This is a genomic window from Cellulomonas endometrii, from assembly GCF_949769265.1.
Taxonomy (GTDB): domain Bacteria; phylum Actinomycetota; class Actinomycetes; order Actinomycetales; family Cellulomonadaceae; genus Cellulomonas; species Cellulomonas endometrii.
In genome coordinates, this window is record NZ_CATKPC010000007.1 from 1 (window position 1) to 115343 (window position 115343).

The 115343-nt window shown below is 75.3% G+C and carries 101 protein-coding genes and 2 pseudogenes (1 of these 103 running past the window's edge); 73 read left to right on the forward strand and 30 right to left on the reverse strand.

Annotated elements, in window-relative coordinates; genetic code table 11:
* Positions 1-249 precede the first annotated feature (249 nt).
* From QNH85_RS09330 to QNH85_RS09350, 5 genes and pseudogenes are all read left to right on the forward strand, one after another.
* Positions 250-804, forward strand: coding sequence for a type II secretion protein F (locus QNH85_RS09330; protein ID WP_282946005.1), 555 nt, complete (start codon positions 250-252; stop codon positions 802-804).
* Positions 797-1351, forward strand: coding sequence for a type II secretion system F family protein (locus tag QNH85_RS09335; protein ID WP_282946007.1), 555 nt, complete (start codon positions 797-799; stop codon positions 1349-1351). The genes QNH85_RS09330 and QNH85_RS09335 overlap by 8 nt, the downstream gene beginning before the upstream one ends.
* A gap of 325 nt (positions 1352-1676) precedes the next feature.
* Positions 1677-1835 carry a DUF4244 domain-containing protein gene (locus tag QNH85_RS09340; protein ID WP_282946009.1) on the forward strand — a complete coding sequence of 53 codons (159 nt, stop codon included), beginning with the start codon at positions 1677-1679 and terminating at the stop codon, positions 1833-1835.
* Between the two features lie 124 nt (positions 1836-1959).
* A complete protein-coding gene (locus QNH85_RS09345; RefSeq protein ID WP_282946011.1) occupies positions 1960-2277 on the forward strand; it encodes a TadE family type IV pilus minor pilin in 318 nt (105 codons plus the stop codon).
* Positions 2274-2633, forward strand: a pseudogene (locus QNH85_RS09350) (Rv3654c family TadE-like protein); the annotation flags it as partial. The gene QNH85_RS09345 and the pseudogene QNH85_RS09350, both read left to right, overlap by 4 nt.
* 42 nt (positions 2634-2675) lie before the next feature.
* Here QNH85_RS09350 and QNH85_RS09355 read toward each other — a convergent pair.
* Positions 2676-5279 (reverse strand): DEAD/DEAH box helicase, encoded by a 2604-nt coding sequence (locus QNH85_RS09355; protein WP_282946013.1) that lies wholly within the window; start codon positions 5277-5279, stop codon positions 2676-2678.
* A gap of 121 nt (positions 5280-5400) precedes the next feature.
* Between QNH85_RS09355 and QNH85_RS09360 the strand changes: the two genes are divergently transcribed.
* The 16 genes from QNH85_RS09360 (at position 5401) to mmsB (ending at position 25558) form a co-directional block, all read left to right on the forward strand.
* Entirely contained in the window at positions 5401-6174 is a 774-nt protein-coding gene (locus QNH85_RS09360) for a LamB/YcsF family protein (RefSeq protein ID WP_282946015.1), read from the forward strand.
* Positions 6175-6217: 43 nt separating this feature from the next.
* Complete coding sequence (locus QNH85_RS09365) at positions 6218-8002, forward strand: 5-oxoprolinase subunit B/C family protein (RefSeq protein ID WP_282946016.1); 1785 nt, start codon at positions 6218-6220, stop codon at positions 8000-8002.
* Between the two features lie 74 nt (positions 8003-8076).
* The gene (locus QNH85_RS09370) at positions 8077-8412 is read left to right on the forward strand and encodes an STAS domain-containing protein (RefSeq protein ID WP_428830387.1); all 336 of its coding nucleotides are present in this window, start codon (positions 8077-8079) and stop codon (positions 8410-8412) included.
* A gap of 165 nt (positions 8413-8577) precedes the next feature.
* Complete coding sequence (locus tag QNH85_RS09375; RefSeq protein ID WP_282946018.1) at positions 8578-9510, forward strand: sensor domain-containing diguanylate cyclase; 933 nt, start codon at positions 8578-8580, stop codon at positions 9508-9510.
* Positions 9511-9657: 147 nt separating this feature from the next.
* Positions 9658-11952 carry a sodium-translocating pyrophosphatase gene (locus tag QNH85_RS09380; RefSeq protein WP_282946020.1) on the forward strand — a complete coding sequence of 765 codons (2295 nt, stop codon included), beginning with the start codon at positions 9658-9660 and terminating at the stop codon, positions 11950-11952.
* A gap of 65 nt (positions 11953-12017) precedes the next feature.
* A complete protein-coding gene (locus tag QNH85_RS09385; protein WP_282946021.1) occupies positions 12018-12452 on the forward strand; it encodes a hypothetical protein in 435 nt (144 codons plus the stop codon).
* A gap of 3 nt (positions 12453-12455) precedes the next feature.
* Positions 12456-13112 (forward strand): histidine phosphatase family protein, encoded by a 657-nt coding sequence (locus QNH85_RS09390; protein ID WP_282946022.1) that lies wholly within the window; start codon positions 12456-12458, stop codon positions 13110-13112.
* Between the two features lie 32 nt (positions 13113-13144).
* Positions 13145-14734, forward strand: a complete 1590-nt coding sequence (locus QNH85_RS09395) for a DUF7059 domain-containing protein (protein ID WP_282946024.1) — start codon at positions 13145-13147, stop codon at positions 14732-14734.
* A 286-nt stretch (positions 14735-15020) separates the two neighbouring features.
* On the forward strand, positions 15021-15887 hold the full coding sequence (gene proC, locus QNH85_RS09400) for a pyrroline-5-carboxylate reductase (protein WP_282946026.1): 867 nt from the start codon (positions 15021-15023) through the stop codon (positions 15885-15887).
* Between the two features lie 8 nt (positions 15888-15895).
* The gene (locus QNH85_RS09405) at positions 15896-17077 is read left to right on the forward strand and encodes a LacI family DNA-binding transcriptional regulator (RefSeq protein ID WP_282946027.1); all 1182 of its coding nucleotides are present in this window, start codon (positions 15896-15898) and stop codon (positions 17075-17077) included.
* Between the two features lie 91 nt (positions 17078-17168).
* Positions 17169-18821: a xylulokinase gene (locus tag QNH85_RS09410; RefSeq protein ID WP_282946028.1), complete on the forward strand. Its 1653-nt coding sequence runs from the start codon at positions 17169-17171 to the stop codon at positions 18819-18821.
* A 112-nt stretch (positions 18822-18933) separates the two neighbouring features.
* Positions 18934-19686, forward strand: coding sequence for an L-ribulose-5-phosphate 4-epimerase (locus QNH85_RS09415; RefSeq protein WP_282946029.1), 753 nt, complete (start codon positions 18934-18936; stop codon positions 19684-19686).
* Positions 19683-21191 (forward strand): L-arabinose isomerase, encoded by a 1509-nt coding sequence (gene araA / locus QNH85_RS09420; protein ID WP_282946030.1) that lies wholly within the window; start codon positions 19683-19685, stop codon positions 21189-21191. The genes QNH85_RS09415 and araA overlap by 4 nt, the downstream gene beginning before the upstream one ends.
* A gap of 403 nt (positions 21192-21594) precedes the next feature.
* The gene (gene chvE / locus QNH85_RS09425; RefSeq protein ID WP_282946031.1) at positions 21595-22737 is read left to right on the forward strand and encodes a multiple monosaccharide ABC transporter substrate-binding protein; all 1143 of its coding nucleotides are present in this window, start codon (positions 21595-21597) and stop codon (positions 22735-22737) included.
* 107 nt (positions 22738-22844) lie between these two features.
* Positions 22845-24383, forward strand: a complete 1539-nt coding sequence (gene mmsA / locus QNH85_RS09430) for a multiple monosaccharide ABC transporter ATP-binding protein (protein WP_282946032.1) — start codon at positions 22845-22847, stop codon at positions 24381-24383.
* A complete protein-coding gene (gene mmsB, locus QNH85_RS09435) occupies positions 24380-25558 on the forward strand; it encodes a multiple monosaccharide ABC transporter permease (RefSeq protein WP_282946033.1) in 1179 nt (392 codons plus the stop codon). Before mmsA ends, mmsB begins: the two co-directional genes overlap by 4 nt.
* 98 nt (positions 25559-25656) lie before the next feature.
* On the opposite strand, the gene QNH85_RS09440 is transcribed toward mmsB, so the two are convergent.
* From QNH85_RS09440 to QNH85_RS09460, 5 genes are all read right to left on the reverse strand, one after another.
* Positions 25657-26685, reverse strand: coding sequence for a magnesium and cobalt transport protein CorA (locus QNH85_RS09440; protein ID WP_282946034.1), 1029 nt, complete (start codon positions 26683-26685; stop codon positions 25657-25659).
* 54 nt (positions 26686-26739) lie between these two features.
* Positions 26740-27984: a PP2C family protein-serine/threonine phosphatase gene (locus tag QNH85_RS09445; protein WP_282946035.1), complete on the reverse strand. Its 1245-nt coding sequence runs from the start codon at positions 27982-27984 to the stop codon at positions 26740-26742.
* 113 nt (positions 27985-28097) lie between these two features.
* Positions 28098-29264, reverse strand: a complete 1167-nt coding sequence (locus QNH85_RS09450; protein WP_282946036.1) for an ROK family transcriptional regulator — start codon at positions 29262-29264, stop codon at positions 28098-28100.
* A complete protein-coding gene (locus tag QNH85_RS09455; protein ID WP_282946243.1) occupies positions 29261-29890 on the reverse strand; it encodes a potassium channel family protein in 630 nt (209 codons plus the stop codon). The genes QNH85_RS09450 and QNH85_RS09455 overlap by 4 nt, the downstream gene beginning before the upstream one ends.
* 112 nt (positions 29891-30002) lie before the next feature.
* A complete protein-coding gene (locus QNH85_RS09460) occupies positions 30003-31385 on the reverse strand; it encodes a TrkH family potassium uptake protein (protein ID WP_282946037.1) in 1383 nt (460 codons plus the stop codon).
* Positions 31386-31513: 128 nt separating this feature from the next.
* Between QNH85_RS09460 and QNH85_RS09465 the strand changes: the two genes are divergently transcribed.
* From QNH85_RS09465 to QNH85_RS09505, 9 genes are all read left to right on the forward strand, one after another.
* A complete protein-coding gene (locus QNH85_RS09465) occupies positions 31514-32695 on the forward strand; it encodes an acetoin utilization protein AcuC (RefSeq protein WP_282946038.1) in 1182 nt (393 codons plus the stop codon).
* Between the two features lie 138 nt (positions 32696-32833).
* Positions 32834-33088, forward strand: a complete 255-nt coding sequence (locus tag QNH85_RS09470; protein WP_282946039.1) for a helix-turn-helix domain-containing protein — start codon at positions 32834-32836, stop codon at positions 33086-33088.
* 186 nt (positions 33089-33274) lie between these two features.
* The gene (locus QNH85_RS09475) at positions 33275-33373 is read left to right on the forward strand and encodes a 30S ribosomal protein bS22 (RefSeq protein WP_003792170.1); all 99 of its coding nucleotides are present in this window, start codon (positions 33275-33277) and stop codon (positions 33371-33373) included.
* Positions 33374-33590: 217 nt separating this feature from the next.
* Positions 33591-34934 carry an extracellular solute-binding protein gene (locus tag QNH85_RS09480; RefSeq protein ID WP_282946040.1) on the forward strand — a complete coding sequence of 448 codons (1344 nt, stop codon included), beginning with the start codon at positions 33591-33593 and terminating at the stop codon, positions 34932-34934.
* A 16-nt stretch (positions 34935-34950) separates the two neighbouring features.
* A complete protein-coding gene (locus QNH85_RS09485) occupies positions 34951-35922 on the forward strand; it encodes a carbohydrate ABC transporter permease (protein ID WP_282946041.1) in 972 nt (323 codons plus the stop codon).
* Complete coding sequence (locus QNH85_RS09490; protein WP_213283976.1) at positions 35912-36832, forward strand: carbohydrate ABC transporter permease; 921 nt, start codon at positions 35912-35914, stop codon at positions 36830-36832. Before QNH85_RS09485 ends, QNH85_RS09490 begins: the two co-directional genes overlap by 11 nt.
* 150 nt (positions 36833-36982) lie before the next feature.
* Complete coding sequence (locus QNH85_RS09495) at positions 36983-38038, forward strand: LacI family DNA-binding transcriptional regulator (RefSeq protein WP_282946244.1); 1056 nt, start codon at positions 36983-36985, stop codon at positions 38036-38038.
* Positions 38039-38148: 110 nt separating this feature from the next.
* Positions 38149-39195, forward strand: coding sequence for an LLM class flavin-dependent oxidoreductase (locus tag QNH85_RS09500; protein WP_282946042.1), 1047 nt, complete (start codon positions 38149-38151; stop codon positions 39193-39195).
* A complete protein-coding gene (locus QNH85_RS09505) occupies positions 39192-39893 on the forward strand; it encodes an NADPH-dependent F420 reductase (RefSeq protein WP_282946043.1) in 702 nt (233 codons plus the stop codon). The genes QNH85_RS09500 and QNH85_RS09505 overlap by 4 nt, the downstream gene beginning before the upstream one ends.
* A gap of 34 nt (positions 39894-39927) precedes the next feature.
* Here the strand turns inward: QNH85_RS09505 and QNH85_RS09510 are convergent, their stop codons facing one another.
* The 5 genes from QNH85_RS09510 to QNH85_RS09530 all read right to left on the reverse strand — a co-directional run bounded on the left by QNH85_RS09510 (position 39928) and on the right by QNH85_RS09530 (position 45309).
* Complete coding sequence (locus tag QNH85_RS09510) at positions 39928-40626, reverse strand: DUF624 domain-containing protein (RefSeq protein ID WP_282946045.1); 699 nt, start codon at positions 40624-40626, stop codon at positions 39928-39930.
* Positions 40623-41984: an arabinan endo-1,5-alpha-L-arabinosidase gene (locus tag QNH85_RS09515; protein WP_282946047.1), complete on the reverse strand. Its 1362-nt coding sequence runs from the start codon at positions 41982-41984 to the stop codon at positions 40623-40625. The genes QNH85_RS09510 and QNH85_RS09515 overlap by 4 nt, the downstream gene beginning before the upstream one ends.
* Positions 41981-42841, reverse strand: coding sequence for a carbohydrate ABC transporter permease (locus tag QNH85_RS09520; protein ID WP_282946049.1), 861 nt, complete (start codon positions 42839-42841; stop codon positions 41981-41983). The genes QNH85_RS09515 and QNH85_RS09520 overlap by 4 nt, the downstream gene beginning before the upstream one ends.
* 17 nt (positions 42842-42858) lie before the next feature.
* Positions 42859-43872 (reverse strand): carbohydrate ABC transporter permease, encoded by a 1014-nt coding sequence (locus tag QNH85_RS09525; protein ID WP_282946051.1) that lies wholly within the window; start codon positions 43870-43872, stop codon positions 42859-42861.
* A gap of 87 nt (positions 43873-43959) precedes the next feature.
* The gene (locus QNH85_RS09530; protein WP_282946053.1) at positions 43960-45309 is read right to left on the reverse strand and encodes an ABC transporter substrate-binding protein; all 1350 of its coding nucleotides are present in this window, start codon (positions 45307-45309) and stop codon (positions 43960-43962) included.
* A 350-nt stretch (positions 45310-45659) separates the two neighbouring features.
* Between QNH85_RS09530 and arfA the strand changes: the two genes are divergently transcribed.
* Positions 45660-47168: an arabinosylfuranosidase ArfA gene (arfA, locus tag QNH85_RS09535; RefSeq protein ID WP_282946055.1), complete on the forward strand. Its 1509-nt coding sequence runs from the start codon at positions 45660-45662 to the stop codon at positions 47166-47168.
* Entirely contained in the window at positions 47161-48255 is a 1095-nt protein-coding gene (locus QNH85_RS09540) for an arabinan endo-1,5-alpha-L-arabinosidase (RefSeq protein WP_282946057.1), read from the forward strand. The genes arfA and QNH85_RS09540 overlap by 8 nt, the downstream gene beginning before the upstream one ends.
* Before the next feature lie 16 nt (positions 48256-48271).
* On the opposite strand, the gene QNH85_RS09545 is transcribed toward QNH85_RS09540, so the two are convergent.
* The gene (locus QNH85_RS09545; protein ID WP_282946059.1) at positions 48272-48829 is read right to left on the reverse strand and encodes a GNAT family N-acetyltransferase; all 558 of its coding nucleotides are present in this window, start codon (positions 48827-48829) and stop codon (positions 48272-48274) included.
* Positions 48826-49653 (reverse strand): HAD family hydrolase, encoded by an 828-nt coding sequence (locus QNH85_RS09550; protein WP_282946061.1) that lies wholly within the window; start codon positions 49651-49653, stop codon positions 48826-48828. Before QNH85_RS09550 ends, QNH85_RS09545 begins: the two co-directional genes overlap by 4 nt.
* A gap of 34 nt (positions 49654-49687) precedes the next feature.
* Between QNH85_RS09550 and QNH85_RS09555 the strand changes: the two genes are divergently transcribed.
* Together QNH85_RS09555 and QNH85_RS09560 are read left to right on the forward strand one after the other, a co-directional pair.
* The gene (locus QNH85_RS09555) at positions 49688-49993 is read left to right on the forward strand and encodes a glutaredoxin family protein (RefSeq protein WP_213283169.1); all 306 of its coding nucleotides are present in this window, start codon (positions 49688-49690) and stop codon (positions 49991-49993) included.
* Between the two features lie 10 nt (positions 49994-50003).
* Positions 50004-50699: a redox-sensing transcriptional repressor Rex gene (locus QNH85_RS09560; protein ID WP_282946062.1), complete on the forward strand. Its 696-nt coding sequence runs from the start codon at positions 50004-50006 to the stop codon at positions 50697-50699.
* Between the two features lie 269 nt (positions 50700-50968).
* Here the strand turns inward: QNH85_RS09560 and QNH85_RS09565 are convergent, their stop codons facing one another.
* Complete coding sequence (locus QNH85_RS09565) at positions 50969-51523, reverse strand: YceI family protein (protein WP_213283170.1); 555 nt, start codon at positions 51521-51523, stop codon at positions 50969-50971.
* A 130-nt stretch (positions 51524-51653) separates the two neighbouring features.
* Between QNH85_RS09565 and QNH85_RS09570 the strand changes: the two genes are divergently transcribed.
* The 7 genes from QNH85_RS09570 to QNH85_RS09600 all read left to right on the forward strand — a co-directional run bounded on the left by QNH85_RS09570 (position 51654) and on the right by QNH85_RS09600 (position 58919).
* Positions 51654-52166, forward strand: coding sequence for a MarR family winged helix-turn-helix transcriptional regulator (locus tag QNH85_RS09570; RefSeq protein WP_213283171.1), 513 nt, complete (start codon positions 51654-51656; stop codon positions 52164-52166).
* Between the two features lie 54 nt (positions 52167-52220).
* The gene (locus QNH85_RS09575; RefSeq protein WP_282946066.1) at positions 52221-52877 is read left to right on the forward strand and encodes a histidine phosphatase family protein; all 657 of its coding nucleotides are present in this window, start codon (positions 52221-52223) and stop codon (positions 52875-52877) included.
* 2 nt (positions 52878-52879) lie between these two features.
* On the forward strand, positions 52880-53497 hold the full coding sequence (locus QNH85_RS09580; protein ID WP_428830390.1) for a TlpA family protein disulfide reductase: 618 nt from the start codon (positions 52880-52882) through the stop codon (positions 53495-53497).
* Positions 53497-54375, forward strand: coding sequence for a cytochrome c biogenesis CcdA family protein (locus tag QNH85_RS09585; protein WP_282946246.1), 879 nt, complete (start codon positions 53497-53499; stop codon positions 54373-54375). The genes QNH85_RS09580 and QNH85_RS09585 overlap by 1 nt, the downstream gene beginning before the upstream one ends.
* A gap of 1 nt (position 54376) precedes the next feature.
* Positions 54377-56116: a cytochrome c biogenesis protein ResB gene (gene resB, locus QNH85_RS09590; protein WP_282946069.1), complete on the forward strand. Its 1740-nt coding sequence runs from the start codon at positions 54377-54379 to the stop codon at positions 56114-56116.
* Between the two features lie 5 nt (positions 56117-56121).
* A complete protein-coding gene (gene ccsB / locus QNH85_RS09595; RefSeq protein ID WP_282946070.1) occupies positions 56122-57252 on the forward strand; it encodes a c-type cytochrome biogenesis protein CcsB in 1131 nt (376 codons plus the stop codon).
* Positions 57253-58028: 776 nt separating this feature from the next.
* A complete protein-coding gene (locus QNH85_RS09600; protein WP_282946072.1) occupies positions 58029-58919 on the forward strand; it encodes a hypothetical protein in 891 nt (296 codons plus the stop codon).
* Positions 58920-58934: 15 nt separating this feature from the next.
* Here the strand turns inward: QNH85_RS09600 and QNH85_RS09605 are convergent, their stop codons facing one another.
* Positions 58935-59327, reverse strand: a complete 393-nt coding sequence (locus QNH85_RS09605; RefSeq protein ID WP_282946073.1) for a PLD nuclease N-terminal domain-containing protein — start codon at positions 59325-59327, stop codon at positions 58935-58937.
* Between the two features lie 60 nt (positions 59328-59387).
* Here QNH85_RS09605 and QNH85_RS09610 point away from each other — a divergent pair, with 60 nt between their 5' ends.
* Positions 59388-59708, forward strand: a complete 321-nt coding sequence (locus tag QNH85_RS09610) for a DUF4229 domain-containing protein (RefSeq protein ID WP_282946075.1) — start codon at positions 59388-59390, stop codon at positions 59706-59708.
* Here the strand turns inward: QNH85_RS09610 and QNH85_RS09615 are convergent.
* Entirely contained in the window at positions 59705-60001 is a 297-nt protein-coding gene (locus QNH85_RS09615; RefSeq protein ID WP_282946077.1) for a helix-turn-helix domain-containing protein, read from the reverse strand. The genes QNH85_RS09610 and QNH85_RS09615 overlap by 4 nt on opposite strands.
* Positions 60002-60067: 66 nt before the next feature.
* On the opposite strand from QNH85_RS09615, the gene map reads away from it, so the two are divergent.
* Positions 60068-60847 carry a type I methionyl aminopeptidase gene (gene map, locus QNH85_RS09620; protein ID WP_282946079.1) on the forward strand — a complete coding sequence of 260 codons (780 nt, stop codon included), beginning with the start codon at positions 60068-60070 and terminating at the stop codon, positions 60845-60847.
* 24 nt (positions 60848-60871) lie between these two features.
* On the opposite strand, the gene QNH85_RS09625 is transcribed toward map, so the two are convergent.
* Together QNH85_RS09625 and menE are read right to left on the reverse strand one after the other, a co-directional pair.
* Positions 60872-61741 (reverse strand): 1,4-dihydroxy-2-naphthoate polyprenyltransferase, encoded by an 870-nt coding sequence (locus tag QNH85_RS09625; protein WP_282946080.1) that lies wholly within the window; start codon positions 61739-61741, stop codon positions 60872-60874.
* Between the two features lie 70 nt (positions 61742-61811).
* On the reverse strand, positions 61812-63059 hold the full coding sequence (gene menE / locus QNH85_RS09630) for an o-succinylbenzoate--CoA ligase (protein ID WP_282946081.1): 1248 nt from the start codon (positions 63057-63059) through the stop codon (positions 61812-61814).
* Between the two features lie 92 nt (positions 63060-63151).
* On the opposite strand from menE, the gene QNH85_RS09635 reads away from it, so the two are divergent.
* Complete coding sequence (locus tag QNH85_RS09635) at positions 63152-64213, forward strand: DUF3048 domain-containing protein (protein WP_282946082.1); 1062 nt, start codon at positions 63152-63154, stop codon at positions 64211-64213.
* A gap of 34 nt (positions 64214-64247) precedes the next feature.
* On the opposite strand, the gene QNH85_RS09640 is transcribed toward QNH85_RS09635, so the two are convergent.
* Positions 64248-65204 (reverse strand): 1,4-dihydroxy-2-naphthoyl-CoA synthase, encoded by a 957-nt coding sequence (locus QNH85_RS09640; protein WP_282946083.1) that lies wholly within the window; start codon positions 65202-65204, stop codon positions 64248-64250.
* A gap of 117 nt (positions 65205-65321) precedes the next feature.
* Between QNH85_RS09640 and QNH85_RS09645 the strand changes: the two genes are divergently transcribed.
* From QNH85_RS09645 to QNH85_RS09665, 5 genes are all read left to right on the forward strand, one after another.
* A complete protein-coding gene (locus QNH85_RS09645) occupies positions 65322-65645 on the forward strand; it encodes a DMT family transporter (protein ID WP_213283185.1) in 324 nt (107 codons plus the stop codon).
* Positions 65645-66232, forward strand: coding sequence for a TetR/AcrR family transcriptional regulator (locus QNH85_RS09650; protein ID WP_282946084.1), 588 nt, complete (start codon positions 65645-65647; stop codon positions 66230-66232). Before QNH85_RS09645 ends, QNH85_RS09650 begins: the two co-directional genes overlap by 1 nt.
* A 5-nt stretch (positions 66233-66237) precedes the next feature.
* Entirely contained in the window at positions 66238-67188 is a 951-nt protein-coding gene (locus tag QNH85_RS09655) for an o-succinylbenzoate synthase (RefSeq protein ID WP_282946086.1), read from the forward strand.
* Positions 67185-69005, forward strand: coding sequence for a 2-succinyl-5-enolpyruvyl-6-hydroxy-3-cyclohexene-1-carboxylic-acid synthase (gene menD, locus QNH85_RS09660; RefSeq protein WP_282946088.1), 1821 nt, complete (start codon positions 67185-67187; stop codon positions 69003-69005). The genes QNH85_RS09655 and menD overlap by 4 nt, the downstream gene beginning before the upstream one ends.
* Before the next feature lie 150 nt (positions 69006-69155).
* Positions 69156-70889 (forward strand): S1C family serine protease, encoded by a 1734-nt coding sequence (locus QNH85_RS09665; protein WP_282946090.1) that lies wholly within the window; start codon positions 69156-69158, stop codon positions 70887-70889.
* A 223-nt stretch (positions 70890-71112) separates the two neighbouring features.
* Here QNH85_RS09665 and QNH85_RS09670 read toward each other — a convergent pair whose 3' ends face one another.
* Complete coding sequence (locus tag QNH85_RS09670; protein ID WP_282946092.1) at positions 71113-72471, reverse strand: isochorismate synthase; 1359 nt, start codon at positions 72469-72471, stop codon at positions 71113-71115.
* 81 nt (positions 72472-72552) lie between these two features.
* Here QNH85_RS09670 and QNH85_RS09675 point away from each other — a divergent pair, with 81 nt between their 5' ends.
* The 18 genes and pseudogenes from QNH85_RS09675 to QNH85_RS09760 all read left to right on the forward strand — a co-directional run bounded on the left by QNH85_RS09675 (position 72553) and on the right by QNH85_RS09760 (position 94225).
* Positions 72553-73254 carry a demethylmenaquinone methyltransferase gene (locus QNH85_RS09675; protein ID WP_213283190.1) on the forward strand — a complete coding sequence of 234 codons (702 nt, stop codon included), beginning with the start codon at positions 72553-72555 and terminating at the stop codon, positions 73252-73254.
* A 160-nt stretch (positions 73255-73414) separates the two neighbouring features.
* Entirely contained in the window at positions 73415-74722 is a 1308-nt protein-coding gene (locus QNH85_RS09680; protein ID WP_282946094.1) for a geranylgeranyl reductase family protein, read from the forward strand.
* Between the two features lie 105 nt (positions 74723-74827).
* On the forward strand, positions 74828-75196 hold the full coding sequence (locus tag QNH85_RS09685) for an NADH-quinone oxidoreductase subunit A (protein WP_213283192.1): 369 nt from the start codon (positions 74828-74830) through the stop codon (positions 75194-75196).
* 1 nt (position 75197) lies between these two features.
* Positions 75198-75749, forward strand: a complete 552-nt coding sequence (locus QNH85_RS09690; protein ID WP_213283193.1) for a NuoB/complex I 20 kDa subunit family protein — start codon at positions 75198-75200, stop codon at positions 75747-75749.
* 52 nt (positions 75750-75801) lie between these two features.
* Entirely contained in the window at positions 75802-76599 is a 798-nt protein-coding gene (locus QNH85_RS09695; protein ID WP_282946099.1) for an NADH-quinone oxidoreductase subunit C, read from the forward strand.
* Between the two features lie 52 nt (positions 76600-76651).
* The gene (locus tag QNH85_RS09700; RefSeq protein WP_213283195.1) at positions 76652-78025 is read left to right on the forward strand and encodes an NADH-quinone oxidoreductase subunit D; all 1374 of its coding nucleotides are present in this window, start codon (positions 76652-76654) and stop codon (positions 78023-78025) included.
* Positions 78025-78750: pseudogene (gene nuoE, locus QNH85_RS09705) on the forward strand (NADH-quinone oxidoreductase subunit NuoE); the annotation flags it as partial. The gene QNH85_RS09700 and the pseudogene nuoE, both read left to right, overlap by 1 nt.
* Before the next feature lie 202 nt (positions 78751-78952).
* Positions 78953-80302 (forward strand): NADH-quinone oxidoreductase subunit NuoF, encoded by a 1350-nt coding sequence (gene nuoF, locus QNH85_RS09710; protein ID WP_282946100.1) that lies wholly within the window; start codon positions 78953-78955, stop codon positions 80300-80302.
* A gap of 52 nt (positions 80303-80354) precedes the next feature.
* Positions 80355-82982 (forward strand): NADH-quinone oxidoreductase subunit G, encoded by a 2628-nt coding sequence (locus QNH85_RS09715; RefSeq protein ID WP_282946102.1) that lies wholly within the window; start codon positions 80355-80357, stop codon positions 82980-82982.
* On the forward strand, positions 82979-84364 hold the full coding sequence (gene nuoH / locus QNH85_RS09720; RefSeq protein ID WP_282946104.1) for an NADH-quinone oxidoreductase subunit NuoH: 1386 nt from the start codon (positions 82979-82981) through the stop codon (positions 84362-84364). Before QNH85_RS09715 ends, nuoH begins: the two co-directional genes overlap by 4 nt.
* A complete protein-coding gene (gene nuoI, locus QNH85_RS09725; RefSeq protein ID WP_428830388.1) occupies positions 84357-85118 on the forward strand; it encodes an NADH-quinone oxidoreductase subunit NuoI in 762 nt (253 codons plus the stop codon). Before nuoH ends, nuoI begins: the two co-directional genes overlap by 8 nt.
* A complete protein-coding gene (locus tag QNH85_RS09730) occupies positions 85115-86038 on the forward strand; it encodes an NADH-quinone oxidoreductase subunit J (RefSeq protein ID WP_282946105.1) in 924 nt (307 codons plus the stop codon). Before nuoI ends, QNH85_RS09730 begins: the two co-directional genes overlap by 4 nt.
* Entirely contained in the window at positions 86035-86334 is a 300-nt protein-coding gene (gene nuoK, locus QNH85_RS09735) for an NADH-quinone oxidoreductase subunit NuoK (RefSeq protein WP_213284122.1), read from the forward strand. The genes QNH85_RS09730 and nuoK overlap by 4 nt, the downstream gene beginning before the upstream one ends.
* A gap of 16 nt (positions 86335-86350) precedes the next feature.
* The gene (gene nuoL / locus QNH85_RS09740; protein WP_282946249.1) at positions 86351-88264 is read left to right on the forward strand and encodes an NADH-quinone oxidoreductase subunit L; all 1914 of its coding nucleotides are present in this window, start codon (positions 86351-86353) and stop codon (positions 88262-88264) included.
* Between the two features lie 10 nt (positions 88265-88274).
* On the forward strand, positions 88275-89867 hold the full coding sequence (locus tag QNH85_RS09745) for an NADH-quinone oxidoreductase subunit M (protein ID WP_282946106.1): 1593 nt from the start codon (positions 88275-88277) through the stop codon (positions 89865-89867).
* A complete protein-coding gene (gene nuoN / locus QNH85_RS09750) occupies positions 89864-91639 on the forward strand; it encodes an NADH-quinone oxidoreductase subunit NuoN (protein WP_282946108.1) in 1776 nt (591 codons plus the stop codon). Before QNH85_RS09745 ends, nuoN begins: the two co-directional genes overlap by 4 nt.
* A gap of 89 nt (positions 91640-91728) precedes the next feature.
* On the forward strand, positions 91729-92733 hold the full coding sequence (locus QNH85_RS09755; protein WP_282946109.1) for a polyprenyl synthetase family protein: 1005 nt from the start codon (positions 91729-91731) through the stop codon (positions 92731-92733).
* 58 nt (positions 92734-92791) lie between these two features.
* Positions 92792-94225: an RDD family protein gene (locus tag QNH85_RS09760; protein WP_282946111.1), complete on the forward strand. Its 1434-nt coding sequence runs from the start codon at positions 92792-92794 to the stop codon at positions 94223-94225.
* A gap of 227 nt (positions 94226-94452) precedes the next feature.
* Here the strand turns inward: QNH85_RS09760 and eccCa are convergent, their stop codons facing one another.
* Entirely contained in the window at positions 94453-98433 is a 3981-nt protein-coding gene (gene eccCa / locus QNH85_RS09765) for a type VII secretion protein EccCa (RefSeq protein WP_282946113.1), read from the reverse strand.
* Positions 98434-98705: 272 nt separating this feature from the next.
* Between eccCa and QNH85_RS09770 the strand changes: the two genes are divergently transcribed.
* Both QNH85_RS09770 and QNH85_RS09775 read left to right on the forward strand, forming a co-directional pair.
* Positions 98706-100067: a hypothetical protein gene (locus tag QNH85_RS09770; RefSeq protein ID WP_282946114.1), complete on the forward strand. Its 1362-nt coding sequence runs from the start codon at positions 98706-98708 to the stop codon at positions 100065-100067.
* Positions 100068-100161: 94 nt separating this feature from the next.
* Positions 100162-101790, forward strand: coding sequence for an RDD family protein (locus tag QNH85_RS09775; RefSeq protein ID WP_282946116.1), 1629 nt, complete (start codon positions 100162-100164; stop codon positions 101788-101790).
* A gap of 189 nt (positions 101791-101979) precedes the next feature.
* Here QNH85_RS09775 and QNH85_RS09780 read toward each other — a convergent pair whose 3' ends face one another.
* The 5 genes from QNH85_RS09780 to QNH85_RS09800 form a co-directional block, all read right to left on the reverse strand.
* A complete protein-coding gene (locus tag QNH85_RS09780; RefSeq protein WP_282946118.1) occupies positions 101980-103449 on the reverse strand; it encodes a hypothetical protein in 1470 nt (489 codons plus the stop codon).
* Positions 103442-104779: a S8 family peptidase gene (locus QNH85_RS09785; protein ID WP_282946120.1), complete on the reverse strand. Its 1338-nt coding sequence runs from the start codon at positions 104777-104779 to the stop codon at positions 103442-103444. Before QNH85_RS09785 ends, QNH85_RS09780 begins: the two co-directional genes overlap by 8 nt.
* The gene (locus QNH85_RS09790; RefSeq protein ID WP_282946122.1) at positions 104776-105156 is read right to left on the reverse strand and encodes a hypothetical protein; all 381 of its coding nucleotides are present in this window, start codon (positions 105154-105156) and stop codon (positions 104776-104778) included. Before QNH85_RS09790 ends, QNH85_RS09785 begins: the two co-directional genes overlap by 4 nt.
* A 141-nt stretch (positions 105157-105297) precedes the next feature.
* Positions 105298-105582, reverse strand: a complete 285-nt coding sequence (locus QNH85_RS09795; RefSeq protein ID WP_213281239.1) for a WXG100 family type VII secretion target — start codon at positions 105580-105582, stop codon at positions 105298-105300.
* Between the two features lie 18 nt (positions 105583-105600).
* Positions 105601-105912, reverse strand: coding sequence for a WXG100 family type VII secretion target (locus QNH85_RS09800; RefSeq protein ID WP_213281240.1), 312 nt, complete (start codon positions 105910-105912; stop codon positions 105601-105603).
* 393 nt (positions 105913-106305) lie between these two features.
* Between QNH85_RS09800 and eccD the strand changes: the two genes are divergently transcribed.
* From eccD to QNH85_RS09815, 3 genes are read left to right on the forward strand one after another with little or no spacing between them, the layout of a single operon-like run.
* Entirely contained in the window at positions 106306-107655 is a 1350-nt protein-coding gene (eccD, locus tag QNH85_RS09805) for a type VII secretion integral membrane protein EccD (protein WP_282946125.1), read from the forward strand.
* A gap of 3 nt (positions 107656-107658) precedes the next feature.
* Positions 107659-109092: a type VII secretion protein EccB gene (gene eccB / locus QNH85_RS09810; RefSeq protein ID WP_282946127.1), complete on the forward strand. Its 1434-nt coding sequence runs from the start codon at positions 107659-107661 to the stop codon at positions 109090-109092.
* The gene (locus tag QNH85_RS09815) at positions 109089-110360 is read left to right on the forward strand and encodes a S8 family serine peptidase (RefSeq protein WP_282946129.1); all 1272 of its coding nucleotides are present in this window, start codon (positions 109089-109091) and stop codon (positions 110358-110360) included. The genes eccB and QNH85_RS09815 overlap by 4 nt, the downstream gene beginning before the upstream one ends.
* 49 nt (positions 110361-110409) lie before the next feature.
* On the opposite strand, the gene rarD is transcribed toward QNH85_RS09815, so the two are convergent.
* Positions 110410-111336: an EamA family transporter RarD gene (gene rarD / locus QNH85_RS09820; RefSeq protein ID WP_282946131.1), complete on the reverse strand. Its 927-nt coding sequence runs from the start codon at positions 111334-111336 to the stop codon at positions 110410-110412.
* Positions 111337-111623: 287 nt separating this feature from the next.
* On the opposite strand from rarD, the gene QNH85_RS09825 reads away from it, so the two are divergent.
* A complete protein-coding gene (locus QNH85_RS09825; protein WP_282946133.1) occupies positions 111624-113021 on the forward strand; it encodes an FAD-dependent oxidoreductase in 1398 nt (465 codons plus the stop codon).
* 28 nt (positions 113022-113049) lie between these two features.
* On the opposite strand, the gene QNH85_RS09830 is transcribed toward QNH85_RS09825, so the two are convergent.
* The 3 genes in view from QNH85_RS09830 to QNH85_RS09840 are tightly spaced (at most 14 nt apart) and all read right to left on the reverse strand, a layout consistent with a single transcriptional unit that may run on beyond the window.
* Positions 113050-113790 carry an amino acid ABC transporter ATP-binding protein gene (locus QNH85_RS09830; protein ID WP_282946135.1) on the reverse strand — a complete coding sequence of 247 codons (741 nt, stop codon included), beginning with the start codon at positions 113788-113790 and terminating at the stop codon, positions 113050-113052.
* Complete coding sequence (locus tag QNH85_RS09835) at positions 113787-114674, reverse strand: amino acid ABC transporter permease (RefSeq protein ID WP_282946251.1); 888 nt, start codon at positions 114672-114674, stop codon at positions 113787-113789. Before QNH85_RS09835 ends, QNH85_RS09830 begins: the two co-directional genes overlap by 4 nt.
* A gap of 14 nt (positions 114675-114688) precedes the next feature.
* A protein-coding gene (locus QNH85_RS09840) for an ABC transporter substrate-binding protein (RefSeq protein WP_282946137.1) crosses the window boundary here: on the reverse strand, positions 114689-115343 show its 3' portion. It continues 200 nt past the right edge of the window; the window shows 655 of its 855 coding nt (coding positions 201-855); the start codon falls outside the window, past its right edge; it ends in the stop codon at positions 114689-114691.

A 115343-nucleotide genomic window follows, 5' to 3' on the forward strand; every position in this document is an offset into this window, starting at 1 on the left:
CCGCCGCGGGCGGGGGGGGGGGGGGCGGCGGCGGGGGGGGGGGGGGCGGGGGCCGCGCCGCGGGGCGGGGGACGCGCGCGGGGGGGCCCGCGGGGCGGGCGCCCGGGGCGGGCGGCCAGGGGGCGCCCGCGCGGGGCGGGGGGGCGCGCGCGGGCGGGCGCGGGACGGGCGCCTGGTCGCGGGGCCGCGCCGGCGCGGCCGCGCCCGGGGGCGCGGCGTGGGCGGTCGGGGGCGGGCCCGTCCGCGGCCTTGGAGACGGCCGTCACTGCGGTCGCGGCCGAGCTGCGCGCCGGCCGATCACCCGGTGAGGCGTGGCACGCGGTCCTCGGCGTCGCCACCGAGCCCGACGGCACCCCGCGGGCGTCCGACGTGCTGGCGGCCCTGGCGGGATCACCGCCGCACCCCCGGAGGGGCCGCGAGGGCGTGCGCGCTCGCGCGCTGCTCGAGCGACGGGTCGCCGGAGTTCTCGCGGCCACCCGGCTCGCGGGGGCGGTCGGTGCGCCGCTCGCCGGGGTGCTCGACGGCTGCGCGCGCTCGCTGACCGCCGACGCCGAGGCGGAGACCGGCGTGCGTGCCGCGCTGGCGGGGCCCACCCAGACCACGACGCTGCTGACGTGGCTCCCCGCGGTGGGAATCGGCCTGGGTGCGCTGCTGGGGGCCGACCCGCTCGGTGCGCTGCTCGGCGGCGGCGTCGGGAGCGCGGCGGGCGTCGCCGGCGCTGCCTTGACCCTCGCCGGGCGCGCGTGGGTGCGCCGGATGGTCGCGGCGGCCCGGGACGCAGGGCTCGGTGGGGCGGGTGGCTGAGCCGCTGCTCGTGCTGCTCGTCGGCCTCGCCGTGCTCGTGGCACGTCCTGGGGCCCGCCGGCCCGCGGCCGCCGGGCGGCGGCCGCCTCGCACCGCTCTGCGGGAAGGGACGGGCGGCGGCGCCGGGGTGGACGGGGTGACCGTCCTGGAGCTCCTCGCCGTGGCGGTCGAGGCGGGGGCCAGCGTGCCCCACGCCCTCGCCTCGGTGGGCGCGGCGCTCGGCGGGCCCACCGGCGCGGATCTCGCGCGGGCGGGGTCGGCGCTCCTGCTCGGTGCGTCGTGGCCCGCCGCGTGGACGCACGCGCCCGACCTGGGCCGGCAGCTGGACGGGCTCGCGGCGTCGTGGACGACCGGCGCCGCCTGCGGGCCGATCCTGCGTGCGTCCGCTGCGGCGCACCGCCGGCGCCGCGAGCGTGCCGCGCAGGAGGCAGCGGGCCGCCTCGGGGTGCGCATCGTCCTGCCGCTCGGGCTGTGCTTCCTGCCCGCGTTCGTGCTGGCCGGGCTGGTGCCCGTGCTGCTCTCCCTGGCCGGGAGCCTGTTCGGCTGACGCGCGGTCGGGCTCCCGCGGGCGAGGGCCGGTGGCGGAGCGCCTCGCCGCAGCCGGGTCGCGCGATCCGCGCACGGGGCGCCCCCCGAGTCGTCCCCAGCGTCGGCGGGGACGCGTCGTCCCCAGACCGGACTGCGGGGCGCGACGGTGGACCGCCCCGGTGCGGGAGCGTCGAGCCGTCGGCCGGTGGGCGGTCGACGGCGACGGGAGGTGCGAGATGGTGAAGACCAGGAGCGGCGGGGGCGCGGTGCACGGCGCGGTGCGAGGCACGGCGCGCGGGTTGCGGCGGGCGGTCGCGCGGCGTGCCCGAGCGGTGCGCCGCGGCGTGACCGGGGCCGGCCGCGACGCCGGGATGGCGACGGCGGAGTACGCGATCGTCATGATCGCGGCCGTGGGGTTCGCGGGCCTGCTCGTGGTGATCCTGCGGAGCGCCGAGGTCCGTGAGGCGCTGACCTCGCTGGTGCGCAGCGCCCTGTCGGTGTGACGTGGAGCGGGCACGACGGCGGACAGCGCACCCGTGGGGAGCCCGGCGCGTGGCATCCCGCCCCGGACCGGCGGCGGGACCCCGCAGCCGGTGCCGGGCGGCCGCGACCGCCGATCGCGGCTCCGTGACCGCCGAGTTCGCCGTGCTGCTGCCCGTCGTCGCTCTGCTCGTCGCGGTCGTCCTGGGGCTGACGGCGGCCGCTGCGACCCAGCTCCGCTGCGCGGACGCCGCCCGGGCCGGTGCGCGGGCGGCCGCGCTGGGGGACGACGACGCAGCGGTGGCCGCCGTCGCGCGACGGGTCGCGGGGGACGGAGTCCGCGTCGCGGTCGGACGGGAGGACGGGTGGGTGGTGGTGTCCGTCGAGGGCGCGGTCGGCCCCACCCTCCCCGTGGTCGGCGGCCTGGTCGTGCAGGCGACGGCGACGGGGCGGGCGGAGCCGTGAGGACGGACGGCGGGGGCGACGGTCCCCCGCGTGCCGGAAGCCTCGGCGGCTCCGACCGCGGTTCGGGGTCCGTCCTCGTCGTCGTGCTCGTCGCGGTCGCGCTCGTGCTCGCGGCGGCGCTGGGGTGGCTCGCCGGTGCCCAGGCCGCGCGCGGGCGTGCGCAGACGGCCGCGGACCTCGGGGCGCTCGCGGCCGCCCAGCGGCTGCTCACCGGTCGCGGCGACGGGTGCGACGTCGCCGCGGACGTGGCGGCGCGCAACCGTGCGGTCCTCACGGCATGCGTCGACGAGGACGGCGGCGTGGTCCGCGTCGGCGCGGCGGTGGCGTTCCCGCTCGGTGACGCCACCGCCGTGGCGCGCGCCGGCCCGCGGGGGCCGGCGGGGGCCGGCGTCCGCTCGTCAGGTCGTGCCGGCGTGCTCGAGGACCGCGTCCAGCAGCCGCACGGCGGCGGCCTTCTCCAGCGGGTTGTTGCCGTTCCCGCACTTCGGGGACTGCACGCACGCGGGGCACCCGGTCCGGCACGGGCAGGTGGCGATCGCCTCCCGGGTGGCCCGCAGCCACGTGGCGCCGAGCGCGAACCCCCGCTCGGCGAACCCGGCGCCGCCCGGGTAGGCGTCGTGCACGAACACGGTCGCCTGCTCTGTGTCGACGTGCAGGGCCGTCGACACCCCTCCGAGGTCCCACCGGTCGCAGGTCGCGAGCAGCGGCAGGAGCCCGATAGAGGCGTGCTCGGCCGCGTGCAGGGCGCCCGGCGCGGTCTCGACGGTGATCCCGGCGCGTTCCAGCACCTCCGCCGGGGCCGTCCACCACACGGCGGTGGTCGGCAGGGTCCGCGCGGGCAGGTCGAGCAGCTCCGAGCCCAGCACCTCCATGCCGGGGATGCGCTTGCGCTGGAAGCTCAGCACCTGGGTCGTGACGTCGACCGCCCCGAACCCCCAGGTCACCGGCCCCCAGCGGCGCTCGGCGGTCGTGGACCGGATCTCCGTCGTGGTGACCCAGCGCGCCCACGTGCCGTAGTCGACGTCCCGCCGGTCGACGAGCGCGACGCCGTCCTCCAGGCGCAGCTCGTCGACCACGTACGTCGCTCCCTGGTGCACGTAGACCGCACCGGCGTGGACCGTGGAGTCGGCCGCCGCCGCGTCCACCGTCCCGAGCAGGCGGCCGGTCACCCCCTCGACCACCCGCACGGGGTCGCCGCCGGTGCCGCGCAGGTCCGTGAGCCGGGCCGCCTGCTCGGCGTGGGTCCAGTACCACCCCGACGGTCGCCGGCGCAGCGCCCCGCGCTCGACCAGCACGTCGAGCAGGTCACGCGTCCCGGGTCCGAACAGGTCGAGCTCCTCCGCACGGATCGGCGTCTCGGCGGCGGCCGCGCACAGGTGCGGCGCGAGCACGTACGGGTTGGTCGGGTCGAACACCGTCGCCTCGACGGGGGCGTCCAGCGCGGCCTCCGGGTGGTGCACCAGGAAGGTGTCGAGCGGGTCCTCCCGCGCCACGAGGACGACCAGCCCCTCCGCGCCCGCACGGCCGGCGCGGCCCGCCTGCTGCCACAAGGACACGCGCGTGCCCGGCCAGCCGGCGATGACCACGGCGTCCAGCCCGGAGATGTCGACGCCGAGCTCGAGGGCGTTCGTCGTCGCGAGCGCCCGCAGGCGTCCCGTCCGGATCGCCTCCTCCAGCGCGCGCCGCTCCTCGGGCAGGTACCCGCCCCGGTACGCGGCCACGGCGGACGCGAGCTCCGGGTCGACGTCGCGCAGGTGCTCCCGCGTGACGGTCGCGACGGACTCGGCGGCGCGGCGGGACCGGGTGAACGCCAGGGTGCGCGCACCGGCCGCGGTCAGGTCGGCGAGCAGGTCCGCGACCTCGGCGGTGGCCGAACGTCTCGGGCGGTCGGGGTCGTCCGCGACCAGGTCCTCGCCCGTGCCGCGCGGCCCGGAGCCCTCCCGCGCGGGGCCGACCGAGCCGGCGTCCGGGCCGGGCGCCGGTGCGGCCGTCCGAGCCGAGACGTCCGCGCCGTCGACCGCCGCCCCGGGGGAGTCCTCGGCGACCGCTCCGGGTGCGTCGCGGTCGACGTCCACCGGCGGCTCGTCGAGCGGCAGCGCCCAGGGGTCGTCCTCCGGCAGCAGCCCCGACCACGGCCCTGCGGCGGCCGGGACCTCGGCGGGCTGCCACAGCGCGACGGTCTTGCGGCCGGCCGGGGAGGCGTCGTCGGCGACCGACACGACCTCGTGGGGGGCGACGCCGATCAACCGTGCGGCGCTGGCCGCGGGCTCGGCGGTGGTCGCGGACGCGAGCAGGAACACCGGGTCGGCGCCGTAGGTGGCGGCGAGCCGTCGCAGCCGTCGCAGGACCGCCGCGACGTGCGCGCCGAACACCCCGCGGAACGCGTGGCACTCGTCGAGAACGACGTACCGGAGCGACCCGAGCAGCCGCGCCCACCGGCGGTGCTGCGGCAGCAGCGCGAAGTGCAGGAAGTCGGGGTTCGTGAGCACGACGTCCGCGTACTCCTGCACCCAGCGGCGCTCCTCCTGGGCGGTGTCGCCGTCGCAGGTGGAGACCCGGATGTCCCGGACGCGCGCCGCCGTCAGCAGCCGGTCGAGCGCGTGCAGCTGGTCCGCCGCGAGGGCCTTCGTCGGGCACAGGTACAGGACGGATCCCCGGCGTGCGACCGTCTCGATCCGCCCGGGGTCGAGCGTGCGGGCCGCCGCCTGAGCACGAACCGCGGACAGGGACGGGAGCCAGAACGCGAGGGACTTGCCCGAGCCGGTCGACGTGGACAGCACCGTGTGGTGTCCGGACCAGGCGGCGTCGGCGGCAGCTGCCTGGTGCTGCCACGGGCGCTCCACGCCCAGCGCGCGGTACCCGGAGACCAGGTCCGCGTCCGCCCAACCCGGCCAGTCGACGGGCACGCCCTCCCGCGCAGGCAGGTGGCGCACGTGGGTGAGCCGGTCGGCCCGGCGGCCCCCCGCGAGCAGGACGTCGAGCAGCTCACCGGTCCGGACCACGGCACCATCCTCGCCCCTGCGCGGGGGTGCGGCGCCCGGACGGCGCGCCACCCCGGACGCCCGTCACCCGCCGGGCACGCGGTGCCGCCCCTGGGGAGGCCCGTCGCGGCAGGATGGGACGGTGGCGACGCACATCGACCTGAACTGCGACCTCGGCGAGGGCTACGGCGCCTGGACCCTCGGCGAGCCCGGAACGGACGACGCCCTGCTGGAGGTCGTCACCAGCGCGAACGTCGCGTGCGGGTTCCACGCGGGCGACCCGGCGATCATGGCGGCCCGGTGCTCGACCGCCCTCGAGCGGGGCGTGGCCGTCGGTGCGCACGTCGGGTACCGCGACCTCGTCGGGTTCGGGCGCCGCCGGCTGGACGTCCCGCCGGACGTGCTGGCCGCCGAGGTGGCGTACCAGGTCGGCGCGCTCCAGGCCGTCGCGCGGACGGTCGGCGCCCGCGTCGGCTACGTGAAGCCGCACGGGGCCCTCTACAACCGGATCGTGCACGACGAGGAGCAGGCGCTCGCCGTGGTGACCGGTGTCGCGGGGGTCGATCCCCGGCTGGCGGTCGTGGGCCTGCCGGGGTCGGCCGTGCTCCGGCACGCGCGCGCGGCGGGGCTGCGCAGCGTGGCGGAGGCGTTCGTGGACCGGGGCTACCTCGCCGACGGGACGCTCGTGCCGCGCGGGCAGCCCGGTGCGCTGGTGACGGACCCCGCCGAGGCCGCGGCCCGCGCCGTGCGGATGGCGCGCGACGGGGCGGTCCGCAGCGTCGACGGCGGGGACGTCGCGGTGGAGGCGGAGTCCCTCTGCGTGCACTCCGACACCCCGGGAGCGCTGCCCCTTGCCCGCGCCGTCCGGGAGGCCCTGGTCGCCGCGGGTGTCGAGCTCCGGCCGGTCGCCGCGTGACGGGCGGACGTGTGACAGGCCCGCGCGCGGCAGGCGCGCGCCGATGACCGTCCGCGCGGTCCCGTACGGCGCAGAGGCGGTGCTGGTCGACCTGCCGGACCTCGCCGCCGTGCGGGCGCTGGACGACGCGCTGCGGGCGGAACCGCCCACCGGTGCGGTCGACGTCGTGCCCGCGGCCCGCACCGTGCTCGTGCGGTTCGGCTCCGCGTCGGCGGCGACCGCCGGGCTCGACGCGATCCTGTCGGCGGCGCGGCGGGTGCCCGGCGCCGTCCACGGCCCCGGCGACCCCGTACCCGGTGGCAGCCCCGCACCCGGTGGCAGCCCCGCACCCGGTGGCGCCCCCGCCGACGCCCGTGACGCCCGTCCCGGCCACGCGGCGAGCCCGACCGCCCGCCAGCCCCGACACCCCGCCAGCCCCGCCCACGCCGCGAGTCCCGCCCACCCCGCGACCGTGGTCCTGCCCGTCCGGTACGAGGGCGCGGACCTGGCCGAGGTCGCCCGGACGACCGGCCTGGACGAGGCCGAGGTGGTCCGCCGGCACGCTGCCGCCACGTACACCGTGGCGTTCGGCGGGTTCATGCCCGGCTTCGCGTACCTGACCGGCCTCGACCCGGCCCTGCGTGTCCCGCGCCGTTCGAGCCCGCGCGAGCGCGTCCCGGAGGGGTCCGTGGCGATCGCGGGCGAGTTCGCCGCGGTGTACCCGGGGGCGACGCCGGGCGGCTGGATGCTGCTGGGCACGTGCGACGTCCCCCTGTTCGACGTGCGACGGGAGCCGCCGGCGCTGCTGAGGCCCGGCACGCGGGTCCGGTTCGTGGCCGCGGCGACCGCCCCGGGCACCAGCACACCGTCCGCTCATGCAGCGGCGGTCGAACCGCCACCCGGGCCGACGACGCACGCGTCGGAAGGCGCTGACCGGGCGCCCCGAACCGGTCCCGCCCGGGCCAGGACCCTCGAGGTGCTCGACCCGGGCGTGCTCACCCTCGTGCAGGACCGGGGCCGGCCGGGCCTGGCCGCCGTGGGCGTCGGGCGCTCGGGAGCGGCGGACGCGGGCGCGGCACGGCTGGCGAACCGGCTGGTCGGGAACACCGCCGGCGCAGCGGTGCTCGAGGTGCTGCTCGGCGGCATCGAGCTCCGGTTCCCGCAGGGTGGCGTGATCGCGCTGGCGGGCGCGGAGGCGCCCGCCTGGGTGGACGGGAGCCCCGTCGCGCCGCACGCCGCCACGGCGGTCCTTCCGGGCGGGACCCTGCGGGCCGGGCAGGCGACCCGGGGCCTGCGCCTGTACGTCTCGGTGCGCGGCGGCGTCGACGTCCCGGCGGTCTTGGGGTCGCGGTCCGCCGACCAGCTGTCCGGCATCGGCCCCGGGCCGCTGCGCGCCGGTGACGTCCTGGCCATCGGCACCGAGGTGCAGGAGGCCGCTCAGCCGTGGGCGGACCCGCCGCGCACCTGGGCGCAGCCCGCGGTCCTGCGGGTGCTGCCCGGTCCGCGGCCGGACTGGTTCGAGCCGGAGGCGCTCGCGGCCCTGTGCGGGTCGGACTACGCCGTGACGCCGGCGGGCAACCGGGTGGCGGTGCGCCTGGACGGCCCGTCGGTGCGCCGGATCGACCGCGGGGAGCTGCCCTCCGAGCCGCTGGTCCCCGGTGCGGTCCAGGTCCCTCCCGACGGGCGCCCGGTGGTGTTCGGCGCCGACCACCCCGTGACGGGCGGCTATCCCGTGCTCGCCGTCCTGGACGCCGCGTCCCGCGACGTGGCCGCGCAGCTGCGACCGGGTGACCGGGTGGTCTTCCGGCCGGTCCCGGACCGTCCGGCCGGGCCGCGCACGGACACGTGAGGAGTCCCACGCGGACGCGGGCGCCCCGGTCTGTTTGAATGCACCCAGCGGAGGGAGCCCAGGTGGACGTGAGCGTGGCCAGCAGGACGGTCGACGGCAGGACCGTCGTCGACGTCACCGGCGAGATCGATGTCTACACCGCGCCCGCGCTGCGCGAGAAGCTGACCGCCCTGGTCGACGAGGGGCACGTGGACCTCGTGGTGAACCTCACCGAGGTGCGGTTCATGGACTCCACCGGGCTCGGCCTGCTGGTCGGCGTCCTGAAGCGGGTGCGCGGGCTCGACGGGCGGCTGCAGCTGGTCATCGACTCGGAGCGGCTGCTCAAGGTCTTCCGGATCACCGCGCTGACGCAGGTGTTCACCATCCGCGAGACCGTCGACGAGGCGCTCGCGGACCAGCCCGCGGGCTGAGCACAGCCCGGACGGGGACGTCACCCGGACGGAGCAACGCCGCCGCCGCGCCGTCACCCCGCGCGTCGACGCCCCGGTGAACGCACGGTGAAACGCAGCGCGACCCGTCACCCGCCCGGGCGGTCCCGGTCCCGGCGGCCTCCCGGCGTCCCGGACGATACGGGCGTGCCGAACGACGTCGACCTGCTGGTCCGCACCTCCCGCGCCGTGGGTGGCGTGCACCGCACGGTCGGGGAGATCGCCGTGCCGGTCGCGGTGGTCGACGCGGACGTGCCGATGAGCGAGGTGGAGGTGCTGTTCCGGTCGCCGCACCTGCCGTGCCTGGCGGTGCAGGACGCGCAGGACGGCCGGGTGGGGATGGTGTCCCGCGCGCGGTTCACCGACGCGCAGACCGGCCGCCTGGGGTACGGGCGGGCGGTGCTGGCCCGCCGGCCGGTCAGGGAGGTCGCCGACTGGTCGCCGCTGGTCGTGGAGGAGTCGACCGGCGTCGTGGAGTCCGCGACCCGGGCGATGGAGCGGTCGGGGGAGACGCGGTACGACGACGTCCTCGTGCGGTCCGGCACGTGGGGCGCGGTGGCGACGTCGGACCTGGTACGGGCGCTGGTGGCGGCGCTGTCCGACCGCAGCCTGCACGACCCGCTGACCGGGCTGCCGGGGCGGGAGCTCGTGCGGCACACCGCGCGCGAGTGGTCGCGGCTGGCGGCCGGGAGCGGGCGCCGGCTGCTCCTGGTGCAGGCCGACGTCGCGGGGTTCGGCCGGGTGAACGCGCGGTTCGGCCCGGCGTCGGCGGACGAGCTGCTGCGGGTGCTGGCGGCGCGCCTGGTGGCGGGGGCGCCCGAGGGCAGCCTGGTCGGCCGGACGGGCGGCGACGAGTTCATGGTGCTGGTGCTCCTGCGGGCGGTGGCGCCCGAGCACGCCGACGACCAGGTGGCGCAGGTGCTGGCCGCCGTGGAGCAGGCGCTCGCGCCCCGCGGGGCCGACGAGCCGGGCGTCCGGGTCAGCGCGGCGGTGTCCGCGGCGGGATCGGCGGACGTCGACGTGCTGGTCCAGGAGGCGCAGCGCGGGATGCTGCGGCGCAAGGCCGCGCCCACCCCGTAGCGCGGCCGGGAGGAACGTGCGGGGCGCGTCGCCGTCCGCCCCCCGGTCGCCCGGTTCTCTGACTACAGTGGCGTCCCTCACACGGCAACGGGGCCGGGTGTGTCGAGGGCGGCCGGGCAGGGTCGCGCTCGTGCCCGAGGAGGATGCATGGTCGAACTCGGAACGGCGAGCCTCGTGGTCGTCGCCGTCATCGCCGTCGTGGCGGTCGCCGCCCTGGTCGTGGCCGTGGTGCTGCGACGGCAGGTCCTCGCCACCGACGAGGGCTCCGCGTCGATGCGGGCCATCGCGACGGCGATCCAGGAGGGCGCGTCGGCGTACCTGTCGCGGCAGTTCCGGACGCTGGTGCTGTTCGCGGTCGTGGTGTTCGCCCTGCTGTTCCTGCTGCCGGGCGACGCGGGCGTGAAGGTCGGCCGCTCGGTGTTCTTCCTGGTGGGCGCCGGGTTCTCCGCGTCCATCGGCTACCTGGGCATGTGGCTGGCGACGCGGGCGAACGTGCGGGTGGCCGCGGCGGCGTCCCTCCCGGGCGGCCGGGCGGAGGGCGCGCGGATCGCGCTGCGCACCGGCGGGGTCGTCGGGATGTCGGTCGTCGGCCTCGGGCTGCTCGGCGCGGCGGTGGTGGTGCTGCTGTACCGGGGCGAGGCGCCGGCGGTGCTGGAGGGCTTCGGGTTCGGGGCGGCGCTGCTCGCGATGTTCATGCGGGTCGGCGGCGGCATCTTCACCAAGGCGGCGGACGTCGGCGCGGACCTGGTCGGCAAGGTCGAGCAGGGCATCCCGGAGGACGACCCGCGCAACGCCGCGACGATCGCGGACAACGTGGGGGACAACGTCGGCGACTGCGCGGGCATGGCGGCCGACCTGTTCGAGTCGTACGCGGTGACCCTGGTCGCGGCGCTGATCCTCGGCCGGGCGGCGTTCGGCGAGCAGGGGCTGGTGTTCCCGCTGATCGTCACGGCGATCGGCGCGGTGGTCGCCGCGCTCGGCGTGCTGGTGACGCGGGTGCGCGGGGACGAGAGCGGGCTGACGGCGATCAACCGCGGCTTCGCGATCGCCGCGGTGGCCGGTGCGGTGCTCGCGGGGGCGGCGGCGTTCGCGTACCTGCCGTCGTCGTTCGCGTCGCTCGCCGGGACGGCCGGGCTGCAGGACCACACCGGCGACCCGCGCATGGTGGCGGCGGCCGCCGTGGCGGTCGGGGTCGTGCTCGCGGGCCTGATCCTCTGGGTCACCGGCTACTTCACGGGCACGACGTCCAAGCCGACGATCCACGTCGCGCGCACCTCCCAGACCGGTGCGGCCACCGTGGTGCTGTCGGGCATCGGCGTGGGCTTCGAGTCCGCGGTGTACACGGCCGGGATCATCGCGGCCGCGATCTGCGGGGTGTTCCTGCTGGCCGGCGGGTCGATCGCGCTGTCTCTGTTCCTCGTCGCGCTGGCCGGCTGCGGGCTGCTGACGACGGTCGGCGTCATCGTCGCGATGGACACGTTCGGCCCGGTCAGCGACAACGCGCAGGGCATCGCGGAGATGTCGGGCGACGTCACGGAGGAGGGCGCGCAGATCCTCACCGACCTGGACGCCGTCGGGAACACCACGAAGGCCGTCACCAAGGGCATCGCCATCGCGACGGCCGTGCTCGCGGCCACGGCGCTGTTCGGCTCCTACGCCGACGCGGTGGCCGGGGCGATCGCCGACCTGCGCGTGACCGAGGTCCCGGGCGACATCGTGCTCGCGATGACGGACTACCAGGTGATCAGCCCCGTGACGCTCGTCGGGATCATCCTCGGCGGCGCGACGGTGTTCCTGTTCTCCGGGCTGGCGATCGACGCGGTCACCCGCGCGGCCGGCGCGATCGTGTTCGAGGTGCGCCGCCAGTTCCGCGAGCACCCCGGGATCATGACCGGCGCGGAGCGGCCCGAGTACGGCAAGGTCGTCGACATCTGCACCCGGGACTCCCTGCGGGAGCTCGCGACGCCCGGCCTGCTGGCGGCGGCCGCACCGGTCGCGGTCGGGTTCGGCCTGGGCATCGGCCCGCTCGCGGGGTTCCTCGCGGGAGCGATCGGCGCGGGCGTGCTCATGGCGGTGTTCCTCGCGAACTCCGGCGGCGCCTGGGACAACGCGAAGAAGCTGGTGGAGGACGGCCGCTACGGCGGCAAGGGCTCCGCGGCGCACGCGGCCGTCGTCATCGGCGACACCGTCGGCGACCCGTTCAAGGACACGGCGGGCCCGGCGATCAACCCGCTGATCAAGGTGATGAACCTGGTGGCGCTGCTGATCGCGCCCGCCGTGGTCACGGTGAGCATCGGCGACGACGCGAACCAGGCGCTGAGGCTGACGATCGCGGTCGCCGCCGCGCTCATCGCCTTCGGGGCGGTGGTCCTCTCCCGCCTCCGGGCGGCGCGGGTGGACGAGGAGGCGCGGCTCGAGCGTGAGGTGGGCGTCCGGGCCTGACGGGTGCGCCCGGGCGGTCGCGGCCCGCCTCGACGCCCGGGCGCGCGTCCGGCAGGCTGGAGGGCATGACCCCCTCGCTCCCGCGCCCCGCCGTCCGCCGCGTCCTGGCGGGCGTCGCGCTCGCCGCCCTCGTCGTGCCGCTCGCCGCCTGCTCCGGCGAGGACGAGGTCCAGGCGTTCTGCGACCAGGGCGAGGAGGCGATGGCGGAGGTCGACGCCGCCGGCTCGCTCGGCAACGACCCCGAGGGGTTCGCGCAGGCCATCTCGGACGCGCGCGACGGCTTCGAGTCGGTCGAGGCCCCCGAGGAGATCGCCGGGGACTGGGAGACGTTCACCCAGACGTTCGGCGACCTCGACGACGCGCTGGACGAGATCGACCCCACCGACCAGGAGGCGTTCACCGCGGCGCTGTCCGAGTTCGCCGAGCGGGCGAGCTCCGAGGAGCTGTCGACCGCCGGGGACAACCTCAGCACGTACATCACCGAGAACTGCGACGCCTGACCCGTGCGCCTGCACCTGATCCGGCACGGCCAGACCGGCTCGAACGTCCTCGCGGCCCTCGACACCGCGGCGCCCGGCGCACCCCTGACCGAGCAGGGCGTCCGCCAGGCGCGCGCCGTCGGCGCGGTGCTCGCCCAGGAGCCGCTGGACGCCGTCTACGCCTCGACGCTGGACCGCGCGCGGGCCACCGCCGCCGAGGTGGCCCGTCCGCACGGGCTGGACGTGCAGGTCCGCGAGGGGCTGCGCGAGATCCTCGCCGGCGACCTCGAGATGCGCACCGACCGCGGGTCCGTGGAGCAGTACCTCGGCACGATGGTGGCCTGGGCGACCGGGGACCTCGACGCGCGGATGCCGGGCGGCGAGTCCGGCCGGTCGACCCTCGAGCGGTTCGACGCCGTCGTGGCGGAGATCCTCTCCTCGGGGGCGCGGACGGCGGCCGCGGTCAGCCACGGGGCGATGATCCGGTTCTGGGCGATCACCCGGGCCGCGAACCTCGACCCGCGCACCGCCGGCGACCGCTGGCTCGACAACACGGGCGTCGTCACGCTGGAGCACGACGGCCGCGGGACGTGGTCCGCCGTCCGCTGGCAGGACGAGGCCGTCCCGCACCCGTCGCCCGCCGCCGGCGACGGCCCCGGCGGCGAGCCGCTGCCCGTCTGAGGGCGCCCGCCCGGATCGGGGAGGATGGCCGGGTGGAGACCACGCACCCGCTGACCGCCGGAGAGCCGGCCGCCGGACCGCCGACCGCCGACCCCGCTCTGGTCGAGGCCCTGCGGGCCGACCTGGCCGCCGCGGGCTTCACGGTCCCCGGCGTCGAGGACCTGCTCGGGCCGGTGGCCGCCGCCGCGCTGCACCGGGAGGAGGCGGTGCCCGCGCTGCTCGCGACGGCCGCGGCCGGACGCGACCCCCGGGCGGCGCTCGTCCGCGCGTTCGTGCTCGGCGTCCCCGTGCCGGCCGGGGACCTCGCCGCCGCGCTGCCCGCGCTCGGTGTCGCCGGCGCGGAGCGGCTGGGCCTCGTGGAGACGTCGGGAGCGGGCGCGGGCGACCAGGCCCGCGCGCGGGTGGACCTGCGGCCGTACGAGGCCGAGGACGGCGCGGGCACCGTGGACTGGTGGATCGCGTCCGACCTCGGCGAGCTCGCCACCGGGGGCCCGCTGCGCACCGACCACGTGCTCGGCGTCGGCGGCGCGTCGACGACCCTCGCGCAGGTCACCGTGCGCGAGCCGCGCGGCCGGACGCTCGACCTCGGCACGGGCTGCGGCATCCAGGCGCTGCACGCGTCCCGGCACAGCGGGGCGGTCGTCGGCACGGACATCTCCGGGCGCGCGCTGGCGTTCGCGCGGTTCAACGCGGTCCTCGCGGGCCTGCCCGCCGGGCAGCTCGACCTGCGGCTCGGGTCGATGCTGGAGCCCGTCGCGGGGGAGCGGTTCGACCTCGTGGTGAGCAACCCGCCGTTCGTCATCACCCCGCGGTCCGCCGAGGGCGTGCCGACCTACGAGTACCGGGACGGCGGCCGCACCGGCGACGCGATCGTGCAGGACCTGATCACGTCGGTCGGCGGCGTGCTCGCGCCCGGTGGCGTCGCGCAGCTGCTGGGCAACTGGGAGGTCCGGCGCGGGGAGTCGTGGGACGAGCGGGTCGGCGCCTGGCTCGACGCGTCCGGCCTCGACGGCTGGGTGGTGCAGCGCGAGCTCCAGGACCCCGCGCAGTACGCCGAGACCTGGATCCGCGACGGCGGCACCACCCCCGACCGGGACCCCGCCGCGTGGCAGGAGCGGTACGCGGCGTGGCTCGCGGACTTCGCGTCGCGGGACGTCGAGGCCGTCGGCTTCGGCATCGTGGTGCTGCGCCGGCCGGCCGACGACGGGTCGCTCCCGCGGCTGCGGCGGCTGGAGGAGGTCACCGGGACGGTCCGGCAGCCGCTCGGCCCGGCCGTCGGAGCGAGCCTGGCGGCGCACGACCTGCTGCGGCGGACCGACGACGCCGCGCTCGCGGCCCAGCGGCTGCGCGTCGCGCCCGACGTGACCGAGGAGCGCTACCTGCGCCCCGGCGACGCCGACCCCCAGGTGCTGCTGCTGCGGCAGGGCGGCGGGTTCGGGCGGACCGTCCAGGTCGGCACGGCGCTCGCGGGGTTCGTCGGCGCGTGCGACGGGGAGCTGGCGGTCGGGCAGATCGTCAACGCCCTCGGTGCGCTGCTCGGCGTCGGGGCGGAGGCGGTGGCGGCGGACGTGCTGCCCGAGGTCCGCGGCCTGCTCCAGGACGGCCTCCTGCTGCCCGCCTGACCTCGGGGCGCTCCGGTCCCCGAGAGGTCGGGACCGCCCGGAATCGGCACCGGAAACCGCACGTCTGCGCAGGTGGGACGCGGCATGATGGCTGCGGGCGGCGGTGCCGGCGGCCACGTGCCGGGCGCGCCGCCCCCGGGAGCTGACGCTCCCCCGGATCGACGCCCGGTCCGGTCCGCACCCCCCTGCGCGGACCGGCCCGGGCGTCTCCCGCCGACCGCCCCGCTACGCTCGCGCACCAGGGACGGGCCGCACCGGGCCCCGCGACGGCACGAGGAGCGCACCGATGACCACGACGGCACGACCCCACGCGGCGGTCCTCGGCGGCGGGGTCATGGGCGAGGCGCTCGTCACCGCGCTGCTCGCGGCAGGCTGGACGGCGGACGACGTCGACGTCACGGAGCGCAGCGCCGCCCGCGCGATGGAGCTGTCGAGCCGGTACGGCGTGCGCGCCGCCGACCCGAACGGCAAGGCGGCGAAGGGCGCCGGGCTGGTGCTCGTCGCCGTGAAGCCGCAGGTGGTGCCGTCGGTGCTGGAGGAGATCGCCCCGAAGCTGCGGCCCGGGACCCTCGTGGTGTCGGTCGCTGCCGGCGTCCCGATCGCCGTCTACGAGGCCGCGCTGCCGGAGGGCACGCCGGTCGTCCGGGTCATGCCGAACACCCCGGCGCTGGTCGGCAAGGGCGCGAGCGCGATCGCCGCCGGGGCGCACGCGACCGAGGAGCACCTGGCCCTGACCGAGCAGGCCCTGGCGGCGACCGGCCTGGTGGTGCGCGTGGCGGAGAAGGACCTGGACGCCGTCACGGCGATCTCCGGCTCCGGCCCGGCGTACGCGTTCTACCTGATCGACGCGATGGCGGAGGCGGGCGTCCTGCTGGGCCTGACCCGCGAGCTCGCGACCCGGCTGGCGGTCGCCACCGTCGAGGGGTCCGCGGCGCTCGCCGCCCGGACCGGCGACCACCCGGTCGTCCTGCGCGAGCGCGTGTCGTCGCCCGGCGGGACGACCGTCGCCGGCGTCGCGCAGCTGGACGCACACGGCGTGCGCGCGGGTGTGGTGGCCGCCGCCCGCGCGGCGTTCGACCGGTCGCGCGAGCTCGGTGCCGCCGCGCTGCCGACCCCGCCGGCGGCCTCGCCCGCCCCGGGCGCGGACCGGTAGGGCCTCCCGTGCCCGGCACGCCGACCGCCCGCCGACCGCCCGCGATGAGCGACGTCGCGGCGCTCGCGGGCGTGTCCCACCAGACGGTCTCGCGCGTGCTGAACGACCACCCGAGCGTCCGCCCGGAGACCCGCGAGCGGGTGCTGAGCGCCATCGCGGAGCTCGGCTACCGCCGCAACAGCGCCGCGCGGGCCCTCGTGACGCGCCGGTCGGGCGCGTTCGGCGTCGTGACCACCTCGTCCGCGCACCATGGCCCGACCAGCACGCTGCTGGGCCTGGAGAGCGCCGCCCGGGACGTCGGCTACTACGTGAGCGTCGCGGCGATCGACCGGTTCGACGCCGGCACGATGCGGGCCGCGCTCGACCACTTCCTCGACCAGGCCGTCGAGGGCATCGCGATCATCGCCCCGCAGGTGGACGTCGCGGAGGCGGTGGCCGCGTTCCCGGCGCCGGTCCCGGTCGTCACGGTGACCTCCGGCGAGGCCGTCACCGGCCCGGGGCGCGTCGTGGCCGTCGGGGTCGACCAGCGGGAGGGAGCGCGGGCGGCGACCCGGCACCTGGTCGACCTCGGGCACCGCGAGATCGTGCACCTGGCCGGTCCGCAGGACTGGTTCGACGCGCGGGAGCGGCTGGCCGGCTGGCGCGAGGCGTGCGCGGCGGCGGGGGTCGCCGCGCCGGAACCGGTGCGGGTCGACTGGTCCGCCGAGTCGGGCTACCGCGAGGGGCTGCGCCTGGTGGCCGAGGGGCTGCCGACCGCCGTGTTCGCGGCGAACGACCAGCTCGCGCTCGGGCTGCTCCGGGCGTTCTGGGAGCAGGGCGTGCGGGTCCCGCAGGACGTGTCGGTCGTCGGGTTCGACGACGAGGCCGGCGCCGCGTACTTCGTGCCGCCGCTGACGACCGTCCGGCAGGACTTCCCCGCGCTGGGCCGCTCGGCGATCGACGCGCTGGTGCGCGAGCTGGCCGGCGAGGACGTGCCCCGCACCCTCCTCCCGGCGACCCTGGTCCCGCGCGCCAGCGCGACCACCCCCATGACCCCGGACGCCCCTGGCCCGCCCCGCGAGCACCCGCGTCGAGTGGGCACCAGACGTCCCCTCGGCGGCGCGTGCGGCGACGTCTCGTGCCCTCTCGGCGCGGGGCCGTGCAGGTCAGGCGGATGTCGGCGTGCGCGGCTTTCCCCGGTGGACATGTGAGCGCTAACATCGACACGATGACTGGCGGCCGACCGGCCGCGGGCGGGATCGGGACGGCGGGCAGCGCAGCCCGGGCGAAGGAGCACACGCGATGGCGCAGGAGCGGCACGACGACGCCGGCACCCAGGACGACCGCACCCAGCACGACCGGGCCCGCGACGAGCGGGTCCGCGAGGCCCTCGCGGCGGGCACGACCTCGCTGGGCATCGAGCTGGGCTCGACCCGGATCAAGGCCTGCCTCATCGGCCCCGACCACGCGCCCGTCGCGACGGGGAGCCACGACTGGGAGAACCAGCTCGTCGACGGGGTGTGGACGTACTCACTGGACGCGGTCTGGGCGGGGCTGCAGGAGTCGGTGACGACGCTGCTGGACGACGCGGAGCGGCGCTACGGGGTCCGCCCGACGACGTTCGGCGCGCTGGGCGTCTCCGCGATGATGCACGGGTACCTGCCGTTCGACGAGGCCGGCGAGCTGCTGGTGCCGTTCCGGACGTGGCGCAACACCTCCACCGGACGCGCCGCCTCCGAGCTGACCGACAAGCTGGGCTTCAACATCCCGCTGCGCTGGTCGGTCGCCCACCTGTACCAGGCGATCCTCGACCACGAGCCGCACGTCCCGCGGATCGACTTCGTGACGACGCTGGCCGGCTACGTGCACTGGAGGCTCACCGGCCGCAAGGTCCTGGGCGTCGGCGACGCGTCGGGCATGTTCCCGATCGACCCGGCGACGCGGGGTTACGACCGCACGATGCTGGCCCAGGTCGACGAGATCGTCGCGACCCGCCGCCCCGGCCTGCGGCTCGAGGCCCTGCTGCCGGAGGTGCTGCCCGCGGGCGCCGAGGCCGGCCGGCTGACCGCGGAGGGCGCCGCGCTGCTGGACCCGACCGGGACCCTGCAGGCCGGCATCCCGCTGTGCCCGCCGGAGGGCGACGCGGGGACCGGCATGGTCGCCACCAACTCGGTCGCCCCGCGCACGGGCAACGTGAGCGCGGGGACGTCGATCTTCGCGATGGTCGTCCTGGAGCAGCCGCTGGCCCGCGTGCACCACGAGCTGGACGTGGTGACGACCCCGGCCGGCGACCTGGTCGCGATGGTGCACTGCAACAACGGCGCCAGCGAGCTCAACGCGTGGGCCGGCCTGTTCGGCGAGTTCGCGACGGGCCTGGGCCGCGACGCCGCGCCGGACGACGTCTTCGGTGCCCTGTTCCGCGCGGCGCTCGAGGGCGACGCGGACGGCGGAGGCCTGCTGGCCTACAACTACCTGTCGGGCGAGCCGATCACGGGGCTCGAGGAGGGCCGCCCGCTGGTCGTGCGGACCCCGGGCAGCCGGCTGACGCTCGCGAACTTCATGCGCACGCAGATCTACTCGGCGTTCGGCACGCTGAGCCTGGGCATGCAGGTGCTGGCGGGCGAGGGCGTCGAGATCGACGCGATGTTCGCGCACGGCGGCATGTTCAAGACCGCGGGGGTCGCCCAGCGGCTGCTCGCGGCGGCGATCGGCGCCCCGGTGGCGGTCGGCGAGACCGCGGCCGAGGGCGGCGCCTGGGGCATCGCGGTGCTGGCCGCCTACCTGGGCGCGGCCGGCGAGCAGGACCTGCCGACGTACCTGGCCGAGCGCGTCTTCGGCGACGCCGAGGTGGACGTCGTCACCCCGGACCCGGTGGACGAGGCGGGCTTCGCCGCGTTCCTGGCCCGGTACCGCGCCGGCCTGCCGGTCGAGCGCGCCGCGACCGAGTCCGTCTGATCCCGCCGAGGTCGGCAGCCGGTGGCCGAGATCGGCACCGCGGGCTGCCGACCTCGCCACCGGAGTGCCGACCTCGGCCTCCGTGCCCGATGCGAGAGCGAGGAACCACCTGATGACCCGATCCCTGGACGAGTACCCGCAGAGCGTGCGCGACGCCGTGACGCGGACGCGCGAGGTGGTGTCCGCGCTGCACGCCGAGCTGCCGCGCTGGGGGCTGATCGTGTGGACGGCCGGCAACGTGTCGCAGCGGGTGCAGGTCTCCCCGGACGGCCCGTCGGACGCGGACCTGTTCGTCATCAAGCCGTCCGGCGTCACCTACGACGAGCTGACCCCGGAGTCGATGGTCGTGTGCGACCTGGACGGCACGCTCGTCGAGGGCACCCGCTCGCCGTCGTCCGACACGGCCGCGCACGCCTACGTCTACCGGCACATGCCCGAGGTCGGCGGCGTCGTGCACACGCACTCGACGTACGCGACCGCCTGGGCGGCCCGCGCCGAGCCGGTGCCGTGCGTCCTGACGATGATGGCCGACGAGTTCGGCGGGGACATCCCGATCGGCCCGTTCGCGCTCATCGGCGACGACTCCATCGGCCGCGGCATCGTGGAGACGCTGCAGGGCTCCCGCAGCCCGGCCGTGCTCATGCAGAACCACGGCCCGTTCACCATCGGCACGGACGGCAAGGCCGCGGTCAAGGCCGCCGCGATGGTCGAGGAGGTCGCCCGCACGGTGCACATCTCCCGCCAGCTCGGGGACCCGCTGCCGATCCCGCAGGACAAGGTCGACTCGCTGTACGCCCGCTACCAGAACGTCTACGGCCAGGGCACCGCAGCCCCCGCCACGAGCACGAAGGAGAACGACGCATGACCAAGCCCTACGCCGACCGCGAGGTCTGGTTCCTCACCGGCAGCCAGGACCTGTACGGGGAGGACACCCTCCGCCAGGTCGCCGAGCAGTCGCAGGAGGTCGCGCGCCGGCTGGACGAGGCGTCCGACGTGCCGGTCCGCATCGTGTGGAAGCCGGTCCTCAAGGACTCCGCCTCGATCCGCCGCGCCGCGCTCGACGCGAACTCCGACGACCGGGTGCTGGGCGTCATCACGTGGATGCACACGTTCAGCCCGGCGAAGATGTGGATCGCGGGCCTGGACGCGCTGCGCAAGCCGCTGCTGCACCTGCACACGCAGGCCAACGTCGAGCTGCCGTGGGACAGCATCGACATGGACTTCATGAACCTCAACCAGGCCGCGCACGGCGACCGGGAGTACGCGTACATCGCGACCCGCCTGGGCGTCGCGCGCACCACGGTGGTCGGCCACGCGTCGAACCCGGCCGTCACGAAGCGGGTCGGCACGTGGGTGCGCGCCGCCGCGGGCTGGGCCGCCACGCACGAGCTGAAGCTGGCCCGGTTCGGCGACAACATGCGCAACGTCGCCGTCACCGAGGGCGACAAGACCGAGGCGGAGCTGCGGTTCGGCGTCTCGGTGAACACGTGGGGCGTGAACGACCTGGTCGCGGCCGTCGACGCGGTCGCGGACGCGGAGATCGACGCCGTCGTCGCCGAGTACGAGGACCTGTACGACGTCGTGCCCGAGCTGCGCCGCGGCGGCGACCGCCACGACTCGCTGCGGTACGCCGCGCGCCAGGAGGTCGCCCTGGAGACCCTGCTGGGCTCCCTGGGGGCGAAGGCCTTCACCACGAACTTCGAGGACCTGGGCGCCCTGCGCCAGCTCCCCGGCATCGCGGTGCAGCGCCTCATGTCGAAGGGCTACGGCTTCGGCGCCGAGGGCGACTGGAAGACCGCCGTCCTGGTGCGCGCGGCGAAGGTGATGGGGGAGGGTCTGCCCGGCGGCGCGTCGCTGATGGAGGACTACACCTACGACCTGACGCCGGGCGGCGAGAAGATCCTGGGCGCCCACATGCTCGAGGTCTGCCCGTCCCTGACGACGTCGACGCCGAAGGTGGAGATCCACCCGCTCGGCATCGGCGGCAAGGAGGACCCGGTCCGCATGGTGTTCGACGCGGACCCGGGCGAGGGCGTCGTCGTCTCGCTGGCCGACATGCGGGACCGGTTCCGCCTGACGGCCAACGTCGTGGACATCGTGCCCCCGACGCAGGAGCTGCCGAACCTGCCCGTGGCCCGCGCCGTGTGGGAGCCCCGCCCCGACTTCGCGACCTCCGCGGAGGCGTGGCTGACCGCCGGCGGCGCGCACCACACCGTCATGTCGACCGCGGCCGGCGTGGAGGCGTTCGAGATCTACGCCGACATCGCGGGCACCGAGCTCCTGGTGATCGACGAGCACACCACCCGTCGCGCGTTCCGCGACCAGGTGCGCTGGAACCAGGTCTACTACCGGCTCGCCCAGGGCTTCTGAGCCCGGACGCACTGCACGGCCCGTCCCCGGTCATCCCGGGGGCGGGCCGTTCGTCGTCCTCGGCGGGTGCCACCCGACCCGCCCTTGAGTTCGCCCGCCGAACCCAGCGAGCGGGTGAAGTCGCTCCGCCCGCTCCGGTGCGAGGGACCGCCAGGAGCGCCCAGATCAGCCGTGACCTGCGGATTCACCGGCCAGAGGCGGGGTCGTGGCGACCGTTATCCATCTGCAACCTGCGCCCCGAACCTTTGGCTTGACTTCTTGAACTCAACCCCGCGAGAGTATGCGCGTGCTCGCCGACGGCGAGGGGGCGATCCCTCCCGGCACGGCGATGGGCAGGACGGGCGACGACGCGAGTCGGGTCCGTGACGATGAGGTCAGCAACCCTCTCGAGGAGGAGAAGGACATGAAGAGCATCAGGTTCGTCGCACTCGGCGGCGCCCTCGCGCTCGGTCTGGCGGCGTGCTCCGGCGGCGGTGCCGGTTCGGGCGACGACGAGTCGGGCGCTGCGGCCGACCCCAGCGAGCTCACGATCGGCGTCGCGATGCCGACCGAGACCTCCGAGCGGTGGATCGCCGACGGCAACGCGGTCAAGTCGCAGCTCGAGGACGCGGGCTACACGGTCGACCTGCAGTACGCCGCGGACGACATCCCGACGCAGTCGCAGCAGATCGACCAGATGATCACGAAGGGCGCCGACCTCCTGATCGTCGCCTCCATCGACGGCACCGCGCTGGCCAACCAGCTGCAGGCCGCGGCGGACGCGGGCATCCCGGTCATCGCCTACGACCGTCTGATCAACGGCACCGAGAACGTCGACTTCTACGTCACGTTCGACAACTACAACGTGGGCGTGCAGCAGGCGACGTCGCTGCTGGTGGGCCTCGGCCTGCTCAACGCGGACGGCTCCGAGGGCACCGCCACCGGCCCGTTCAACATCGAGCTGTTCGCCGGCTCGCTGGACGACAACAACGCGCACTTCTTCTACCAGGGCGCGATGGACACGCTGCAGCCGTACATCGACGAGGGCACCCTCGTCGTGAAGTCCGGCCAGACGGACATCGAGCAGGTCGCCACGCTGCGCTGGCTGCAGGAGACCGCCCAGAAGCGCATGGAGGACCTCCTGACGTCGTCCTACTCGGACGGCGCCAAGGTCAACGGCGTGCTGTCGCCCTACGACGGCATCTCCCGCGGCATCATCACCGCGCTCCAGAACGCGGGCTACGGCGCCACCATCGACGCCGGCATGCCGATCGTGACCGGCCAGGACGCCGAGATCGCCTCCGTCAAGCTCATCCAGGACGGCACGCAGTTCTCGACGATCTTCAAGGACACCCGCAAGCTCGCGGAGCAGGCCGTCACGTCGGCCGAGTCCTTCCTGGAGGGCGAGGAGCCCGAGGCGAACGACACCGAGTCGTACGACAACGGCGTCAAGGTCGTCCCGTCGTTCCTCCTGGAGTCGGACATCGTCTACGCCGACAACATCCAGTCCCTGCTCATCGACTCCGGCTACTGGACCGAGGAGCAGGTCGCGAGCGGCCAGGCCTGATCGCCTGACGCGCTGACCGCGCAACCACCGTGGACCGGCCGGCACCTCGCGTGCCGGCCGGTCCCGCGGCGGACACCAGCCCGACGAACGAGGACGGTCGAGGCCGCATGAGCGACCACATCCTGGAAATGCACTCCATCACCAAGACCTTTCCCGGGGTCAAGGCTCTGCAGGACGTCAACCTGAACGTCAAGCGGGGAGAGATCCACGCGATCTGCGGGGAGAACGGGGCCGGCAAGTCCACCCTCATGAAGGTGCTGTCGGGCGTCTACCCGCACGGCACCTACGAGGGTGAGATCCGCTTCGACGGGGAGACGGTCGAGTTCAGCTCGATCAACGACTCCGAGGACAAGGGGATCGTGATCATCCACCAGGAGCTCGCGCTGGTGCCCTACCTGTCCGTCGCGGAGAACATCTTCCTGGGCAACGAGCGCGCGTCGCACGGCCTCGTGGACTGGAACCGGTCGAACTCCGAGGCCGCCGTGCTGCTGGCGCGGGTCGGTCTGGACGAGAACCCGACCACCCCGATCGGCACCCTCGGCGTCGGCAAGCAGCAGCTCGTGGAGATCGCCAAGGCGCTCTCCAAGAAGGTGAAGCTGCTGATCCTGGACGAGCCGACGGCCGCCCTGAACGACTCGGACTCCGAGCACCTGCTGAACCTGCTCCGGCACCTCAAGGGCCAGGGCATCACCTCGATCATGATCTCGCACAAGCTCAACGAGATCGCCGAGATCGCCGACTCCACCACGATCATCCGTGACGGCAAGACGATCGAGACGCTCGACATGGTCGAGGACAAGGTCACGCAGGACCGGATCATCAAGGGCATGGTCGGCCGCGACCTCGAGCACCGGTACCCGGAGCACGTCTCGCACGTCGGCGAGGAGGTGTTCCGTGTCGAGGACTGGCACGTCGAGCACCCCACGCAGCCGGGCCGCGTCGTCGTCGACGGCGCCTCGTTCGACGTCCGCGCCGGTGAGATCGTCGGTATCGCCGGCCTCATGGGCGCCGGCCGCACGGAGCTGGCGATGAGCATCTTCGGCCGCTCCTACGGCCGGAACATCTCGGGCAAGGTCTTCCTGCACGGCAAGGAGATCCAGACCCGCTCGGTGACCGAGGCCATCAACCACGGCCTCGCGTACGCCACGGAGGACCGCAAGACCTACGGCCTGAACCTCATCGAGGACATCCGCCGGAACATCTCCGCCGCGGGCCTGCGCAAGCTGTCGAAGGCCGGCTGGGTCAACGGCAACGAGGAGATCAAGGTCGCCGAGGAGTACCGGCGGTCCATGAACATCAAGTCGCCGACCGTCATGGCCCTCACCGGCAAGCTGTCCGGCGGCAACCAGCAGAAGGTCGTCCTGTCCAAGTGGATCTACACCGACCCTGAGGTGCTGATCCTGGACGAGCCGACGCGCGGCATCGACGTCGGTGCGAAGTACGAGATCTACACGATCATCAACAAGCTCGCTGACGCGGGGAAGGCCGTCGTGGTCATCTCCTCCGAGCTGCCCGAGCTCCTGGGCATCTGCGACCGGATCTACACGCTCGCGTTCGGCCGGATCACCGGCGTGCAGGAGCGTGCGGTCGCCACCCCGGAGAGCCTCATGGAGCTCATGACGAAGGAAAAGGAATCGGTTCGATGACGGCTGTGGCAGGCCTGCGGGACATCTTCACGAAGAACCTGCGGACGAGTGGTATCTACATCGCGTTCGTCGCGATCATCGCGCTGTTCGCGATCCTGACGGACGGCGTGCTGCTCGCCCCGGGCAACCTCACCAACATCGTCCTGCAGTACTCGTACATCCTGATCCTCGCCATCGGCATGGTGATCGTGATCATCGGCGGGCACATCGACCTCTCGGTCGGGTCCGTCGTGGCGCTCACCGGCGCGGTGTCCGCGATCCTCGTGATCAAGAACGGCCAGCCGTGGTGGGTCGGCATCCTCGCCGCCCTCGTGGTCGGCCTGCTGGTCGGCGCGTGGCAGGGCTTCTGGGTCGCGTACGTCGGCATCCCGGCGTTCATCGTGACGCTGGCGGGCATGCTGCTGTTCCGCGGCCTCACCTACGAGGTGCTGGACAACATCTCGCTGTCGCCGTTCCCGCAGACCTACCAGGGCGTCGCGGGCGGCTTCCTGAACGGCCTGTTCGGCGGCGACGGGTACGACGCCTTCACCCTCGTGATCGCCGCCATCGGCATCGCGGGCTACGCGTTCTCGTCCTACCGCTCCCGCATGGGCCGCGTGCGCTACCAGCAGTCCGTCGAGGCGATGCCGCTCTTCGTCCTGAAGATCGTCCTCATCGCCGCGGTCGTCATGGCCTTCGCCTGGCAGCTGGCGCACTCCCGCGGTCTGCCGATCGTGCTGATCATCCTCGCGGTCCTGATCCTGGCCTACAACACCGTGACGACCCGGACGGTCTTCGGCCGCCACGTCTACGCGATCGGTGGCAACCTGTCGGCCGCGCAGCTGTCCGGCGTGAAGGTCAAGCAGGTCAACTTCTGGATCTTCGTCAACATGGGCTTCCTGGCCGGTGTCGCGGGCGCGATCTACTCGTCCCGCTCCAACGGTGCCCAGCCGGGCGCCGGCAACATGTTCGAGCTCGACGCCATCGCCGCCTGCTTCATCGGTGGCGCGTCGACGACCGGTGGTGTGGGCCGCGTGACCGGCGCCATGGTCGGTGGTCTGATCATGGCCGTCATGTCCAACGGCATGCAGCTCATGGGCGTCCCGCAGTCGACGCAGCAGATCGTCAAGGGCCTCGTGCTCCTGCTGGCCGTCGCGTTCGACATCTACAACAAGCGCCGCGCCGGCGGCCGCTGACCGCACGCGCACGACGGCCGAGGGCCGGGACGCAGGGGAGACCCCGCGTCCCGGCCCTCGGCCGTTCCGCGTGCCCGGCGTACCCGGGCCGGTGCGCGTCAGAGCCAGCGGTTGCGGCGGAACGCGCGGTGCAGGCCGACGCACGCGCCGGCGATCACCGCGAGCACCACGAAGTACCCGTACCGCGTCCCGAGCTCCGGCATGTGCTCGAAGTTCATGCCGTAGATGCCGGCGATGGCCGTCGGCACCAGGGCGATGGCGGCCCACGCGGAGATCTTCCGCATGTCCTCGTTCTGCCGCAGGGCGACGCGGCTCTGGCCGGTGGTGACGCGCGCGGTGTTGGCCTGCAGCACATCGGTGAGCTGCCGGTCGATCACCTCGATCGCGTCGACGGCCCGCAGCAGGTGGTCGTGCACGTCCCGGAAGTACGGCTCGGCCGCGGCGGGCACGTGCGGGACCTCCCCGGCGGCGAGCCGCTCGAGCGGGCGCTGCAGCGGGAGCATCGCCCGGCGGAACTCCGCGACCTCCTGCTTGAGCTTGTAGATCCGCTCGGAGTGGTCGTCCTCGCCCGGGCCGAACACCAGGCGCTCGATGTCGTCGACGTCGAGGTCGATGTGCTCCAGGGCGACCTCGTACGCGTCGACCACGCGGTCCGCGGTCCGGTACAGCACCCCGGCGGGCCCGAAGTCCTCCTCCGGCGGCACCCCCGCGTCCAGCTCTGACCGGACCTGCCGGAGCACCCCGCCCTCGCCGTGCCGCACGGAGACCACGGCGTGCGGGCGCAGGAACATCGCGATCTCGGTGATCTCCACGACCTCGACGTGGTCGACGTACCGCACGGGCTTCAGCACCACGAACACGACGTCGTCGTACATCTCGAGCTTCGGGCGCTGGTGGGCGTTGACGGCGTCGTCGACCGCGAGCGACGGCAGGTGGAACTCCGCGGCCACCTCGGCGATGTCCGCCGCCGACGGCTCCCGCAGGCCGACCCAGACGTACCCCTCGGTGGCGCGCGCGGCCTCACCGGCCTCCCCGAGCGGCACCCGACCCGGCACCCGCCGGCCGTCGGTGTACAGCCCGCAGTCGCCGATCGCCGCGTCCGCCCCGACCCGCCCCACGTCCGTCACCCGCCCACTCTAGGTTCCGGGGCCGCGCGGGGCTCCCGGGGCGTGCGCGGGGCGTCAGGCGCGGCGGAGGGCGACGACCGTGATGTCGTCCGGGCGGCGCTCCGCGACGGCGGCGAGGCGCAGGATCCGCTGGACGGCCTCGTCGGCGCTGGGGCAGTCGAGCAGCTCGCCGGCGAGCAGCGGCACGCAGCGCAGCGACCCGTCGAACAGGTCGAGCACGCCGTCGCTGAACGTCACCAGCAGGTCGCCGGGGGCGAGGTGGGTCTCGCCGAGGTCGCGGTGCGCCTCGTCCGTGACGCCCAGCGGCAGCCCGAGCGCGTCGAGCCGCTGCCACGTGCCGTCGGCCCGCACGACGAGCGTGAGCCCGTGCCCGGCGTCGGCGTAGGTGACGCGGCCGGTCGCGGGGTCGAGGCGCGCGTGGAACGCGGTGGCGAACAGCCCGGAGTCGGAGAGGTCGGCGTGCAGGACGGCGCCGGCGTGCAGCATGGCCCGGTCGACGTCCTCGCCGTGGGCGGACCCGCGGAGCACCGCGCGCACGGCGGCGGCGAGGATGGCGGCCGCGGGGCCCTTGCCCATGACGTCGGCCAGCGTGAGCACCACGCCGTCGCCGGCCGGGTACCAGTCGTAGAAGTCGCCGCCGACCGCGCGGGACGGCAGGCACGAGCCGGCGAGCTCGTAGCCGTCGACGCTCGGGGTGTCGCGGGGGAGCAGGCCCATCTGGACCTGCTGTGCGCGGTCGAGCTCGGCGTCGACGGACAGCTCCTTGGCGACCCAGTGGGCCAGGTCGCGGAGCAGCGCGGACTGGTCGGCGGTGAACCGGCGCGGCCGGGTGTCGGCGATGCAGAGGGTGCCGAGGCGGCGGCCGTCGGGACCGACCAGCGGGTGCTCGGCGTAGAACCGGAGCTGCGCGGCGGGCCCGCGGTCCTCGATCACCGCGATGTCGCAGTGCTGCGGCTCGGCGGCGGGCAGGGCCGTGGCGGGACGCACCTCGGCGGGCGCGGCCGCCGGCAGGGGCGGGACGTGCGCCGACTCGCCGGCGCCGATCAGCGACACCGTCGCGGTCGGGACGTCGAACAGCTGGCGCGCGAGCCGGACCACCCGGTCGAAGCGGGGCTCGGGGGCGGAGGTGACGGCGCCGAGGCGCTCGAGGGCGGCGAGGCGCCGGTCCAGGCCCTGCGGGACCGCGGTGGCGGCGTCGGAGCCGTCGGCGGCCGGCACGGCGGCGCCGTCCGGGGACTGCGGGGTCTCCGGGATCGCGGCGTCGGTCCCGCGGGGGGCGGGCAGCGGGGTGGACGTCACCGATGCGCCCACCGGTCACCTCCGCACGTCCCGCGGCCACCACCGTCCCGGGTGGCCTCTCACCCCTTGTTCATCGGCATCCTGCGCCGCGGGATGAGGGCCTGTGGCGGGGGTCACGGCCGGGCGGCCCCGAGCACCGCGTCGCGCGCCAGCAGCAGCGCGCCGCGGACGGGCGCGGTGGGTCCGAGCCGGCCCGCCACGACGTCGACGACCGCCCCGGACGTGACCGCGGTGCGCTCCGCCAGCACCTCGCGCAGCGGGTCCAGCAGCAGGCCCCCGGCCGCCGCGAGCGTGCCGCCGACGACGAGCACGTCCGGGTCCAGGACGGTGCACACCGACGCGAGGGCGGTGCCGAGGTGCCGGCCGACGTCCGACAGCACGCGGCGGCACCCGGGGTCCCCCGCGGCCGCGCGCTCCAGCACGTCCGCGACGCTCAGCGGGCCGTGGCTCGCGAGCAGCAGGTCCCGCACCGCGGCGGACCCGGCGAACACCTGCAGGCACCCGCGGTTGCCGCAGGAGCACACCGGGCCGTCGGGGTCGATGGTGAGGTGCCCGAGCTCCCCGGCGGTGCCGGTGCGGCCGTGCACGACGTCGCCGCCCGCGACGATGCCGCCGGAGACGCCCTCGCCGAGCGCGACGTGCACGACCGTCGCGCAGCCGCGGCCGGCCCCGAGCCGCGCCTCCGCGAGCGCGCCGAGGTTGCCGTCGTTGTCGAACACCACGGGCACCCCCGGCGCGGGCGCGAACAGCGCCGGGTCGGCGATCGCCTCGCCCCAGCCGGTCCGCACGCCGGAGCCCGCGACGCGGCCGGTGCGGACCTCCACGGGCGCGGGGACGCCGACCCCGACGGCCGCGACGGATGCGGGGTCGGTGCCGGTGTCGCGCAGCAGCCGGTCGAGCAGCGCGCGGGCCTCGCCGACCGCGTGCTCGGCCCGGTGCCCGCCGGGCAGCGGCACCACGTCGAGCACCGGCGCGCCGTCGCCCCGGTCCAGCGCGACCCGCACCTCGTCCAGGTAGCAGTGCACGCCGGCGAGCGCCCCGCCCGGCGTGGCCAGCGACACCGACCGGGCGCGCCGCCCCGAACGGGTGACCGTGGTGACCCGCACGAGGCCGTCGGCCTCCAGGGCGGCGACCGCGGCGGACACCGTGGCGGGGGACAAGCCGGTCGCGGCGCACAGCTCGACCTGCGTCACCCCGTCGGCCCGCCGGAGCGCGGCCACGAGCAGCGCCCGGCTGTCCCGCGCCGCGCGCCCGCCGCCCGGCGCCCCCCGTCGGTTCACGGGCGCGCGGCGAACCGCTCGAGCAGCTCGGCGTGGCCGGACACGACCAGCAGGTCGTTCGCCGCGATCCGCGTCTCCGGCGTCGCGTACACGAAGTCGATGCCCGGGCTCTTCACGCCGATGACGGTGACGCCGTACTTCTCCCGGATCCGGGACTGCCCGACGGTGAACCCCTGCGTCTCGCGCGGCGGCTTCATCTTGACGATGGTGAAGCCGTCCTCGACCTCGATGTAGTCGAGCATCTTCCCGGACACCAGGTGCGCGACCCGCGAGCCGGCGTCGGCCTCGGGCAGCACGACGTGGTGCGCGCCGATGCGCTGCAGGATGCGGGCGTGCTCGGCGCTGATCGCCTTGGCCCAGATCTGCGGCGTGCCGATGTCGACGAGGTTGCCGGTGATGAGCACCGACGCCTCGAGGTACGAGCCGACGCCGACGACGGCGACGGAGAAGTCGCGCGCGCCGAGCTGCTCGAGTGCCTGCGGGTTGGTGCAGTCGGCCTCGACCAGGGGGATCCGGCCGGTCCACTGCGCCACCAGCTCGGGGTCGCGCTCGACGGCCAGCACGTCCTGGCCGAGGCGGTCGAGCGTCGCGGCGATGGCCGAGCCGAACCGGCCGAGGCCGATCACGAGGACGCCCGCGTCGCGCTTCGGTGCCTTGCCGCGGGGTGCGCCGTCCCCGCGGCGGTCCTGCTCGCCGCGGCGGGCGTCCCGGCCGGCGTCCCGGCCGGCGTTCGTCAGGTCATCCAATGATCGGCCTCTCCTCGGGCAGCCGGATGACCCGACGACGGCTGCGCAGCGCGAGGGCCGCGGCCAGCGTCATCGTGCCGGTCCGGCCGATGAACATCAGGACGGTGAGCACGTACTTGGCGGCGTCGGGCAGGTACGGCGACGAGGTCAGCCCCGTGGACAGCCCGACGGTCGCGAAGGCCGAGATCACCTCGAACAGCACGACGTCCAGCGTCTCACCGGTGATGGCCAGCAGCAGCAGGCTGGTCACGAGGACGATGGTCGCGCTCACCAGGGACACGGCGATGGCGACCTGCAGCGCCTCCCGCGGGATGCGGCGGCCGAAGGCCTCGACGTCCCGGTCGCCGCGGGCCTCGGCCACGATGGCCAGCAGCATGACGGCCAGCGTCGTCACCTTGATGCCGCCCGCCGTGGACGCGGACCCGCCGCCGACGAACATCAGCGCGTCGTTGAGCAGCCAGGTGCCCTCGTGCATGTCGCCGACGTCGACCGTGGAGAACCCGCCGGAGCGCGGCATGACGCCGGCGAACAGGGCCGCCAGGATCGTCTCGTTCCACCCGATGCCGCCGAGGGTCTTCGGGTTGGTCCACTCGAACGCGGCGACGATCACGGACCCGAACACGACGAGCGCCGCGGACGTCGTCAGCGTGAGCTTGGAGTGCAGGCTCCACCGCTGCGGCCGGCGCCAGGTGCGCGCGATGTTGAGGATCACCGGGAACCCGAGGGACCCGATGAACACGCCGATGATGATCGGCAGCAGGATCCACCAGTCGGCCGCGAACGGCTCCAGGCCCTCCTCGGTGGGGATGAAGCCCGCGTTGTTGAACGCCGACACCGCGTAGAAGACCCCGTGCCAGACGGCCTCGCCCCAGTCCTCGCCGAGCATGCGGAACCGGGGGACCAGCACGAGCGCGATCGCGACCTCGAGCGCCGTCGACGTCACGATGACGGTGCGGACCAGCGAGCCCACCTCGCCGAGCCGGGTCTCCTTGGTCTCGGAGCTGACCAGGAGCTTCTGCGTCAGCCCCATCCGCCGGGACACCGCGAGGCCGAGGATCGACGCCAGCGTCATGACGCCGAGGCCGCCGATCTTGATCGCCACGAGGATCGCCACCTGGCCGGCCGTCGACCAGTACGTGCCGGTCGGCACGGTCACGAGCCCGGTGACGCAGACCGCGGACGTCGCGGTGAAGAGCGCGTCGACGAACGGCGCCCGCTCGCCGGAGGCCGTCGCCCACGGCATGGACAGCAGGCCGGTGAACACGGCGACGACCGACGCGAACACCCCGATCGCGAGCCGGGCGGGGGACTGGCGGGCCAGGCGGTCGACGAGCTCGCGGCCCGCCCACACCGCCCTGGGGACACCCCCTGCCATCGAGCCTCCCGCCCTGCTCGTCGCGCCGCGCGCGGTCTCCCTGCCGGCCCGCGCGGCGGTGGCCGCGCAGGGGGCACCACTCTGGCACGGCGGCGGTGGCGCGGCCGGTCAGCGACTACGGTGTGGTCATGACCGGGGGCGTGCGCGTGGTGTGGACGCCGGAGCTCCTGGGATACGACTTCGGGCCCGGTCACCCGATGGCGCCGCTGCGGCTCGACCTGACGGTGCGGCTCGCCCGGTCGCTCGGCCTGCTGGACCTCCCGGGCGTCGAGGTGGTGGGCGCCGAGCCCGCGACCGACGCGCAGATCGAGACCGCCCACGAGGCCGCGTACGTCACCGCGGTGCGCCGGGCGTCCGACGGCGGTGCCGGGGACCCGGCGCGCGGCATCGGCACCGAGGACGACCCGGTGTTCCCGCACATGCACGAGGCCGCCGCCCGGATCGTCGCCGGCAGCCGCGAGGCGGCCCTGGCCGTCTGGGAGGGCCGCTCCGAGCACGCGGTGAACCTGACGGGCGGGATGCACCACGCCATGCCGGGCGCGGCGTCGGGGTTCTGCGTCTACAACGACGCGGCGGTCGCGATCCGGGCGCTGCTGGCCGCCGGGGCGGAGCGCGTCGCGTACGTCGACATCGACGCCCACCACGGCGACGGCGTGCAGCGGGCGTTCTGGGACGACCCGCGCGTCCTGACCGTGTCCGTGCACGAGAGCGGGGCGACCCTGTTCCCCGGCACCGGGTACCCGGACGAGACGGGCGGGCCCGGCGCCCCCGGCTCGGCGGTCAACCTCGCGCTGCCGTCGCACACCCAGGACGGGGCGTGGCTCCGGGCCATCGACGCGGTCGTGCCGCCGGTCCTGCGCGCGTTCGCACCCGAGGTGCTCGTCACGCAGCACGGCTGCGACGCGCACGTCGAGGACCCGATCGCGAACCTCGACGTCTCCGTCGACGCCGAGCGGCTCGCGTCGTCGTGGCTGCACGACCTGGCGCACGAGGTCGCGGGCGGCCGCTGGGTGGCCCTCGGCGGCGGCGGGTACGCCGTGGTGGACGTGGTGCCGCGCGCGTGGACGCACCTGCTGGCGATCGCCGCGCACCACCCGCTGGACCCCGCGACCCGGATGCCGGAGGAGTGGCGCGCGCAGGTCGTCGAGCTCTACGGCCGCGCCGGCCCGGGCACCATGTCCGACGGCGCGGACCTCGTGTGGCGGCCCTGGTCGAGCGGGTTCGACCCCGCGGACGCCGTGGACCGGGCGGTCCGCGCGACCCGCTCCGCGACCTTCCCGCTGCTGGGCCTGGACCCGCTCCACGACTGAGGCTGCACCCCCTCGGGTGGTCCCACCCGTCTCCCCTTTCACACCAGCCTCAGCAGGCCCTAAGGTGGCGACGCGGCAGCTGTGCCGAACCAGTCCCGCGCCCGGCCCGCCGCGCGCGCACGAACGAGAAGAGCGGCCATGACCAGCGAGCAGCCCGGACGCGTCCGGTTCCTCACCGTGGCCGAGGTCGCCGAGGTCATGCGGGTCTCGAAGATGACCGTGTACCGGCTGCTGCACTCGGGCGAGATGCCCGCCGTGCGCGTCGGACGCTCGTTCCGGGTGCCGCAGGACGCGCTCGACCACTACCTCGCCACCGCGCGGCTGGACCTGGTCGACACCGACCGGGCGGCCGACGACGAGGGCGACCGGGGCGCCGGACGCCTGTCCTCCTGACCCGCGCGTCGCGGGCGACCTCCGGCATCGCGTAGGGTGGGGCCGGACTTTCCCGTGCGTGGGCGTTCCTCGGGGGTCGGGCCGACGAAGTTCGGACCGCCCTCCCCCGGCTGGTCGTGCCGCGCGTCGATCGACCACAACCGGCGGACGCGACGAGCGCTCGCCACCGGAAGCGAGTGAGGACCCATGGGCTCCGTCATCAAGAAGCGCCGCAAGCGCATGGCGAAGAAGAAGCACCGCAAGCTGCTGCGCAAGACGCGCCACCAGCGTCGCAACAAGAAGTGACGACCGCCGCGCGAGCGGCGTCGTGGAAGGGCCCGGCACGGTGTGCCGGGCCCTTCGTCGTTCCCGGGGGGCGTCACCGGCGCGTCCGCGTGCGCCGGCGGGCCCCCGGGTGGATTGTCATGTCTTGACGGACTTGTCCCGTCCTGATTCACTGCCGCACGGTTCTTCAACGATGAAAAGCCCCGGTGCACGCACCGGAGCAGGCGGGAGGTCGAGGATGATCTCAGGAGTTCGCGGGGGTCCGGGCGACGCGGTGCTGAGCCGCAGGTCCGTGCTCCGCGGGGCAGCGGTCGGGGCCGGCGCGATCGCCGGCACCTGGGCCCTCAGCGGGTGCGGGGGTGATGCCGCGGCCTCGACCCAGACGCGCATCCAGCTCTGGCACCTGTTCACCGGCGGTGACGGCGGCATCTTCCAGCAGATGCTCACGGAGGTGCAGGACGAGAACCCCGCGGTCGGCATCGACCCCGTGGTGCTCACCTGGGGCGCCCCGTACTACACGAAGCTCGTCATGGCCTCGGTCGGCGGACGCTCGCCGGACGTGGCCGTCATGCACCTCACCCGCGTGGCCGGCTGGGTGCCGGGCGGCGTCCTCGACCCCTGGGACCTGGACCTGCTCGCCGAGCACGGCGTGACGGAGGAGATGTTCCCGCCGGCGCTGTGGGAGCGCGCGAACATCGACGGCGAGCTCTGGGCCGTGCCGCTCGACTTCCACGCGTTCCTGCTGTTCTTCGACCGGGGGCTCGCCGACCAGGCCGGCCTGCTCGGGTCCGACGGGAAGCTCGTCGGGGTGGACTCCCCGGAGGGCTTCGTCGAGGCCGGGCGCGCGATGGCCGAGGTCACCGGGTACGCCGGCGTCGGCTACGGGTACACCGGTGACGGCGCGCAGATGTCCCGCATGCTGTGGGGCCTGTACGCGCAGACCGGCTCGGAGGTCGTGCTGAACCCCGGCGAGAAGGCCGAGGTCGACCGCGACGCGATGGTCGAGGTCGTCAGCTGGGTGCAGTCCTGGCTCGACGACACCGTCGCCATCGCCAACAGCGACTACCCCTCGGCGGTGGCGAACTTCTCCACCGGCCGCGTGGGCATGTGCTTCAACGGCAACTGGGAGCTGCAGTCGTTCCTGACGGCCGGGGTCGACGTCGACGCGATGCCGATGCCGACGATCTTCGGGCAGCCCGCCACGTACGGCGACTCGCACGTGTTCGTCCTGCCGCACCAGGTCAACGTCGACCCGGAGCGGCGCGAGGCGGCGTACGCCACCGTCGCGGCGATGCTGCAGAAGTCGCTCCTGTGGTCCGACGGCGGGCACATTCCCGCCAACCGCGAGGTCACCGAGTCCGCTGAGTACAAGGAGAAGGTGCCGCAGTCGCACTACGCGGAGGCCAGCGAGCAGGCGGTGTTCGACCCGCAGGCGTGGTTCACCGGCTCCGGCTCCGACTTCCAGGCGCGCGTCGGGGAGGCGCTCCAGGGCGCCTGGCTCGACAAGTCGTCTCCCGAGGAGGCCGTCGACCGGTTGATCGCCGCGCTCGACAACGCCCTCCAGACCAAGCCGCCGGCGTGACGGAGGGATCGCAGCCATGAGCACTGTCACCACACCGTCCCAGTCCCAGGCGACATCCGTCCCGCCGCGGGACCCCGGCCTGCCGGGCCGCTCCCGCCGCGGCCGCAGCCGCCGCGAGGGCAACGGCTGGGCGTTCGTCATCCCGTTCCTCGTCGTCGCCGTGCTGTTCCTGGTCGTGCCGACGCTCTGGGGGCTCGGGCTGAGCTTCACCGAGCAGTCCCTCATGGGCAACGGCGGCTGGGTCGGCCTCGACAACTACGCCGAGGCCTTCAGCGACGCGACCATGTGGTCCACCCTGGGCCACACGCTCGCGTTCACCCTGATGAGCACCGTCCCGCTCGTGCTGGTCGCGCTCGTCATGGCCCTGCTCGTCTACACCGGCCTGCCCGGGCAGTGGGCGTGGCGCCTGGCGTTCTTCGCGCCGTACATGCTCCCCGTGGCCGTCGTCGTGCAGATCTTCGTCTGGCTGTACCAGCCCGAGATCGGCTTCTTCAACTACTGGCTCGACCGGTTCGGCCTCGAGAAGGTCGGCTGGCTGACGGACCAGAACGTCGCCATGTGGTCGATGGTCCTCATGACCGTGTGGTGGACCGTGGGGTTCAACTTCCTGCTCTACCTGTCGGCCATGCAGGCGATCCCCGACGAGATGTACGAGGCCGCCGCGCTGGACGGAGCGGGCGCCTGGCGCCGGCTGTTCTCGATCACGCTGCCGCAGCTGAGCGGCACCACGGTGCTGATCACGGTGCTGCAGGTCCTGGCGTCGCTCAAGATCTTCGACCAGATGTTCATCGCCTTCAACGGCGGGAGCGGGCCGGGCGGCGTGACGAGACCGATCCTGCAGTACATCTACGACACCGGGTTCACCGGCTACCGGATGGGCTACGCGTCGGCCATGTCCTACATCTACTTCGCGATCATCATCCTGGTCGCCGTGCTGTTCCAGGTGATGACCACCGCTCGCCGGAAGGAGCAGCGCCGTGGCCGTTGACACCGTCGAGGCCCCCGTCGGGGTCCGTCGCGCCTACTCCGAGCGTCGCGCGGAGAACCGCCGCACCCGCGGGCTCGTGCTCGGTCGCAGCAAGACCGCGACCGTGCTCTCGATCATCCTGCTGGTGATCATGGCGATCACGTGGCTGCTGCCCCTGCTGTGGGCGGTGGACACGTCGTTCAAGACCGAGGCCCAGGCCCAGTCGGTGCCGCTGCAGTGGTTCCCCGACGGCGGCTTCACGCTGGAGAACTACCGCCTCGTCTTCGAGCGCGGCGAGGTGCCGCGCTGGATGGCCAACACCCTGCTGATCGCCGGCTCGGTGACGATCCTGACCGTCGCCGTCTGCGCGCTCGCCGGGTACGGGTTCGCCCGCACCAAGTTCCGCGGCAAGAACCTGCTGTTCGCGGCGACGATCGCGCTCATCGCGGTGCCCGGCCAGATCCTCATCGTCCCGCTGTTCCGGCAGATGGACGCGATCGGGGCGGTCGACACCTACCAGGGCGTGATCCTGCCGCAGCTCGTCGCGCCGGTGATGGTCTACATCTTCGCGAAGTTCTTCGCGGAGGTCCCGCAGGAGATCGAGGACGCGGCGCGGGTGGACGGGGCGGGGCACTGGCGGACCTTCTGGTCCATCGTGCTGCCGATCTCCCGGCCCATCGTGTCGGCGGTCGCGATCTTCGTGTTCATCGGCGCCTGGAACAACTTCCTGTGGCCGTTCATCGTCACCAACAACCCCGACCTCATGACGCTGCCGGTCGGCCTGTCGACGGTGAAGAACGCGTACGGCACCATCTACGCGCAGACCATGGCGTCGGCCGTGATCGCCGCGCTGCCGCTGATCCTGCTGTTCATGCTGTTCCAGCGGCAGATCGTCAAGGCGGTCGCGACGACCGGCCTCGGAGGGCGCTGAGGGGCATCCCTCGTACGGGGCGCCGTACCGCCGGCTCTACGCTGGCGGTGCGGCGCCCGGGACGTCCGGCGCGCGCTCGACGACGCACGGCAGGCCTTCGGGCGGGAGGAGGCGGCGGTGGCCGGGAAACGGCGCGGCGCGGGCGTGACCATGCACGACGTCGCGGCGATGGCGGGGGTCTCCATCAAGACCGTCTCCAACGTCATCAACGGCTACCCCTACATCCGCCCGGAGACCAAGGAGCGGGTCGAGCACGCCATCGCCGAGCTCGGCTACCGGGTGAACATCTCCGCCCGCAACCTCCGCCAGGGCCGCACCGGGATGATCGGGCTCGCGGTGCCGGAGCTGAGCCTGCCGTACTTCGCGGAGCTCGCCGACTCCGTGATCCGGGCCGCCGAGCCGCACGGGCTCATCGTGCTGATCGAGCAGACGAACGCGAGCCGCGAGCGCGAGCTCGAGGTGCTCACCAGCCAGCGCCGGCGGCTGACCGACGGGCTGATCTTCTCCCCGCTGGCGCTCGGCACCGAGGACCGCGCGCACTTCGCCGTCGACTACCCGATCGTCCTGCTGGGCGAGCGCATCTTCGGCGGGCCCGCGGACCACGTGACGATGAGCAACGTCGAGGCGGCGCGGGCCGCCACCCAGCACCTGATCGACTCCGGCCGCCGGCGGATCGCCGTGATCGGCGCGCACGAGGGCGAGACCGTCGGGTCCGCCGCCCTGCGCGTGCGCGGCTACGAGCAGGCGCTCGCGGACGCGGGGCTGCCCCTGGACCCCGCGCTGGTCGCCGAGGCCGGCCTCTGGCACCGGGCGACCGGCGCCGAGGCGATGGACCGGCTGCTGGACGCGGGCACGCCCTTCGACGCGGTGTTCGCCCTGAACGACGCCCTGGCGATCGGCGCCCTGCACGTGCTGCACGCGCGCGGCGTCTCGGTGCCCGACGAGGTCGCCGTGATCGGGTTCGACGACATCGAGGACGCCGCGTACGCCTCGCCGCCGCTGTCCTCCGTGGCGCCGGGGCGCGAGGAGATCGCGCGCACCGCCATCGAGCTGCTGCTCGCGCGCGTCGCCGGCACGGCCCCCGCCGAGCACGTCGAGGTGGTCACGGACTTCGAGGTCGTGGTGCGGGAGTCCACCGCCGGGGCCGGCGCGGGCGCCGGTGCGGGGCGGGCGTCGTCGGCGGCGGAGAGCCGGCTGCTGGCCTGACCGCGGGGCGGGGATCGCGCGGAGCCCCGGCCGGGAATCGCGGGACGTGGTTGACGGTTCAACCACCCGTGACGCACGATCGAGGCGTCCGCGACCCGGGAGGACCCGCCATGACCGCCGTGCAGCTCGGCCTGGACACCTTCGGCGACGTGCCGGCGGACGACGCCGGCCGCGTGCTCACCCACCCCGAGGCCATCCGCCAGGTGCTCGACGAGGCGGTGCTCGCCGACCAGACCGGCGTCGACGTCATCGCGCTGGGGGAGCACCACCGCCCTGAGTACTCGATCTCGTCCCCGGAGACCGTGCTGGCCGGCATCGCCACCCGCACCTCCCGCATCACGCTGGCCTCCGGCGTCACGGTGCTCAGCTCCGACGACCCCGTGCGGGTGTTCCAGCGGTTCGCGACCGTGGACGCGCTGTCGCAGGGCCGCGCGCAGGTGATCCTGGGCCGGGGGTCGTTCACCGAGTCGTTCCCGCTGTTCGGGTACGACCTGGCCGACTACGACGTGCTGTTCGAGGAGAAGATCGACCTGTTCGCGCGCCTGCTGCGCGAGGAGCCCGTCACCTGGACCGGCACCACCCGCCCGGCGCTCGACGCAGCGGACGTGTTCCCGAAGACCGCGGGCGGCCTGGACACCTGGGTCGGCGTCGGCGGCTCCCCGCAGTCCGTGGTCCGGGCGGCGCGGTACGGGATGCCGCTCATGCTCGCGATCATCGGTGGCGAGCCCGAGCGGTTCCGCCCGTACGTCGACCTGTACCGGCGGGCCACGCAGCAGCTCGAGACGCCGACGGGCCCGGTCGGCATGCACTCGCCGGGGTTCGTCGCGGAGACCGACGAGCAGGCGCGCGAGATCTTCTTCCCCACCTACAAGCAGATGCGCGACACCATCGGGGCGCTGCGCGGGTGGCCGCCGCTGCGCCGCGCGGAGTTCGACCACGAGGTCGAGCACGGGTCGCTCTACCTCGGGTCGCCGGAGACGGTCGCGCGGAAGATCGCCCGGTCGGTGCGGGCGCTCGACGTCAGCCGGTTCGACCTCATCTACACCGCCGGCCGCCAGCCGAGCAGCGCCCGGATGCGGTCGGTCGAGCTGTTCGGCACGCGGGTCGCCCCGATGGTCCGCGACCTGCTGGCGGACGACGCCGGGGCCGCCGCGTGACCCCGGTGCGCACCCTCGGCATCCTGGGCGCCGGCAAGCTCGGCACCGTGCTCGCCCGGCTCGCCGTGGCGGCCGGGTACGAGGTGCTGGTCGCGGGCTCCGGGCACCCGGACCGGATCCGGCTGATCGTCGAGGTGCTGGTGCCCGGGGCCGTCGCCACCACCGCGGCCGACGTCGCCGAGCGCGCGGACCTCGTGGTGCTCGCCCTGCCCCTGGGCCGGCTCGGGGAGGTCCCCGCCGGGCCGCTCGCCGGGAAGGTGGTGGCCGACGCCATGAACTACTGGTGGGAGGCCGACGGCGAGCGCCCCGACCTCGCGGACCCGGCCGTCGCCACGAGCGCGCTGGTCGCCGGGGCGCTGCCGGGCGCCCGGGTCGTGAAGGCGTTCAACCACATGGGCTACCACGACCTCGACGAGGGGCCGCGCCCGGCGGGAGCGCCCGACCGGCGGGCGATCGCGGTCGCCGGGGACGACGACGCGGCGGTCGCGCTGGTGTCCGCGGTCGTCGACCGCCTCGGGTTCGACGCGGTGCCCGCCGGGTCGCTGGCCGACAGCGTCGGCCTGCAGCCGCACGCCGAGGCGTTCGGGGCGAACGAGGACGCCGCGACGCTCCGGGCGATGATCGACCGGTTCCCGGCCTCGGACCGCGGCCGCGTGGTCGCCGAGGCCCGCGCGGCGGCGAGCACCGGAGCCCGCTGATCCGCGCGACGGGACGCGGAGGACCGGTGCGCGGTCAGGCCCGCGCGTCGATCGCGTCCAGCCGGCGGTCGACCACCAGGCCCGTCAGCAGCAGCGCCACGGCGACCGCGCCCAGCGGCAGCAGCGCCGTGACGTGCCACCCCACGAAGGCGACGGCGCCGAGCGTCACGAGCACCGCCAGGGACGTGCCGGGGGAGCTGGGCGGGGCCAGCAGCAGGAACCGCCAGGTCCGGCCGAACGACTCGTCGTAGCGGCGCACCACCGGCAGGAACCAGGCGCCGAGCACGAGCACCGCCGCGCCGAGCAGCAGCACCCCGGCGGCCGCGACGGCGGCCGCGCCGGTCGCCCCGGGGCCGCCTGCCCCGGGACCGCCGGCCCCGGCCAGCACCGGCAGCGCCAGCACGTCCGCGACCAGCGCCACCCCGGCGACCAGCAGCGGGGCACCCAGCCGGTTGACCCGCCGGAACCCGCCGCGGTACCCCGACCAGAACGCGCGCCAGGTCGAGGCGGGCGGGTCCCCGGCGGTGGACGCGGCGAGCGCGCCCTGCGCGGCGGCGAGCGCCGGCAGCACCCCGAGCAGCACGCCGCCCAGGAGCGTGCCGGCCAGCGCGAGCACGTTCACGGCGACCACGCGCACCGCGCCCCGCAGCCAGCGCATCACCGCGCCGGCCCAGCCGGGGACGTCCTCGCCGCCGTCGTGGACGGTCACGCGGGCCGGGACGGTGGCGGTCATCGCGCGTGCTCCGCGCCCTCGACGCGGGTCGCGACCGTGACCACGCCCCGGTCCAGCACCGCGCAGGACAGGGCGGGCCGGTCGCGCACGGCGTCCCACGACGGGAAGGCCACCGCCTCGGCCCGGCTGCCGTCCGCGCGGTGCCACGTGAACCGGCCGGCGCCGCGGGCGACGACCCCCCGCAGCCGGTCGGCCGTGACGGCCCGCCGGGCGCTGGACGCGAGCCCGGACGGGCGGTCGAAGGTCACGGCCTCCCACGTCCCGGCGAGCGCGGTCCCGTCCGCCGGCCACGCGGCCGCGCCGGCGTCCTCCCGGGCGCCCGCCCACGGCTGCGGCGACACCAGCGGCCAGCCGTCGGCGGTCCAGACCAGGCGCCGGACCTGCACCGCGTGCTGCGTGGGGTCGTCGGCGTCCCGCACGTGGTGCACCAGCAGGTGCCGCACGCCGCCGGGCTCGCCGGGCGCCGGCTCCGTGAGCACCGAGGCGTGGCCGGGTGCCAGCAGGCCGGGACCGCCGGTGAGCCGGTGCCCGCCGAGCACCGCCGTCCCGACGGCCGCCGGGTCGCCCTCGAGGTCCGTCAGCGCGCGCCCGGCGGCGTCCCGGAACGGGCCGGTGACCCGGTCCCCGACGCCGACCCGCAGGTGGTAGCTGTCGAACAGCGAGTCGTACGACACGAGCAGCGCGTAGCCGCCGCCGGGCCGGGGCAGCACGAACGCGCCCTCCACCGCCCCGTCGACGCTGCGCGGCCGCACCGCCAGCAGCGTGCCCGGCCCGGCGGTGGGGCCGGTCCCGGCGCCGGCGACGAACCCCGTCGCGGGGTCGAGCTCCAGGGCGTGGATGCCGCCGAAGAACGACCCGTAGACCAGCCAGTGCCGGCCCGCGGCGTCGACCACCGCGTTCGCGTCGATGGCGTTCGGGCCGTCGGTCTCGTGCCGGCTCGTGACGACGAGCCCGCGATCCCGCCACGGCCCGGCGGGGCGCGGTGCCGTCGCCAGCCCGATGGCCGAGGTCCGCGAGCCGAACGTCGAGGCGGAGTAGTACATCCGCCAGCGCGCGTCGCCGGGCACGGCCACGGTGTCCGGCACCCGCACGACGTCGGGCGCCCACAGCCCCTCGGCGCCGCTCCACGCGGCCGCGGCGGCGGGCACCCCGTCGAGCGCCCAGCCGTGGAACTCCCACGTCGCCAGGTCGGTCGAGCGGCGGACCTGCACGCCGCCGCGAGGCAGCGGGCCGTCGCCGTACGCGTCGGTCGAGAACAGCCAGTACGTGCCGTCGTCCCGGATCGCGGTGGGGTCGTGCGCGTGCCGGCCGCCCCAGGCCGAGGTGTCGGGGCCGGCGGCCGGGGCCGTGGCCGTCATCCCTTGGCCCCCGTCAGCGCGACCGACTCGATGATCTGCCGCTGGAAGATGAGGAACACCACGAGCAGCGGCACCAGCGCCAGGAACGACGCCGCCATGATCAGCGGGTAGTCGCGCTGCGTGGCGTACTCGACGTTGAGGTTCGCGATCACCACCTGCAGCGTCTGCTTCGACTCCGTGTTCAGGTACAGGATCGGGCCGAGGTAGTCGTTCCAGATGGTCATGAACCAGAGGATGAACTGCGCCGCGACGGCCGGCCGGATCAGCGGGAAGATCATCCGCCCGAAGATCTGCAGGTACGAGGCGCCGTCGATCTTCGCGGCCTCGACCATCGAGTCCGGGACGCTCGACAGGTACTGCCGCAGGAAGAAGATCATCACGATGTTCCCGAACAGCAGCGGCACGATCAGCGGGAGCAGGGTGTCGACCCAGCCGATCTTCGAGAACATGACGAACTGCGGGATCATCAGCGTCGGGTAGGGGATCATCAGGCCCGTCAGCAGGGCGATGAAGATCGCGTTCTTCGCGGGCAGCCGCATCTTCGCCAGCGCGAACGCCGCCAGCGACGACGTCACGGACCCGACGACGGTGACGGTCCCGGCCACGACCACGCTGTTGCGGAAGCCGGACAGGATCGGCGTCTCGGTCCAGATGCGGGTGAACGTGTCCCACTGCGGCGGGTCGGGGATCCAGACCGGCGGCAGCGCGAACACCTCGCCCTTGGTCTTCAGCGCGGTGGTCGCCATCCACAGCAGCGGCGCGAGCATCACGACGGCGCCGAGCGCGAGCACGACGAACAGCACGGTGTTCACGACGCGGTTCTGCGCGGAGGTGCTCAGGGGGGTCTTGCGACTCATGGTGGCTCGGTGCCCCTTCAGTCGATGCTGAACGCGTTGCGCCGGTTCAGGCGGAACTGGACGACGGTGACGACGAGGACGATCAGCCCGAGCACGACGGACATCGCCGTGGCGTAGCCCATCTGCTGGTACTTGAACGCCTGCCGGACGATGTAGTAGACGATCGACGCGGAGCTGAACTCGGGCCCGCCGGTCGGCGTCATGATGTTGATCTCGGTGAAGATCTGGGACCCGGCGATGATGTTCGTGACGACCAGGAAGAACGTCACGGGCCGCACCATCGGCAGGGTGATGGACCGGAACCGGTGGTACCCGTTCGCGCCGTCCAGCGACGCCGCCTCGTAGAGCGACCGGGGCACGGACTGGATGGCCGCGAGGTACAGCAGCATCGAGTACCCGAGGCCCTTCCAGACCGCGAGGATGATGATCGCCGGCTTCACCGTGGCGGTGTCCTGCAGCCAGTTCGGGCCCTCGATCCCGAACCACGCGAGCACCTGGTTCACGAGGCCGAAGTCGCCGTTGTAGGCGAACTGCCAGACGATCGCGATGGCGGCGAGCGACGAGATGACCGGCACGTAGTAGATGGTCCGGAACGCGGTCTGGCCGGGGATCTTCCGGTTCAGCGCGATGGCCAGGAGCAGCGCCAGCACCAGCCCGACCGGGATGCCGATCATGTAGAACGCGGTGTTCCACAGCGTCTGGCGGAAGTAGGGGTCGCTCAGCAGGCGCGTGTAGTTCTCGAGGCCGATGAACCGGGGTGCGGTCAGGCCGTTCCACTGCGTCAGGGAGGCGTACAGGGCGTACAGCAGCGGGTAGAGCGTGAAGACGAGGAACCCGAGCACGGGCGCGGCGATGAACGCGGCGGCCCAGCGGTGCTCGGTGCGGTGCAGGCGGCGCATGGCCTGGCGCGCCTGCCGGTCCGGCGTGGTGCGTCCGGCCCGCCGGGTGCCGTGGGCGTCCGGCGGGGACGGGACGAGCCCGGCAGCGGGCGCTGCGGGGACGGGGGTGGGTTCAGCGGTGGTCCGTGACATCCCGGTGCTCCTTCGCGGGTGACCCCCCGTCCGCCCGGGCGCGGCGTCGGCGCCCGGGCGGGACGGGGGAACGGTGGTGCAGGGAGGTCAGGCCCCGCCGCCCGCCATCTCGGCGTTCGTGTTGGACTCGTCGAGCAGCGCCTGCATCGTCGGCTGCACCTCCGCGAGGTACTCCGCGGCCGTCTTCTCGCCGTCGAGCACCGGCTGGATGTTCACCCAGAGCTCGTCGTACCACTGGGCCCCGTAGGTGAACGACGCGGGCATCGCGCGGCCGTAGTCCTGCACGATGTCGAGGAACTCCTGCCGGTTGGCGGGCTCGGCGTCGGGGGCGGCGGCCCACTCCTGGGCCATGTCGATCAGGTTCGGCACCTGGACGTTCGCGTCGACGAGCGTCTGCTGGGCGTCCACGTCGGTGGACAGGTAGGTGGCGAGCTGGACCGCGGCCTCCGGGTTCGACGTCGTGTTCGACACGCCGATGCCGAGGCTGCCGACCCAGGTCGCGGACTCGCCGGTCGAGCCGGCGGGCCAGGGGATCAGGTCGTACTCGAAGTCCAGGTCGTTGTAGACGCTCACGTCCCACGGCCCGACGGGGAAGAAGCCGATCTCGCCGGCCATCCACCGCTGGTACGTGTCGAGCGTGGCCGCCTCGGACGCGGACGGGGTGACGCCGTCCACGAGGGTCAGGTCGGCGAAGTACTGCAGCGCCTCGGCGAACTCGGGGGTGTCGACGGTGACCTCGGTGCGGTCCTCGTTGGTCCAGTCGCCGCCGTTGCTCCACACCATCGACTGCAGGTTCCACTGGACGTTCAGGCCGGTGCCCCACTGGTCGAGCGCGCCGTCGCCGTCGGTGTCCGCGGTGAGCTGCTTCGCGATGTCGCGGAACTGCTCGAACGTCAGCGGGACGTCGGGGTCCGGCAGCGGGATGCCGTTGGCCTCGAGCATCGTCTTGTTGTAGCCGAACGCGAACGGGCCGACGTCCTTGGGCAGGCCGTAGAGCGCGCCGTCGGGGGTGCCCTGCAGCGTGCCGTCGAACCGGTAGGAGTCGACGCCGTAGGGCCAGATGTTGTCGAGGTCCACGCCGGCGTCCTCGACCTGCTGGGTGATGTCCATCAGGACGCCCGAGGCGACGTAGGACTGCAGGTTCGCCTGCTCGATGTAGAACACGTCGGGGACCTTGTTGCCCGACACCGCGGCCTGGAGCTTCGTGGCGTACTGGTCGACGTCGGTGACGGTCATCTCGACCTCGACGCCGGTGTCCTCGGTGAACTTGTCGATCGCCGCCTGGTAGGCCGCCTTCTCGTCGGCGCCGCCGCGGAACATGAACGTGAGCGTGTCGTCGCCGCCGTCCTCGCCCCCGCCGCCGCCCGAGCCGCACGCGGTCAGGGCCAGCGCCCCGGCGAGCACGACGGCCGCCGCCCGGATCCTCTTGGTGGTCATTGCGCCTGTGCCTCCACTCGTGGACCGAGGTCGGGCGCGTCGCGGCGCGGCGGGTCCCGGGCAGCCGTCATCGGCTGCCGGACCGGGCGGGTCGGCGCTGACCTCGTGTTCTACATCGTTGAACTACAACGTTGGAGAGATTGGCACGGCGAGCCTCTCGCGGTCAAGCAACGGTTCGGTCACGAGATCGCGGCGGGCGTGCGCGGGGCCGCGGGTGTTGACTGCGGCGAGGAGCGCTGGGCAGGATGGCTGTACAACGATGTAGACCGCCGCAGCGACGTTGCTGGGCGCCCGGGCACCCCGCCCCACGCTCCCCGCTCCGCCACCCGTCGGCACCCGCGAGGAGAACCATGACCACCGTCACCCTGACCATCGACCCGGCGTTCCGCGTGGGGCCGGTCCGCCGCGGCACGTTCGGCGCCTTCGTCGAGCACCTCGGCCGCTGCGTGTACACCGGCATCCACGACCCGGAGCACCCCTCGGCGGACGCCGACGGGTTCCGCGGGGACGTCATCGAGCTGACCCGCGAGCTCGGCGTGTCCACCGTCCGCTACCCCGGCGGCAACTTCGTGTCCGGCTACCGGTGGGAGGACGGCGTGGGCCCGCGCGACCAGCGGCCCCGCCGGCTCGACCTCGCGTGGCACTCCACGGAGCCGAACCAGGTGGGCGTCGACGAGTTCATGCGCTGGACGAAGGCGTCGGGCACCGAGGCGATGATGGCGGTGAACCTCGGCACCCGCGGCGTGCAGGAGGCCCTCGACCTGCTGGAGTACTGCAACGTCGCGGGCGGCACCGCGCTGTCGGACCAGCGCCGCGCGAACGGCGCGGCGGACCCCTACGGCATCCGCATCTGGTGCCTGGGCAACGAGATGGACGGCCCCTGGCAGATCGGCCACAAGACGGCGCACGAGTACGGCCGGCTCGCCGCCGAGACCGCGCGCGCCATGCGGATGATCGACCCCGACCTGACCCTCGTTGCGTGCGGCTCGTCCGGCGTGCCGATCCCGACGTTCGGGCAGTGGGAGCAGACCGTGCTCTCGGAGACCTACGAGCACGTCGACATGATCTCGGCCCACGCGTACTACGCGGAGGAGGACGGGGACCTCGGCTCGTTCCTGGCGTCCGCGGTCGACATGGACCACTTCATCGACTCCGTGGCGGCGGTCGCGGACGGGGTGCGGGCGCACAAGAAGGTCGCCAAGCGGATCAACATCTCGTTCGACGAGTGGAACGTCTGGTACCAGAAGCGGGCCGAGTCCGTCCCGCCGAGCGGGGACGACTGGCCCGTGGCGCCGGTGCTGCTGGAGGACAAGTACAACGTCGCGGACGCCGTCGTGGTGGGCAACCTGCTGATCTCGCTGCTCCGGCACACCGACCGCGTGCAGTCGGCGAGCCTCGCCCAGCTGGTCAACGTGATCGCCCCGATCATGACCGAGCCCGGCGGCCGGGTCTGGCGGCAGACGACCTTCCACCCGTTCGCGCAGGCGTCGAAGTACGCCACGGGCGAGGTGCTGCAGGTCGCCGTCGAGGCCCCGACCTACGAGACGGCGAAGTTCGGCGACGCGCCGCTCGTCGACGCCGTGGCCACCCGGGACCCGGAGACCGGCGCCGTCGCGCTGTTCGCCGTCAACCGCTCCACGACCGAGACGGTCACCCTCGAGGTCGACACCCGGTCGATCCCCGGCCTGCGCGTGCTCGAGGCCACGACCCTGTCGAACCCCGACCACCAGTGGGTCGCCACGGCCGACGACGACACCTCGGTGCTGCCGCGGACCAACGACACCGCGGGCATCGACGGCGGCCGGCTCACCATCCAGGTCCCGCCGGTGTCCTGGAACGTCGTGCGGCTCGGTGCCTGAGACCGCGACCGCGGCGCCGGCGGGAGCGGCGGGAGCCCCCGCACCCCGCCGGCGCCGCACCGTGGCGGTGGCCACCGGGCTGGCGGTGGCGGTCGCCGCGGCCGGGGGCGCCGCGCTCGCGGCCACCCGCGACCCCGCCCCCGCCGCGGTGGCGCTCCCGGCCGGCGGCGACGCGACCGTGCACGACCCGGCGCTGGTCGTCGGGGAGGGCGACGACCCCTGGTACGTGTACTCCACCGGGGACGCGCGCACCGGCGCCGGCGCGGTGCAGGTGCGCCGGTCGACCGACGCGGGCGCCACCTGGGAGTACGCCGGCACGGCGTGGGGCCCGTCCGACGCGCCCCGGTGGGCGCAGGAGGCCGTGCCGGGGGTCACGAGCTACTGGGCGCCCGAGCTCTACCAGCACGACGGCACCTGGTACCTCTACTACGCCGCGTCGACGTTCGGGTCGAACCGCTCCGTGATCGGCCTGCGGACCAGCCCCACCCTCGACCCGGACGACCCGGACTACGCCTGGACGGACCGCGGCGAGGTGTGGGCCTCGGAGCCCAGCGACGACTACAACGCGATCGACCCCGGCATCGTCGAGGACGCCGACGGCACGCCGTGGATGGTCTTCGGCTCCTACTGGTCCGGCGTCCAGGTCGTGGAGCTGGCGTGGCCCGACGGGCTCCCGGTCGCCGGCGCCGAGCCGGTCCCGCTGGCGAGCCGGCTGTCCGCGCCGCACGCGGTCGAGGCGCCGTTCGTCGTGCCGCACGACGGCTGGTACTACCTGCTGGTCTCGCAGGACACCTGCTGCCAGGGGACGGACTCGACGTACCGGATCGCCGTCGGCCGGTCGCGGGAGGTCACCGGCCCCTACGTGACGCGCGACGGCACGGACCTGCTGCTCGACGGCGGCGACGTGCTGCTGAGCTCCACCGGCGACATGGTGGGGCCCGGCGGGCAGTCGGTGTCCCGCGGGGTCCTCGGGTTCCACTTCTACGACGCCGCGACCGGCGGGACGCCCACGCTCGGGCTGCGGGAGATCGCGTGGGACGACGAGGGCTGGCCGGTGCTGACGACGGCCGAGGAACAGGCGGGCTGACCGGTCCGTCCTGCGCTCAGAGCGCCTGGTGCAGCACCAGGTCGTGGTGGACCTGGTCGCCGACCGTGAACCGGCGCTCGCCGACCTCGGCGAACCCGGACCGCCGGTAGAACGCCTGCGCCCGGGCGTTCTCCCCGTTGACGCCGAGCCACACGCCGGCCGCCCCGCGGGACCGCGCCGCGTCGAGGCTGGCGGCCATGAGCGCCCGCGCGACGCCCGCGCCGTGCCGGCCGGGCAGCACGTAGCACTTGCTGAGCTCGACCGTCGGCCGCAGCGGCACGACCGCCGCGACGTCCGGGTCGTACGGCTCGCCCGCGACCAGCATCGTGTAGCCCGTCAGGGCGCCGTCCTCGTCCGCCACCAGCAGGTCCCGGGCCGGGTCGGCCAGGTAGCCCGCGAACGACGCCGGGGTCAGGTGCGCCGCGATGAAGGCGGCGTGGTCCTCGGGCGTGGACGACGGCGGGCAGGCGAGCGGGAACGTCACCGCGGCGAGCGCGGCCAGGGCGTCCGCCTCGTCGGCCCGCGCGCGCCGGACGACCGCCGCGACCGTGTCGGTCCGAGGCGTCCCCGTCACTGCCCGCCCCAGCGGGACCGGATCGCGCGCCGGGCGGTGCGGAACACCAGCCCGACCACCCAGGCGGACCCCGCGATGGTCGCCGCGTCGACGCCCCGCCGGGTGGCGTTGCGGCGCCCGCGGAACTCGCGCACGGGCCACCCCACCTCGGCGGCGTGCTTCCGGAGCCGGCCGTCGGGGTTGATCGCGCACGGGAACCCGACCTCGGACAGGATCGGGACGTCGTTCGTGGAGTCGCCGTACGCGAACGACCGCGACAGGTCGATGCCCTCGCGCTCCGCGACGACGCGGACCGCCTCGGCCTTCGCCTTCCCGTGCAGCAGGTCCCCGACCAGGCGTCCGGTGTAGAACCCGTCCTTGTGCTCCGCGACGGTGCCCACCGCTCCGGTCGCGCCGAGCCGGCGCGCGATGATCTCCGCGATCTCGACCGGGGTCGCCGTCACCAGCCACACCTCGTGGCCCGCGCGCAGGTGCTGGTCGAGCAGCCGCTGCGTGCCCGGGAAGATGCGCAGCGACAGGACCTCGTCGTAGATGTCCTCCGCGATGGCCACGACCTCGGCGACCGACCGCCCGTGCATGATCTCCAGCGCCCGCTGGCGGACCTCGTCGATCTGCTCGCGGTTCTCGCCGAACGCGAGGTACCGGAACTGGTGCACCGCGAACCGCAGGATGTCGCCCCGCTGGAAGAAGGCCCGCCGGTAGAGCCCCACGGCGAGGTGGAACGAGCTCGCCCCTCGGATGATGGTGTTGTCCACGTCGAAGAAGGCGGCCACCCGGCCCGGCTGCACGGCGGCGCCGGTCACGGGCTCGGTGGGCTCGGGCACCCGGCCACTGTAGCCAGATGCCTAGGCTCGTGCCGTGCCGACCACCAGCGACGCCCCCGCCCCCGCCGACCGCCCGCCGCGCGTCGTCCTGTACGGCCGCGCGGGCTGCCACCTGTGCGCCGACGCGCGTGCCGTGGTCGCCGACGTGTGCGCCGCGACGGGCGACTCGTGGGCCGAGGTCGACGTCGACGCGGGCGGCCGCACGCCCGACGGGCGCACCCTCGCGGACGCCTACGGCGAGCTCGTCCCGGTCGTGGAGGTCGACGGCGCGCGGGTCGGCTACTGGCAGATCGACGCCGCCCGCGTGCGGGACGCCCTCGCCGCGGGACCGACGGCCTAGTCTGTTCCTCGTGCGAGCCCTGCCGCCGACCACCGTCGCCCGCCTGCCGGGATACCTGCGCTCCCTCGGCGGGCTCGCCTCCGAGGGCGTGACCACGACGTCCTCCGACCAGCTCGCGGACCTCGTCGGCGCGTCGCCGGCGCAGCTCCGCAAGGACCTGTCCTACCTGGGTGCGGGCGGCCGGCGCGGCGTCGGCTACGAGGTCGACCACCTGCGCAAGCAGATCGCCCAGGCGCTCGGCATGGCCGAGGAGCGGCAGCTCGTCATCGTCGGCATCGGCAACCTCGGGCACGCGCTGGCGACGTACTCCGGGTTCGCGGACCGCGGGTTCGTGCTGGTCGGCCTGTTCGACGCCGACCCCTCGCTGGTCGGCACGACCGTCGCCGGTCACGTCGTGGAGCACGTCGACCGCCTGGAGGAGGTCGTGGAGGAGGTCGGGGCGAGCATCGCGATCGTCGCCACCCCCGCGTCCGCCGCGCAGGGCACCACCGACCGGCTGGTCGCGGCCGGCGTGACGGGCATCCTCAACTTCGCGCCCCGCACCGTCCGGGTCCCGGACGGCGTGGACGTCCGCGAGGTCGACCTGGGCTCCGAGCTGCAGATCCTCGGCTTCCACGCCCGCCGACGCTCCGCCCAGCCGGCACCGGAGCCGTCGCGGGAGCCGGAGCCGGAGCTCGCGCCGGAGCCCGTCGCCGCGGTCGACTGACCCGGACCGCCCGGCCGACTGGACCGCCCGGCCGACTGAACCGCCCGGCCGACTGGACCCCCCGGCCGACTGGACCCCCCGGCCGCCGAGGTCGTCACATCCGCACGAGGTCGTCCCGCAGGACTGACGACCTCGTGCCGTCCTGACGACCTCGCGGGGGGGCGGGGGGTGGATTGCCGGCCCCGGACGCGAGGAGGGCCCGATCGCGGCAGGGGGTGCGCGATCGGGCCCTCGTCGGGGGCGCCCCCGGTGCCGGGGGCGCGGCAGGCTCAGGCCTGCTTGATGGCCGAGATCTCGAGCGAGACGACGACCTTGTCGGAGACCAGGACGCCGCCGGTCTCGAGGGCCGCGTTCCACGTGATGCCGAAGTCCTTGCGGGAGATCGTCGTGGAGGCGGAGAAGCCGGCGCGCTGGTTGCCGAACGGGTCGGTGGCCGAGCCGCCGAACTCGGTGGCCAGGTCGACGGACTTGGTGACGCCGTTGATGGTGAGGTCACCGGTGACGACGTAGTCCTCGCCGTCCGCGCGGACGGCGGTCGAGGCGAAGGTCCACTCGCCGAACTTCTCCAGGTCGAAGAAGTCGGCCGACTTCAGGTGGCCGTCGCGGCCCGCGTCGCCGGTGCTGATGGTCGACGGGTCCAGGGCGGCGGTCACGCCGGACAGCGCCAGGTCGTCGGCGACGGTGATGGTGCCGGAGGTCACCGCGACGGTGCCGCGGACCTTGGAGATGCCCGCGTGGCGGACCGTGAAGGACGCCTCGGTGTGGGAGGGGTCGATCGTCCAGGTGCCGGCGGTCAGGGCGGTGGGGAGCGTCGTGGTCGACATGGTGCCTCCTGCTAGATGGTTGAAGCATCAACTGCTGATAGTTGAGATTTCTACTACAGTGCGAGGCGGAGCGCAAGAGGTGGGACCATCGGCGGACGAGATCGCACCTGCGCCTGAGGGGAGGACGGCGATGGTCGCCACGACGACCGAGGAGGTCCGCTGGCTCTCGGCGGACGAGCAGCGGGCCTGGCGCGCGTACCGCGACGGGACGGCCCGGCTGCTCGACGTGCTCGCGCACGAGCTGGAGCAGGACTCCGGCCTGTCGCTGGGCGAGTACGAGGTGCTGGTGCGCCTGTCCGAGGCCCCCGGCCGGACGCTGCGGATGTCCGAGCTCGCGGGTGAGCTCGCCCACTCCCGCAGCCGCCTCACGCACACCGTGCGCCGCATGGAGGCCGCCGGGCTCGTCGAGCGCGCGCCGTGCCTCGAGGACGCCCGCGGTGTGAACTGCACCATGACGGAGGCGGGCTGGCAGCGGCTGGTCGCCGCCGCGCCCTCGCACGTCGAGTCCGTGCGCCGGCACCTGGTCGACGTGCTGTCCCCGCAGCAGATGCAGGCCCTGGGCGACGCGATGGCCGCGGTCGGCGCCGCCTTCCAGGCCGACTGCGCGCAGGCGCTCGCCGACGCGGAGGCCGCGCAGTCCTAGGCCCGGCTGGGGACGACGGCGCGACCACCCAGTCTGGTTTGCGAGACTGACCCCATGGTCGCCACCACCCTCCACCTCATGCGGCACGGCGAGGTGCACAACCCCACCGGCGTGCTCTACGGCCGGCTCCCCGGCTACCACCTCTCCGAGCGCGGGCAGCAGATGGCCGAGCGGGTCGCCGCCCACCTCGCGGGCGAGCTCGGCGGCCCCCGCCGGGACGTCACCGCGCTGTTCGCCTCGCCGCTGCAGCGGGCGCAGGAGACCGCCGCCCCGATCGCGGCGGCGCTGGGCCTGCCGGTGCAGACCGACGAGGGCCTGCTCGAGGCCGAGAACCAGTTCCAGGGCCTGACGTTCGGCGTCGGCGACGGGTCGCTGCGCCACCCGCGGCACTGGCCGCTGCTCGTCAACCCGTTCCGCCCGTCCTGGGGGGAGCCGTACCGCACGCAGGTCGCGCGGGTGCTGGCCGTCGTCGACCGCGCGCGCGAGGCCGCCCGCGGGCACGAGGCCGTGCTGGTCAGCCACCAGCTGCCGATCTGGGTGACCCGGCTCGCGCTGGAGAACCGGCGGCTGTGGCACGACCCGCGCCGCCGGCAGTGCTCGCTCGCCTCGCTGACCAGCCTGGTCTTCGAGGACGACCGCCTGGTGCGGATCTCCTACACCGAGCCCGCCGCCGACCTGCTGCCCGGCGCGTCCGCCGTGGCGGGGGCGTGACCGTGCGCGCCGTCCGGAGCCGTCGCGCCGGGGCCGCCGCGGTGGCGCTCGGGGCGGTGCTGGCGCTCGCGGGCTGCTCCGGCGACGACGGCACGGGCGGCGGCTCCGGCGACGCCGACGTGGCGGACCAGGGCTACGTCTCCGGGGACGGCTCGTTCACGCAGTGGGCCGCCGACGACCGGCAGGGCCCCGTCGAGGTGGCGGGGACCGACTTCGCCGGCCAGGCCGTCGACGTCGCGGACTGGCGCGGTGACGTGGTCGTGCTCAACACCTGGTACGCCGCCTGCCCGCCCTGCCGGGAGGAGGCGCCCGACCTGGTGGACATCGCGAACGAGTACGCGGACGCCGGCGTGCACCTCCTCGGCATCAACGGGGTCGACGACGCCGGCGCGGCCGAGTCGTTCCAGCGCACCTTCGACGTCCCGTACCCGAGCATCGACGACCGGGACAAGCAGGCGGTCGCCGCGCTGCAGGGCGTCGTGCCGATCCAGGCCACGCCGACCACCGTGGTGCTCGACCGCGACGGCAAGGTCGCCGCGCGGATCGTCGGGCTCGCCGAGGGCTCCACGCTCCGCGCGCTCGTCGACGAGGTGCTCGCCGAGGGCGAGGGCGCTGCGTGATGCTCGCCGACGTCGGGGACTCGTTCGCGCAGGCCGCCACCTCCGGGTCGCTGCTCGCGGCCGTGCCGGTGGCGGTGCTCGCGGGACTGGTGTCGTTCGCCTCGCCCTGCGTGCTGCCGCTCGTCCCCGCCTACGTCGGCTACCTGGGCGGGATGTCCGCGGCGTCCGCGTCCCCGGCCGCCGGCACCCGGGCGGCGCGGGTCCCGGCCGCGTCGGGCGGGTCGATCGACCTCGCCGCGAACCTCCCCGCGCAGCCGTCCCTCGGGGCGACCGCGACCGCGCCGGAGCCGTCCCGCGGCCGGCTGGTGCTCGGGGTGCTGCTGTTCGTGGCGGGGTTCACCGCCGTGTTCCTCGCGTACGGCTCCCTGGCCGGCACGCTGGGGTCGTTCCTGCTGCGCTGGCAGGACCCGGTGTCCCGCGTGCTCGGTGTGGGCGTGATCGTCATGGGCCTGGCGTTCCTGGGCCTGGTGCCGTTCCTGCAGCAGGACCGGCGGAACCTGCTCGCCCCGCGGGCCGGCCTGTGGGGCGCGCCGGTGCTGGGCGTGACGTTCGGCATCGGCTGGACGCCCTGCATCGGCCCGACGCTCGCGGCGATCCTCCTGCTCTCGCTCGACGGCGGGTCGGCCGGCCGCGGCGCCCTGCTCGCGCTGGCGTTCTGCGCCGGGCTCGGGCTGCCGTTCTTCCTCGTCGCCCTCGGCCTGCAGCGCAGCCGCCGGGCCCTCGACTGGCTCGCCCGGCACCGTCTCGCCGTGATGCGCGTCGGCGGCGCCCTCCTCATCCTGCTCGGGATCGCGCTCGTCACCGGGCTGTGGTCCGCGTGGGCGGGCTGGCTCCAGGGCCTGCTCACCGGCGCCCAGCCCTTCGTCCCGGCGGTCTGACATGTCACGTGACACCGAGCCCTCGCCCCGCGGCTACACGCCCGAGGGCCTCGAGGACGCCTTCAGCACCGGCCGCACCGCGGCGCCGGGCGGCGGGTCCGGCGCGCCCGGAGGCCCGGGCCGGCCCGAGGGCTCCGGCGACGCCCCGCAGCTGCCCGCCCTCGGCGTCGTCGGCTGGCTCCGGTGGGGCTGGCGCCAGCTCACCTCGATGCGCGTGGCGCTGCTGCTGCTCATGCTGCTCGCGGTCGCCGCCGTGCCGGGCACGATCTTCCCGCAGCGGTCGCAGACCCCGGAGGACGTCGCGACCTACCTGGCCGACCACCCCGACCTCGGGCCCGTGCTCGACGGGCTCGGGTTCTTCGGCGTCTACTCGTCGGTCTGGTTCTCCGCGATCTACCTGCTGCTGTTCGTCTCGCTGGTGGGCTGCATCCTGCCGCGCAGCCGCACCCACCTGCGGGCGGTGCGGGGCCGGCCGCCGCGCGCGCCGCGCCGTTTCGACCGGTTCCCCGCGCAGGCGTCCGCGGAGCTCGGCGGCGCGCCCGAGCAGGTGGCCGAGCGCGCCGCCGTCGCGCTGGGCGGCCCGCGCTGGTGGCGCCGGTTCCGCGTCGACGTCCGCGACGAGGGTGGCGGCACGTGGAGCGTCGCGGCCGAGCGGGGCTACCTGCGGGAGACCGGCAACCTGGTGTTCCACCTCGCGCTGGTCGGGCTGCTCGTCTCCGTGGCCACCGGCCAGCTGCTGCACTACCGCGGGCAGGCGATCGTCGTCGAGGGCCGCGCGTTCGCGAACACCCAGAGCGACTACGACACGTTCGAGTCGGGCTCCGGGTTCAGCGCCTCGTCGCTCGACCCCTTCTCGCTGCGGCTCGACTCGTTCGAGTCCCGCTTCGACCCGCAGACGCTGCAGTCCCGCGACTTCACCGCGCACGTCACGGTCACGGAGCCCGGCGGGCAGGGGGCGGCGGACACGATCAAGGTCAACGAGCCGCTGCTCGCCGGCGGCGCGAAGGTCTACCTGCAGGGCAACGGCTACGCCCCCCAGGTCACCGTGCGCGACGCCTCCGGCGAGGTGGTGTTCGCGGGCGCCGTGCCGTTCCTGCCGCAGGACACCGTGTACACCTCGCAGGGCGTCATCAAGGTGCCGGACGTGACCACCGGCCCGCAGATCGGACTCCAGGGCGTGCTGCTCCCGACGGCCGAGCAGGTCTCGGACGACATCTGGCGGTCGGTGTACCCGCAGCCCACCGACCCGCTGCTGGCCCTGGCGGTGTGGACCGGCGACCTCGGGCTCGACGACGGCGTCCCGCAGAACGTCTACCAGCTCGACGAGTCGGGCCTCACCCAGGAGGTCGACGCCGACGGGCGGCCGGTCACGCTCTACGCGCGGCCCGGCGAGACCGTCGACCTGCCGGACGGTCTCGGCACCCTGACCTTCGACGCGCTGCCCCGGTTCGTCGCGCTCGACCTGCGGCACGACCCCTCGCTGGCGTGGGTGCTGACGTTCGCGCTGCTCGCGTTCGCGGGCCTCGCCACGTCCCTGTTCGTGCCGCGGCGCCGCGTCTGGCTGCGCGCGCGCCCGGCCGTCGCCGACGGGGACGAAGGTCCCGGGTCAGGCCGTACAGTGGTCACCGCCGCCGCTCTGGCGCGCGGAGACGACGTGGGTCTGCAGGCGGAGCTCGACCGGGCGATGGACCGGCTCCGCGACGCGACCGGCGACGGGCCCACCGGCCGACCCGGAAGGTGAAGGACATGCCACTCGGCGACATCAGCACCCTGCTCGTGTGGGGTGCGGCGACGGCGTTCACCATCGCCCTGATCGCCTACTCCGTCGCGCTCGCCCGCGTCGCCGACGCCTCCTCCCAGGAGCACCGGGCGGCCCGCGCCGCGCGGATCGCCGCCGCGAAGCAGGCCCGTGCCGGTGCGCGGGAGGCCGTCGGCGCCGGCGGCCCCGCCGGGCTCGTGGTCCCGTCCGGCGACGTCCCGTCCGACGACGTCCCCGCCGACGACGTCCCGGCCCGGTCCGGGCAGCTCCGCGACGCCGAGCCCGAGCACGCCGTCGCGCTGCCGTCGAAGGCCACCGGAATCGCGCGCTCCACCACGTACCTCGGGATCGTGCTGCTGCTGGCCGGCATCGTGCTGCGCGGCGTGGCCGCGGGCCGCTGGCCCACCGCGAACATGTACGAGTTCACGCTGGTCGGCACGCTCGTCGCCTCGTCGGTGCTCGTCGTCGTGCAGCGCCGGCGCGTCATCCCGTTCCTCGGGGTCGTGGTCATGGGCATCGGCGTGCTCGCGCTCGTGCTCGGGCTGAACGCGTTCTACGTGCAGGCCGACGAGGTCCAGCCCGCCCTGCAGAACTACTGGCTCGTGATCCACGTCGGCGTGGCGATCATCGCCACCGGCATCTTCACCGTCGCCTTCGCCACCGCGGTGCTGCAGGTCCTGCAGGACGGCCGCGAGACCGGGCGCTCGCACCTGGACCGCCCGTGGCGCTCCGCCGACGGCGTGCGCCGGTCGCTGGCCCGGTGGCGCGTCACCGGCCCCGCCTGGTCGTGGCTGCGCACCGTGCCGTCCGCCCGGCAGCTCGAGGCGCTGTCGTTCCGGCTGAACGCCATCGGCTTCGTGCTGTGGACGCTCACGCTCATCGGCGGGGCGATCTGGGCCGAGCAGGCCTGGGGCCGGTACTGGGGCTGGGACCCCAAGGAGGTCGGCACCTTCATCGCCTGGGTCGTCTACGCGGCCTACCTGCACGCCCGCACGACGCGCGGCTGGGCCGGCCGCCGTGCCGCGTACTTCGTCTACGTCGGCTACGCCGCGGTGCTCGCGAACTTCACGGTCGTCAACCTGTTCGTCGACGGGAAGCACTCGTACTCGGGGCTGTGAGCCGCCGGACGCCCGCGCTCTAGGCGGGCACCCCCTGCGGGCGTAGCGTGGGTCCTCCCCGCGACGGTGCGGGGTGACGCGCGCCGCTGGGGGCGGGTGATGCGGGGCAGACGAGCACGCGACGCATCCGTGCTGCTGGCCGTCGCCCTGACGGTCGTCGGCTGCGGCGGTGCGCCCACCGCCGGTGACTCGCCCGGGCCCGTCCCCACGCAGGCCACCACGCAGGCCCCCGGGACGCCGGCCGACCCGGACGCCGAGGAGCCCGGCTCCCAGGGCGGCGGGGGCGGCGGCAGCGTCCGCCTGGTCAGCCTGCCCGGCGGGGACGGCGTCGCCACGGTCACCGACGGGCGCGGCTGCGTGCTGTGGACGCCGCAGGACCTGCCCGAGGGGGTCACCGTGCGCGTGACGACGGTCGAGGTCCGGCCCGCGGGCGTGGCGCGGCTCCCGGGCGGCTGCGGGGACGTGCCGGCGTGCGACGGCTCGACGGTCAGCGCCGCCGAGCCCGCCACCTGCTCCGTGGCCTTCGGCCCACCGCCGGGCACGACCGCCGTCGTCGTGGACCTGCGCGGCGAGCCGGTCTGCTCCGACGCGGCGGCCTGTGCCGGGCTGGCCGACCGGTGGGCGGCGAACGCGGGCACCGAGCTGACCCTGGACTGGCTGGACGGGCCCGGGGGCACGCCGGACGACCCCCCGGACGACCCCCCGGACGACCCCCCGGACGACGCCCCTCGACCGGCGGTCCGCCCGAGACGCCCGACGCGTCCGGCGGCGCGTAGGTGGCGGGCACCGGGCGGGCGCAGCCGTCCGGCGGTGCGACCGATCCGGCCCTGGGGGCGGGCTGGTCGCGGGTCTGGGGGCTGCTCAGCGGGGTGGTCGCACCCGTCACCGTCGTCACCTCGCTGCTGGTCTACTTCGGGTACGTCTCCGCCCGCGCGTTCTACGGCTACTTCGGCGTGGACGTCGACACGCTCGGGTTCGCGACGCGGGACCTGGTGGTGCGGGCGTCGCAGCCGCTCCTGGTCCCGCTGCTCGGGCTGCTGCTGATCGCGGCGCTCCTCGCGTGGGTCGACGTCGCGGCGCGCGCGTGGGCCGGTCGTGCGGGCCCCCGAGCCGTCCGCGGCGCGCTCCTGGCGGTCGGCGTCGCGGGCGGCGTGCTGCTGGCCGCCGGGGTCGTCCTGGTCGCGGCGTTCCCCGTGCTGGAGGACTGGGTGCCGTACCCCCTCGTCGCCCCGCTGGTGCTGGGGGCGGGCGCGGGTGTGCTCGAGCGGGCGCTCAGCTGGCGCCCCGGCAGGTCGCGCCGCCCCCGGGCCGAGCGGGTGCTGCTGCTCCTCGTGGTCCTGGTCTGCGCGTTCTGGGCGACCGCGACGGTGGCCGACTGGTCCGGGCGCGGGGCGGCGCAGGCGCGAGCCCGTGACCTGCGGGCGCTCCCCGCGGTGGTGGTCGACACCCGCGAGCCGCTGTTCCCCGGGGACGACACCGTCACGGAGCAGCCGCTGCCCGGGGCGCCCGACGGCTACGCGTTCCGCTACCGCGGGCTGCGGCTGCTCGCGGAGGGCGACGGCAACCTGTTCCTCGTGCCGGAGGTGTGGTCGGAGTCGGGCTCGACGTTCGTCATGCCCCTGGCCGAGGTCCGGGTGAAGTTCCGGTTCGTGGACGACCCGCCGTGAGCCGCCCGCGCGCGGTCAGCCGCGCGCGCCGCCGTCCGGCACGTCGCCGTTCGTGCCCTCGGCGTCGCCGCGCGTCTCCCGCTCGCGCCGGATCCGGTCCTGCTCCAGCCGCCACAGGAACTCGGGGTCGTCGTCCGGGGCCACGGGGCCCCTGCGCCGGGGGGCGGGCCCGCCGGGTGCCGGACCGCCGCGTGACGGCCCCGCGCCGCCGCCGGGACCGCGCTCGGCGCGCCGCGACCGGCTGACCAGGATCCACACCGCCGGCCCGAGCAGCGGCACGACGACCGCCAGCAGCATCCACGGCAGCTTCGGCAGCCCGAGGCGCTCGTCCTCCTCGCTCGTCGCGATGTCGGCGACGGCGTACACCGCCAGGCCGATCATGACGAGGAACAGCAGCGCGCGAGCCATGCGGTCCAGCGTAACCAGGCGGGGTGCGGGGTGCCGCCCGCGGCGGCTTACCCTGGGTGGGTGCCCGTGGTGACCTACTCCCTGCTCCGGCTCGCCCTCTTCGCGGTGTGCCTGGTCGGGCTCGTGCTGGCCGGGACCGGGTGGCTGCTGGGCGTCGTGCTCGCGGCCGTCCTGGCGGCGCTGCTGTCGTACCTGCTGCTCAAGGGTCCCCGCGACCGCGCGGCGCTGTGGCTCGCGGCCCGCGCCGAGCGCCGGGGCGACCGTCCCCGCCTGTCGCGCCGGGCGGCGCAGGACGCCGCCGAGGAGGACGCCGCCGTCGACGCCGCGACCCCCGGTGAGCGGCGGCGGGGCCCCGCCGCGACGGACCGGGGCCCGGTCTAGGAGGCCAGCCGCTCGGGCGCGTCCTGCCCGGCCGGCCGGGCGTCCGCCCCGGGCCGGCTGATCTCGGCCCACACCACGTCGAGGGACAGGCCGAGCACCTCGGTGATCGCCGCGATGGTCGGGAAGGCGGGGGTCGCGACGCGGCCCGACTCGATCTTCCGCAGCGTCTCGGGGGAGACGTGGGCCTCGAGGGCGGTCGCGAGCATCGAGCGCTCGCCCCGGGCCCGGCGCAGGAGGGCGCCGAGGCGCTGCCCGCGCTCGACCTCGGCGGGGGTGAGGGGCAGCCGGACCATGGAGCCGATCCTAGACCGGGATAGTATGGCCGGGATAGTTATTGGCCGCACAGAGGACGCCGTCGCATGATCGAGATCCTGAACCCCGCCGAGCTGGTCCGGGCACGCGCCACGGGTGCGCTGGTCGCCGACATCCTGCAGACGCTGCGGAGCCGCAGCACCGTGGGCACCAACCTGCTCGACATCGACCGGTGGGCGCGGGAGATGATCGTCGAGGCCGGCGCGACGTCCTGCTACGTCGACTACGCGCCGTCCTTCGGGCGCGGCCCGTTCGGCCACTACATCTGCACGTCGGTCGACGACGCGGTGCTCCACGGGCTGCCGCACGACTACCGGCTCGCGGACGGCGACCTGCTGACGCTCGACCTCGCGGTGTCGCTCGGCGGCGTGGTCGCCGACTCGGCGATCAGCTTCGTCGTGGGCGGGTCGCGCGCGCCGGAGAGCCTTGCGCTGATCGACGCCACCGAGCGTGCCCTCGCCGCCGGGATCGCCGCCGCCGGCCCCGGCGTCCACCTCGGCGACGTCTCGCACGCGATCGGCACGGTGCTCGGCGCCGCGGGGTACCCCGTCAACACGGAGTTCGGCGGGCACGGCGTCGGCTCGACGATGCACCAGGACCCGCACGTGTCGAACACCGGCCGGCCCGGCCGGGGCTACCGCCTGCGACCGGGGCTGCTGCTGGCGCTGGAGCCGTGGGTCATGGCGGACACCGACGAGCTCGTCACGGACGCCGACGGGTGGACGCTGCGCAGCGCGACCGGCAGCCGCACCGCGCACAGCGAGCACACGATCGCCATCACCGAGGACGGCGCGGAGATCCTCACCCTGCCGACACGCCGGGTCTAGACCGCCGGGTCTGGACCGGCGGGTCTAGACCGCCAGGCCGAGGCCCAGGAGCACCCCGAACGCGAGCTCGAACATGCCCGTGCCCGCGAGCACCGGTACCAGGGCGATCCCGCGGGCCCCGACCAGCACCGTGAACGCGAGGATCCCGGCGGGCAGCAGGAGCAGCGTGACCACCAGCGCCCACGGGTTCGCGAACGCGCACGCCATGCCGAGCAGCACCGGCAGCACGACCATGACCGCGTAGGCGAGGCGGGCGCGGCGCTCGCCGATGCGCACCGCGAGCGTCCGCTTGCCCACCAGGGAGTCGGTCGGGACGTCGCGCAGGTTGTTCACCATGAGCAGGGCGCACGCGATGAGCCCGACCGCGACGGCGCCGACCCACGCGGGCCACGTCAGCCGGCCGGCCTGGGTGTAGGTGGTCCCGAGCACGGCGACCAGCCCGAAGAACACGAACACCCCGACCTCGCCGAGGCCGAGGTAGCCGTAGGGCCGCTTGCCGCCGGTGTAGAACCACGCCGCGAGCACGCACAGGGCCCCCACCGCGAGCAGCCACCACTGGCCGGTCGTGGCGACGAGCGCGAGCCCGATCAGCCCCGCGACCCCGAACGCCGCGAACGCCGCGCGCTTCACGGACCCCGGCCGGGCGAGCGCGCTCGCGGTGAGGCGCAGCGGCCCGACGCGCTGCGTGTCGGTGCCGCGCACGCCGTCGGAGTAGTCGTTGGCGTAGTTGACGCCGACCTGCAGGGCGAGCGCGACGCCGAGCGCCAGCAGCGCGCGGCCGATGTGCGCCGCGTCGACCTGCGCGGCGGCGCCGGTCCCGACCAGCACGGGCGCGGCGGCGGCGGGCAGGGTGCGCGGGCGCGCTCCGGCGATCCACTCGGCGGGGGTGGCCATGGTGCTTCCTCCTCGTACGGCGGTCACGCAGCGGGGCCGCGCAGCGACGGTACCCGGCGATCCGGGTGCCTCACGCACCCGGCGGCGCGTCGGCCACCGCGGGCCGGCCGAGCGCCCGGGCGGCGAGGTCCGTGGCGGCGCGCCGGTCGGGCTTCCCGGGCCCGCGCAGGGGGAGCGCGGCGAGGGTGACCAGGTGCCGCGGCGCCGCCGGCCCGCCGAGCGCCTCGGCCGCGGCGTGCCGCAGGTCATCGAGCTCCGGGCCGGGTGCCCCCGCGGGCGGCACCACCACGGCGACGAGCGCCTGCCCCCACTCGGGGTCGGGGACGCCGACCACCAGCACCTCGCCGACGCCCGGGCGCTGCGCGAGGACCCGCTCCACGGCGGCCGGTGGCACCTTCACCCCGCCGGTGACCAGCACGTCGTCCGCGCGGCCCAGCACCTCGAGCCGGCGCTCTCCCGCGTCGTCCGACCAGCGCCCGAGGTCGCTCGTGCGGAGCCGGCGGGTGCCGTCGACGACCTCGAACAGCTCGGCGTCCAGGTCCGGCCGCCCGCGGTACCCCGCGGCGAGCACCGGCCCGGCGACGAGGATCCGCCCGTCCGCGTCGAGGTCGACCGTGACCCCGTCGAGCGGCACCCCGTCGTAGACGCAGCCGCCGCAGGTCTCGGACATCCCGTACGTGGTGACGACGCGCGCACCCGCCGCCCGCGCCGCGTCGACCAGCCCGGGCGGGGCGGCCGCGCCCCCGAGCAGCACCGCGTCGAAGGCGGCCAGCGCCGAGCGGCCCTCGTCGGACGCGAGCAGCCGGTGCACCTGCGTCGGCACGAGGGACGTGTACCGGGGGCCGTCGCCGTCGGGCATCCGGCCCACCGCGGCGGCGAACGCGTCCACCCGGAACGGCGGGCCGAGCACGGCCGGGGTGGTCCCGGCCACGAGGGACCGGACGAGGACCTGCAGGCCGGCGACGTGGGACGGCGGCAGCGGCAGCAGCCAGCGGCCCGGTCCGGCCAGCCGGCGGTGGGTCGCCTCGGCGGACGCGCGCAGGGCGCCGGCGGTCAGCATGACCTCGCGCGGGGCGCCGGTCGAACCCGAGGTCCGGACCAGCAGCGCGACGTCGTCGGGGACGGGTGCCGCGGCGGCGGCGTCCTCGCCGACCTCGCCGACCTCGCCCGCCCCGCCCTCCCCGCCGGCCGACGGCGCCTCGGGGGCCTCGACCCGCCGGACCCCCGGCCCCGTGCCCTCCCGCCCCGCGGCGAGCGCCTCCGCGAGCGCCGGCACCCCGGCGGCGGACGCGGCGACGACGCGGACGGGACGGCTCACCCGGCCAGGGTAGGTCCGCCCGTAGAGTGTCGCGGACGTGCGGGCCACCGGCCCGCAGGAGCAGGGAGCACGAGGGGCGGGAGGGCATGGGCATGATCGGAACCACCAGGGGGCGGGCGCGGCGCGCCGCCGGGCTCGCTGTCGCGGCGGGGCTGCTGCTCGCCGGCTGCTCGCAGGGCGGCGGACCGGCGCCCGACGCCACCACGGTCGCCCCGACGCTCGACCCCCAGAAGGTCGCGGCGCCCGAGCCCGTCGTGCCGCCCACCTGGCCCCTGACCGGCGTCGCGGGCGAGATCGCGAACCGGCCGGCGCTCGCGGTCAAGATCGAGAACACCGCGACGGCCCGCCCGCAGTCCGGCCTGGAGAAGGCCGACGTGGTGTGGGAGACCATCGTCGAGTTCGAGGTGTCCCGGTTCGTCGCGGTCTTCCACTCGCAGGTCCCCGCGGAGATCGGCCCGGTCAGGTCCGTGCGCCCGATGGACCCCGACATCGTGTCCCCGCTGAACGGGCTGCTGACCTTCTCCGGCGGGCAGCCGGGCATCCTCGACCTCGTCGCGCAGAGCCCGGTCCAGGTGATCAGCCACGACGCCGGCGCCGACGGCCTCTACCGGATCCGGACGCGGTCCGCGCCGCACAACGTGTACGCCGACCCCGCGGTGCTGTGGGGGCAGGCCGACGCGAACCACCAGGCGAGCCCCGCCGAGCAGTTCGCGTTCGCCCGCTCGCCCGAGCGCGCGACCGCGGTCGTCGCCGGCACCCCGGCCACCACCCTGGCGTTCGACCTGTCGTCGCAGTCGGAGCCGACGTGGACGTGGGACGGCTCGCTCTGGAAGCGGGCGGAGGGCAGCACCCCCGCGGTGTCCGCCGCCGGGTCGCAGCTGTCCGCGGTCAACGTCGTCTCGATCACCGCGGCGCACCCCAACACGGCGTTCGGGGCGCAGAACGGCGCGCCCGTCCCCACCTACACGCTGGTCGGCTCCGGCGAGGGCGTCCTGGCGACCGGCGGGAAGACCGTCCCGGTGACCTGGAAGAAGGACTCGCGGGACGCGCCGATGCAGCTGTTCACGGCCGACGGGGCGCCGGCGACGCTCGCCCCCGGGAACACCTGGGTCGAGCTGGTGCCGCAGGGCACCGGGTCGCTGACGATCTCCTGACCGGGCCGGTCGCGGCGGGTCCCGGCGCGACGGCTCAGTAGGCGTACGGGAACCGGCTCCAGTCCGGGTCCCGGCGCTCGAGGAACGCGTCGCGGCCCTCGACGGCCTCGTCGGTCATGTACGCGAGCCGCGTCGCCTCGCCGGCGAACACCTGCTGACCGGCGAGCCCGTCGTCGGCGAGGTTGAACGCGAACTTCAGCATCCGGATCGCCTGCGGCGACTTGGTCGCGATGACGCGCGCGTACTCCAGCGCGACCTCCTCCAGGCGCTCGTGGTCGACGGCCTCGTTGATCGCGCCCCACGCCATCGCCTGCTCGGCGGAGTACTCGCGGGCCAGGAAGAAGATCTCGCGGGCCCGCTTCTGGCCGACCTGCCGCGCCAGCAGCGCCGAGCCGTAGCCGCCGTCGAACGACCCGACGTTGGCGTCGGTCTGCATGAACCGGGCGTGCTCCCGGGACGCGATGGTCAGGTCGGCCACCACGTGCAGGGAGTGCCCGCCGCCCGCGGCCCAGCCGTTGACGACCGCGACGACGACCTTCGGCATGGTCCGGATGAGCCGCTGCACCTCGAGGATGTGCAGGCGCCCGGCGCGGGCGGGGTCGATGCGGTCGGCCGTCTCGGCCCCGGTGGAGTCGGTGTACCGGTAGCCGTCGCGCCCGCGGATCCGCTGGTCGCCCCCGGAGCAGAACGCGTGGCCGCCGTCCTTGGGGCTCGGGCCGTTGCCGGTGAGCAGGACGGTGCCGACGTCGGACGTCATGCGGGCGTGGTCGAGCACCCGGTACAGCTCGTCGACGGTGTGCGGGCGGAAGGCGTTGCGCACCTCCGGCCGGTCGAACGCCACCCGGACGACGGGCAGGTCGCGCGTGCCGTCCCCGGACCGGTCGACGCCGCGGTGGTACGTGAGGTCGGTGAGGTCCTCGAACCCGGTGACCGTGCGCCACCGGGTGGGGTCGAAGGTGTCGGAGACGCGCGGCGGCAGGGAGTCGGTCACGGGGGCCAGCGTAGGGCTGGCGCGGTCCGGCGCTCTTTTGGTACGGTCGTACCAGAAGTGGGTGCGGGACGGCGGACGAGGCCACCCGGCGCACCCGCCACGGAAGGTGTGCTCCTCATGGCATGGATCGTCCTCATCCTCTCCGGGCTGCTCGAGGCCGGCTGGGCGCTGAGCATGAAGGCCTCGGACGGCTTCACCCGGCTCTGGCCCACGGTCTCGTTCGCGGTGTTCGCGATCCTGTCGTTCGCCGGGCTGAGCTGGGCGCTGCGCTCGCTGCCGGTCGGCGTCGCGTACGGCGTCTGGGTCGGCGTGGGTGCCGCGGCGACCGCGGTCCTCGCCATCCTGTGGCTCGGCGAGTCCGTGTCGGTGCTGAAGATCGTCTCGCTCGTGCTGATCGTCGCCGGCGTCGTCGGGCTGAACCTGTCCGGCGCCGGGCACTGATGGCCGCGACCCGGACGGCCAAGGGCGACCGGCGTCGCGACCAGCTCGCCCGCGCCGCCGCCGACCTGGTGCGGGAGGACGGGCCGTCCGCGCTGAGCCACCGCGCCGTCGCCGCCCGCGCCGGGGTGTCGCTGTCCGCGACGACCTACTACTACTCGGGGCTCGACGCGCTCGCCGCGGCGGCCGGCGCCGCCCTGGTGGACGACTGGGTCGCCCACGCGGAGGGCGTGCTCGCGCGCGTCGTCGCCGCGACGGACCCGCAGGGCGCGGCCGAGGTCGTCGTCGACGCGGTCCTGCCGCCCGGCGACGACGCGGTGCTCCGGGCGCACTACGAGCAGCTGGTGACCGCCGGGCGCGTGCCCGCGCTGGCCGCCGCGCTCGGGGAGGGGCGCGCGCGCCTGGACGACGTGCTCGGGCGCCTGCTCGCGGCGCTGCGCGCGGGTCCCGCCGCCAGGCCCGGCCCCGCGGTCGTGCTGGCCCTGGTCGACGGGGCCGTCGTCGCCGCGCTGAGCGAGGGCCGGGACGTGCGCGGGGGCGCCCGCGACCTGCTGCACGGGGTGCTCGGCGGCGACGAGCCTCTACGCTGAGCCGCGTGCACGTCTACGCGATCCCCCTGCGGACGCGCTTCCGCCGGATCACCGTGCGCGAGGGCGTCCTCGTCCGGGGGGACGCCGGCTGGGGCGAGTTCAGCCCGTTCTGGGACTACGACGCCGCCGAGTCGTCCTCGTGGTGGCGCGCGACGCGGGAGGCCGCCGACGACGGCTGGCCGGAGCCCGTGCGCGACCGCGTCCCGGTGAACGTCACCGTCCCCGCCGTCGGGCCCGACGCCGCCCGGCGCATCGTCCTGGCGTCCGGCGGCTGCACGACGGCCAAGGTCAAGGTCGCCGAGCCCGGCCAGGGCGCCGCCGAGGAGGCCGACCGGCTCGCCGCCGTCCGCGACGCCCTCGGCCCGGGCGGAGCCATCCGGATCGACGCCAACGCCGCGTGGGACGTCGACACCGCCGTGGACCGGCTGCGGGTGCTGGACCGGGCCGCGCGCGGGCTCGAGTACGCCGAGCAGCCCGTCGCCTCCGTGCGCGACCTCGCCCGCCTGCGCCGCTCGACCCCCGTGCCGATCGCCGCCGACGAGTCGATCCGCCGCGCCGAGGACCCGCTCGCCGTCGTCCGGGCCGAGGCCGCCGACATCGTCGTGCTCAAGGTCCAGCCGCTGGGCGGGGTGCGCGCGTGCCTCGCGCTCGCCGAGCAGGTGGGTCTCCCGGTCGTCGTGTCGTCCGCGCTGGAGTCCTCGGTCGGGCTCGCGGCCGGGGTGGCGCTCGCGGCCGCCCTGCCGGACCTCCCGTACGCCTGCGGCCTGGCCACCGCGCAGCTGTTCACCGACGACGTCGTCGACGCCCCGCTCCTGCCCGTCGACGGCGCCCTGGACGTGGCCGCGGCGCGGGGGCTGGCACCGAGCCCGGAGCGGCTGGCCGCCACCGCCGCCGACGAGGCCACGGTCGCGCGCTGGGCCGAGCGGCTGCGCGCCGTCCAGGCGGTGACCCGGTGACCGCCACCGGCCCCGGCGCTGCGGCGGCGCGGCCGGGAGCACCCGCGCCGCGCGCCGCCCGGGTGCTGGTGCAGGAGCTCGCCGCGCACGGGGTGCGGGACGTCGTCCTCGCCCCGGGCTCGCGCAGCGCGCCGCTGGCGTACGCGCTCGCGGAGGCCGCGCTGCCGGACGACGAGCGCGCCGCCGGTGCGCCCGGCCTGCGGCTGCACGTGCGGGTCGACGAGCGGTCGGCCGCGTTCCTCGCGCTCGGGCTGGCCCGCGCCGCCGCGCTGGAGGGCAGGCCCCGCCCCGTCGCGGTCGTCACGACGTCCGGCACCGCGGTCGCCAACCTGCACCCCGCCGTGCTGGAGGCCCACCACGCGGGCGTCCCGCTCCTGCTGCTGACCGCCGACCGGCCGCACGAGCTGCGCGGCACCGGCGCGAACCAGACCACCGTGCAGGCCGGCATCTTCGGCCCGGCGGTGCGCCTGGACGCCGACGTCCCCGCGCCGGCCGGCAGGCCGGGGGAGGACCGCGACCTGCGGCACCTCGTCTCCCGCGCGGTCGCCGCGGCGCTGGGCACCCGCACCGGCGACCCCGGCCCCGTCCACCTCGACCTCGCCTACCGGGAGCCGCTGACGCCCGGGTCCGAGCCCTGGCCGGCCGCCGCCGACACGGGCCGCGTGACGGTCGTCGCGCGCACGGCCGGCGACGTGGCGGACGCGCCGGCGCTGGCCGACCTGCCCGGGCCCGGGGTCGTCGTCGCGGGGGACGGTGCCGGGCCGGACGCCCGCCGGCTGGCCGAGGCCGCGGGCTGGCCCCTGCTCGCCGAGCCGTCCTCCGGTGCCCGCGGTGGCCCGAACGCGCTGGCCGCCTACCGGATGCTGCTCGGCGACCCCGCCCTCGGCGGCCGGGTGCGGTCCGTCGTGCTGCTCGGCCGGCCGACGCTGTCCCGGCCGGTGACGGCCCTGCTCGCGCGGGACGACGTGCACCTGACCGTCGTGGCCCCGGCGGGCTCCGGCTGGCCCGACGCCGGGCGCGCGGCGGACCGGGTGCTCCCGGCGCTGCCCGCCGCCTGGCTGGCAAGGCCGGCCGGCGACCCGGCGTGGCTCGCGGCGTGGCAGCGGGCCGACGCCGCCGCGGGCGCCGCGGTCGACCTGCTGCTCGACGACGACCCCGCCGCGCCGCCGACCCGGAGCACGCCGCCGCTGACCGGCCCGCGCGCCGTCCGTGCGGTGGCGCAGGCCTGCGCGACCGAGGACGTGCTGGTCGTCGGGTCGTCCAACCCCGTGCGCGACCTGGACCTCGTGGCGCGGTGGACCGAGCCGCCGGCCGTGCTCGCGAACCGCGGGCTCGCGGGGATCGACGGCCTCGTCTCGACGGCGTCCGGCGTGGCGCTCGGCCTGCCGCGGCGGCGGGTGCGCGCCCTCATCGGGGACCTGACGTTCCTGCACGACGTCGGCGGTCTGCTCCGCCTGTCCACCGAGCCGGAGGTCGACCTGCAGGTCGTGGTGCTGAACGACGCGGGCGGGTCGATCTTCGCGACCCTGGAGCACGGCGCCCCCGAGCGCGCCCGCACGTTCGAGCGGGTGTTCGGCACCCCGCACGCCGTGGACGTCGCCGCGCTGTGCGCGGGGTACGGGGTGCGGCACGTGCGCGTGTCCGACGAGCCGTCCCTGGCCGCGGCGCTCGCGGCCCCCGGGCGGGGGCTGTCCGTGGTCGAGGTGCGCGTCGACCGCGCGGACCGGCGCGCGCTGGGCGAGCGCATCGGCGCGGCGGTGCGCGAGGCCGTGCGCGCGGCGGTCGCCGGTGACGCGCGGGGGCCCGCCGGGGACTGACCGGGTTCGGCGGGCGGGGTCCGCCGAGGCGTGCGACCGTCGTGGGGCGGGCCGTCAGGACGACGCGGATTCGCAGCAGACTCCCAGGGTTCGTCGAGCGTCGTTCCAGTGCTGTGGGGTCTGATGATCTCCGAGAAGGAGGTAGACCCCATGAGCAGCAGCACCCCCCAGGGACCGCAGGACGCCACGGGCACGCCCGCGACGCAGCCGACCGACCAGGTCCGCTCCGCCGACGCCGGGCAGTCCGCGCCCGCCGCCCAGCCGGCCGCGCAGCCCACCGCCCCGACCGAGCACGTCGCCGCCGCGCCGCAGGAGGCGCACCAGCAGGAGGCGCCGACGCAGCGCATCGCGCCGACGCCGACGCAGCAGCTCCCGCACACGGCGCAGGCGCCGGCCGGGCAGCCGCAGGCGCCGGCCGCCCCGACGTACCCCGCTCCGTACCAGCAGGGCCCCGCGCAGCAGCCGCACGGTGCCCCGCCGCAGCCGCGCTTCGGGCAGCACGCCCCCCAGCAGCAGCCGCAGGCCCACCACGCCGGCGACCCGCTCGCGGCGTTCCGCACCCCCGCCGGCCCGACCGGCGGCCCGGAGCACCCCCAGGCGTTCGGCGCCCCGGCCGGCCCGGGTGGCGCCACCACCACGCGCACCCGCTCGGAGCGCAACCGCGTCTGGCTCCCCGCCGCGGGTGTCGGCGTGGCCGCGGCCCTGCTCGCGAGCCTCGGCACCGCGGCGTTCACCGGCGCGTTCGACGACGACTCCGCCGCGTCGCGCTCGACGAACATCAGCTCCATCGGGCAGGCGCAGAACGACGCCGCCCCGGTGTCGGGCTCCAGCGTCGACAACCCCGACTGGCAGGCCGTCGCGTCCGCCGTCCAGGCCTCCGTCGTGGCCATCCAGGTCACCACCAGCCAGGGCGGAGCCGAGGGCTCCGGCGTGATCGTCGACGACGAGGGCCACATCGTCACGAACAACCACGTGGTGGCCGGCGCGCAGGACGACCAGGTCCAGGTCACGCTGACGGACGGCCGGATCTTCACGGCCGACGTCGTCGGCACCGACCCGACGACGGACCTCGCGGTCATCAAGCTCCAGGACGCGCCGGACGACCTGTCGCCCGCGACCCTCGGCGACTCCGCCGACGTCACCGTGGGTGACCCGGTGATGGCGGTCGGCAACCCGCTCGGGCTGGCGAACACCGTCACGACGGGCATCGTCTCGGCCCTCGACCGGCCGGTGTCCACGACCGAGACCGGCAGCGACGAGACCGTGGTCACCAACGCGATCCAGATCGACGCGGCGGTCAACCCGGGCAACTCCGGCGGCCCGCTGTTCGACGCGCAGGGCCGCGTCATCGGCATCACGTCGTCCATCGCGACGACGTCGAGCCAGTCCGGGTCCATCGGCCTCGGCTTCGCGATCCCGGTGAGCCTCGCGGACATGATCGCCGGTCAGCTCATCGAGGACGGCACCGCGGAGCACGCGTTCCTCGGCGTCGGGCTCGCCGACGGCACGGCGACCGCCGACGGGGTGACCCGCTCGGGCGCGCAGGTGCAGTCGGTGACGTCCGGCTCGCCGGCGGCGGACGCCGGTGTCCAGGAGGGCGACGTCATCGTGGCCATCGACGGCAGGGCGGTCGCGGGCGCGGAGTCGCTGACCGGCTACGTCCGGGCGTACCCGTCCGGCGCGGAGGTCACCCTGACGCTGGTGCGCGGCGGCGAGTCGCAGGAGGTCGACGTCACGCTCGCGGTCCGCGAGGAGACGGCCGCCGACTCCGGCTCCGGCCAGGGGCAGGCGCCCACCAACCCGGAGGACATGACCCCCGAGCAGCTGTGGGAGTGGTTCCAGCAGCAGCAGCAGCAGCAGCAGGGCCAGGGCGGCCAGGGCTGACCGGCCCGGCATGCTGACCACCTGCTGACCAGACGCCCGGGCGGGTGCCCCCCTGCCCCGCCCGGGCCCCGGGTGGCGAGCCCGCACCTCGCCGCCCGCCCGACGGCCCCCGGCCGCGCGCCCACCCCCGGCGCGCCCGGGGGCCGTCGCCGCGTGCAGGGCCGTCGCCGCGTGCGGGGCCGTCGCCGCGTGCGGGAGCGCCCCGGTCCCGGCGGAGGAGCGGTCAGTCCGCGGCGAGCGCGTCGTGCATGGGCACCAGCTTGGCGCGCGACTCCGCGAGCTCCGCGGCGGGGTCGGACGCCGCGACGATGCCGCAGCCGGCGAACAGCCGGAGCCGGTGCGGGTCGTCCGGGTCGATCTCGGCGGACCGCAGGCCGATGCCCCACTCGCCGTCGCCGTCCGCGCCCACCCAGCCGACCGGCCCGGCGTACCGCGCCCGGTCCATGCCCTCGACGCGCCGGATCAGCGCCCGCGCGGCGTCCGTGGGCGTCCCGCACACCGCGGCGGTCGGGTGCAGCGCCGCGGCCAGCGCGAGCGACGTCGGGTGCGAGGTCGCGGGCTCGCCGGCGCCGGCGAGCACGGCGGTCACGTCGGACGCGAGGTGCAGCACGTTCGGCAGGTGCAGCACGAACGGGGCGTCGGGCACGTTGGTCGACGAGCAGAACGGCGCGAGCGCCTGCACGACGGACGCGACCGCGTACTCGTGCTCCTCGAGGTCCTTGGACGAGTGCGCGAGGATCGCCGCGCGGGCCACGTCGGCGTCGTCGTCGCCGGTGCGCCGGATCGTCCCCGCCAGCACCCGCGAGGTCACGAGGCCCTTCTCGGACCGGACCAGCAGCTCCGGCGTCGCGCCGACCAGCCCGTCGACGGAGAACGTCCAGCAGGTCGGGTACCGCTCCGCCAGGCGCCCGAGGGCGTGCCGGACGTCCAGCGGCTCGGCGGTGCGGGCGACCTCGTCGCGGGCCAGGACGACCTTCTCGACCTCGCCGGCGCGGATCGCGGCCACGCCGCGGGCGACCACCGCGGGCCAGTCCTCGGCGGGCACCGCCCCGGACGAGTAGGTGACCTCGCCCGGCGCGCGCACGGGGGTCAGCCCCGCGACGTGCCGGGTGAGCAGCCGCTGGTCGGGCGCGGCGCCGAGCGTCCCGGCCGTCTCCACCACGGTCAGCCACGCGTGCCCGTCCCGCCGGCCGACGACCACCCGCGGCACGACCAGGACGCCGCCCGCGGGGGAGTCGTCGTCGAACGCGAAGGACCCGAACGCGACCGGGCCGGTGCCGGGCAGCCGCACCTCGTCGCGGACCACGGCGTGCGCGACCATCCGCTGCCACGCGCGCTCGGCGTCCGCGAACCGGCCCGCGCCCGCGACGGTGACGCGGGTGGCCTCGCCCCAGCCCACCAGCCCGTCGCCGCGGCGCACCCACGTGAGCGGGGCGTCCTCGGGCAGCAGGGACAGCAGGTCGTCCGGGGCGTCGAGCGGGACGGTGCGCACCACGAGCGGCTCGGGGTGCGACGAGGGGTGCGAGGACGCCGCGGTGCGCGAGGACGGCGCGGGGTCGCGGTCGCCGAGGGGGCTGGTCATCGCCGACCAGGGTACGACCGCCGCACCGCTGCCGCGGCCCCGGGGACGCACGGTGCCGCGCGGACCTGACACGATGGGGCCATGCCCCGCGCCTCCCTGGACAAGGACCCGCACGACGTCGCCGTGATGTTCGACGGCGTGGCCCGCCGGTACGACCTGACGAACGACGTGCTGTCGCTCGGGCAGGACCGGATGTGGCGCCGCGCCACGCTGAAGGCCCTGGACGCGCTGCCGGGCGAGACGGTGCTGGACCTGGCGGCGGGCACGGGCACGTCGAGCGAGCCGCTCGCGGACGCCGGCGTGAAGGTCGTGCCGTGCGACCTGTCGACGGGGATGCTGACGGTCGGCAAGCGCCGCCGGCCGGACCTGCCGTTCACCGCGGGGGACGCGACGTCGCTGCCGTTCGCCGACGCCTCGTTCGACGCGGTGACGATCTCGTTCGGGCTGCGCAACGTGGTGGACACCGTGGGCGCGCTCGAGGAGATGCGCCGCGTGACGAAGCCCGGCGGCCGGCTGGTGGTGTGCGAGTTCTCGTCGCCGACGTGGGCGCCGTTCCGCGCGGTGTACTCGGGCTACCTGATGAAGGCGCTGCCGGCGGTGGCGCGGGTCGTGGCGAAGGAGTCCGCCGCGTACACGTACCTCGCGGAGTCGATCCAGGACTGGCCGGACCAGCTGGGTCTCGGGCGGCTGCTGAAGCAGGCGGGCTGGGGCTCGGTCGCGTACCGCAACCTGTCCGGCGGCATCGTGGCCCTGCACCGCGCGACAAATCCTGGGACGAATTGACCAAAGTCCTAGGACCAAAGTCCCGGCGTCAGATTCATGGGACGAAAGTCCTGCAAAAGCCCTGGTCAGGAGCAGCGAGGCTTGCTGAGGCAAGCCTTCCAAGACAGGACCTTGGTCTATCACTAGACTCGGGACTCATCAGGTGTGAAGGCATTCACAAATGGGGCGGACTGTGCAGAGTGGTAGGACCGATGACGCGGACGTCATCGTCGTCGGCGCCGGACCCGGTGGGTCCAGCGCGGCGTACCACTGCGCCGCCGCGGGCCTCTCGGTGCTGCTGCTCGACAAGGCGTCCTTCCCCCGCGACAAGATCTGCGGCGACGGCCTGACGCCGCGCGCGGTGGCCGAGCTCGCCCGCATGGGCGTCCCCCTGCGCGAGCAGGACGGCTGGATCCGCAACGTCGGCCTGCGCGTCCTGGGCGGCGGCCACGTCGTCGAGCTGCCCTGGCCGGAGCTGTCCTCGTACCCGTCGTACGGCCTGGCCCGCTCGCGGATGTCGCTCGACCACCTCCTGCTGGAGCACGCGCGCGCCGCCGGCGCCAAGGTCCAGGAGCGCACCAACGTCACCGGCCCCCTGCTCGACGAGCGCACCGGCCGCGTGGTCGGCGTGCAGGCGCGACCGGTCGACGCCGACGGGAAGCGCGCCGGCGACCCCGTCACGTACCGCGCCCCCGTGGTCATCGCCGCCGACGGCGTCTCGGCCCGCCTCGCCACCGGCCTCGGGCTGGAGAAGCGGCTCGACCGCCCGATGGGCGTCGCCGTCCGCACCTACTTCCGCACGCCCCGCCACGACGACCCGTGGATGGAGAGCCACCTCGAGCTCTGGGACGGCAAGCCGGGCGAGTCCGACCTCATGCCGGGCTACGGCTGGATCTTCTCCCTGGGCGACGGCACCGCGAACGTGGGCCTCGGCTCCGTGTCGTCGACCGCCGCCGCGACGAAGGTCGACTACAAGGACCTGTTCGCGAAGTGGATGGCGAACGCGCCGCAGGAGTGGGAGTTCACCCCCGAGAACCAGGTCGGCCCGGTGCGCGGCGCCGCGCTGCCGATGGGGTTCAACCGCGGCCCGCTGTACGGCCGGGGGCTCATGCTCGTGGGCGACGCGGCCGGCATGGTCAGCCCGTTCAACGGCGAGGGCATCGCGTACGCGCTCCAGGCCGGCCGGGTCGCGGCGGACGCGATCGTCCAGGCCACGGCCCGCGGCACCGCCGCCGGGCGGGAGCGCGCGCTGGCGACGTACGGCGCGCGGATGAGGGACGACCTCGGCGGGTACTACACGCTCGGCCGGGTGTTCGTGAAGCTCATCGAGCACCCGCAGGTCATGCGGGCGTGCACGCGGTACGGCCTGCCTCGCCCGCTGGTCATGCGCTTCACGCACAAGCTCCTCGCCGACTGCTACGAGCCGCACGGCGGCGACGTGGTCGACAAGGTGATCGCCGGCCTCGCCCGACTGGCGCCGGCGTCGTGACCGCCCCGCCCTGACGCCCCGGGGCCGCCCGGCCTCGCCCGCCGCGCGCCGACCGCAGCACCCGCCCCGCACGGAAGCACTCCACCCCCCACCGGGAGAGCACCGATGACCAACCCGTACGTCCCCCTTCTCGTCATGATGGGGATCGCTGCCGTCCTCGCGGTCGGCGGGCTCGCCGCCAGCGCGGTCCTGGGCCCGAAGCGGTACAACCGCGCGAAGCTCGAGGCCTACGAGTGCGGCATCCAGCCGACCCCGCACGCGGTCGGCGGCGGCCGGTTCCCGGTGAAGTACTACCTGGTCGCGATGACCTTCATCATCTTCGACATCGAGGTCGTGTTCCTCTACCCGTGGGCCGTCAGCTTCGGGGAGCTGGCCGTGTTCGGCCTGGTGGCGATGGTGGGGTTCCTGGCGCTGATCACGGTGCCGTTCCTGTACGAGTGGCGCCGCGGCGGCCTGGAGTGGGACGAGGACTGACATGGGTATCGAAGAAGCACCCTCGGGTTTCCTGCTGACGTCGGTCGAGACGCTCGCGGGCCTGGTCCGCAAGGCCTCGCTGTGGCCGGTGACGTTCGGCCTGGCCTGCTGCGCGATCGAGATGATGGCGACGGGCGGCAGCCGGTTCGACATCTCCCGGTTCGGCATGGAGGTGTTCCGTGCCTCGCCGCGCCAGTCCGACCTGATGATCGTGGCGGGCCGGGTCAGCCAGAAGATGGCGCCCGTCGTCCGGCAGGTCTACGACCAGATGGCCGAGCCCAAGTGGGTCCTGTCGATGGGCGTCTGCGCCAGCAGCGGCGGCATGTTCAACAACTACGCGATCGTCCAGGGCGTCGACCACATCGTGCCGGTCGACATCTACCTGCCCGGCTGCCCGCCGCGGCCGGAGATGCTCATCAACGCCATCCTCGAGCTGCACAACCAGATCAAGGCCGAGCCGCTCGGCGGCAACCGCGCCGACATCGCGCGCAAGGTCGAGGCGGCGGCGCTGCAGGCCACGCCGACCTCCCAGATGACGGGGCTGCTGCGATGATCCCACCCCACGAAACCGTTCGCTGCGCTCACGCTTCCGAGGGGACCCCGAGATGAGCGACGAGAAGAAGGACGCCGCCGCGGCGGCCAAGGCGGGCGACGACCGCGCCGCCGACGCCGGGTCGCAGCGCACCAGCGAGACCGCCCTGGAGGCCGGGTCGCAGCACGTCCCCGCGGACCGCTCGATCCCGCTGGAGGTCGTGGGCGTCCGCGAGGGCATGTTCGGGGTGCACGGCACCGGCGACACCTCCGGCTTCGGCGGCCTGGTGCAGACCGTCGCGCTGCCGGGCCCGAGCGAGCGGCCCTACGGCGGCTGGTTCGACGAGGTCGTCGACATCCTGGTCGAGCTGCTCGACGGCTCCGGCACCGGGTACGCGAGCGCCGTGGAGTCCGTCGTGGTGGACCGCGGGGAGCTGACGCTGAACATCGCCCGGGAGCACCTGGTGGAGGTCTCGCAGCACCTGCGCGACGACCAGGACCTGCGGTTCGAGCTGTCGCTGGGCGTCTCCGGCGTGCACTACCCGCAGGACACCGGCCGCGAGCTGCACGCCGTCTACCACCTGACGTCGGTCACCCACGGCCGGCGCCTCCGCCTCGAGGTCGCCGCGCCCGAGGGCGACCCCACCATCCCCAGCACCGTCGGGGTCTACCCGGCGAACGACTGGCACGAGCGCGAGACCTGGGACTTCTTCGGCATCGTCTTCACCGGCCGCACCGACCTGGCGCGGATCGAGATGCCGGACGACTGGCCCGGGCACCCGCAGCGCAAGGACTACCCGCTCGGCGGCATCCCGGTGGAGTACAAGGGCGCCACCATCCCGCCGGCCGACCAGCGGAGGCAGTACTCATGAACTCACCCCACGACATCGCTCGCTGCGCTCCCGATCCCGCGGGGGCCCCGCGATGAGTGCTCAGACGCACGCGAACCCGGACATCCACGCGACCGGCCACGTCGTCGACGACGAGACCATCGGCCTGCGCACCTTCGAGGCGACGGGCGGCGACTGGTCCGACATCGCCGAGGAGGCCGCCCGCCTCGGCGAGCAGCGCATCGTCGTCAACATGGGCCCGCAGCACCCGTCGACGCACGGCGTGCTCCGGCTGATGCTCGAGATCGACGGCGAGACGGTGACCGAGGCCCGCGCGGGCATCGGCTACCTGCACACCGGCATCGAGAAGAACATGGAGTACCGCACCTGGACCCAGGGCGTGACGTTCTGCACCCGCATGGACTACGTCGCCCCGCTGTTCCAGGAGGCCGCGTACTGCCTCGCGGTCGAGAAGCTGCTCGGCATCACCGACGACATCCCGGAGCGCGCCACCCAGATCCGGGTGCTGATGATGGAGCTCAACCGGATCTCCTCGCACCTGGTGTGCCTGGCGACCGGCGGCAACGAGCTCGGCGCGACGACGATCATGACCATCGGGTTCACGGCCCGCGAGGAGATCCTGCGGATCTTCGAGCTGGTCACGGGCCTGCGGATGAACCACGCGTTCATCCGGCCGGGCGGTGTCGCGCAGGACATCCCCCCGGGCGCGCTGGACTCGGTGCGCGAGGCCCTGACGGGCGTGCGGCGGTACCTCAAGCAGCTCGAGGACCTCATGCTCGGCCAGCCGATCCTCAAGGGCCGGCTGCAGAACGTCGGGGTGCTCAACCTCGCGGGCTGCATGGCGCTGGGCATCACCGGCCCGATGCTGCGGTCGACCGGCCTGCCGTACGACGTCCGCAAGGCCGCGCCGTACTGCGGCTACGAGACGTACGACTTCGACGTCCCCGTCCTGGAGGGCGCGGACTGCTGGGACCGGATGGTCCTGCGCATCGAGGAGTGCTACCAGTCCATGCGGATCGTCGAGCAGGTCGTCGACCGGCTGCAGGCGTCCGGCCAGCGCGGTTCCGCGCCGGTCATGGTCGCGGACAAGAAGATCGCCTGGCCCGCGCAGCTCGCGATCGGGTCGGACGGCATGGGCAACTCGCTCGACCACATCCGCGAGATCATGGGCACCTCGATGGAGGCCCTGATCCACCACTTCAAGCTCGTGACCGAGGGCTTCCGGGTGCCGGCCGGCCAGGTCTGGCAGACCGTCGAGCACCCCCGCGGCGAGCTCGGCGTGCACCTCGTCTCCGACGGGGGCACCAAGCCGTACCGGGCGCACTTCCGCGACCCGTCGTTCAACAACCTGCAGGCCGTCTCGGTGCTGTGCGAGGGCGGGCAGGTCGCGGACGTCGTCTGCTCCGTCGCCTCGATCGACCCGGTGCTCGGAGGGGTGGACCGCTGATGACCACGATCGAGCACCCGCGGATCCCCGGCGGCGGCCGGTCCCGCGCCGCGTACGACGAGGGCACGCACGCGCGGCTCGCCGCCGACGCCGCGCAGGTCGTCGCGCGCTACCCCGACCCCCGCTCGGCGCTGCTGCCGCTGCTGCACCTCGTGCAGAGCGAGGACGGGTACGTCAGCCCCGCGGGCATCGCGTTCTGCGCGCAGACGCTGGACCTGTCGACCGCGCAGGTCTCGGCGGTCGCGACGTTCTACACGCAGTACAAGCGCCGCCCGAACGGCCAGTACACGGTGGGCGTCTGCACCAACACGCTGTGCGCGATCATGGGCGGCGACGCGATCTGGGAGGACCTGTCCGACCGGCTCGGCATCGGCCACGACGAGACGACGCCCGACGGGAGGATCACGCTCGAGCGCATCGAGTGCAACGCCGCGTGCGACTACGCGCCGGTGATGATGATCAACTGGGAGTTCTTCGACAACCAGACCCCCGAGAGCGCGGCCGACGTCGTCGGCCGGCTCATCGCGGGGGAGCCGGTGGCCCCCACCCGCGGCCCGGCGCAGGTGCAGACGTTCCGGCAGGTGTCGCGCGTCCTCGCCGGGTTCCCGGACGGCCTCGCCGACGAGGGCGTCGCCGCCGGGGAGCCGACGCTGCGCGGCCTGGCCCTCGCCCGGCAGAACGGCTGGACGGCGCCGCCGTTCGAGGGGACGCCCGACCGGGGCGCCGACGCCTCGGGCGAGCCCGCCGCCCCCGCCGCCGGGACGACCCCGGCGCCTCCGCCCCCCAGCCGGGCGCCCCGCAGTCCAGCGTCGACCGCCCCGCGGCCGGCGCCGCCGACCGCACCGCCGAGCAGGAGAAGGCGGAGCAGCGGGCCGACGACACGAGCGAGCCGGCCGGCACCCCGTCCGAGACGCCGAAGGAGTCCTGATGGCCGACGCGACGACCCTCACCCCGGTGCTCAGCGACCGCTGGGACGCCGAGCGCCCCTGGACGCTGGCGACGTACGAGGCGCACGGCGGGTACGCGGGCCTGCGCAAGGCCCTGACGATGGACGCCGCCGACGTGGTGACGACCGTCAAGGACGCGGGCCTGCGCGGCCGCGGCGGCGCGGGGTTCCCCACCGGCATGAAGTGGGGCTTCCTGCCCGCGCCGGACGGCGGGCCCCGCTACCTCGTGGTCAACGCGGACGAGTCCGAGCCGGGCACCTGCAAGGACATCCCGCTGATGCTCGCGGACCCGCAGGTGCTCGTCGAGGGCGTGGCGATCACGTCGTACGCGATCGGCTGCCACCACGCCTTCATCTACCTGCGCGGCGAGGTCGTGCACGTCTACCGCCGGCTGCTCAAGGCGGTCGAGGAGGCCTACGCCCAGGGCTACCTCGGGAAGAACGTCCTGGGCAGCGGGTACGACCTGGACGTCACCGTGCACGCCGGCGCCGGCGCGTACATCTGCGGCGAGGAGACCGCGCTGCTCGACTCGCTCGAGGGCAAGCGCGGCCAGCCGCGCCTCAAGCCGCCGTTCCCCGCGGTCGCCGGCCTCTACGCGCGCCCGACCGTGGTGAACAACGTCGAGTCGATCGCCTCGGTCCCCGGCATCCTGGTCGGCGGGTCCGACTGGTTCCGCACGATGGGCACCGACCGGTCCCCGGGCCACGGCCTGTTCTCGCTGTCCGGCCACGTCGCGCGCCCCGGCCAGTACGAGGCGCCGCTCGGCATCACCATGCGCGAGCTGCTCGAGATGGCCGGCGGGGTCCGCGCGGGCCACGAGCTGAAGTTCTGGACCCCGGGCGGCTCGTCCACGCCGATCTTCACCGCGGAGCACCTCGACGTGCCGCTCACCTACGAGGAGGTCGGGGCCGCCGGGTCGATGCTCGGCACCCGCGCCCTGCAGGTGTTCGACGAGACCGTGTCCGTGGTCAAGGCCGTGTCGCGGTGGACGCAGTTCTACAAGCACGAGTCCTGCGGCAAGTGCACCCCCTGCCGCGAGGGCACGTTCTGGCTGACCCAGGTGATGGGCCGGCTCGAGGCGGGGCAGGGCACGCCGGGCGACATCGACCTGCTGCTCGACCTGTGCGACAACATCCTCGGCAAGGCGTTCTGCGCCCTCGGGGACGGCGCGACCAGCCCGATCACCTCGGCGATCCAGTACTTCCGGGAGGAGTTCGAGGCCGGGACGCACACCCCGGCGGACGTGCTGTTCCCGCCGGAGCGCTCGGCCCTCTTCCCCTACACGCCCCGCCGCTCCGGCGCGGGCCAGCTCGCGGGAGCCCACGCATGATCACACCCCACGACATCGCTCGCTGCGCTCCCGATCTCGCGGGGGCCCCGCGATGACCGTCACCGCACCGAAGCCCGCCGGGACCGGCGCGACGCCGCCCGCCCCGACGGACGGCGTCACGTTCACCATCGACGGCATCGAGACGACCGTGCCGAAGGGCACCCTGGTCATCCGCGCCGCCGAGCAGCTCGGCATCCAGATCCCCCGGTTCTGCGACCACCCGCTGCTCGCCCCTGCGGGCGCGTGCCGGCAGTGCCTGGTCGAGGTCTGGGCGCCGGGCCGCGACGGCAAGGTGGCGAAGATGCCGAAGCCGCAGGCCTCGTGCACCCTCACCGCGACCCCCGGCATGGACGTCCGGACGCAGCGCACCTCCGCCGAGGCGGACAAGGCGCAGCACGGCGTGATGGAGCTGCTGCTCATCAACCACCCGCTCGACTGCCCGGTCTGCGACAAGGGCGGCGAGTGCCCCCTGCAGAACCAGGCGATGTCGAACGGCCGCAGCACCTCGCGGTTCGTCGACGTCAAGCGCACGTTCCCGAAGCCGATCGCGATCTCCACCGAGATCCTGCTGGACCGCGAGCGGTGCATCCTGTGCCAGCGCTGCACCCGGTTCTCGCGCGAGATCGCGGGCGACCCGTTCATCGACCTGCAGAAGCGCGGGGCGATGCAGCAGATCGGGCGGTTCGACGCCGACGTCCTCGGGTTCGCGGGCGCCGACGACGGCACCGCGGAGGACGCCGACCGGCTGTCGTTCTCGGAGCCGGTGCTGCTCGGCGCGGACATCCCCGTCGGCCCCAGCGAGGACGACGAGTCGGGCAGCCCGTTCGCGTCGTACTTCTCCGGCAACACGGTCCAGATCTGCCCGGTCGGCGCGCTGACCGGCGCGGCGTACCGGTTCCGCGCCCGCCCGTTCGACCTGGTGTCGACGCCCGGCGTGAGCGAGCACGACTCGTCCGGCTCGGCGATCCGGGTCGACCACCGGCGCGGCGTCGTGCTGCGCCGCCTCGCGGGGGACGACCCGGAGGTCAACGAGGAGTGGGTGACCGACAAGGACCGGTTCGCCTTCACCTGGCAGTCCGCCGCGGACCGCGTCACGACCCCGCTGGTGCGGGACCGCGCGGCCGACGGCTCCCGCGGCGAGCTGCACCCCGCCTCCTGGGCCGAGGCCCTGGAGGTCGCGGCGCACGGCCTGGAGCAGGCCCGCGCGGCCGGCGGCGTGGGCGTGCTGCCCGGCGGCCGCCTGACCGTCGAGGACGCCTACGCGTACGGCAAGTTCGCCCGCGTGGTGCTCGGCACGAACGACGTCGACCTGCGCGCCCGCCCGCACTCGGACGAGGAGCTCGCGTTCCTCGGGCACGCCGTCGCGGGCACCGGGCTCGGCGTCACGTTCCGCGACCTGGAGGCCGCGCCCACCGTGCTGCTCGTCGGCCTGGAGGCCGAGGAGGAGGCGGGCGTCGTCTTCCTGCGCCTGCGCAAGGGCGTCGTCGCGGGCCGGACGAAGGTCGTCGCCGTCGCCCCGCTCGCGTCCCGGGGGCTCGACCGGCTGGACGGCACGCTGCTGAGCGCCGCCCCGGGCACCGAGCCCGAGGTCCTGGACGCGATCGGCACCGGCGACCTCGCCGACACGGCGGCCGCCCTGGGCGCCGCCGGCGCGCTGATCCTGGTCGGCGAGCGGCTCGGCGCGGTGCCGGGCGGCCTGTCCGCCGCCCTGCGCCTGGCCGAGCGCACCGGCGCCCGGCTCGCCTGGATCCCGCGCCGCGCGGGCGAGCGCGGCGGCGTCGAGGCCGGCGCCCTGCCCACCCTGCTCCCCGGCGGCCGCCCGGTCGCCGACCCCGAGGCGCGGGTGGACGTCGCCGCCGCCTGGGGCGTCGAGCACCTCCCCGCCGAGCCCGGCCGGGACACGGGCGCGATCCTCGCGGCCGCGGCCGACGGGACCCTCGGGGGCCTGGTCGTCGGCGGCGTGGACGTGCGCGACCTGCCGGACCCCGCCGCCGCGCGGGCCGCCCTGGCCGCCGCCGGGTTCGTCGTGTCGCTCGAGGTCCGGGAGTCGGAGGTCACGGCGCTCGCCGACGTGGTCCTGCCCGTCGCCCCGCCCGTGGAGCGGCCCGGCACGTTCGTCACCTGGGAGGGCCGCCCGCGGCCGTTCCCGCAGGCGCTGACGTCGACGGCCATGCCGGACCACCGCGTGCTGGACGCGCTGGCCGACGAGCTCGGTGTGACCCTCGGGCTGCGCACCATCGCCGAGGTGCACGCGGACGCAGAGGCGCTGCGCGGCGACTGGGACGGCGCCCGCGTGCCCGCCCCCGCCGTGCCGCACGCCGAGCCGCCCGCGGTCGCCCCCGGGCACGCCGTGCTCGCGACCTGGCACCTCCTGCTCGACTCCGGCCGGCTGCAGGACGGCGAGCCGTTCCTGGCCGGCACCGCCAAGCGGCCCGTCGCCCGGCTGTCCGCCGCGACCGCCGCCGCGGCCGGGGTGCTCGACGGCGCGGACGTGACCGTGACCACCGACGCCGGGTCGATCACGCTGCCCGCGGTGGTGACGCCGATGGCCGACCACGTGGTGTGGCTGCCGACCGCCTCCGGCGCGAGCCAGGTCCGGGACGCGCTGCGCGCGCTGCCCGGCGACCTGGTCCGGGTCGCGCCCGCCGGCACCGCCACCACCGAGGAGGTCCCCGCATGACCGCCGTGCTGCACGCCGCCGCCGCGACCGGCGGCGCCGCGGACTTCAGCGAGGACGTGTTCTGGGTCTGGGTGCTCAAGGCCGTCGGGATCCTGGTGTTCCTGCTGACCAGCGTCCTCATCGCCATCTGGTTCGAGCGGCGCGTCGTCGGGCGGATGCAGCTGCGTCCCGGCCCGAACGTGCACGGCCCGTTCGGCCTGTTCCAGTCCCTCGCCGACGCGATGAAGCTCCTGCTCAAGGAGGACGTCACCGTCAAGGCGGCGGACAAGCTCGTCTACATCGTCGCGCCGTTCATCGCGGTGTTCTGCTCGCTGCTGACGTACGCGGTCATCCCGTTCGGGCCGGAGGTGAGCATCTTCGGGGTCGTCACGCCGCTGCAGCTCACGGACTTCCCGGTCGCGATCCTCTACATCCTCGCGTGCGCGTCGGTCGGCGTGTACGGCATCGTCCTCGGCGGCTGGTCGTCGAACTCGACCTACCCGCTGCTCGGCGCCGTCCGGTCCACCGCGCAGGTCATCTCCTACGAGCTCGCGATGGGCCTGTCCCTGGTGAGCGTGTTCATCCTCGCCGGGTCCATGTCGACGTCCGAGATCGTGGCGTCGCAGTCGACCTGGTGGTGGGCGCTGCCGCTCGCCCCGGCGTTCGTCATCTACGTGATCTCGATGGTCGGCGAGACCAACCGGCTCCCGTTCGACCTCCCGGAGGCCGAGGGTGAGCTGGTCGGCGGCTACACGACCGAGTACTCGTCGATGAAGTTCGCGTGGTTCTTCCTGGCCGAGTACATCAACATGCTGAACGTCTCGGCCGTCGCGACCACCCTGTTCTTCGGCGGCTGGCGCGCCCCGTGGCCGATCTCGGCGATCAACGACGGGATGTTCAACACCGGCTGGTGGCCCCTGCTGTGGTTCGTCGCCAAGGTCTGGCTGTTCATGTTCCTGTTCGTGTGGATCCGCGGCACGCTGCTGCGGTTCCGGTACGACCAGTTCATGAAGTTCGGCTGGAAGGTGCTCATCCCGGCCGCGCTCGTGTGGCTGGTGTGCGTCGCGGTCGTCCAGGGCGTGCGGCAGTTCGGCGACATGGACCTGCGGACGCTGATGTTCGTGCTCGCCGGCGTCATCGTCCTGGCCGTGCTGGTGTCGTTCCTCATCCCCGAGAAGAAGCCCGAGCCGGAGCGGAGCCGCGCGGACGAGCCGTTCGACGCCTTCGCCGACGGCTTCCCCGTCCCGCCCCTGCCGGGCCAGGCCCTGCCCCCGTCGCCGCGCGCGCTGCGGCGGCAGGCGCAGGAGCCCGCGTCCCCCGCACTCGTCGGCGGTCCCGCCGCCGGCGACCCGGACCAGGGCGACGCGCCCGGGTCCCCCACCCAGGAGGTGCCGCGTGGCTGACACGCCCGACAAGTCCGTGCGCCCGGCCGCGGGCCACGACCAGGTCGACCGCACCGGCGGCCGCGAGGTCGGCACCCCGGCCCCGCGCCCGTACCGGTCGCTCATCCCGAAGCGCAGCGCCGCGGCGGAGGCCCTCGCGCCCGCCGCGGGGTTCGGCGTCACGCTGAAGAACTTCTTCAGCCGAACGGTCACCGAGCAGTACCCGTTCGAGACCGCGCCCGTGAAGCCGCGGTTCCACGGCCGGCACCAGCTCAACCGGTACCCCGACGGGCTCGAGAAGTGCATCGGCTGCGAGCTGTGCGCCTGGGCGTGCCCGGCGGACGCGATCTACGTCGAGGCCGCCGACAACACCGCGGACGAGCAGTTCTCGCCGGGGGAGCGGTACGGCCGCGTCTACCAGATCAACTACCTGCGCTGCATCTTCTGCGGCCTGTGCATCGAGGCCTGCCCGACGCGCGCGCTCACGATGACCAACGAGTTCGAGCTGGCGGGCCCGACCCGCGAGGGCCTGATCTTCGAGAAGCAGGACCTGCTCGCCCCGCTCGCCGCGGGCATGCTCGCCGCGCCGCACCCCATGGTCGAGGGCACGACGGACACCGAGTACTACACGGGCGAGGTCACCGCGCCGACGCCCGCGCAGGTCGACTGGGTCGCCGAGCACCGCCCCGAGGACGAGACGCTCGAGGCCGCCCGCGCCCGGGCCGGCGCGCCCGCCGCCGCTCCCACCGCTCCCACCGGGCAGGAGGGCCGATGACCCCGTCCACCGCCGAGTCGGTCCTGTTCTGGGTCCTCGCGCCGATCATGGTGCTCGCCGCGACGGGCCTGCTGTTCACCCGCAAGGCCGTGCACGCGGCGCTGTGCGTGATCACGGTGATGATCTCGCTCGCGTTCCTGTACGTCGCGCAGGAGGCGCCGTTCCTCGGCGTCGTCCAGGTGGTCGTGTACACCGGCGCCGTGATGATGCTGTTCCTGTTCGTGCTGATGCTCGTCGGCGTCGACGCGTCCGACTCGCTCGTCGAGACCATCCGCGGCCAGCGCTGGATCGGCTGGATCGCCGCCCTGGGGCTGGGCGTCGTGCTCGTCGGCGTCGTCAGCCGCGCGGTGTACCCCGACGCGGTCGGGCTGTCCGCGGCCAACGCCGACACCAACCCGGTCGGCGTCGCGCGGATCATCTTCGGCCAGCACGTGTTCGGCCTGGAGGTCGTGGGCGCCCTGCTGGTGACCGCGGCGCTCGGCGCGCTGGTGCTCACGCACCGGCAGCGGCTGCGGCCCGTCGTGAAGCAGCCCGAGCGCGCGGCCGCCCGCGTCGCCGCCGGGTCGCGCCTGACCCCGCTGCCCGCGCCCGGCGTCTACGCCCGGCACAACGCGATGGACGTGCCGGCGCTCGACCCGCAGGGCGACCCGATCGAGGACTCCGTGCCGCGCGTGCTGCGCATCCGCGGCCAGGAGGCCGGGACCGCGGAGTACCGCGCCGACACCTACCGCCGCGCGGTGACCGCCGTGCTCGCGGAGCGGGGCGAGGCCGCCGCGGTGCCCGACGCCGACCCCGACGCCCTGCTGGGCGCGGCCGAGGACGAGCCCCGCCCGCCCGCCGCACCCCCCGGCACGACCACCGGGCCCCAGGCCGACATCCAGCTCGGCTCGGGCTCGACCCGGACGGAGACCCAGCCGTGACGCTGACGAACTACCTGGTGCTGTCCGCGATCCTGTTCACGCTCGGCGCCGCGACGGTGCTGCTGCGCCGGAACGCGATCATCGTCTTCATGGGCGTCGAGCTCATGCTCAACGCGACGAACCTCGCGCTGGTCACCTTCGCGCGGCTGCACGGCGACCTGACGGGCCAGGTCATGGCCTTCTTCGTCATGGTCGTCGCCGCGGCGGAGGTGGTCGTCGGCCTGGCGATCATCGTGTCGATCTTCCGCACGCGGAAGTCGGCCTCCGTCGACGACATCAACCTGCTGAAGAGCTGAGGGGACCGTGTCCGATCTGAACTCCCTCGCCCCGCTCCTGGTGGCGGTGCCGCTCGCGAGCGCGGCGGTGCTGCTGCTGCTCGGGCGGCGCTCCGACCGCTGGGGGCACTGGCTCGGCGTCCTGGCGTCCGCCGCGTCCTTCGTCGTGGGCGCGCTGCTGCTCGCCGACCTGGTGGGCCGGCCGGCCGAGGAGCGCGTGCTGGACGTGCACCTGTTCGACTGGATCTCCGCGGGCCGGTTCGACCTGGCCGCCGGGCTGCGCGTCGACCCGCTGTCGCTGACGTTCGTGCTGCTCGTGACCTTCGTCGGCACGCTCATCCACGTCTACGCGGTCGCCTACATGGCGCACGACGCGGCCCGCCGCCGGTTCTTCGCGTACCTCAACCTGTTCATCGCGGCGATGCTGATCCTGGTGCTCGCCGACTCCTACCTGCTGCTGTTCGTCGGGTGGGAGGGCGTCGGCCTCGCGTCGTACCTGCTGATCGGGTTCTGGAACCACCACACCCCGTACGCCGTGGCCGCGAAGAAGGCGTTCGTCGCCAACCGGATCGGCGACGTCGGCCTGCTGATCGCGCTGATGCTCATGTTCGCGACCTTCGGCGCGGTGGACTTCGACTCCGTGGCCGCGGGCGTCGAGGGCGGGCTGGCCTCGACCGCGACGCTCACCGCGATGGGCCTCATGCTGCTGCTCGCCGCGTGCGGCAAGTCGGCGCAGTTCCCGCTGCAGTCCTGGCTCGGCGACGCGATGGCCGGCCCCACGCCGGTGTCCGCGCTCATCCACGCCGCGACGATGGTCACCGCCGGCGTCTACCTGATCGTGCGGTCCGCCCCGGTGTTCGAGGGGGCGCCGACCGCCCAGCTCGTCGTGACGATCGTCGGCGCGATCACGCTGCTCATGGGTGCGGTGATCGGCTCGGCGAAGGACGACATCAAGAAGGCGCTCGCCGCCTCGACCATGTCGCAGATCGGCTACATGGTGCTCGCCGCCGGGCTCGGCCCCGTCGGGTACGCGTTCGCGATCTTCCACCTGGTCACGCACGGCTTCTTCAAGGCCGGGATGTTCCTCGGGGCCGGCTCGGTCATGCACGGGATGGACGACCAGACCGACATGCGCCGGTTCGGCGGCCTTCGGAAGTACATGGTCATCACCTGGGTGACGTTCGGGGCCGGCTGGCTCGCGATCCTGGGCGTCCCGCCGTTCTCCGGCTTCTGGAGCAAGGACAAGATCATCGAGTCCGCGTTCGTCGTGCCGGAGGCCGGCGGGGAGTGGCGGGCCTGGCTGTTCGGCGCGGTCGCGCTGATCGGCGCCGGGATCACCGCGTTCTACATGTCGCGCCTGTTCTTCATGACGTTCCACGGGCAGAAGCGCTGGACCACCGACGAGGCCGGCCACGAGCCGCACCCGCACGAGTCCCCGGCGCTCATGACCGTCCCGATGATCGTGCTGGCCGTCGGCTCCGTCGCGCTGGGCTTCGTGCTCCAGCTCGGCGGCGGCTTCACCACCTGGCTGGAGCCGGTGACCGGGCACGCCGAGCACCACGAGCCGGTGCTGCCGGTCCCGGTCATCCAGGTCGCCACGCTCGTGCTCGTCGCGGCCGGCCTCGCGCTCGCCTGGCGGCAGTACGCGTCGCTGCCGGTCCCCGAGACCGCGCCCGCCGGCTCCGCCCTCACCCGCGCCGCGCGCGTCGACCTGTACCAGGACGCCGTGAACGACGCGGTGCTGGTCGAGCCCGGCCGGCACCTGACCCGCTCGCTCGTGTACGGCGACCGCACCGCGGTCGACGGGGCGTTCACGGGCCTCGGCCGCCTGACGGTCGGGATCGGGGAGCTCGTGCGGAAGGTGCAGACGGGCTACGCCCGCCAGTACGCCGCCACGATGCTGCTCGGCCTGGTCGTGCTCGCCGCCGTCGTCCTGGCACCTCGGATCTGAGGGGAAGTTGATGAGTTCTCCCGCTCTCGCGACCACGGCGCTGTCCGCCGACGTGCCGTGGCTGACCCTCCTGATCGTGTGGCCGCTGGTCGGCGCGCTCGTGCTCTGGGCGCTGCCCGGCGGCGCGCGCCGGCTGTCCCGGCAGATCGCGCTCGGGGCCTCCCTGGTCGAGGTCGCCCTCGGCGTGGGCGCGCTGCTCGCGTTCGACACCGGCGCGGCGGCCGTGCACCAGCTCTCCGAGACGCACGGCTGGATCCCGCAGCTCGGCGTCTCCTACGCGGTCGGCGTCGACGGCGTCGGCCTCGCGCTCGTGCTGCTGTCCGTCCTGCTCGTCCCGGTCGTGATCCTCGCGGCGTGGCGCGAGCAGGGCAGCGACACCGTGCCGACCGACCGCCTGCGGCACTACCTCGCGCTCGTCCTCGTGCTCACCTCGTTCATGGTGGCCGTGTTCGCCGCCCGGGACGTGTTCCTGTTCTACGTGCTGTTCGAGGCGATGCTCATCCCGGTCTACTTCATGATCGGCGCGTTCGGCGGCCCGCAGCGGCGGTACGCCGCCGTGAAGTTCCTGCTGTTCTCGCTCGCCGGCGGGCTCATCATGCTGGCCGGCGTGATCGGCCTGTACCTGCAGGGCCCCGGCGGGGAGGAGGGCTTCCTCACGGAGAACCTCACGGGGCTCGACATGCCGGCCGGGACGGAGCGGTGGCTGTTCGTCGCGTTCTTCGTCGCGTTCGCGGTCAAGGCCCCGATGTTCCCGGTGCACACCTGGCTGCCCGACGCCGCCGAGCAGGCGCCCGCCGGGACCTCGACGCTGCTGGTCGGCGTCCTGGACAAGGTCGGCACCTTCGGGATGCTCACCCTCTGCCTGCCGCTGTTCCCCGACGCGTCGCGCTGGGCCGCCCCGGTGGTCATCGCGCTCGCCGTCGTGTCGATCTTCTACGGGGCGCTGCTGGCGATCGGCCAGCAGAACCTGTTCCGGCTGGTGGCGTACACGTCGGTCTCGCACTTCGGGTTCATCGTGCTGGGCATCTTCGCCTTCACGTCGACCTCGGTCGCGGGCTCGTCGTTCTACATGGTCAACCACGGCCTCTCCACCGGCGCCCTGTTCCTGCTGGTCGGCTTCCTCGCCGCCCGGCGCGGGTCCGCGCGGATCGAGGACTTCGGCGGCCTGCAGAAGGTCACCCCGGTGCTCGCCGGCACGTTCCTGGTCACCGGCCTGTCGGCGCTGTCCCTGCCGGGGCTGTCGACGTTCGTGTCGGAGTTCCTGGTGGTCGTCGGCACGTTCGCGAGCAACCGGCCGGCCGCGGTGGTCGCCGTCGTCGCCGTGGTGCTCGCCGCGATCTACGTGCTGTGGACCTACCAGCGGGTGTTCACCGGGCCCGTGCGCCCGGACCTCGCCGCGACCCGGGACATCGGCGCGCGCGAGCGGTGGGTCGTCGGCCCGCTGATCGCGATCATGCTGGTGCTCGGCTTCTACCCGGCACCGGCCCTGCGGCTGGTCGACGAACCCGCCGTGCAGACCGTCGGGCAGGTCGGCGTGACCGACGCCCCGGCGCAGGACGTCCCGATCGCCGTCTCCGGCGACGACGAGGGGAGCGAGCAGTGAGCGCGTTCACGGTGCCCGACATCGCGTGGGCCCAGCTCACGCCCGTCCTCCTGGTGCTCGGCGCCGCGGTGGTCGGCGTGCTGGTCGAGGCGCTCGTGCCCCGCCGGTTCCGCCGGCCCGTGCAGCTCACCCTGACCCTCCTCGCGCTCGCCGGGGCCGTTGTGGCCGTGGCGGCCCTCTGGGACGACGTCGCCGACACCGGCGGGACCGACGTGCTCGGCGGCTCGCTGCTGGTCGACGGCCCGACGCTCGTGCTCCAGGGCACCACCGCGCTGCTCGCGCTGCTGGCGGTCCTCGTGATCGCCGACCGCACCGAGACCGGCGAGGACGCGTTCGCGCCGCAGGGCGCCGCCGTGCCGGGCTCCGGCTACGAGGAGGCCGCGCGCGTCGCCGGGCTGCAGCAGACCGAGGTCTTCCCCCTCGTCCTGTTCGCCACCGGCGGCATGCTGATCTTCCCCGCGACCGGGGACCTGCTGACGCTGTTCATCGCGCTCGAGGTGCTGTCCCTCCCGCTGTACCTGCTGACCGGCCTGTCGCGCCGGCGCCGCCTGCTCAGCCAGGAGGCGTCGATGAAGTACTTCCTGCTCGGGTCGTTCGCGTCCGCGCTGCTGCTGTTCGGCATCGCCCTGCTGTACGGGTTCGCCGGGTCCCTCCGGTACGTCGAGATCGCCGACGCGGTCCGCACGGTCACGGGCATGGACGGGCTGCTGCTCGCCGGTGCCCTGCTGGTGCTCGTCGGCCTGCTGTTCAAGGTCGGCGCGGTGCCGTTCCACTCCTGGACGCCCGACGTGTACCAGGGCGCGCCCACCCCGATCACCGGCTTCATGGCCGCCTGCACCAAGGTCGCCGCGTTCGGCGCGCTGCTGCGGGTGTTCTACGTGGTGCTGCCGGACCTGCGGTGGGACCTCGAGCCGATGATGTGGACCGTCGCCATCGCCACGATGGTCGTCGGCACGGTCGTCGCCCTCGTGCAGACCGACATCAAGCGGGTGCTCGCGTACTCGTCCATCGCGCACGCCGGGTTCGTGCTGACCGGCGTCGTGGCCCTGGAGCAGTCCGGGATCACCGCGGTGCTGTTCTACCTGCTGGCGTACGGCGCCGCGACCATCGGGGCGTTCGGGATCGTGTCCCTCGTGCGGGAGCGGGGTGCCGTCCGGTCCGCGGCCGCGCGGGAGCCGGCCCTGGTCGGCGCGGGAGCGTCCGCGGGCGCCCCGGCGGTCACCGGCGGCGCCGTCGGCAGCACCGTCGACGTCGCGGGCACCGCCTCCGGCGACGGGACCGCGGCCGCGGCGCCCGGTGCCGGCCACGACCCGGTCGAGCCCGCGGGCCCGGTGCTCGGCGAGGCCACGCACCTGTCGCAGTGGGCCGGTCTCGGCCGCACGAACCCGGCCCTCGCCACGACGTTCGCCTTGTTCCTGCTGTCGTTCGCGGGCATCCCGCTGACCGCGGGCTTCACCGGCAAGTTCGCGGTCTTCACGGCGGCCGTCGAGGGCGGCGCCTGGCCGCTCGCGGTGGTCGGCGTGCTGGCCTCGGCGGCGGCGGCGTTCTTCTACGTCCGGATCATCGTGCTGATGTTCTTCACCAGCCCGGGCGGTGGCCCGCGGACGGACGACGGCACCGACGACGCCGAGCGCCCCGCCGCGGTCGTGGTCACGTCCCAGGGCTTCGCCGTCGTGGCGATCGCCGTCTGCGCGCTGCTCACGGTCGCGCTCGGCGTGTTCCCGGGCCCGGTCCTCGACGCGATCGACGGCGTGGCCCAGCTCCTCCCGTGACCGGGCGGCCGCCGGCCCGCCCCCACCCAGGGGCGGGCGGCGGCCGCGTCGGTTCTGCTCCGGCCCGTCGGGCCAGATAGGTTCGTCCCGTGACATCCCCGACCACCCTGCCGCTCGCCGACCCCGTGCTCGCCGAGCGCATCGCGGGACGCCTCGACCGCGTCGAGGAGCGGCTGCGCTCCGCCGTCGAGTACGCCGACCCGCTCGTGGACGACGTCGCGCACCACCTCTCGAACGCCGGCGGCAAGCGGCTGCGCCCCCTGCTCACGCTCCTCGCGGCGGAGCTCGGCGACGGCGCGCGCGAGGAGGTCCTGGACGCCGCGGTCGTCGTGGAGCTCACGCACCTCGCCTCGCTGTACCACGACGACGTGATGGACTCCGCGCCGATGCGCCGCGGTGCGCCCGCCGCGCACGCCGTGTGGGGCAACAACGTCGCGATCCTCGTCGGGGACCTGCTGTTCGCCCGCGCGTCCACCACCGTCGCGCACCTCGGGCCGGAGGCCGTGCTCATCCAGGCCGGGACCTTCGAGCGGCTGTGCCTCGGCCAGCTGCACGAGTCCATCGGCCCCGGCGACGACGGCGACCCCGTGCAGCACTACCTCCAGGTGCTGGCGGACAAGACCGCCTCGCTCATCGCCACGTCCGCGCGCCTCGGCGCGATGTACGGCGGCTGCGCGCCGGACGTCGTCGAGACCGTCGCCGCGTTCGGCGAGCGGATCGGCGTCGCGTTCCAGCTCGCCGACGACGTGCTGGACCTCGCGTCCGAGGGCGTCGTGTCGGGCAAGACCCCCGGCACCGACCTGCGCGAGGGCGTGCCGACCATGCCGGTGCTCCTGCTGCGCGAGCGCGCCGCCGCCGAGGGCGACCCCGACGACGTGGCCCTCGTCGCGCGCCTCGACGGGGACCTCTCCGACGACCTGGTGCTGGCCGAGGTCGTCACGGCGCTCAGCGCGCACCCGGTCGTCCACGAGACCCGCGAGCGGGCCCTGACGCTGGTGTCGGAGGCGGTCGACCTGCTCGCGCCGCTGCCCGACGGGCCGGTCAAGGAGTCGTTCGTCTCGTTCGCCGACGCGCTGGTCAACCGCGCGTCCTGAGCCACCGCCGCGGGACCGCGGCCGGGACGGCGGCGACCCGCGGCTCCGAGGGGGAGCTGTGAGCACGGTCGTGGAGAGCGCGCGCTGCGGTGCGTGCGGCGCGGCGCTGGAGCCCGGTGCTGCGTTCTGCGGGACGTGCGGGGCGCGGGTCGGGGCGGGCGCCCCGGCGGTGCCCGCGGGCGCACCGGGAGCCGCGGTGCCCGCGGGCGCACCGGGAGCCGCGGTGCCTGCGGGCGACCCGGGCCTCTCGGTCCCCGCCGCCGCGACCGCGCCCGATGCCGGGTGGTCGCTCGGGGCCGACGTGGACGAGGCCGTCGCGCCCGTGTGGCGCCGGCTCGTCGCGCTCCTGGTCGACCAGGTGCTCGCCGTGGTCGTCGGCGGGGGCGCCACGCTCGCGGTGCTGCCCGCCCTGCGGGACGGCTCCGTGGGCGCGCTGCTGGTCCCCGGGCTGCTGCTCCTGCTGCTCGGCGCGGGCCAGTGGATCGCCGAGGCCGTCGGCGGGCGGACCGTCGGGAGCGCCCTGCTCGGCATCCGCACCGTCTCCGCCCGCACCGGACGGCCCGCGGGGCTGTGGGCGGTGCTCGTGCGGCACGTCGTGCAGGCGCTGGGCGCGCTCGTCGCCGGGGTCGGGGTCTACGTCGTCGCGGGCTCGGGCGCGTGGGACGAGGGCCCGGAGCAGCGCGGCTGGCACGACAAGGCCGCCGGGACGCTCGTGCTCCGCGCGCGGCCCGTGCGGGACGCTGCCGCGGCGGAGCGTGCTGCGCCTGACGCTGCAGCGCCGGCGGCCGTGCCGGGGCGGGTGGTGCCGGAGCGGGCCGTGCCGGAGCGTGCCGTGCCCGAGCGTGCCGTGCCGGAGCGTGCCGTGCCGGAGCGTGCCGTGCCGGAGCGTGCCGTGCCGGAGCCTGCGGCGGTCGCGGGCGAGCCGGTGCCGACCAGGCCGGTGCCGACCGGGCCGGTGCCGACCGGGCCGGTGCCGACCGGGCCCGTGCCCACCGGGGTCGCGGCGCCGCCGGCCGGAACCGACGCGCCCCCCGCGGCCGCGCCGGTGCGCGACGCCCCGGACGACCTCCCGGACTCGACGATCCCGACGGTGCCCGGCCTCGGGGAGCTCGAGCACACGCACGTCGGGCGCTGGGCCGCCGGACCCGAGGCGGCGGGACCGGCGACCGTGCTCGCGCTCGTCCTCGACACCGGCGAGCGCGTCGTGCTCAGCGGCCCCGGCCTCGTCGGACGGCGCCCCGTCGCCGGCGCGGAGACGTGGGCGCACCTCGTGACGATCGACGACCCGGAGCAGTCCGTGTCCTCGACGCACCTCGCGTTCTGGCCGGCCGACAGCGGCCTCGACGTCCTCGACCGCGGATCCACGAATGGCACCGTGCTGCTCGACCCCGCCGGGAAGCCGTGGTCGCTCCCGCCGGGCCGGCCGGCCCGCGTCGCTGCCGGCTGGACCCTCGTCCTCGGCCGCCGCCGGGTGACCGTCGAGCAGGCCTGACCGCCCCCACCCGCCGCGGCGCAGACCCGGCCAGGCCTGCGCCCTCCGGCCGGGACCGCGCCGCATCCGCAGGGCGGCACCTCGCCCACGAGACTGCGCCTCGCCCACGAGACTGCGCCTCCTGGAGCGGGCGCAGTCCCGGCTACCGGGCGCAGACTCTGCCCACACACAGCCAGCGCCCCCCGGCCCCGGAGCCCCGCAGGCTGGGCGGTGGCGGGGGGACGGCGTCAGAGGGTCGGGGCGGTCCAGGCGAGCTGGACGACCTGGCGGCCCTCGTCGCGGGTGACGAGCTGTGCGCGCCCGGGGACCGCCGGGATGGGCTTGGCCCCGCCGATCAGCGCGCCCTCGTCGGGGCTGCCGGACAGCACGATGCCGGGCGCCGCGAGGTCGCGGAGCGCCTGCAGGACGGGCTCGTACATCGCCCGCCCCGCACCACCGGACCGCCGGGCGAGGACGAGGTGCAGGCCCACGTCGCCGGCCTGGGCGAGCAGCGGGACGAGCGGCTGCAGCGGGTTGCCCGTGGTCGTGGACACCAGGTCGTAGTCGTCCACCACCACGAACACCTCGGCGCCCGTCCACCAGGACCGGTTGCGGAGCTGCTCGGGTGTGACGTCCGGCCCGGGAAGCCGCGTCCGCAGGTAGTCCGCGAGGCCCGCGATCTCCCCGGCGGCCTGGTCCTGCGTCGTGAAGTACCCGGCCAGGTACTCCTCGGGGATCTCGCCGAGCAGCGACCGCCGGAAGTCGACGGCGAAGATCTGCGCCTGCTGCGGGGTGTGCAGGCGGCGGATCTCGGAGGTGACCGCGCGCAGCAGCGCCGACTTGCCCGAGCCGCCGTCGCCGAACGCGTACAGGTGCGGCTCCTCGCGGACGTCGATGCCGACCGGTGCGAGCCCGGCCTCGTCGATGCCGAGCAGCAGGCGGCGGGCGTCGGCGCGCGGGTCGGCGTGCACCTGCGCGAGCGTGACCTCGTCGGGCAGCAGGCGCAGCTTCGGGCCGGCGGGGCCCTGCCAGGCGGCGTTCACGGCCTCGATGAGGTGCGTGACGCCGGCGCCGAGGGTGCCGGGTGCCGGGTCGCCGTCGACGCGGGGCAGCGCGGTCAGCACGTGGTGCTTGGACACGGCGAGCCCGCGGCCCGGCCGGTCCTTGGGCACGTTGACCGCGACCTTGCGGTCGATCTCGGAGTCCATCGGGTCGCCCAGTCGCAGCTCGAGGCGGGTGCCGAACAGGTCCTTGACCTGGGTGCGGAAGTCCATCCAGCGGGCGGCGGACGCCACCAGGTGCACGCCGAACGTCAGGCCGCGGCCGGCCAGCGCCTGGATGCGGGGCTCGAGCTCGTCGAACTCCGTGCGGACCGTGGACCAGCCGTCGACCAGCAGGAACACGTCGCCGAAGCCGTCGTCCGCCGTGCCCTGCGCGCGGCGGGTGCGGTAGGTCTCGATGGAGTCGATGCCGTGCTGGCGGAAGTACCGCTCGCGCTCGTCGACCATCGACTCGACCTCGGCGACCACGCGACGCACCACGTCCGGTTCGGCGCGCGAGGCGACGCCCGCCACGTGGGCCAGGCCGGCCAGCGGGGCGAACGTGCCACCGCCGAAGTCGAGCACGTAGAACTGCACCTCGAGCGGGGTGTGCGTGAGGGCCAGCGCGGTGACGACGGAGCGCAGCACCGTGCTCTTGCCGGTGCGCGGGGCGCCGACGACGGCCATGTGCCCGGCGGCGCCGCCCAGCGACACCGTGAGGTTCTCGCGGCGCTGCTCCAGGGGCCGGTCGACGGTGCCGAGGGGCACGGTCAGCGTCCCGGCGGCGCGCCAGCCGGGGGAGACCAGGCCGAGCCGCGGGTCGGCCACCAGGTCGGGCATGAGCTCGTCGAGCGTGCGGGGGACGACCAGCGGCGGCAGCCACACCTGGTGCGCGGGCGGGCCCTGGCCCTTCATCCGCTGCACGGCGATGTCGAACGTCGCGCGGGTCTCCTCCGGGTCGACGGTGGCCGCGACCTCGGTGGAGGCGGGCTGCGCCTCGATGCCGCCGAGCACCGGCGCCGCGGTGAACGACTCCAGCCGGGTCAGCCCCGTGCCCGTCGTGCCGGCGCCCTGGGCCGTCCGGCGGCGGGCCTTCGGCGGGCCGGACACGTAGGAGGCCCGGAACTGGATCATCGTCGTCGTGTCGGGCTTGAGGTACCCCATGCCCGGGACGGGCGGCAGCGTGTACGCGTCCGGGACGCCCAGCACGGTGCGCGACTCGGCGGCGGAGAAGGTGCGCAGGCCGATCCGGTAGGACAGGTGCGACTCCAGGCCGCGCAGCCGGCCCTCCTCCAGGCGCTGCGAGGACAGCAGCAGGTGCATCTGCAGCGACCGGCCGAGGCGGCCGATGGTGACGAACAGGTCGACGAACTCGGGCTTCGCGGACAGCAGCTCGGAGAACTCGTCGCACACGATCAGCAGGGCCGGCAGCGGCTCGAGGTCGGTGCGGCCGCCCTTGCGGGCCTTCTCGTAGTCCGCCACGTTCGCGAAGTTGCCCGCGGCGCGCAGCAGCTCCTGGCGGCGGACCATCTCGCCCTGCAGGGCGTCCTGCATGCGGTCGACGAGCGTGAGCTCCTCGCCGAGGTTCGTGATGATCGCGGACACGTGCGGCATGTCCGCCATGCCGGCGAACGTCGCGCCGCCCTTGAAGTCGACGAGGACGAAGTTGAGATCCTCCGACGAGTGCGTCAGCGCCAGCGCGAGCACCAGGGTGCGGAGCACCTCGGACTTGCCCGAGCCGGTGGCCCCGATGATGAGGCCGTGCGGGCCCATGCCCTGCTGCGCGGACTCCTTGATGTCCAGCGCGACGGGCTGGCCCTGCGGCGTCACCCCGATGGGCACCCGGAGGCGGTCGCGCGGCAGGCGGGGCCGCCACGCGACGGACAGGTCGAGGTCGCGGACGTCGCCGACGCCGAGCAGGTCGACCAGCTCGGACGACACCTCCTCGTCGCTGCGCTCGGGGCCGGACTCGACGTGCAGGGGCAGCAGGCGGCGCGCGGTCGCCTCGGCGTCGGCCACCGACATCTGGTCGCCGTCGACGCGCACGGGAGCGTTCCCGAGGCGCAGCACGTCGACCGGCGCCCGGACGGCGTCCTCGCCGGCGACCGCGCCGCCGACGTTCAGGCGCAGGGTCGTGGGCTCGTCCAGCTCGTCCCAGCGCTCGGGGAGCTCGAGCACGGTCACGCCGAGCACGCCGTCGGTCGTGAGGATCGCGTTGCCGACGGGGACGTGGCCGCCGTCGACGACCACCAGCACGTGCGGGAGCGGCGCCTCCGCCGCGTAGCCGAACCGGGGCCGCTCGGTGAGGTCCTCGGGGAGCAGCGCCTCGACGTCGGCGAGCGCGGTGCCGATCATCCGGGCGGCGCCCACCGCGTCGCGGGACCGCGTGGAGTGGGCGTGCGGCAGCCACTTCACCCAGTCCCACTCCGGCAGCGCCGCGTCGCTCGCGATCACGGCGACCTGCAGGTCCTCCGGGGCGTGGAACGTGGCGAGCTGGCTGACGAGGGCCCGGGCGAGCGCGCGGGACTCGGACGCCCCGCCGGTGACCTCGATGCGCGCGACGGACCGGACGTCGAACGCCAGCGGCACGCCGTGCTGCACCCGGTGCGTGACGAGGAACCGGTGCGCGGCCGACGCGGCGACCGGGTCGAGCTGCGCGAGGGGCGGGGTCTGCGGGGCCTCGAGGTCCAGGCACAGCGGCTGCGCGCCCACGCCGACGCGCGCGGTGAGGAAGTCGTCGTGCTGCGGGCGCCGCTCCCAGACCCGCGTGCGCTCCTCCGCGACGGCGGGCAGGGCGCGCGGGTCCGGGGACGACCACTCGGCCGCCCGGCGCTGCGCACCGGCCGCCTGGCGGACGGAGGTGCGCAGGTCCGACAGGTAGGCCAGGTACTCGCGCCGCGCGCCGACGACCTGGGCCTGGTGCTGCGAGCGCTGGCGCCAGCCGTTGACGCCGACGAACCCGAGCGACGCGAGCAGGAACATGCCGGCGGCGATGTACCCGCGCGGTCCCGGCTGGTTCATCGCGACGAACACGATCGAGCCGACCGACCCGAGCATCGGGATCGCGTTGGCGAGCATGCCGCTGACACCGTCGGAGGGCTGGATCTCCGGGGGCGGCTGCAGGACGACCTGTCCGCTGGGGACGGCGGGCGGCTCCAGGCGCGTCCCCTGCTGCGTCGCGATCGACATCGTCGGCGCTCGGTCCCTCCTGCTGGGCGGGGAGCCGCGCGCCCCCCGGCGTTTCTCGTCGGTCAACCTACCTGTCGTGACGCCGACCCGGCGGCCGGTGTTCGGCCGTCCGGGCGATCCTCGCCCCCGGGGCGGTGCACGCGAGCGCCGGGGGACGCTCCGGGCCGGTCGGGAGGCGGGCGACCGCATAGCATGTCACCCGCCGCGCCCGGGGGCAGGCGGGTCCTCCGCCGACGCCCACCGGCCACGGGACCAGCGAGGAGGAGGTGCGCGTGACGGTGCCGGGCCCCGCCGTGCTGGCGCCCCTGACCCGCGTCGCCGTGCACCTGGGCGTCCGCCGCCTCGACGTCGCCCTCGACGCGTCCCGCACGCTGGGCGAGCTGCTCGCCGCCGCCGGGGTGCCGCTCGTGCCGGGCCTGCTCGCGCTCGACTCCGCCGGCCGGGTGCTCGACCTCGCCGCGCCCGTCGCCGAGCAGGTGGCCGACGGCGCCGTCGTGCACGTCGTCGCGCCCGCGCCGCGCCCCCGTGGCCGCGCCGCCCGGGCCCGCGCCGCGTTCGTCGCCCGGCGCCCCGACCCCCAGCCCGCGCTGCTCGGTGCCGCCGCGTGCGTCGCCGCCGTGCTCGCGGCGGTCGAGGTGCTCGACCCGGCGCGCCGCGGGTGGGTCGCGCTCGTCGCGGCGCTCGTGCTCGCTGCCGGGGCCGTGCTGCTGGCCGCCTCCCGGTCCGCCTCGACGTCCGCCGCCACGCTGGTCGCGCCCGTGCTCGCCCTCGCCGCCGGTGTGGCGGCCGCCGACCCCGCCGGCGGCGCGGACCGGCGCCTGGCCCTGGTCGCCGGCCTCGTCGCGGCCACCGGCGCCGCCGCCGTCCGGTACGTGACGACCCGCGCCCTGCGCCGGGGGCAGGACCTGGCGACCGTGCTCCTCGGAGCCGTCGGCACGTTCGCCGTCGTCGACCTGCTGGTGCTCGTCGCGGAGCTGCCGGGCGTCGTCACCGCGGCGGTGCTGCTCGGGCTCGTGCCGGTGGGCCTGCGCGTGCTGCCGGTCATGGCGCTGTCGGTGCCCGACGAGCAGCTGGTGGACCTCGCCCACGTCGCGCGCACCGCGCCGAGCGTCCGTGGGCCGCGCCCGCGGGGACTGGGCCGCGTGAACGAGCGCCAGGTCGTCCGCACGGTCGGCTCCGCGGAGCGCCGCACCGACGCCGGGGTGCTGCTCGTGTGCGCGCTGCCGCCCGTGCTGGTGCCGGTCGTCCTCGCCGGGGCCCTGGGGGAGCCCGTCCGCGGCTGGGGGGCGATCGCCCTCGCCGCGGCGCTCGTCCTCGTGCTCAGCCTGCAGCCGCGGTCCGCCCGCGGGGCCGTCGCGCGGTGGGCGCCGCGCGCCGCGGCGGGCCTCGTGCTGCTGGAGCTCGCGGCGCTCGGCGGGCCGCTGCTCGGCGGGGACGCGGTGCTCGTCGCCGTGGCCTGCGTCGTGCTCGCGCTGGTGGCCGTCGCGGTCAGCCTCGCGCTCGGGCGGGGGTGGAGCTCCGTGGTCGCCTCCCGGTTCGGCGACGCGTTCGAGAGCCTCGGGGTCGTGCTGGCCCTGCCCGCGGCCCTGGTCGCCGCGGACATGATCGAGACGCTGCGGCGGGCGACCTCGTGACGGCACCCGGCGGGGCGCTCCGGACGACGGCCGGGCGGCGGCAGGACGATGGCAGGATGACGCGGATGACAGGGGGCCGGACGTGGAACCGACGATGAGCGCCGGACCCGGGTCCCTCGGCGCCGGCACGGGCGCCGGCACCGTCGCCGTCCGTGAGTGCGCCGGCTGCCGGCGGCCCCTGAAGCCCGACGCCCGGTTCTGCACCGCCTGCGGCACGCCCGTCCAGGCGGACGTCACCGTGACCGTCGTCGAGGGCGCGCAGCCGCGGTCGCGCGCCGACGGGCGGCCGCGCGAGGCCCGGCCCGCCGTGCTGCACCCCGCGTTCGGCGAGGCCACGCCCGCCGGGCCGGGCCGTCGCGTGCTGGCGTACGCGATCGACGCCGCCGCGGTCGGGCTCGTCGGCGGCGCGCTGCTCGCCTGGACCGGTTCCGTGCTGCTCGTGGCGCTGGTGGTCGCGGAGCTGGCGCTGGGTCTGCTCGTCTGGGAGGCGCACACCGGCCGCACGCTCGGCAACACCGTGCTTGGCCTGCGCACCGCCCGCGAGGAGACGCCGTACTCCGTCGGCCCCGCCCGGGCGTTCCTGCGGGGGCTGGTGCTCGCCGCGGGGCACGCCGTCGCGGGCCTGGGGCAGTGGGTCGTCGTCGCGTCCGCCGCGTTCGACACCAGCGGGCGCGCGCAGGCGTGGCACGACCGCATCGGCCGCGCCGTGGTGGTGGACGTCCGGGCGCACGAGCGCGCGGTGGAGGCGCTGCACGCGGCGGAGGACGCCCGGGTGGCGGCCGTCGGTGCCGGGCAGGGGGTCGGGCGGCCGGCCGGTCCCGCGGGGCGGCCGGGCGGCGCGCCGCGCGGGGTCGGGCCGTCGACCGCTGGGCCGGCGAGCGCCGTGCCGTCGACCGCTGGGCCGGCGAGCGCCGTGCCGTCGACCGCGGTGCCGGCGGTCCCGGGGCCGTCGACTGCGGCCGCGTCGGGCGCCGCGCCCGCAGGCGTCGTGCCGCAGCCCGTCGCCGCACATCCGCCGGTCGCGCCGGCCGCCGGGGGCTACGGTGCGGGCGCGCCGCACGTCGGGGGCGTCACCGCGCCGGGGACGCCGGCGCGCGCCGCTGGCGACCCGGCCGCACCCACCGGCCGCCGCGCCGCCCGCGCCGCCGCCGTGCAGGGCACGGCTCCGGGCACCGCCGGGCCGGGCTCGGCGGCGTCGGGCGCGGCCGGTCCTGGCACTGCCGGTCCTGGCACTGCCGGTCAGCCGGTGGCGCCCGCGTCCGTCCCGCCTGCCGCTCCGGTCGGGGCGGTGGGCGGCTGGACCGGCGTCCGCCCGATCGTGCCGGCACGCGCCGAGCCGGAGCCCGCCGTCGCCCCCCGGGCACCGCACCAGGCGCAGCCGGCGCCGTTCCTCGTCACCCTCGACACCGGCCAGGTCATGAGCGTCACCGGGCCGGGCCTCATCGGTCGCTCGCCGCGCCCCGCACCGGGCGAGCGCTGCGACCACGTCATCGTCGTCGACGACCCGGAGCGCAGCGTCTCGCGCACCCATGCGCGGTTCGGCATCGACAACGGGACGTTCTGGGTGTCCGACGCGGGCTCGGGCAACGGCACGACGCTGCGCCTGCCGGGGGGCCGCGTGATCCCGGTGCCGGCGGACCAGCGGGTGCTGGTCCCGTCGGGCTCGACCATCCAGGTCGGGGACCGCGGCGTGCGCATCGACGCGCCGACCTCGCGGGGCTGAGCCCGGCGCCCGCGGGTCGCGGGAGCGGCGACCGCACCGGCGCGCGCGGGCGGCCGGGGTGACAGACGCCGACAGCCCGGCGTCGTCGGTGAGCCCTCCCGAGCGGCCGCACGCGGCGGGGGAACGACGACGGGCGCGGTCCGACGTCTCCGTCGGCCGCGCCCGTCCTGTCAGTGACGGTGTCTCAGGTCACCACTCGTCGTCGGACGTCTCCGGGGCGCTCGCCTCGGCCGGGCGCAGGGCGTCGCGCCCACCGGCCCGCGCCGCAGCACCGAGCGCGGGGGCGTCGGCGCCGTCCTCGACGTCGATCTCCGGCGCCAGCAGCCCGCCGGAGGACCGGCGCCGCTTCGTGCCGTTGCTGCCGCCCGCACCGCCGCCGCCCATGGGCGCGCCGGCCATCCCGCCGGCGCGGCTGCCCGCGGCGGCGGTCCCGGTGGCTCCGGCCTGCGACCCCTGCACGAGGCCGGACGCCGAGCCGGACATCCCGGAGGCGGACGCGCCGCCGACCGTGCCGAGCGGAGCGCCGACACCACCGACCCCGGCCGCGCCGCCGAAGCTGCCCGCACCGCCGAAGCTGCCCGCGCCACCGGCGGACAGCCCGCCACCGGCCGCGAGGCGGTTCAGGCCGGCGCCACCGAGCGCGGCGCCACCGACCGTCAGGCCGCCCGCGAGGCCACCCGCGCCCAGGCCCGAGAGGCCCGAGCCGGAGGAGCCGCTGCCGCCGGAGCCGCCCGCGCCACCGAGGTGCGCGCCGCCGCCGGAGCCCAGGCCGCCGGGGATCGTGCCACCGACGCTGCCGTCGGACGACGTCCCGTCGCCGTACCCGGGCACGTGGCCGCCACCGGTCCCGCCGGAGCCGCCCGTCCCGGGCGTCCAGCCGGGGCCGACGACGCCGCCGACCGAGCCGGGGCCCGAGCCGGGGTGCGTGCCGCCGCCGATCGTGCCGACGGAGCCGCCGCCCGGTGCCTCCCAGGTCGGCGAGACGAACGCCCCGCCGCTGGTCGGCAGCGTCCCGACCCCGCCCGCAGGTCCGCCGCTGCCGCTGGGCGCGCCGCCGAGGCGCGGGGCGGAGCGGGTGCCGGGGCCGTTCGACTCGTCCGTGGTGTCGACGGGGGCGTGCCGGGAGTCGTCGGGGGTGTAGCCGGTGTTCCGGTCGGCCCGGTCGAGCGTGATGCCGGTCATCGCGCTGTTTAGCGCGGCGAGCGCCTGTGCGGCCTTCGCCTCGCGGGCCTCCTCGCGGCGGTCCGACAGGATGTTCCCCGCCACGACGCCGGTGACGGTGCCGATGCCCGGGAGCGCGACGGTGGAGGCGGCGGTGATCGCGGCGCGCTCGGCGAACGACAGCTCGCCGTCGGGCAGCTCGTGGAACGCGTTCTGCGCCTCGGCGATCGCCGCGCGGGCCGACTCGGCGGCGCGCTGCAGCGTGTCGAGCTGGGCGGAGAGCTCGACGATCTGGCCGGACATCGACGTGAGGCTCGCGGCCGCGGCCTCCGCGCTCTCGCCCTGCATGATGTAGCTGAGCCCGGACGCCACCGTGCTCAGGTCCGAGGCTGTGGTCTCGGTCTTCTGGGCGCCGCTCTCCAGCGCCGCGCGCTGGGACTCCACCGCCCCGAGGTCGGCGTCCAGCGTGCGCCGGAGCTGGTTGGCCTTGTCACCCATGATGTCCCCCTCGTGCCGGTGTCTCGGTGCCCGCCTGCTGGTGCGGCTGCTGCTGGTTCGACGTGCTCGGCGGCGTCCGACGGCCTCGGCGCCGGGCGACCAGGACGATCGCGACGACGGCCGCGACCACCAGGAGCGCACCGCCGGCGGCGGCGAGGACCGGGACCGGGGACGTCGCCGCGGCGTCGCCCTCGTCGTCTCCGGTGCCCCCCGCGGCGGTGTCCGGTGCGCTGCTCGCGGTCGGCCCGGGCTCGGCCGCCGCGGCCTCGATCTCCGCCACGCTCGGGTGCGCGTCGGGGTCGTCGGACAGGAACGGGTTCTCGTCCGGGTAGGCGGTGGGGTCCACGGCGAGCATCTGCCGGACGTTGACGGCGCCGTAGCCCCAGGCGTCGTCGACGATCTGGGGCTCGTGCTCCTCGCCCCCGGCGTTGCGCACGAGCGACTGGAGGATCTGGTTCGCCGTGGCGTCCGGGTACGCCGACCAGACGAGCGCCAGGGCCCCGGACGTGAAGGCCGCCGCGTTGGACGAGCCCGTCGTCCGGCCGTAGTCGTCGTAGGTCGGGGAGATGACGCGGAAGTCCGCGCCCGGCGCCACGACGTCCACCCCGCCCAGCTTGGGGCTCGTCTCGTCCAGCTGGACGTCGGGGGTGAGCGTGCCCACGGAGACGACGCCGTTGAAGAAGGCCGGGGAGCCGTGCACGAACCCGCCGTCGTTGCCTCCGGAGGCGACGACGATGACGCCCTCGCGCAGCGCGTAGATCATCTCGTCCGCGGAGAACGGGTAGTCGCCGGACACGTTGACGATGTCCGCTCCGCTGGTGATCGCGTCGTGGAAGGCGGCGTTGTCCCCTCCGGAGCGCCCGGGAACCGAGTGGCAGGCGTCGATGTCTTGCGGCGCCATGGCGAACACCTCGACGGTGGCGTCCGGCGCGATGCCGCGGACACCCGGCTTGCCGGCGGTGCCCGCGCCCGTGCCGAGGATGATCGACGCCATCGTGGTGCCGTGGTGGGCGCCCTCGTCGTCGCGGGCCGACGGCGCCGGTGCCCCCGGGCTGGGCGCGCAGTACGCGGGCTCGTTCATGAGGAGGTTCGTGCCGACCAGGTCGGGGGAGTCGGGGTTCACCGGGGTGTCGACCACGGCCACGGTGATCCCCTCGCCCGTCGCCTGCTGGTGGAGCTGGTCCATGCCGGTGGCGGTGTAGTACCAGAGCCCGCCGTCGGACGGGTCGGCGCTCGTCGCCGACGCGGCACCGGCGGGCGCGAGCAGCAGCAGGGCGCCCAGAGCAGTGGCGGCGGTCCGGCGGGTGGTGCGGCGGAGCGGTGCCGTCATGAGATGGACTGCATCTGCGGCCCGCGGTTGCTCGAGACGGGGACGCCCCGGTCGAGCCGCGCGGCGATCGCCTGCAGGCCCTCCTGCACGGTGGCGTCCTGCTCCTGCATCGTGCGGGCGCTCTCCGACAGCGCCGTCCGGCTGCTGTCGAGGGCGTCCTCGATGGCGGAGATCCAGGCCTCGGCGTCGACGAGCTTCTGACGGTACGACGTCGCGAAGTCCTGGACGCTGGTGATGTCCGGCCAGGTGCCGGGGGAGTCGTTCTCCGCCATCGCCGCGATGCGGGCGCGCAGCGCGCGGACCCCGGTGAGCAGCGTGAGCAGCTTGTCCGCGCTCAGCGCGAGCTCGCTGTAGTCGTACCCGACGTCGCCTGCCACGTCCGTCCTCCGCTGTCGTCCCGTGCGCCGCCCCCTGCGGCGCCAGTACCGCGCGGTCGCGCCCTGCCGTCGGTGACGGCGGTCGCGACCGCGCGGGTCGTGCTGGGTGGCGTCACGCGGTGGGCGCGACGCCGAGGTGGTTCACCAGCGGGCGGCGTTGGCCCGCTCGGTGGACTGGTACTCCTCGCCGGACGTCGAGACCGCACGGCCGACGTCGTTGAGCAGCGCCTTCATGTCGGTCAGCGCCGCCTCCCACTTGGCCTTGGCGGCCGTGTAGGCGGTGGAGGCCTCACCGGACCAGTTGGCCCGGAGCGGCTGCAGCGAGCGGTCGAGGTCCGCGAGGCGGGACTCGATGTTGCTGGCGCTGGACTGGATGTCGGCAGCGGCGGTCGACAGACCCCCGAAGTTGACCTTGAGGTCGCTCATCGTCTCGTCCTCTCCCGATCAGCCCAGCCGGCCCTGGAGGCGGCTGAAGGTGGACTGCTGGCTCTCGTCGGACGCGGTGTACGTCGACTGCGAGGTGAGCAGGTTGGACTCGAACTCGTTGAGCGCGGACACGATCTTGTTCGCGTCGTCGCGCCAGCGGGCCATCAGGGCGTTGAACGCCACGGCGCCCTGGCCCTGCCAGTGCGACCCGATGCCGGACAGCTTGCCCTCGAGAGCGCTCAGCTCGCGCTGCAGCTCCCCACGACTCTGGGCAACCGCGTCGGCGCCCTGCTTGAGCGCGCCGTCTGCTGCGGAGACCTCTGCTGCCATGTCACCTCCCCCTACACGGCCCCGTGGGCCTGCCTGACGTACGCCCCGTCGGCGCCGCCTGTGCCCGAGCTCACGTGACCCGGAACCGCTCGAAGGCTAACTCACAGGTTCCGAGCGCGACAGGCGAGGTCAGGGAGCCTGTGGACGACCACGCTGACCGGTGTCACGGTTCACCCGATCGGCCCACGTGCGCCTGGGTGATTCGTCAGGTATCGGACGGTTTGCGTTCACCGGGCGCGTCCCGGTCGGGGGACGCCGCCGGGAGGGTGGCTCCGGACCTCGACCCCCGGACGACCCCCCGGACGGCCGCCCGCCGGCGGTGGCGGCGCGTGCGCGGGGTCGCCCCGTCGCTATGCTGACCGCCGACCTGCCCAGGGACTACCAGGGGACCCCATGACAGACGCACCCACCTCCACGACGTCCGTCGGGACGCTCGTGCGGGTGTCGGTGACCGCAGGGGAGCGCCGGATCGACCTCGGCATCCCGGGTGCCGTCCCGATGGCCGAGGTCGTCCCGGGTCTGGCCCGCGCGCTCGGGCTGCTGGACGCCACCACCGCGCACGGCGGCTACCGGCTCGTGCGCGCGGACGGCACCCCGCTCGACTCCGCCCGCAGCCTGCTCGCCGAGGGGGTCGAGGACGGCGCCGTCCTCACCCTCGAGTCGGGGGCCCGGCGCGAGGCCGAGCGGATCTACGACGACGTGGTCGAGGCCGTGGCGGACGCGGTCGAGGGCCAGTACGCCCCGTGGACGCCGCGCGACTCCGCGCTGAGTGCCGCCTGGGCGGCGGGGGCGCTGCTGCTCGCCGGCGCCGCGCTGCTGCTCGGGGCGGACCGGACGTCGCTGGTCCCGCCCGTGGTGGCGGCGCTGGCCGCGGTGCTGGCCCTGGTCGCCGGCGCGGTCGTCGGCCGGGTGGGTACGGAGCCGGCCGCCGGTCGCGTCCTCGTGCTCGTCGCCCCGGTGCTCGCGGGCGTCGCGGGCCTCACCGCCACCGACGCCGCGCCGTCGTGGGGCTGGCCCGCCGCGCTCGCCGGGACGGGCGTCCTCGTGGCGGGGCTGCTGGGCATGCCGGCCCTCGTCGACCGGCGGGAGCTGAGCGCCGCGCCGCTCGCCGGCGGCCTGGCCGTCGCCGTCGCCGGCACCGCGATCGCCCTGACGGGCGCGCGCCCCGGCGAGGTGCTCGCGGTGGTCGTCGCCGCGGTCGCGACCGCCAGCATCGGCGTGCCCTGGCTCGCGCTGTCCAGCACGCCGCTGCGCGTGGTCTCGCCGCGCTCCGACGCCGAGATCCTCGCGGACCCGCCCGCGGTGCAGTCGGCCCGGGTCCGGGCGCAGCTCGCGGCGGGTCACCGCGTCCAGGTCTCGCTCCGCGTCGCGATCGGTGCGCTGGCGCTGGCCGCGACGCCCGCCGTCGTGGCCACCGGCCTCGCCGGCACGACGCTCCTCGTCCTCGCGTCCGTCGGGCTGCTGCTCGCGACCCGGCAGACCTACTCCCGGCTCGACGTGCTGCTCACGGTGAGCGTCTCGGTGGCGCTGCTGACGGTCGTCGCGGTCGTCGCCGCCGCGCAGCACCCGTCGTGGCGGCCGGTGCTCGTGGTGCTGGCCGGCGGGGCGGCCGCCGTGGTCGTGGGCCTCGGCCTCGTCGCGCCGCGCCGCCGGGTCGGGCTGGCGCGCCTCGGTGACTTCCTCGAGATCGCGTGCCTGGCGCTGCTGCTGCCGCTGGGTGTCACCGCGGCGGGCCTGGTCTGACCCGTGGCGTCGAAGCGCGACCTCGTCGAGGCGCAGTCCTACAGCCGGCGGCGCCTGCTCACCGCCTTCACCAGCGGCGCCCCGGGCGGCCGGGAGCTCGAGCCGACCAAGCCGCTGCGCGGGGTCGTCGCGGGGGTGTCGCTGTCGGTGCTCCTGGTGCTCGGCAGCCTCGGCTTCGGGCTGCTGAGCCCCACGCTCCCGGACGGCTGGGACGACCAGTCGCTCGTGATCGTCGAGGGCGACGGCAGCCGGTACGTCGGCATCCAGGGCACGCTGCACCCGGTGCTCAACGTGACGAGCGCCCGACTGGTCCTGGACTCCGCGTCGTTCCACGTGGTCGACGTCAGCGAGGACGACATCACCGACGCCCCGCGCGGCGCGACCATCGGCATCCCCGGGGCCCCGGACGAGCTCCCGCTCGCGAGCCGGCTCACGGCGACCGGCTGGCGGGCGTGCGTCGCGGCGGGCGGCGGGACCGCTCTCGACCTCGACCCCGACTCGCCGGCACCGGCCGCGAGCGCGGAGGCCGGCGCCCTCGTCGAGGTCGCGGACACGCTCTACCTGGTCGCCGGCGGCACCCGGCACCGGATCCCGCCCGCCGACGAGGCCGCCGTCCTGCGCGCGCTCGGGCTGGACACCGCCGAGCCGGTGGCCGCGGGCGCCGACTGGCTGAACCTCGTCCCGACCGGCTCCGACCTGGAGCCGCTGACCGTGGCCGACGCCGGGTCGTCGGCGCTGCCCGCGGGCGGCCTGCCGGTCGACACGCGCGTCGGCACGCTGGTCGAGGTGTCCGGCGTCGGCGACGGCGCCCGCCGCTACGTGGTCGACGCGGCCGGCGAGCTCGCGCCGCTGTCGGAGCTGGCGTACCCGCTCTACCTGCTCGGCGCCGGCGACCTCGCGGCCGAGCCGCTGCGGGTCACGTCCGCGGAGATCGCAGCGGTGCGCACCTCCGCCACGCCGGTCGCGCCCGCCGACCTGCCGGAGGCCGTGCCGACGCTCGCCGGCGCGGGCCAGACGGTCTGCCTGTCGCTGTCGACCGGGGACGCCGCGGGCGTGCAGCTGGTCGTCCGGGACGGCGCGGCCCCCGACCCCGGCGTCCGCGTGGCCCCGGGCTCCGGCGCCCTCGTCCGCGCCCAGTCCGCCGAGGGCGCCGCGGCGAGCGTCCGGCTGGTCGACGGCTCCGGGCGGGCCTACCCGGTCCCGGACGCGAGCGACGAGGTGCTGGCACGCCTGGGCTACGCGGCGGGCGACGTCACGCGCGTCCCGCCCGCCTGGGCCGAGCTGCTGCCCACCGGCCCGACGCTGACCGTCGAGGCGGCGGCCACCGAGGTCTCGGGCGGCACCGCGGCGGACAGCGGGACGGGCAGCGCGACGGGCAGTGCGACGGACAGCGCGGCGGGCCGCACGCCGGAGCCCGCGGCCACCGGCGCGCCGTGACCGCGGCGTCCGGGCCGCGCGCCGCCTCCGTGCGCCGTCTCGCGCTCGCCGGCGTCGCCGCCGCGCTCCTCCTGCCGGGCGGGTCCACGGCCGCCGCGGCCTCGCCGGCCACCGCGCGCCCCGCCGCGACCGCCGGCGAGCAGTGCACGCAGGAGAAGGTGCAGTACGTGCCGGAGGCGCCGCCCGCGCTGACGCGGCTCGCCGCCGAGCGGGCCTGGGCGACCGCGACCGGCGCCGGCGTGCTCGTCGCGGTCGTCGACTCCGGGGTGGACGCCCGCAACACGCACCTGACCGACGCCGTCGTGCCGGGCGTCGACCTGGTGGGCGTGGCGGGGGACCCGACCGGTCGCACCGACACCGCCGGGCACGGCACCGCGGTCGCCGGTCAGATCGCCGCCCGGCCGTACCCGGACTCCGGGGTGGTCGGGCTCGCGCCGGACGCGACGATCCTGCCCGTCCGCGTCTACTACTCCGACGACGACCAGGGCCGCGAGGCCGGCGTCGCCCCCGACGCCACGCGCATCGCCGCGGGCATCGACGCCGCGGTGGGTGCCGGGGCGCGCGTCGTGAACGTCTCGATGAGCACGCCGAACGACACGCCCGTCCTGCGGGAGGCGGTGCAGCGGGCGACGGCGGCCGGGGCGCTCGTCGTCGCCAGCGCCGGCAACCGGACGACCAGCAGCGACGAGACGGACGGCGCGCGGTACCCGGCCGCGTACGACGGCGTCCTCGCGGTGACGGCCGTCGACGTGGACGACAACCCGTCCACGGACGCGATCCACGGCGCGCACGTCGACGTCGCCGCCCCCGGCACGAACGTCCTCACCGCGTTCCACGCGGCCGGCGACTGCATGCTGTCCGGCGAGGGGGAGTCCACGAGCTTCGCGACCGCCTACGTCAGCGCCGCCGCCGCCCTGCTCGCGGAGCGGTTCAGCGAGGAGACGCCCGCGCAGTGGGCGTACCGGCTGCAGGTCACCGCCGCGCGCGACCAGCCCGCGCAGCGCGACGACCTGGTCGGCTGGGGCGTCGTCCGGCCCGACGAGGCGCTGGCGTTCGTCGACGACGGCACCGCGCCCGGCCCCCCGAGCCCGGTGCACGCCGCCGCGGCGGGCGAGGTCGCGAACGCCCGGACGCTGGACCTCACCCCGCGGCCCGACCCGCTCGCCGACGCCCGGGAGCGCGCGGTGTGGTGGGGGATCGGCGGCACGACGCTCGTGCTGCTGACGGCCCTCGGCGCGCGGCTCGCGGGACGGCGCCGGCGGGGCTGAGCCCCGCGCTGCCGAGGCCGACCGCCGCCCGCGCAGGGACCCGTGGGCCTCAGACCGCCGCGGCGTCCCGCGCGGCGGCCCGCAGCCGCTGCGCCCGGTTGTTCCGGAGCCCGTCCACCGTCAGCAGCACCAGCGCGACCCACACGAGCCCGAAGCCCCACCAGCGCGCGGGCGGCATCGTCTCGTGCAGCACCAGCACGCCGATCGCGAACTGCAGCACCGGCGCCAGGTACTGCAGCATCCCGACGACGCTCAGCGGCAGGCGGCGCGCCGCCTCCCCGAACAGCAGGAGCGGCAGGGCGGTCGCGACGCCCGTGCCGGCCAGCGCCAGCGCGTGCCAGCCGCCGCCGCCGGTGAACGTGCCGTCGCCGGTGCTCTGCAGCCAGATCAGGTACACCGCGGAGACCGGGGCCAGCACCAGGGTCTCCGCGGCGAGCCCCGGTGCGGCGGCGACGCTGCGGCCGACGCGGTTCTTCAGCAGCCCGTACACGCCGAACGACCCCGCGAGGGTGAGCGCGACCCAGGGCGGCGTGCCGAGGCCGACGGTGATCACCACGACCGCCAGCACGCCGAAGGCGAGCGCGACCCACTGCAGCCGCCGCAGGCGCTCCCGCAGCACGACGACCGCGAGCGCGACCGTGACCAGCGGGTTGATGAAGTACCCGAGCGCGGCGTCGACCACGTGGCCGCCGAGCGCGGCGAAAACGAAGGTCAGCCAGTTCACGGCGAGCAGCACGGCGGCCGTCGCGATGAGGCCCATCGTCCGGCGGGTGCGCAGCACCGTGGCGAACGCGCGCCAGGTCCGGGTCACGCTGAGCACGACCGCGCAGAAGATCAGCGACCACAGCACCCGGTGCGCGACGACCTCGACCGCGCCGGACGGCTTCAGCAGCTCGAAGTACAGCGGCAGGACGCCCCACAGCAGGTACGCGCCCAGGCCTGCGGCGGCCGCGGGGTCGAGGGCGGGGGTGTCCACAGGGCGGTGCCCGGGCTCGGGGGCGCGACGGCGGGGCCGGTGCCCGCGCGCGGGCTCGTGGGGGACGGGGTGCTCACTCCCCGACGCTAGCCCGGTCGCGGCGGCGCTCCGGGCACCCGCCCGCGGCGCGGACGCCGAACGGCGGGACTTCGTCGCCCTTCGGCAGGACTTAGGCCGTCCTACACTGGGGCCCCACCCTGCGTGCTGCGCCGGGCGCCGGCCGTGACGTCCTCCGGGACGCCGCCGGAGCCGGGCCCCGCCGGGACCTCCACACGGAAGGCACCTGCGTGACCTCGAACCGCCCCGTCCGCGTCGCCGTCGTCGGCGCGGGACCCGCCGGGATCTACGCGTCGGACATCCTGTCCCGCTCCGGTCTGGACGTGTCCATCGACCTGATCGAGCGGCTCCCCGCGCCCTTCGGGCTGGTCCGGTACGGCGTCGCCCCCGACCACCCGCGGATCAAGCAGATCATCGTGGCGCTGCACAAGGTCCTGGAGCGCGGCGACATCCGGCTGCTCTGCAACGTCGACTACGGCGTCGACCTCAAGCTCGAGGACCTGCGCCGGCACTACGACGCGGTGGTCTTCGCGACGGGCGCGATCAAGGACGCCGAGCTGCCGATCCCGGGCATCGACCTGGCCGGGTCCTACGGCGCCGCGGACTTCGTGTCCTGGTACGACGGCCACCCCGACGTCCCCCGCACCTGGCCGCTGACGGCCCAGCACGTCGCCGTGCTCGGGGCCGGGAACGTGGCGCTCGACGTCGCGCGCATCCTCGCGAAGCACGCCGACGACCTGCTCCCGACCGAGGTGCCGGCCAACGTCTACGAGGGGCTGAAGGCCAGCCCGGTCACGGACGTGCACGTGTTCGCGCGCCGCGGCCCCGCCCAGGCGAAGTTCTCCCCGCTGGAGCTGCGCGAGCTCGGCCACGTGCCGGACGTCGACGTGGTCGTCTACCCCGAGGACTTCGACTTCGACGAGGGCTCGATGGCGGCCATCCACTCGTCGAACCAGACCAAGCAGGTCGTCAAGACCCTGACCGACTGGACGCTGAAGGAGCCGGAGGAGCTCACGGCGAGCCGCCGGATCCACCTGCACTTCCTGCACAAGCCGGTCGAGGTGCTGGGGGAGGACGGCACGGTCGTCGGGCTCCGGACGGAGCGCACGGTGCTCACGGGCGACGGCACCGTCGCCGGCACGGGGCAGACGCACGACTGGCCGGTGCAGGCCGTGTACCGCGCGGTCGGCTACTTCGGGTCCCCGCTGGTGGACGTGCCGTTCGACGAGGCCGCGGGCGTCATCGCGAACCGCGAGGGCCGCGTCGTCGACGTCGACGGGGAGCCGGTGCCGGGCGTGTACACGACCGGCTGGATCAAGCGCGGGCCGGTCGGCCTGATCGGGCACACCAAGTCCGACGCGAGCGAGACGATCCGGCACCTGGTCGAGGACGCCGGCGACGTGACCGAGCCGGGCAACCCGTTCCTGTCCGCCACGGAGCCCGACCCGGACGCGGTGCTGGAGTTCCTGGCCGCGCGCGGGGTCGAGGCGATCCAGTGGGCCGGCTGGGAGCTGCTCGACGCCTACGAGCGGTCCCTCGGCGAGCCGCACGGTCGCGAGCGGGTCAAGGTCGTCCCGCGCGAGGAGATGGTGCGCGTCGCGCTGGCCCGCGCCGCCGCCGAGGGCTGACCCCCGGCACCACCCGCCGGGGTGCCGGTCAGCCGGTGAACCGGCGCAGGAAGTCCTGGGTGCGCTGCTCGCGCGGCGCACCCAGGACCTGCTCCGCGGGGCCGCGCTCCAGGATCCGGCCCTCGTGCAGGAAGCACACCTCGTCGGCCACGTGCCGGGCGAACGCCATCTCGTGCGTCGCGACGACCATCGTCGTGCCCTCGTCCTTCAGCTCCCCGAGCAGGTCGAGCACCTCCCCGACGAGCTCCGGGTCGAGCGCGCTGGTGACCTCGTCCAGCAGCATGAGCGCCGGCTGGGTCACGAGCGCCCGCGCGATGGCCACCCGCTGCTGCTGACCGCCCGACAGCTCGTCGGGGAACGCCCGCGCCTTGCCCGCGAGCCCCACGCGCTCCAGCATCGCGGCCGCCCGCTCGCGCGCCTCCGCCTTGCCGACCCGGTGCACGAGCCGCGGCGCGAGCGTCACGTTGTCCAGCACCCGCAGGTGCGGGAACAGGTTGTACGCCTGGAACACCATCCCGATCCGGGCGCGCACCGCGTTGGCGTCGACCCGCGGGTCCGTGACCTCCTGGCCGGCGACCTCGATGACGCCGTCGTCGACCTCCTCCAGCAGGTTGATGCAGCGCAGCAGCGTCGACTTCCCGGACCCGGAGGCGCCGATCAGCACGACGACGCGGTGCTCGGCGACGTCGAGGGACAGGTCGTCGAGCACGACGTGGTCGCCGAAGGACTTGCGGACCCGGTCGACGCGCAGCAGCGGGGCGGCGCTCATCGCATGGCCCCCGCCCCGGCGAGCCCGCTCTGTGACCCGAGCCAGCCGCCGCGGCGCGCGAGGGCGTCCGTGAACCGGGTCAGCGGGATCGTCAGCAGGACGAACAGCACGCCCGCCACGACGTACGGCGTGAAGTTCGCGTAGGTGGCCGTCTGGATCTGCGCGGCCCGCACCGCGTCCACCGCGCCGAGGATCGAGATCAGCCCGGAGTCCTTCGACAGCGACACCAGGTCGTTGAGCAGCGGCGGGATCACGCGGCGCACCGCCTGGGGGAGCACGACGTGCCGCATCGTCTGCCCGCGGGTGAGGCCGAGGGACCGCGCGGACGCGATCTGGGAGGGGTGCACGGACTCGATGCCCGCGCGGAACACCTCCGCGACGTACGCCGAGTACGTCAGCACGAGCGCCAGGCCACCGAGCACGACCGCCGACGTCGGGACGCCCTGCAGGCGCAGACCCGGCAGGCCGAAGCCGACCAGCAGCAGCACGAGGATCAGCGGCAGCCCGCGGAACACGTCGACGTACCCCGTGGCCAGGGCCCGCAGCGGGAAGAACGCCGGCCCCCGCAGCGTCCGGGCGAGCGCCAGCAGCAGGGCGACCACGACGATCAGCACCGCGGACACCGCCATGACGCGCACGTTCAGCCAGAGGCCCTCGAGGATCTTCGGGAGCGCGGCCCACGCGACGTCGGGGTCGAGGAACGACTGCCGCACCCGGGGCCACCCGGGCGAGCTGACCAGCCCCAGGACGGCGACGCCCGTGACCAGCACCGTGCTGACCAGCGCGACGAGGGTGGACCGGCGGGCGCGCGACCGCCGGTACGCGTCGCGGTCACGCTGACGCTCGGACGGCGCCCACGGGGTGCGGGCGCCGTCCGGGCGCATGTCGGCTGCGGGCACTACGGCAGGACCGGGGCACCGGCGGCGTCGGTGAGCCACTGCGCCTCGAGGTCGGCGAGCGTGCCGTCCTCGCGCAGGGCGTCGACCGCGTCGGTCACCGGCTGCGTCAGCGCGGAGCCCTTGTCCAGCACCAGCCCGAACTGGTCCGGGTCGTCGCCGGCGGGCAGCTGGCCGACGACCTTCCCGCCGTCGAGCTCGGCCGCCGTGATGTACAGCGCGGTGGGCAGGTCGACGACGATCGCGTCGACGAGCCCGGCGGTGAGCGCCTGCTTCACCTGGTCGTTGTCGTTGAAGACCTGCACCGGCGTCGTCGGGGCGATCGACTCCTCCGCGACCTGCAGGCTGGTCGTGCCGACCATCGCCCCGATCCGCAGGCCCTGGAGGTCGGCGAGCGACGCCGCGTCCGCGGCGGCGCTGCCCTCGACCGTGACGACCGCCTGCGCGGTGTCGTAGTACGACGAGGAGAAGTCGAGGTTCTCGGCGCGCTCCGGGCTGATCGACACCTGGTTGATCGCGAAGTCGAAGTCCTTCGTGCCCGGGGCGATGATCTGGTCGAACGTCACCGGCACCCACTCCACCTGGTCGGCGTCGAACCCGAGCTGCTCGGCGACCGCGTACGCGACGGCGGACTCGAAGCCCTCGCCGTTGCTCGGG

Excerpts from the sequence above, each read along its gene's own strand:
- QNH85_RS09365 (WP_282946016.1), top strand. The coding sequence starts at position 6,218 with ATGACCGTCCGCGCGGTCCCGTACGGCGCAGAGGCGGTGCTGGTCGAC.
- QNH85_RS09380 (WP_282946020.1), top strand. The coding sequence starts at position 9,658 with ATGGTCGAACTCGGAACGGCGAGCCTCGTGGTCGTCGCCGTCATCGCC.
- QNH85_RS09385 (WP_282946021.1), top strand. The coding sequence starts at position 12,018 with ATGACCCCCTCGCTCCCGCGCCCCGCCGTCCGCCGCGTCCTGGCGGGC.
- proC (WP_282946026.1), top strand. The coding sequence starts at position 15,021 with ATGACCACGACGGCACGACCCCACGCGGCGGTCCTCGGCGGCGGGGTC.
- QNH85_RS09410 (WP_282946028.1), top strand. The coding sequence starts at position 17,169 with ATGGCGCAGGAGCGGCACGACGACGCCGGCACCCAGGACGACCGCACC.
- QNH85_RS09415 (WP_282946029.1), top strand. The coding sequence starts at position 18,934 with ATGACCCGATCCCTGGACGAGTACCCGCAGAGCGTGCGCGACGCCGTG.
- araA (WP_282946030.1), top strand. The coding sequence starts at position 19,683 with ATGACCAAGCCCTACGCCGACCGCGAGGTCTGGTTCCTCACCGGCAGC.
- chvE (WP_282946031.1), top strand. The coding sequence starts at position 21,595 with ATGAAGAGCATCAGGTTCGTCGCACTCGGCGGCGCCCTCGCGCTCGGT.
- mmsA (WP_282946032.1), top strand. The coding sequence starts at position 22,845 with ATGAGCGACCACATCCTGGAAATGCACTCCATCACCAAGACCTTTCCC.
- mmsB (WP_282946033.1), top strand. The coding sequence starts at position 24,380 with ATGACGGCTGTGGCAGGCCTGCGGGACATCTTCACGAAGAACCTGCGG.
- QNH85_RS09460 (WP_282946037.1), bottom strand. The coding sequence starts at position 31,385 with ATGGCAGGGGGTGTCCCCAGGGCGGTGTGGGCGGGCCGCGAGCTCGTC.
- QNH85_RS09465 (WP_282946038.1), top strand. The coding sequence starts at position 31,514 with ATGACCGGGGGCGTGCGCGTGGTGTGGACGCCGGAGCTCCTGGGATAC.
- QNH85_RS09470 (WP_282946039.1), top strand. The coding sequence starts at position 32,834 with ATGACCAGCGAGCAGCCCGGACGCGTCCGGTTCCTCACCGTGGCCGAG.
- QNH85_RS09475 (WP_003792170.1), top strand. The coding sequence starts at position 33,275 with ATGGGCTCCGTCATCAAGAAGCGCCGCAAGCGCATGGCGAAGAAGAAG.
- QNH85_RS09480 (WP_282946040.1), top strand. The coding sequence starts at position 33,591 with ATGATCTCAGGAGTTCGCGGGGGTCCGGGCGACGCGGTGCTGAGCCGC.
- QNH85_RS09485 (WP_282946041.1), top strand. The coding sequence starts at position 34,951 with ATGAGCACTGTCACCACACCGTCCCAGTCCCAGGCGACATCCGTCCCG.
- QNH85_RS09495 (WP_282946244.1), top strand. The coding sequence starts at position 36,983 with ATGCACGACGTCGCGGCGATGGCGGGGGTCTCCATCAAGACCGTCTCC.
- QNH85_RS09500 (WP_282946042.1), top strand. The coding sequence starts at position 38,149 with ATGACCGCCGTGCAGCTCGGCCTGGACACCTTCGGCGACGTGCCGGCG.
- QNH85_RS09510 (WP_282946045.1), bottom strand. The coding sequence starts at position 40,626 with ATGACCGCCACCGTCCCGGCCCGCGTGACCGTCCACGACGGCGGCGAG.
- QNH85_RS09515 (WP_282946047.1), bottom strand. The coding sequence starts at position 41,984 with ATGACGGCCACGGCCCCGGCCGCCGGCCCCGACACCTCGGCCTGGGGC.
- QNH85_RS09520 (WP_282946049.1), bottom strand. The coding sequence starts at position 42,841 with ATGAGTCGCAAGACCCCCCTGAGCACCTCCGCGCAGAACCGCGTCGTG.
- QNH85_RS09525 (WP_282946051.1), bottom strand. The coding sequence starts at position 43,872 with ATGTCACGGACCACCGCTGAACCCACCCCCGTCCCCGCAGCGCCCGCT.
- QNH85_RS09530 (WP_282946053.1), bottom strand. The coding sequence starts at position 45,309 with ATGACCACCAAGAGGATCCGGGCGGCGGCCGTCGTGCTCGCCGGGGCG.
- arfA (WP_282946055.1), top strand. The coding sequence starts at position 45,660 with ATGACCACCGTCACCCTGACCATCGACCCGGCGTTCCGCGTGGGGCCG.
- QNH85_RS09565 (WP_213283170.1), bottom strand. The coding sequence starts at position 51,523 with ATGTCGACCACGACGCTCCCCACCGCCCTGACCGCCGGCACCTGGACG.
- QNH85_RS09570 (WP_213283171.1), top strand. The coding sequence starts at position 51,654 with ATGGTCGCCACGACGACCGAGGAGGTCCGCTGGCTCTCGGCGGACGAG.
- QNH85_RS09575 (WP_282946066.1), top strand. The coding sequence starts at position 52,221 with ATGGTCGCCACCACCCTCCACCTCATGCGGCACGGCGAGGTGCACAAC.
- QNH85_RS09585 (WP_282946246.1), top strand. The coding sequence starts at position 53,497 with ATGCTCGCCGACGTCGGGGACTCGTTCGCGCAGGCCGCCACCTCCGGG.
- resB (WP_282946069.1), top strand. The coding sequence starts at position 54,377 with ATGTCACGTGACACCGAGCCCTCGCCCCGCGGCTACACGCCCGAGGGC.
- ccsB (WP_282946070.1), top strand. The coding sequence starts at position 56,122 with ATGCCACTCGGCGACATCAGCACCCTGCTCGTGTGGGGTGCGGCGACG.
- QNH85_RS09605 (WP_282946073.1), bottom strand. The coding sequence starts at position 59,327 with ATGGCTCGCGCGCTGCTGTTCCTCGTCATGATCGGCCTGGCGGTGTAC.
- QNH85_RS09615 (WP_282946077.1), bottom strand. The coding sequence starts at position 60,001 with ATGGTCCGGCTGCCCCTCACCCCCGCCGAGGTCGAGCGCGGGCAGCGC.
- map (WP_282946079.1), top strand. The coding sequence starts at position 60,068 with ATGATCGAGATCCTGAACCCCGCCGAGCTGGTCCGGGCACGCGCCACG.
- QNH85_RS09625 (WP_282946080.1), bottom strand. The coding sequence starts at position 61,741 with ATGGCCACCCCCGCCGAGTGGATCGCCGGAGCGCGCCCGCGCACCCTG.
- QNH85_RS09635 (WP_282946082.1), top strand. The coding sequence starts at position 63,152 with ATGATCGGAACCACCAGGGGGCGGGCGCGGCGCGCCGCCGGGCTCGCT.
- QNH85_RS09645 (WP_213283185.1), top strand. The coding sequence starts at position 65,322 with ATGGCATGGATCGTCCTCATCCTCTCCGGGCTGCTCGAGGCCGGCTGG.
- QNH85_RS09650 (WP_282946084.1), top strand. The coding sequence starts at position 65,645 with ATGGCCGCGACCCGGACGGCCAAGGGCGACCGGCGTCGCGACCAGCTC.
- QNH85_RS09665 (WP_282946090.1), top strand. The coding sequence starts at position 69,156 with ATGAGCAGCAGCACCCCCCAGGGACCGCAGGACGCCACGGGCACGCCC.
- QNH85_RS09670 (WP_282946092.1), bottom strand. The coding sequence starts at position 72,471 with ATGACCAGCCCCCTCGGCGACCGCGACCCCGCGCCGTCCTCGCGCACC.
- QNH85_RS09675 (WP_213283190.1), top strand. The coding sequence starts at position 72,553 with ATGCCCCGCGCCTCCCTGGACAAGGACCCGCACGACGTCGCCGTGATG.
- QNH85_RS09680 (WP_282946094.1), top strand. The coding sequence starts at position 73,415 with ATGGGGCGGACTGTGCAGAGTGGTAGGACCGATGACGCGGACGTCATC.
- QNH85_RS09685 (WP_213283192.1), top strand. The coding sequence starts at position 74,828 with ATGACCAACCCGTACGTCCCCCTTCTCGTCATGATGGGGATCGCTGCC.
- QNH85_RS09690 (WP_213283193.1), top strand. The coding sequence starts at position 75,198 with ATGGGTATCGAAGAAGCACCCTCGGGTTTCCTGCTGACGTCGGTCGAG.
- QNH85_RS09695 (WP_282946099.1), top strand. The coding sequence starts at position 75,802 with ATGAGCGACGAGAAGAAGGACGCCGCCGCGGCGGCCAAGGCGGGCGAC.
- QNH85_RS09700 (WP_213283195.1), top strand. The coding sequence starts at position 76,652 with ATGAGTGCTCAGACGCACGCGAACCCGGACATCCACGCGACCGGCCAC.
- nuoF (WP_282946100.1), top strand. The coding sequence starts at position 78,953 with ATGGCCGACGCGACGACCCTCACCCCGGTGCTCAGCGACCGCTGGGAC.
- QNH85_RS09715 (WP_282946102.1), top strand. The coding sequence starts at position 80,355 with ATGACCGTCACCGCACCGAAGCCCGCCGGGACCGGCGCGACGCCGCCC.
- nuoH (WP_282946104.1), top strand. The coding sequence starts at position 82,979 with ATGACCGCCGTGCTGCACGCCGCCGCCGCGACCGGCGGCGCCGCGGAC.
- QNH85_RS09730 (WP_282946105.1), top strand. The coding sequence starts at position 85,115 with ATGACCCCGTCCACCGCCGAGTCGGTCCTGTTCTGGGTCCTCGCGCCG.
- QNH85_RS09745 (WP_282946106.1), top strand. The coding sequence starts at position 88,275 with ATGAGTTCTCCCGCTCTCGCGACCACGGCGCTGTCCGCCGACGTGCCG.
- eccCa (WP_282946113.1), bottom strand. The coding sequence starts at position 98,433 with ATGTCGATCGCGACGCAGCAGGGGACGCGCCTGGAGCCGCCCGCCGTC.
- QNH85_RS09775 (WP_282946116.1), top strand. The coding sequence starts at position 100,162 with ATGAGCGCCGGACCCGGGTCCCTCGGCGCCGGCACGGGCGCCGGCACC.
- QNH85_RS09780 (WP_282946118.1), bottom strand. The coding sequence starts at position 103,449 with ATGGGTGACAAGGCCAACCAGCTCCGGCGCACGCTGGACGCCGACCTC.
- QNH85_RS09785 (WP_282946120.1), bottom strand. The coding sequence starts at position 104,779 with ATGACGGCACCGCTCCGCCGCACCACCCGCCGGACCGCCGCCACTGCT.
- QNH85_RS09795 (WP_213281239.1), bottom strand. The coding sequence starts at position 105,582 with ATGAGCGACCTCAAGGTCAACTTCGGGGGTCTGTCGACCGCCGCTGCC.
- QNH85_RS09800 (WP_213281240.1), bottom strand. The coding sequence starts at position 105,912 with ATGGCAGCAGAGGTCTCCGCAGCAGACGGCGCGCTCAAGCAGGGCGCC.
- eccD (WP_282946125.1), top strand. The coding sequence starts at position 106,306 with ATGACAGACGCACCCACCTCCACGACGTCCGTCGGGACGCTCGTGCGG.
- QNH85_RS09830 (WP_282946135.1), bottom strand. The coding sequence starts at position 113,790 with ATGAGCGCCGCCCCGCTGCTGCGCGTCGACCGGGTCCGCAAGTCCTTC.
- QNH85_RS09835 (WP_282946251.1), bottom strand. The coding sequence starts at position 114,674 with ATGCGCCCGGACGGCGCCCGCACCCCGTGGGCGCCGTCCGAGCGTCAG.